A 104,735-nucleotide genomic window follows, 5' to 3' on the forward strand; every position below is an offset into this window, starting at 1 on the left:
ATCCCAGTCGAAGTAGACCACGAACTCACGCGCGACCGGAGCCGGAGGCGGCGGCGGCGGCGGGGGAGGCGGCGGCGGGGGCGGCGGCGGCGGAGGCGGCGGCGGGGGCGGCGGCGGCACATAGGCCGGCTCGTCGGCGCCGAACGCATAGCGCAGGCCCAGGCTGACCGACTGGTCGGTGTAACGTCCCTGGAAAGGCCCCGGGTCGAACGCCGCCGAGGAATCGAACGTGTCGGCGGAGAAGTTCGACATCAGGTAGCGGTAGGTCAGATCCAGGCTGGCCCGGTTGCTGAGCGCCCAGGAGAGGCCGGCGATAGCTTGCGCCGCCAGTTCCGTCGAACTGTCATCGGCTCCAATAGCGATCGTGCGGTCCTGGGCCAGAGTGCCGAGGAGCTCGGTATTGACCCGGTTGACGCCGGCGCCGAGGCCGATGAACGGACGGAGCGACGACTCGGCGCTGCCGAAGTCATAGATGACGTTCATCATCAGCGTGGTAGCCTGGATTTCCCCGTCGGGGTTCTCGCAGGGCCCCACCGCCGGGACCGTGTTGCAGACAGCGGGGACGCCGCTCGCCGTCAGTTCGCCCAGTTCGCCCGGCCGATAACCGCCTTCCAGCTCCACGCGCCAGTTCGGCGTGAACCGGTAGCCCAAGCGGGCGAAGCCGGCCCAGTCATCGTCGACTTCAAACTCGTCGATCGCCAGGCTCAGTTCGGTCTCCGGCATGTGGTAACCGGCGTCAATCGCGCCGTACCAGCCGTTCGGCTCGGCAGCCGCAGCGCCGGCCGACAGGGCCAACGCCCCGGCGGCGCACGACGCCAGAATGAAAGTCTTAACGCGCATGGGTGGATGCCCTCCGCAGCCCAGGTGAATTTTCTCAAGGCGGCGCACGAGCCGCCGCTTGCACCCTCATAACAGCCCCGCTGGCTCAGGTCGAGACGAAGAAGCCCCGAACAACCATAAGCGTGGCCATTCAGCTACAGGGGGGCGCCGGGACGCGCGGTGGCGGGCGCCTCAGGCCGATTCCGCAATCTGAAACGGGAAAAGCGCTTCGCAAACAGCGAACTCGGCCGGCGTATCGACGTCCCAGCCCCGTTCGAATGGCATGGACCAGGCCAGGGCGCCGTCGGACTGAAAGGTGCGGTCGCGCATCAGGATATCCGGCCGGCCGACATAGACGGCGCCGTTAATGACGACCGTTCGCTCCAGATCCACGCCGCCGGAAGTGAATCGTCCCGCCGTGTCGACACGGCCGTAGAAGGACGGCGGTTTCGGCAGGGGCGAAACCCCGATCACCGCCGGGGCGCCGCTCTCGTGACAGAGACGGATGGCGCCATCGATATCCGCGGCGGTGCGCAGCGGGGAGGTCGGTTGCAGCAGAACCAGGTAGTCCCAGCGCCCGCCCACCTGATCCAGCGCGTGTTCGATCGCGTCGATGACCGAAGCGGTCGCCCCGGACAGGTGATCTGGCCGCAGGAACGGCGGCGGCCACCCCATCCCGGCGGCCGTCGCGGCCACCGCCGGGTCATCCGTGGAAACCACCAGATGATCGATCAGGGCGGACCCGCGCGCCGCCTCGAGCGTCCAGGCCACCATGGGCCGCCCGGCCAGGGGCCGGGCGTTCTTGGCGATCAGCCTTTGCGAGCCGCCTCGCGCCGGTACGATCGCCAGAACTCGCCGGTCGCCGATCATGCGACCGCATCGATGGCCGCGGGGGCCGCCGCGAGCCCGCTCACGCCCACGGATCGTGCGGGTGCGAATGATCGTCGGTCGAATCGAGCAGCATCAGCCCCACCGGTCCGATCACCGTGGACTCCTCCATCTGGAGGGCGATCAGGGCCGCCTTGCCGACACCTTCGCCGGGCAGGATCAGCGGTTGATCGTCGTCCACGGCCGGGAGAACCTGGGCATCATCCCACAGGGTCAGCGGCAGGAAGGCGTCGTCCTCGGCGGAGGGCAGGACCAGAGGCTCGCCGTCGGCGAAAACGGCCTTGTCTCCGACCATGGCCGGCAGGGTGAGTGGACCCTGGTCACTCCCGGACAGCAGGGGCGCGGGAGCGCCGCCCAGCGCCTGGGTCGACCCGTCGCCAAAGCGCAGGGTTTCGATGTCGAGGGCCAGGATCGAGCCGTCGCGGCCGCCTGTTCCGTCGATGATCCGCCAGCCCGCGCCCTCGGCCGTGATCGTGTAGTCCGCCGCGAGGCCCTGCAGCACGATCGTGTCGGTCCCGAGCCCGCCGCGGATCTGGTCCGTCCCGCCGCCGCCGCGCAGGGTGTCGTTCCCGGCTCCCCCGATGATCAGGTTGTTGTCCGTGCCGGTGAACTCGGCCGAGGGGGAACCAGGTAGCACGAAAGTGTCGCCAGGCTCGCCGTACAGTGCATCCACCGCGTCGGCCTCGCGGCGACTGGAGCCAGCGCGGCCGTAGACGACGTCGAGGGACAAGGCGCCGACCAGAAATTCGTCGCACACCCCTCCGATCAGGACAGGAAAGCCACTCCGCGAGAGGGAATCGAACATGAAACGGCCCAACCGACGAGAACCTGGTCGGCTACCGTAACGCGGCTTCCCGAAACGACAAGCGGCGCCGGTTCAACTCCTGGCGACCTGCGCGGCCGACCCAAGCCGAAGTTGCGACCGAATCAACCCCCGCCCGTACGGTTGGTGGCCTTTCCGGTCCCTTCGCATACCGGGCAGACCTCGCCTGAGGGCAGCACGCCTCCGCCCATACACTCGGGACAGAGAGTCGGATCCGGGTGCTGGAGGGAGGCCGGATCGGCCGGATCGGACGGCGTCAGATCCCGATCGTCGATTTCGTGCTCGTTCATCCGGACGGAACGGGCGGACGGAGGTCCGGTTTCATGATGACACGGCCCGGGCTTGGCATTACGGACCCGCTGGTGATGGACGAGACAGAACGGCAAACTGCGGATCGCGCGCGAGACGCGCAGGGCTGGGACACGGCGAAGACGCTGGCCGAGGCCCTGCCCTACATCCAGATCTATGACCGCAAGACGGTGGTCATCAAATATGGCGGTCACGCCATGGGCGAGAGCGCCGTGGCGAAACAGTTCGCCGCCGACGTCGTATTGTTGAAGCTGATGGGTGTGAACCCGGTCGTCGTCCACGGTGGCGGGCCGCAGATCAGCGCCATGCTCGAAAAGGCCGGTGTGAAGTCGAGCTTCGTCGACGGGCTGAGGGTCACCGACGCCGACACCATGCAGGTCGCCGAAATGGTCCTGTCGGGCGCGGTGAACAAGGAGATCGCCCACTGGATCACCATGGCGGGCCGCAAGGCGGACGTGCGCGGCATCGGCCTGTCCGGCAAGGACGCGGGCCTGCTGACGGTGGAGAAGACCCGCCGCACCAAGCGTGACCCCGACAGCATGATCGAGCACGAGGTCGATCTCGGTTTCGTGGGCGAACCGACCAAGGTCGATCCCAAGCTGGTCGTGCGGCTGCTGGAATCCGACGCCGACTGGGTTCCGGTCATCGCCCCCATCGGGGTCGCGGAGGACGGCCAGACCTTCAACGTCAACGCCGACACCGTGGCGGGGGCGCTGGCGGGGTCGCTGAACGCCAAGCGCATGCTGCTGCTGACCGACGTGGCGGGGGTGAAGGGCGCCGACGGCGAGATCATCCGCCAGATGACGGTGGGAGAGGCCTCGAAGCTGATCGACGACGGCGTCGCCACCGGCGGGATGATCCCCAAGCTGCAGACCGCCATCGCCGCCGTGCGGGACGGGGTCGAGGCGGTGGTCATCCTCGACGGCCGGCGGCCGCACGCCATGCTGGTTGAGCTGTTCACCGAACATGGCGCCGGCACCCTGGTGAAGGCTGAAGAATGACGGCCGAACCCGTGCAGCCGACCGAGATCGCCGCCGACCTGCGTCACGTGCGAAGCTGGATCTTCGACCTGGACGACACCCTGTATCCGCCCGAGCGTCAGATCCTGAAACGGGTGAGCGAGCGGATCGGCCATTTCATGGTTCGCACCACCGGCCTGCCGCTGGACGAGGCGCGGGCGCTTCAGAAGCGCTATCTGATGGACCACGGCGCGGCGCTGGGCGGGCTGATGAAGGACTATACCATCGACCCGGAAGAGTTCCTGGCCGATGTGCATGACGTGCCGCTGGACGACCTCCATGCGGACGAGGGTCTCAGGGCGGGACTGGAGCGGCTGAACGGGCCCCGCTACGTCTTCACCAATGGCTCGACGCGGCACGGCGAGCGCGTGCTGGAGCAACTGGGGATCAGCGACCTTTTCGACGGCCTGTTCGCGGTCGAACACGCCCGGCTGGTTCCCAAGCCGCACCCGGACACCTTCGCCCTGATGCTGGAGCGGTTCCAGCTCGATCCGGCGACGGCGGCCTTCTTCGAAGACACCGTGCGCAATCTCGAACACGCCAAGGAGTTGGGGATGACCACGGTGCTGGTCGGCCCCCATGCCTTCGACGCCGAGGCGCCGTTCGTGGACCACCGGGCGGCCGCGCTCGGGCCCTTTCTAGCCACCGCCATCCTGCCGGGAGATCCGACATGACCGACCACGCCGATCTGGAAGGCGTCATCGAGGCGGCGTGGGAGGACCGGGCCAGCGTCTCCGTCTCGACCCACGGCGAGGTCCGCAGGGCGGTCGAGCAGGCGATCGGAATGCTGGACGCGGGCGAGGCGCGGGTCGCCTCGCGCGGTGACGACGGTGTCTGGACCACGCACCAGTGGCTGAAGAAGGCGGTGCTGCTGTCGTTCCGGCTCAACGACAACGAACTCGTCCGCGGCGGCGACCGCGGAGCGGCCAGCCACGCACCGGGCGTCGGGCCATGGTGGGACAAGGTCCCGAACAAGTTCGGCGACTGGACCGCCAACCATTATCAGGAGGCCGGCTTCCGTTCGGTTCCGGGCGCGATCGTGAGGCGAGGCGCCTTCGTCGGCCGCAACGTGGTGCTGATGCCGTCGTTCGTGAACATCGGCGCGTATGTCGACGAGGGTTCGATGGTCGACGCCTGGGCCACGGTCGGCTCGTGCGCCCAGATCGGCAAGAACGTGCACCTGTCGGGCGGCGCGGGCATCGGCGGGGTGCTGGAGCCGCTGCAGGCCAATCCGACCATCATCGAGGACGGCTGCTTCATCGGCGCCCGGGCCGAGGTCGCCGAGGGCGTCATCGTCCGCGAGGGCGCCGTGTTGGCCATGGGCGTCTATCTGTCCGGGTCGACCAAGATCGTCGACCGGGCCACCGGCGAGGTGTTCCGCGGCGAGGTGCCGGCGTATTCGGTCGTGGTGCCGGGCTCGCTGCCCGATCCGAACGGCGGACCGTCGCTCTACTGCGCGGTGATCGTGAAACGGGTGGACGCGCAGACGCGAGCCAAGACCGGGGTCAACGAACTGCTGCGGGACTGAGAATGCGCCGCGCGGCGCTCATCGGCGTCACGAGCGCCCTCGCCACAGGCGTGGCGGCCTATGCCCTGACCTTCTTCAGCGATCCGGGCCCGATCGGCCGGCCGCTGGCGATGGCGCTTGGCCTATGCCTGACAGCCGTCCCGACCGGGTTGGCCGCCGGCCTGATCTCGCGGCTGGAGGCGAGCAGCGGCGGCGGCCACGACAAGCGGCGCTCTTCAGCTGGCGGCCTTGGCCGCCTATTGCCTGCTGGTCTGGAAGGGCAGCTGGGATCTGCCCGCCCTGGTTGCATTCGCTGTGTTGCTTCAGGCCGCCGCCGTGACCGCAGCCGGCTGGCTGATCGGCCTCCGGGATCGCGCACAAACGGTGCGCTAGCTTGCCTTCGCCAGCCGCACCAGCTTGCCGTTCGGCTCGTCGGTGATAGCCCACACGGCGCCGTCAGGGGCCACAGCGATGTCTCGCACCCGTTCGCCGAGGTCCGTCAGCAGCCGCTCCTCGCCGATGACGCGGTTCCCGTCCAGCACCAGCCGCGCGATGTGCTTTTCCTTCAGGCCGGCGACCAGCAGGTTGCCGCGCCAGCCCGGGAACATGGCGCCATCGTAGATGGCGACGCCGCCGGGGGCGATGACCGGATCCCAATAGTAGACCGGCTGCTCCAGCCCCTCGCGGGCGGTGATCCCCTCATTGATCGGACCGCCGCGGTATTCGACGCCGTAGGCGATGATCGGCCAGCCGTAGTTGACGCCGGCGCGGTCGAGGTTGAGCTCGTCACCACCGCGGGTGCCGTGCTCGACGGTCCAGACATCGCCGTTTGGGGCGATGGCGACGCCCTGAACGTTGCGGTGGCCCAGCGACCAGATTTCAGGGCGTGCGCCCTCGCGGTCGACGAAGGGGTTGTCGACCGGGACGGAGCCGTCGGCGTTGATCCGGATGGTCTTGCCCATGTGCGAGCCGAGATCCTGCGCCTGCGGCCGCATCGGCGCATCGGAGCGGTCGCCGAGCGTGATGAACAGGTGACCCGCACGGTCGAAGGCCAGGGATGAGCCGAAGTGAGCGCCGCCGTCATAGGCGGGCATGGCGCGGAAGATGACCTGCACGGCGTCGACCCGCGTCCCGTCGTCCGAAAGTCGGCCGCGGGCGACGGAGGTGGCGTTGCCGCCCTCGCGAGGCTCGGCGTAGCTCCAGTAGATCAGGCGGTCCGCGGCGAAGGTCGGGCCGACCACCACGTCGAGAAGCCCGCCCTGCCCGCGCGCATCGACGGCGGGGAGTCCGGCTATGGGCTCCCCCACCGCCCCCTCGGCGGTGACGATGCGCAGCCGGCCGGGGCGCTCGGTGACCAGCCAGCGACCGTCGGGCAGCATGGCGAGGCCCCATGGCTCCTCGAGCCCCGACGCCACCACTGTATGCGCCAGCGCCGCTTCGGTGCGCACGCCCGGGGCCCGTGTCTGGCCCGCGAAGGCCGGCTGCTGGTCCGCGGCGTTGGGAGGCCGGGATTCGACCGGCGCGGAGCCGCTGGCGGCGGGGATCTGGTTCTGTTCGTCGGCCCCGCAGGCGGCGGCCAGGGCCACGGCGGAGACGGAGACGGCGACGGCGAGCAGGCGCATGGCGGAAACCCCGGTTGGCTGGTCGTTCGTGAAGCGATGCAATGGACCTCGCGGTTCCCCGCGCCCGGCGCAAGCCCGCAAGCAGCGCCGAGGCCCTCGCGACGACTTGAAACCGTCTGCGCCCCCCTCTATAGGCACGCCTCTTCCGGCGGACAGACCAGTTCCCGCCGGACCCCGGACGCCGGGGCTGGGTAGCTCAGCTGGTTAGAGCGGTGGATTCATAACCCACAGGTCGGCGGTTCGAGCCCGCCCCCAGCCACCATTCCGGCAACCCGCCCGCATTCCCCGCGTTCACGGCGAAGGTTCAACGCCGAAGGGGACTTCCCATGCGCATCCGTATCGCCGCCCTCACCGCTGTCGCCGCCCTGGCGCTGGGCGCCGCCGCCTGCACCGAAGCCGAGCAGGACAATACCCGGGCCGAGGCCGACGAGGCCGCCGACGACACCGGTTCCGCCATCCAGGAAGAGGCCGCCCAGATTGGCTCCGCCGTGAAGGCGGGCGCCAGCGAGGTCGCCCAGGAAATCGACGAGGGGACCGATCGGCTGGCCGAGGAGGCTGACGAGCAGGAGGCCGAGACCAGGGCCGATGCTAAGGGCAACTAGGCCGCGGGCGCGCCGGCGGGCTCGGCCAGAAGGGCGTCGATCAGGGCCCGCGCCTCGGGGCTGGCCCAATCGGCCTCGCCGGAGAAATGCGCGCGGATGCGGCCCTGCCGGTCGAGCAAGACGGTCTGGGGCATCTTGCCCTCGCCGGGCAGCTCGAACGGGAGCTGGAACTTCATGTCGCTGTAGAGCGGCAGGGGCTCGTGCACGTCGATGAAGCTGCGGGCGTCGGCGAGGCCGTCCGCGGTGGCGTCGACGTTGATCGGCAGCACGATCAGGTCCGTGCCGGCATAGGCCTGGGCGAGGCGGGCCAAGGTCGGCATCTCGGTGCGGCAGGGCGCGCACCACATCGCCCACAGGTTGACCACCACCACCTTGCCCCGGAAGTCGGCGAAGCGGGCGGCGGCTCCGTCGCGGGTCCTGAAGACGTAATCGGGCGCGGGCGCGAGCGCCGCGGGGGTCTCCAGCCGGGTCAGCGACCCCTTGGCGAACCGGGCCAGTTCGCTCTTGGCGGGCGGCGCGGGCGCGGCGGCTTTGAAGAAGGCGTCGCGATTGGCGTATAGCAGGCCGGCGCCCGCGATCATGCCGACCGCCAGCGCGCCCGCGATCGCCATTCCCGCCGTCCTAGAGCGCTTCATGACACAGCCTTCCCAACCCGGTGCCACAGTTAAGCCTTCTCCGAACGCGGAAGGTCAAGACATGTGGGGCGGGCGTTTCTCGGCGCGGCCGGCGGACATCATGCAGGCGATCAACGTCTCCATCGGCGTCGACAGGCGGCTGTGGGCCCAGGATCTGGCGGGCTCGCGGGCGCATTGCCGGATGCTGGCGGCGCGCGGCATCGTGACCCAGGCGGACGCCGATGCGATCCTCGGCGGGCTGGACGCGATCGAGGCGGAGATGCGCGACGGGAGCTTCCCGTTCCGCGACCAGTTCGAGGACATCCACATGAATGTGGAGGCGCGGCTGGCCGAGCTGATCGGGGAGCCGTCGGGGCGGCTGCATACGGCGCGGAGCCGCAACGACCAGGTGGCGACGGACTTTCGCCTGTGGGTGAGGGACGCCTGCGACGCGGCGGTGGCGCAGCTGGAGGGGCTGCAGCGGGCGCTGCTGGCGCGGGCCGAACAGCACGCCGGCGACCTGATGCCCGGCTTCACCCATCTGCAGCCGGCCCAGCCGGTGACCTTCGGCCACCACCTGATGGCCTATGTCGAGATGTTCGGGCGGGACGCCTCGCGGTTCGCGGACGCCCGGAAGCGGATGAACGAGAACCCGCTGGGGGCCGCGGCGCTGGCGGGGTCGCCCTTCCCCATCGACCGGCACATGACGGCGGCGGAACTGGGCTTTGACCGGCCGATGGGCAATTCGCTGGACGCGGTGTCCGACCGGGACTTCGCGCTGGAGAGCCTGGCCGCGGCCTCGATCTGCGCCGGGCACCTGTCGCGGCTGGCCGAGGAGATCGTGGTGTGGATGACGCCGCAGTTCGGCTTCGTCAGCCTGCCGGACGACCTGACCACCGGCAGTTCTATCATGCCGCAGAAGCGCAATCCGGATGCCGCGGAGCTGGTGCGGGCCAAGACGGGCCGGATCATGGGCTCGCTGGTGGCCCTGTCGACGGTGATGAAGGGACTGCCGCTGGCCTATTCGAAGGACATGCAGGAGGACAAGCCGCCGGTGTTCGAGGCCTTCGACGCCCTGACCCTGGCGCTGGGGGCGATGACGGCGATGGTTTCGGCCCTGCAGCCCGACACAGAGCGGATGCGGGCGGCGGCGGGGTCGGGCTTCTCGACCGCGACCGATCTGGCCGACTGGCTGGTGCGGGAGCTGAACCTGCCGTTCCGCAAGGCGCACCATGTCACGGGGGCGGCGGTGAAGCGGGCGGAGGCGCTGGGCGTGGATTTGTCGCAACTGCCGCTGGCTGAACTGCAATCGCTTGAGGCGGGCGTCACGGAAGCGGTTTACAAGGTGCTCACGCCCGAGGCTTCCTGCGCCAGCCGCCAGAGCTTCGGGGGCACGGCGCCGGAACAGGTCCGCGCGCGCATCGCCGACTGGACGGCGCGACTGGGGTAGATGGCATGAAGAAACTGATTGTCCTGGGCGCCGCCGCCCTGATGGCCGCCTCCGCGGCGGGCTGTGGCCGCGTGGCCGACCTGGACGCCCCGCCGGCCAGGCGGACCGAACGCGCCCTGCCGGACGAGCGTGGGCCCGGACCGGTCGAGCCGGCCACGGTCTACCGTCCGCCCAGCCAGGCGCCGATCGACGGCGGACCCAGCTCGAACCCCTATGGCGGTTCGGGCGCCAACCCCGGCTAGGACCTTGCACCATTTCGACCGGATCGACGGCGCCCTCCATGCGGAGGCCGCGCCTCTCGAGGCCATTGCGGAGGCGGTGGGCACGCCGGTCTATGTCTATTCGACCGCGACCCTGACGCGGCACTACCGGCTGCTGCGCGAGGCGGTGGACGCGCATCGCGCGGCGCTGGGCGGTCCCGGCAAGGAGGGGGCCCTGATCGCCTTCGCCGTCAAGGCCAACTCCAACCTGTCGGTGCTGGCGACGCTGGCCCGGCTGGGGTGCGGCGCCGATACGGTGTCGGAGGGCGAGATCCGGCGGGCGCTGAAGGCGGGCGTCCCGGGGCAGCGCATCGTCTTCTCGGGCGTCGGCAAGACCGACGCCGAACTGGCCTTCGCCATCGAGGCCGGGGTGCGCCAGATCAACGTGGAGAGCGCCGTCGAGCTGGACCGGCTGATCGCCGTGGCCGCCGCCAGGGGCGCCGCGCCGGAGATCGCCATCCGGGTCAATCCGAAGATCGGGGCCGGCGGCCACGCCCGGATCACCACCGGCGGGGCGACCGACAAGTTCGGGGTGCCGGCCGAGGAGGCGCCGGCCCTGTACGCCAAGGCCGCCGCCTCGCCGCATGTGACGCCGGTCGGCCTGGCCTGTCACATCGGCAGCCAGATCACCACGCTGGAACCGCTGGAGGCGGCGTTCCGGGCCCTGCGCGAGATGACCCTGGCGCTGCGGGCCGAGGGGCTGGCGGTCAGCCGGCTGGATCTCGGCGGCGGGCTGGGCGTGCCGTATCACGGCCAGTCGGACCTGCCGTCGATCGCCGACTATGTCGCCATGTCGGCGGGGGTGCTGGAGGGGCTGGAGGTCGAGGCGGCGTTCGAGCCGGGCCGGCTGCTGGCGGCCAACGCCGGGGTGCTGTTGAGCCGGGTCATCCAGGTCAACGCCCGCAGCGACGGCCGGACCTTCCTGGTGCTGGACGCGGGCATGAACGACCTGATGCGGCCGGCCCTGTACGACGCCTTCCACGACGTCGTGCCGGTGCGGGAGCGGCAGGGCGGGACGGCGGCCTACGACCTGGTCGGGCCGATCTGCGAGTCCACGGACGTGTTCGCGCGGGAGCGGAGGCTGGCGCCGGTGCAGGCCGGGGACCTGGTGGCCTTCATGGGCGCGGGGGCGTACGGGGCGGTGCTGGCCAGCGAGTACAACTCCCGCCCCCTGGTCCCGGAGGTGCTGGTCGACGGCGACCGCTGGGCGGTGGTGCGGGGACGGCCGACCTACGACGAGATGTGGGCGCGGGAGCCGCAGGCGGACTGGCTGGGCTGAGGCCGGTTTTACCCGGGTGAAATCCGGAAAGCGGTGTGGCGCCGTCGGCAGGGTCGGCAACCGGAACAGCGGGGGCAGAGTCGGCAGAGTCTACATCGGCGCGCCTCGGGCGGTGCGGCGGGGATGCGATTGTCAAAGACCGGCGGACAGACGAACGGCGCATTATGCGCCCGCCGGTTTGTGCGGCGGGAAGATCGATTCCAGAATCCAGGAAGTGACTGAAAAGGCGGGAGATCGCCTCCACAATCCGACTATGATTCCGCGGATTGTCAGCACAGCGTCATGCCTTCGCTTTCGTCATCCCGGGAGCGAGCGCAGCGAGACCCCGGGACAAGGCGGCGCCGAAGGCGACCTGTGCATGCAGGATGTGTCCGGGAGTCGGCCCTCCCGACAGGTTCGCGCTGACGCGCGCCGCCTCGTCCCGGGGTCGGCGCGGCTGCGCCGCTTGCCCCGGGATGACGAAAGGAGGGGTAGGCCGCGTCCCGGCTCAGTCCAGGGCGCAGATGTCGGGGAGGCCGCGGAGGGCGCCGGCGTGGTCGAGGCCGTAGCCGACGAGGAAGCGGTTGGGGGCGTCCCAGCCGACGAAGTCGGGCTCGGGGGCGCGGGGCAGAGGCCAGGGCTTTTTGGCGAAGACGCAGGTGAGGACCTCGGCCGCGCCCGCCTCGCGGGCGATGCGGACAGCCTCGGCCAGCGACAGGCCGGTGTCGAAGACGTCGTCGAGGATCAGCACCTTCTTGCCGGCGATGGGGCGCTGAAAATTCGCATAGACGTCGATCTTGCCGCGGCTCGACTGTTCGTCGCCGTAGGAGGCCAGCCACAGGGCGTCGAAGCGGACGTTGCGGCCGATGCGCGACAGGGCCCGGGTCAGGTCGGCGGCGAACCACAGCCCCCCGGTCAGCAGCACCGCCGCCACGGTCTCGTCGTCGGTGACGGGGGCGATCTGGCGGGCCAGGTCGGCGACGATGCGCGCGACCTCCGCCTCGGGCAGCAGGACGGTGGGGGTCGGGGTGTCAGCCATGCGAGGCGGATACCGCCTCAGGCCCGTGCGAGTCGATAGCGAGCGGCGCCGCCACGGGTACGGCCACCGGCACGGCGTCGATCGGCTGCATGTTCAGCGCCTCGACCGGCCCCGGAGACAGGGCGGGGCGCAGGCCGCCGACATCGGCGGTCGGCAGCGGACGGTGGACGGGCGGCGCGGCGCGATGGGCGGGCGCTTCCGTCGCCGGGGCGGCGTCCTCGAGTACGAAGGCGACGCCGACGCCCTGACCCTTGCCGCCCGGATCGGCGATGGTGGCGGCGAAGCCCTGGACCTTGCCGGGCAGGACGGGGGCGGCGTCGATGCGCACCACGGCGTGGCCGATCTCCGCCCCGTGGGCGTCCAGCAGGGCGACCCGGACCGGCGGCGCGGTGCGCTCGTCCTCGCGGACGTTGCGGAGCGCGCCCGAGACCAGAACCTTGCCGGGATCGTTGGGCGCGGCGCGGGCCGAGACGGCCTCGAATTCCAGGCCGGTGGGATTCACCGTCAGGCCGACCGCGGCGTAGGCGGCGGCGGCGCGGGGCGCCATCTCGACGACCTCGACGCGGAACAGCCAGGCGGCGCCGAGCAGGGCCGCGAAGCCGGAGGCGATGCCGGCCCAGACCACGCCGTGGGCGGCGGCGCGGCGCAGCCGGCGCTGCTGCTCGGCCCGGGCGCGGAAGGCGCGGGGCAGTTCGGGCGCCGGGGTCTCGGACAGTGATTCGGCGGACTCGGCCGCCTCCTCGCGCCGCGAGAAGCTCGACGGCTCCAGCCCCGGCGGCGAGACCGACAGCTCCAGCGGCTCGTCCAGGGTGGCGCGCCAGGTGTGTTTGCAGGTCTTGCAGCGCACCGTGCGGCCGGTCGGGCCGATCGCCTCGTCGGGGGTGAAATAGCTGGTGGCGCAGGACGGGCAGGTCAGTATCATGTGCGCTGACTGAGAGGCGTTCCGCCCCCTCCCGTCGCGGCTTCACGGCCGCGTCCTGACCCAAAATCGATGCCCGTCCAGCCCCGCCGCGCCGCCTTGACCGCCTCCGCGACCGACACCGTCCGCCTTTCCGGCGTCGGCTTCGGCTATGCGGACGGCCCGAGCGTGCTGCGGGACATTAACCTCATTCTGGCAGCGGGCTCTTTCCACTTCCTTACCGGGCCGTCGGGGGCCGGAAAGTCGACGCTGCTGAAACTGCTGACCCTGGCGGCCCGTCCGACGGCCGGAGAACTGACGCTGTTCGGGGAGGATGCGGGCGCGGCCCCGCGGTCGGCCCTGCCCGGCTTCAGGCGGCGCATGGGGGTGGTGTTCCAGGATTTCCGCCTGCTGGACCATCTGTCCGCCTTCGACAACGTCGCCCTGCCGCTGCGTCTGGCGGGGGCGAGGCGCGACAGCTACGCCGCCGACGTGGAGGAGATGCTGGACTGGGTCGGGCTGGGCGAGCGGACGGACGACCGGCCGCCGACGCTGTCGGGCGGGGAGAAGCAGCGCCTCGCCATCGCCCGGGCGGTGGTCAACCGGCCGGACCTGATCCTCGCCGACGAGCCGACCGGCAGCGTCGACGCGGCCATGGGCGAGCGGCTGCTGAAGCTGTTCCAGTCGCTGAACCGGCTGGGCACGACGGTGCTGATCGCCAGCCACGACGAGGGACTGGCGGCGGCCTCGGGGGCCTCGGTGCTGCGGCTCGAGGGCGGCCGGCTGGTCGGGGGGATGGCGTGATCCCGGGCCTGACGCGGAGCCGGGCGGCGATCCTGCCGCGCGACGGCGGCGGCGAGCCGTGGCTGGCGGCGGTGATCGCCGTGCTGTGCTTCCTCGCCTGCCTGTCGGCGGTAGGGGCCGTGTCCGCCGACAGGGCGGCGCACGGCTGGGCCCGGCAGCTGCGCGCCGAGGCGACGGTCCAGGTGCGGCCCCGCGTCGGCGAGACGGGGACGGAGGCGGCGGCGCGGGCGGCGCAGACGCTGGCGGGCGTCACCGGCGTCGAGGAGGCCGAGGCGATGGATCGCCAGACCGCCGAGGCCCTGCTGAGGCCGTGGGTCGGCGACGCGGTTCTGCCCGACCTGCCCCTGCCCCATCTGGTCACCGTCCGGCTGGATCGCGATGCGCCGGCCAGCGCCGTCAGCCTGAGCCGCGCCCTGGCCGAGGCGGGGGTGGACGCGACGGTCGACGACCACAGCCTGTGGCGCGGAGAGGTCGAGCGGTCGGCGGCGCTGATCACCGCCCTCGCCGTGGCGGCCTTCCTGCTGACGGCGGGCGCGGCGGGGGCGGCCATCGTCTATGCGACCCAGGCCGGAATGGCGGCGCAGCGCACGATCATCGAGACGCTCAGTCTCAACGGGGCTTCGGACGGGCGGATCGCCGGCCTGTACCAGGCCCGCTATGGCCTGCTGGCGGCGGGGGCGGGCGCGGCGGGGGCGGCGGCCGCCATGGCGCTGACGGCGGGGCTGAGGTTCCTCGGCGGCGCGGACGGCGTCACGCCGGCCCTGCCCGTGGCCTGGAGCGATCTGCTGATGCTCTCGCCATGCCCGCTGCTGGCCGCTACGGTGGCGCTTGTCGCGGCGCGGATCACCGCGCTGGCGCGATTGCGGGGCGGCCGTTAAGTTAACGCCATGAAGTTTCTAACCTTCGTCGCCATCATCGTGGTGATCTGGCTGGTCGGCCTGTTCGCCTTCGCCGACCGGGTGCGCAGCTATACGCCGGCGGCCGAGCCCGCTCGTGCGGACGCCATCGTCGCCCTGACCGGCCCCTCGGCCGAGCGCGTCAACGCCGCCATCCGCCTGCTGGAACAGGACAAGGGCCAGCGGGTGCTGATCTCGGGGGTCAACCGCGAGGTTCGCCGCCAGGAGCTGCGCGCGCTGACGCCGGGCTCGAACAAGCTGTTCAACTGCTGCGTCGACCTGGGCTTCGAAGCCGAGGACACCATCGGCAACGCCCAGGAGATCGCCGCCTGGTCCGAGGCCAAGGGCTATGACAGCCTGATCGTGGTGACCTCGGACTATCACATGCCCCGCGCCCTGACCGAGATCCGGGCGGCGGCGCCCGATCTGGAACTGACGCCCTATGCGGTGGAGACGCCGTCGCTGGACAATTCGCGCTGGTGGCGGGCGGCCGTGACGGCGCGGCGGATGACGCTGGAATACATGAAATATCTGGCCGCCCTGGGACGGGCGCTGGTCGGCGGCGAGTACGAGCGCCCCGCGACCGAAGCCGCGCCGGCCGGGAAGGCCGGCTGACATGACCACCCTGCGTTCGCTGCTGTTCGTCGCCTGGCTCTATCTGTCGATGGCCCTGTTCGCCGTCGGCCTCTCGCCCGCCCTGCTGCTGCCGCACCGCTACGCCATGGGGGTGATCCGGGGCTGGGCGGGCTTCTGCCTGTTCGGCCTGCGCTGGATCGCGGGGGTGAAGGTCGAGTTCCGCGGCCTGGAGCACCGGCCGACCGGCGCCGCCCTGGTCGCCGGCAAGCACCAGAGCATGCTGGACGTGATCGCGCCGTGGATCGTGCTGCCCGACAACTGCTTCATCATGAAGAAGGAGCTGCGGCCCCTGCCCTTCTTCGGCTGGTTCGCGTGGAAGACGGGTATGATCGCCGTCGACCGCTCGGCGCATTCCAGGGCGCTGAAGGACATGGTGAAGCAGGCGCGGACGCGGTTCGCCGAGGGGCGGCAGATATTGATCTTTCCGGAGGGGACGCGGGCGGCTGTGGGGGCGCCGGCGGACTACAAGCCGGGCATCGCGGCGCTGTACCGCGATCTGGAATGTCCCTGCACGCCGATGGCGACGAACTCGGGGGTTTGCTGGCCGGCGCACGGGTTCCGGAGATATCCGGGGACGGTGGTCTATGAGTTCCTGCCGGCGATCCCGGCGGGGCTGAAACGGGCGGAGTTCATGGCGGAGCTGGAGGCGCGGATCGAGGGGGTGTCGGGAGCGATGCTGGCGGCGGACGAGCGGCCCGCTCTCACCTGACTAACGCAGCGTCTCCCACGCCAGGGCGTGGACCTTGTCGCGGCCGAGGGCGGCGGCGAGGGGCGGCTCGGCGAACAGGCCGGCGATGGCGGGGTCGCGCACGTCGAGGCCGCCGGTGAAGGCGCCGAAGGCCGGGAGGACGGCGCGGCGGCCGTCGGTGACGAAGCAGGGACGGCGGACGCCGCGGCCGTGGGCGGCGACCCGGGCGGCGGGGTGGAGGTGGCCGGCGATCTCGCCGGGCTGAACGCCGGGCTGCGGTTCGTGGATCAGGCGGAGAGAGCCGAGGGACAGGGTTTCGGTCACTTGCCCGGGCAGGGCGTCGAGGGAGCCGGCGAGGGCGCGGATGTCGTGGTTGCCTTCGAGCCAGATCCAGTCACGGCCGGCGGCGAGGCGGTGCAGACGGGCCGCGTCGTCCGGGGCCATGCGGGCGATCGATTTCGAGTCGTGGAAGCTGTCGCCGAGCAGGACGACGGCGGCGGGCTGGAGGGCTTCGATCTCGGCCTCGAGCCGGTCGAGGGTGGCGCGGCTGTCGTAGGGGGGCAGCATCTGGCCGCGGGCGGCGAAGGCCGAGCCCTTCTCCAGATGCAGGTCGGCGGCGATCAGGGTGCGGTGGTTCAGCACCCACAGGGCGCCGGAGCAGCGCAGCACGCAGGGCTCGCCCTCGATATGGACGCGCAGGCCGCCGCTGGGGCAGCGGGCGGGGGACAGGGCCTGACGCAGGACGGCGTTCATTGGGCGGCCCCGGCGGGCGTTTCGCCCATGACCTCGGCGATCAGCTCGGCCTCGTCGAACCCATAGGCGCTGGCGTCGAGGATCATCTCGGCCGCCTGGCCGCCGCCGACGCGCTCGCGGCCGATCTGGACGAGGACGGGGACGCAGAAGGGCGAGGGGCGCTCCAGATGGACATGCCGGATCCGGCCGTGGATGCGTTCGAGCAGCTGCCCCAGCCGGGCGACGTCGAGCAGGCCGGCGGCGGCGTCGGCGCGGGCGGTCTTGAGCAGCAGGTGGTCGGGCTGGTGGCGGCGGAGCACGTCGTAGATCAGGTCGGTCGAGAAGGTCACCTGCCGGCCGGTCTTCTCGTTCCCCGGCTGGCGCTTCTCGATCAAGCCGGAGATCAGGGCGCAATTGCGGAAGGTGCGCTTCATCATGAAGCTCTCCTCCAGCCAGCTCTCGAGGTCGTCGCCGAGCATGTCGGGCTCGAACAGGGCGTCGAGGTCGAGGCCGTCCATCGGCTTGATCGACCAGATGGCCAGCGAATAGTCGGTGACGACGAAGCCCAGCGGGCCGACGCCGAGGCGGTCGAGGCGGCGGGTCAGCAGCATGCACAGGGTGCCGTGGGCGAGGCCGCCGGCGAACGGATAGGCGACGAGGAAGTGGCGCGACCCGCGCGGGAAGGTCTCGACCAGCATGGTCTCCGCGTCGGGGATGGCGGACTTCGCTTCCTGAAGCTCCAGCCACTCCTGCACGTCGGGGGGCAGGACGCGCCAGTGCTCGCGGTTTTCGATCATGTCCCGGACGCGGTCGGCAAGCGAGCGCGACATGGGGAATTTGGAGCCGCCCCAGGAGGGGATCTTCGGGTCGCTGTCCTGGGCATGGGTGACCAGGGCGTCCATGCCGGCGATGGCCTGGAAGGCCCAGACCTGACCGGCGAAGACGAAGGTGTCCCCGGGGACCATGGGCTCGAAATAGGTCTCCTCGGCCTCACCGACCTTGCGGCCGCCGATCAGGCGCTGGCCGCGGCGCGAGGCGACGCGGACGTTGAGGGTGGCGGCGGCGACGATGGCGCCGACGTTCATGCGGTGGCGCTGGGCGGTCCGGGCGTCGCGCACCTTCCAGCGGCCCTGCCGGTCGCGGACGATGCGGGCGAAGCGTTCATAGGTGCGCAGGGCGTAGCCGCCGGTGGCGACCAGATCGACGACCTCCTCGAACTGCTCGTACGTCAGGCCGCGGTAGGGGCCGCAGGCGGTGACCTCCGCATACAGGTCCTCCATGGCGAAGGGTTCGGAGCAGGCGCAGCCCATGACGTGCTGGGCGAGGGTGTCGAGGGTGCCGGTGTGGACCGGCTCCCAGTCGAAGGCGTTTTCGGCCACGGCCTCGCGGGCGGCCTGGCATTCCAGCATCTCGAAGCGGCTGGCGGGGACCATCAGGGCGCGCGACGGCTCATCCAGCCGGTGGTTGGCGCGGCCGATGCGCTGCACGAGGCGGCTGGCGCCCTTGGGGGCCGCCAGCTGGATGACGAGGTCGACGTCGCCCCAGTCGATGCCGAGATCGAGGGTGGAGGTGCAGACCACAGCGCGCAGGTCGCCGCGCGCCATGGCCGCCTCGACCTTGCGGCGCTGCTCGGCGGCGAGGGAGCCGTGATGCAGGGCGATGGGCAGGTCGTCGTCGTTGATGGCCCACAGCCGCTGGAACACGAACTCGGCCTGCCAGCGGGTGTTGACGAAGATCAGGCTCATGCCCGCGCGGCGGATGGCGTCATAGACCTCGGGGATGGCGTGCTGGCCGGTGTGGCCGGCCCAGGGGACGTGGCCCTCGGAGACGAGGACGTCGACCACGGGGGGAGCGCCGGGGTCGCCCTTCACAATGGTGACGGCGCTTGAGGCTGACCCCTCCACCCCTTCGGGGTCCCCCTCCCCATCGCTGCGCGACAGGGAGGAGACGGTGGTGGCGCCGCCTGTCTCCTCCCCACGCAGTGGGGAGGGGGACCCCGAAGGGGTGGAGGGGTCCGACCTGCGCACCTCGCCCGGCCGGAGCCAGTCGGCGATCATCGCGGGGTCGTCGACGGTGGCGGAGAGGGCGACGCGGCGCATCTGCGGGGCGTATTTCTGCAGCCGCCCAAGCCCGAGGCTCAGCAGGTCCCCGCGCTTGCCGCTCCAGATGGCGTGGACCTCGTCGAGGACGACGCATTTCAGGTCGGCGAAATAGCTGCGGGCGCCGTCCCAGGCGCAGAACAGGGCCAGCTGTTCGGGGGTGGTCAGCAGGATGTCGGGCGGGAAGTCGCGCTGGCGCTGGCGCTTGGACTGTTTGGTGTCGCCGGTGCGGCTCTCGACGTGGATGTTCAGGCCGATCTCGCGGATCGGGGTCATCAGGTTGCGCTCGACGTCGGTGGTCAGGGCCTTGAGCGGCGAGAGGTAGAGGGTGTGGACGCCGGAGCCCGGGCCGGTCACCGGCTTCGGGCCGCGCCCGGCCAGCTCGATCAGGGAGGGCAGGAAGCCGGCCAGGGTCTTGCCGCCGCCGGTCGGGGCGACGAGCAGGGCGTGCGATCCGGCCTCGGCGGCCGCGATCATCTCGAGCTGGTGGCGGCGCGGGGTCCAGCCCCGGCTGGCGAACCAGTCGGCGAACAGGGGGGGGAGCTGCGTCACCGGCCCCACGGCGACAGCACCCGGCAGCCGGTGTGCTCGAAATGCCGGAGGTTGCGGGTGACGATCGTGAGCCCGTGCACATGGGCGGTCGCCGCGATCAGCTCATCAGTCAGGTCCGCGGTTCGCCCGGCGGCGCGCTGCGCCTCGGCCAAGGCCGCCCAGCGCTCGGTCACGTCCAGATCAATGGGGAGGATGCGGTCGTCGAAGCGCAGGATCAGTTGCGCCAGCCAGTAGTCGAGGTCGTCCCGGCGCCGGCCAGGCTCGAGTCGCACGATGCCGCGCCGCAGTTCACCCACCGAGATGACGCTCAGATGGAGGTCCGTGGGCAACTGGTCGCCCAGCCATGCGACGACAGCCGGATCGGGCCGGGCGCGTTTGGGCTCGCTGATGACGTTGGTGTCGAGCAGGAACATCAGAAGGGGTCGATATCCCGGGCCGGACGCTGGTCGCGTTCCAGGTCGACGCTCTCAAGCGAGGGACCGTTGAGCAGCCAGTCCTTGAAGTCACGCGAGGCGCGCGGGTCCTTCAGGCGCCTGAAATCCTCGGCCGAGAGCACCACGGCCGCATCCTGGCCGTGGATGGAGATTTCCTGCGGTCCTTCCGTCCGGGAACGGCGGATGACTTCGGACAGGTTGTCCTTCGCCTTGGCGAGGCTCCAGTTCATGCCGCCCTCCGTTATGGCTATGCTATATGGCCATATATCATGGGAGGGGCGGAGCGGCAATCAGATGTTCCCGTTCCGTTTCACCCGGTGAGCGCGCGGACGGCCACGTAGATCGCCACGAGGATGATCAGGCCGGCGAACAGGCGGCGACCCAGCGCGGCCCGCTCACCGAGGCGGCGGGCGATCGGCAGGCCGAGCGCGGTCCCGACGGCGCCGCCGGCGACCATGGCGACGACGACCGGCCAGTCGACGAGGCCGGAGACGGCGTAGTTGGCCGAGGTCGAGGCGCCGAACACCGCCACGCTGAGCAGGGAGGAGGCCTGGGCGTGCATCAGGGTCATGCCGGTCGCCGCCATCAGGCCGGGGACGATGAGGAAGCCGCCGCCAATGCCGAAGAAGCCGGCGGCGAATCCCGCCCCGAGGCCGATCGGGGCCAGCCGCAGGACGAGCCGGCGGTCGAGGCGCACCGCGGCGTCGCCCTCGCTGCGGGGCTTGCGCAGCATCGACAGGGCGATCAGCACCATGGCGAGGGCGAAGAACAGCAACAGGCTCTGGCCGTCGACCTGTTTGGCGAGGGTGGAGCCGGCCAGGGCGCCCAGCACGCCGGTGACGGCGAACAGTGTGGCGCAGGGCCATTTGACCCGGCCGGCGCGGGCGTGGCCGGTCAGGCCGGTCATGGCGTTCAGCGCCACGCCGGCCGCCGAGGTGCCGAGGGCCACGTGCGGATCGGCGATCCCGACGACGTAGAGCAGCAGGGGCGCGGCCAGCACCGACCCGCCCCCGCCGAACACGGCGAGGAACAGGCCGACGATCGCTCCGCTGAGCGCCGCGGCGCCCCAGGTCCACAGCATCGGGTCCATCGGTTCAGGCCGTCCGGGACGGACCCGCCGGGGAGGCGGTCACGGGCAGGCCGGCCGCCTTCCAGCCGTTCAGCCCGCCGTCGAGGACGCAGGCGGCGCCCTCGATGCGCGCCGCGAGGCGGTCGCAATACATGCCCGTGCGTCCGCCGCTGCGGCACATGAATATGACTTCGCAGCCCGGCTGGACGCCGAGATCGGCCTGTTCAAAGGTCGACAACGGAGCCGAGACGGCCCCCGGCAGATGCTCGGCGGCGAATTCGTCGGGTTCGCGGATATCGATGACGACGGCGCGGCCGCTCCTGATGCGGTCGGCGACCTGATGGGGCGACAGGGGGGTGAGGACGGCGGACATGAGGCTACTCCGGGGACGGCGGGTTGAAGATTTCGGCCAGGGTCGCGATGACGCGGACCACGGCCGGGTCGGCGATGCGGTAGAAGACGGCCTGACCCTCGCGGCGAGTCGCGACGAGCCCCTCCTCGCGCAGCAGGGCCAGATGCTGGGACAGGGCGGACTGGGACAGGCCGACCAGCGGGCAGAGCGCCCCGGCCTGAAGCTCTCCGTCCCCGAGCCGGCACAGGATCATCAGCCGCTTCTCGTTGGACAGGGCCTTGAGAAGCGTTGCAGCCTGGGTCGCACTGGCCTCGAAACGCGCGAGATCGATGTGGGTCATGCCGTTCATGTCGCCCTATATATTCGCACTTGCTAAATTAGCAATACCTAATATATAGGGCGACGTCAGTTCAGGAGCCGAGCCATGAAGCCGACCGTCCTGGCCTTCTTCGACAAGGCCACCAACACCATCAGCTATCTGGTCAGCGACCCCGCCGCGGGCGTGGCCGTCGTCATCGATCCGGTGCTGGATTACGACGCGGCCGCGGTGAGGACCTCGACCGGCAGCGCCGACGCCATCCTGGCGGCCGCCACCGAACAGGGATGGCGCATCGAGCGGGTGCTGGAGACCCACGCCCACGCCGACCACCTGTCGGCGGCGCACTACATCCGGGAGAGGACCGGGGCCCGGATCGGCGTGGGGCGGCGCATCACCGAGGTGCAGAAGACCTTCGCCGACCTGTTCGAGACGGACGACCTGACGCCCGACGGCGCCGTATTCGACGACCTGTTCGACGACGGCGACCGCTTCGCCGTCGCCGGACTGGAGGTCGAGGTGATCCACACCCCGGGCCACACGCCCGCCTGCGTCAGCTATCGCATCGGCGACGCGGTGTTCGTCGGCGATACCCTGTTCATGCCCGACTACGGCACCGCCCGCACCGACTTCCCCGGCGGCGACGCGGCCACTCTGTACCGCTCGATCCAGCGCCTGCTGGCCCTGCCGGCCGAGACCCGGATGTTCGTCGGCCACGACTATCTGCCGGAGACCGGCCGCAAGGATTTCGCTTGGGAAACGACGGTGGGCGAGGAGCGCCGGGCCAACATCCATATCGGCGGCGGCGTGAGCGAGGCGGACTTCGTCGCCCGCCGCACCGCGCGCGACGCCAGTCTCGACGTGCCGCGGCTGATCCTGCCCTCGCTGCAGGTCAACATCCGGGCCGGGGACCTGCCGCCGCCGGAGCCGTCGGGGAAGCGGTTCCTGAAGTTTCCGGTCAACGCCCTGTGAGCTGATGTTCCCGTTCCGTTTCGCGGCGGGACCAGCTATCTACGGGCGGTGTCCGTCTCCACCCTCTCCTCCTCCCCAGCCCTGACCGGCGCCGAGCCGTGGCTCGTGCTGCCGGCGTCTTTGGCCGTGCCGCCGGGGGCCGGGGCAATCTGCGATGAGGCGGGGCCGCGGAAGATCGGGCGAGGCGCGGCCGAGGGGGCGTTCACGACGGGGCCGGTGCTGGTGGCGCACGCCAGCCTGACGGCGCGAAGACTGGGGCTGGCGCCGCCGCCCCGGTCCAGCGATCTGCTCGACGTGCTGGAGCTGTTCGCCTTCGTGCGGCCGGCGCGGTTCTGCGCCCCGTCGCCGAGCGGGCTGGCGCTGGCCATGGGGATGAGCGAGCCGAAAGGAGCCGAGGCGCAGGCGGAGGCCTTGCGGCGGGCGGCCGACGGGCTGCTGCGGGAACTGGCCGACCCGGCCTATCCGGATCGCGAGGCCGCCTTCACCCTGGCCGAGACGCTGGCGCGGGCGGGATGGGCGTGGGGCTGGCGGGTGCTCGGGGCGCTGCAGCATCAGCCGGTGCGGGAGCGGCAGCATCGCGGGTCCGGGCTCGACGCCTGGTCGCGCCTGCCGGAGTGGGAAGACGAGGCGCCGCGCGGCGAGGCAGGCTCGGCGCCGGTGGATTCCGAGAGCGCGCGCATCCGGCTGGAGAAGCTGCTGCAGGCCTCGGGGCTGGACGAGACGCGGCCGACGCAGAGCGACTACGCCGCCGAGGCCGCCTTCGCCTTTTCGCCGCGCAACGAGGAGGGGCGGCCGCGGGTGCTGCTGGCCGAGGCGGGGACGGGGACGGGCAAGACGCTGGGCTATCTCGCCCCGGCCTCGCTGTGGGCCGAGCGCAATGCAGGGGCGGCCTGGGTGTCGACCTACACCCGCGCCCTGCAGCGCCAGATCGACCGCGAGAGCGCGGCGCTGTGGCCCGATCCGGTCGAGCGCAAGCGCAAGACCGTCGTGCGCAAGGGGCGGGAGAACTACCTGTGCCTGCTGAACCTGCAGGACATGGTGCAGGCGGCGCAGCTGGGCAACGGCGACCTGATCGGCATGGCGCTGGCCAGCCGCTGGGCCATGCACACGCGCGACGGCGACATGACCGGCGGCGATTATCCGGGCTGGCTGCCGGGGCTGTTCGCGGTCGGGCCGAGCCATCAGGCCAGCGCGGCCAATCTGGTCGACCGGCGCGGCGAATGCGTCCACGCCGCCTGCCCGCACTACCGCACCTGTTTCGTCGAGAAGACCATCCGGGCCAGCCGGCGGGCCGATCTGGTCGTGGCAAACCATGCGCTGGTGATGACCCAGGCCGCCTTCGACGGGGCTCGGTCGGCGCGCGGTCTGAAGCAGGACGGCGAGACGGCGGCGCTGAAGCGGATCGTGTTCGACGAGGGCCACCATCTGTTCGACGCGGCGGACAGCGCCTTTTCGGCCTGTCTGTCGGGGCAGGAGGCGGCGGAGCTGCGGCGCTGGATCCGGGGGCCGGAAGGGCGCGGGCGGCGCGGGCGCGGCCTGGAGCAGCGGCTGGGCGATCTGTGCGCCGATAACGAGGCGGCGACGAAGGCGCTGCAGGACGCGGTGCGGGCGGCGGCGCAGCTGCCCGGCGAAGGCGTGTCGGGGCGGATCGCGCCGGCCTCGGGCGAGGTCAATCCGGTGGGGCCGATCGAGCGGTTCCTGCTGGCGGGACTGGAACAGCTCCGTGCACGGACGAGCGAGAACGCCTCGGGCTCGGGCGTCGAATTCGGCATGGAGTGCGCGCTGCGGCCGGTGACCGATCCGGTGCTGGAGACGGCGCGCGAGGCGGCGCAGGCGCTGGCGGCGGTGGAGGCGCCGCTGCTGGCCCTGGCGCGGCATCTGGAGGACATTCTCGACGACGAGGCGGCCGAGCTGGACGGGTCGCAGCGGTCGCGGATCGAGGGGGCGCTGCGCGGCCTGGACCGGCGGGCGCGGATGACCCTGCCCGGCTGGCGCTCGATGCTGGCGGCGCTGGAGGTCTCGTCGGACGAGCCGGACCCGGACTTCGTCGACTGGCTGTCGGCCGAGGCGGCGTTCGGGCGGATCATGGACGTGGCCCTGCGGCGGCACTGGATCGATCCGACCGTGCCGCTGGAGGCGGCGGTGATCATGCCGGCCCACGGGGTGCTGGTGACCAGCGCGACCCTGTCCGATCCGAACTCGGATGATCCGTTCGACATGGCGCGGCTGAGGACCGGCTCGGCGCGGCTGATCGAGCCGGCGCGGACGCTGAAGGTCGAGAGCCCGTTCGACTATGCGGCCAACGCCCGGGTCATCGTCGTCAACGACCTGATCAAGGACGACGCGCGCCAGACGGCGGCGGCGATGCGCGAGCTGTTCCTGGCGGCGAGCGGCGGCGGGCTGGGGCTGTTCACGGCCATCCGGCGGCTGAAGGCGGTCTATGAGCGGCTGGGGCCGGATCTGGCCAAGGCGGGAATCCCGCTCTACGCCCAGCACGTCGATCCGCTGGAGGTCGGGGCGCTGGTCGACGTCTTCCGGGCCGAACAGGACTCCTGCCTGCTGGGCACGGACGCGGTGCGCGACGGGGTCGACGTGCCGGGGCGGAGCTTGCGGATTCTGGCCTTCGACCGCGTGCCGTGGCCGCGGCCGGATCTGCTGCACAAGGCGCGGCGGGCGCGGTTCGGCGGCGAGGGCGCGGGCGGGAGAAACTTCGACGACGCCCTGGCGCGGGCGCGGATGGCGCAGGCGTTCGGGCGGCTGATCCGCCGGGCCGACGACAGGGGGGTGTTCGTCATGCTGGACGCCGCCTGCCCCACCCGGCTGTTCGCCAGCCTGCCGCCGGGCACCGAGGTGCACCGGATGGGGCTGGCCGAGGCGGTGGAGCAGGTCGGGGCCTTCCTGTCCTGAGATCAGGCCTCGAAGGTGATCTCGACGCTGTCGGCGCTCTTGCGGGCCTCGCCGTGATGGACGGCCTCGACGTTGTTGCCGTCCGGGTCGAGCAGGAAGGCGGCGTAGTAGCCGGGATGGTAGGGTCGCTCGCCCGGGGGGCCGTTGTCGACGCCGCCGGCCCGCAGACCCGCCCTGTGCCAGGCCTCGACCACGGCCCGGTCGCGGGCCTGGAAGGCCAGGTGATGGCGGCCGGTGAGCCGGCCCGCCGCCGCCGCGCTGTCGGCGGTGGAGATGAACAGCTCGTCGACCCAGAAATAGTCCTCGCCCTCGCCGCCCAGGGGGAGTTCGAGAACCTCGAACAGGGCGGTGTAGAATTTGCGGCTGGCCTCGAGGTTCCGGACCACCAGCTGGATGTGGTCGATCAGGCGGCCGCGGTGCAGGCGCTGGGTTTCCATGGAGGTTCTCCCGTTCGCGGGAGTCGAACGATCCGGTTTCGAAGGCGTTCCGGGGCAGGGCCGACCGCTTGACGCGGCCGGGGTTCGGAGCTTCACAGCCTCAACCTTCACCGGAGCCGCGATGACCTCTCCCCGCCATTCCCGCCGCGGCCTCGTGGTTCCGTTCGCCATCGTGGGCGTGCTGCTGGCGATCTGGACCGGCTGGTGGTTCTGGCTGGCGGACCAGATCGAGACCCGGCTGGCCGCCCAGGAGCAGGCGCTGCGGGACGACGGCTGGCGCATCGCGCACCAGCCGGTGTCCGTGGGCGGGTGGCCTTTCCGCGCGCGTGTGTCCTTTCCGCAGGCGGTGATCGTCGCCCCGTCCGGGCAGGGCGTCTCGGCCCCCGAACTGGTCGCCGAGGCCAATGCCTGGAACCCGGGCCACTGGGTGGTCATCGCGCCGGACGGCCTGACCCTGGCGCGGGCCGGCAAGGGCGAGATCGATATCGGCGGCGACGGGGCGCGGATGAGCGTCAACCGGCTGCGCGACCGGTTCCCCGACCTGCGGGCCGAGCTGATCCGGCCGACCTTCACGCCGCGGCCGGGGGCGGAGCCCTTCCCGATCGCCTCTGCCGAGCACGTGCAGTTCGAGATGCGGCCGCATCTGACGAACGGGGTGGCCGCCACGGACGAGCTGGACGTGCTGTTCCGGCTGGTCGAGGCGCGGGGCCGGCCGGGCGGGCCGGTCGAGGGCGCGGCGCGGTCGGGGCGGCTGAGCGTGGAGGTCGAGGCGACCATCGAGAAGGCGAGCCGGCTGAGCGGCGTCGACAGCGCCGGCGTGTTCGCCAACTGGACCGCCGCCGGCGGCCGCTTCACCAGCGTGAAAGGGCGTCTGCGGGCCGGTGAAAGCAGCGCCCTGATCTCCAGCGAAGCCCTGTCGGCGCGTGGGGACGGGCGGCTCGAGGGGCAGCTCGCCCTCACCGCCGAACGGCCGGGCGAGGCGATGGCCGGACTGGCCGGCTCGCGGTCCGGGGCGGTCAACCGGATCGCCGCCGCCGGCGCGGCGGCCGCCGCCAGCGCCCAGGGCGACCGGCCGATGGATCTGGTGCTGCGGTTCCGCGACGGCCGCACCTGGCTGGGCCCCTTCGCCCTCGCCCCGGCGCCGAGGCTGTTCTGATGCTGCCGACGCCGGAGCCCGATCCCGAGCGGCAGGCGCTGGACCGCGCCGTGGCGGAGGCCGTGCGGGCGCGTCTCGCCGCCGGGCCCCATCCGACCCCGGAGGTCGAGGCCATAGCCCTGCGCCGCGCCCTGGCGGGACTGACGCCGGCGGAGGCGGCCGCCACGCGTTGCGTGCTGGGCCGACTGGACTCCGCGAGCGGGACGGCGCTGACGGTCTGGGGTCCGGCCAGCCAGGTCCTGGCCTCGGACCGGTTCGGCCTGACCGCCCGGATGGCGGCGACCCCCGAAGCCGCCCTGGCCGCGGCCCGCAAGGGCGGGCGGGCGCTGATGGACCTGACCGGCTCCTCAGGCTGGTGGGGCCGGTTGCTGGCCGAGCCTCGCCTGCGAGTGGTCGGCGCCCTGCCGGACCACGGCCACGGCCTGCCCCGCGCCCTCCTGGTCCAGTCCGCCGACCCCGGGCCGACGGGCGACGACCGGACCTTCTGGGTCACCGACAGCCAGTGGACGGACGCCCGCATCGCCCGGCGTCTCGGCGAGGCGGGCCTCGCCGCCGACCCGCTGATCGCGGCGGGCGGGTTGAAGCTGTTCGCCCTGGCGGGCTATGTGCAGGCCCAGGACGGGCGGCTCGACGACGCGCCCGGAGACCTGCGCGGGGTCATCGGCGCCGCGCCCGTATTCTGATCTCGAGGATATCCATGACCGACGCCCCCGCGCCCAAGCCCGGCATCCTCGACATCGCCCCCTATGTCGGCGGCAAGTCGCGCATCGAGGGCGTGGCCGAACCGATGAAGCTGTCGTCCAACGAGAACATGCTCGGCGCCGGCCAGAAGGCGCGCGAGGCCTATGAGGCGGCGGTTCGCAACATCCACATCTATCCGGACGGCCGGGCCGCCAAGCTGCGCACCGCGGTCGCCGACCATCACGGGCTGGAGCCGGAGCGGCTGATCTTCGGCAACGGCTCGGACGAGGTCTTCGCCCTGCTGAACCAGTGCTACCTGACCCCGGGCGACAACATCGTCACCGGCCAGTACGGCTTCCTCGCCTACCGCATCAGCGCCCTGGCCAACCAGGCAGAGGTCAAGCTGGCGCCGGAACCGCAGTTCAAGGCGACGCCCGAAGCCCTGCTGGAACAGGTCGATGAGCGCACCCGCATCGTCTACGTCTCCAGCCCCTCGAACCCGACCGGCAGCTACAACACCGCCGAGGAAATCCGCCGCCTGCACGAGGGGCTGCGCCCCGACATCCTGCTGGTCATCGACGAGGCCTATGCCGAATACGTCACGGAGCCGGACTGGGAGACCAGCTTCGGCCTCGCGCGCGACAGCGAGAACATCGTCGTCACCCGCACCTTCTCCAAGATCCACGGCCTCGGCGGGCTGCGCATCGGCTTCGGCTATGCGCCGCTGAAAGTGGCCGAGGCGGTCGATCGCATCCGCCTGCCGTTCAACGTCTCGGTCCCCGGCATCGAGGCCGCCGTCGCCGCCCTCGGCGACGAGGCGCACCGGCAGGCCTCTCGCGACCTGATCCACACCTGGCGGCCGCGCATGACCCAGGCGATCCGCGGCTTCGGCTTCGACGTCCTGCCCAGCGCGGGGAATTTCGTGCTGGTCCGCTTCACCGACGAAAAACGAAACGCCGGGGCGGCCAACGACTATCTCAACTCCAAGGGCGTCATCGTGCGGCCGGTTGGCGGCTACGGCCTGCCGGATTGCCTGCGGATCACCATCGGCACCGAAGACCAGAACCGGGCGGTGCTGGATGCGCTGAGCGAGTTCGCCGCGACCTGAGCCGGCCGGTTCAGCCCGACTGGCAGTTGGCCTGACCGCAGGCGACATAGCACTGCGTCCAGGCCGGTCCGCCGCCCGGATGGGCGTAGAAGCAGCGGTACTGGCACTCGAGATAGCAGATGTCGTTGCGCCGGTCCGGTCCGTCGGGAGCCTGGGCGGCGGTCGCGGTCGCCATGGCGGCGGCGAGCACTGTGATGCTGAACAGCTTGCGCATTCTGGAACCCTCCATGCTTGAGCATAAGCAGGGCCCGGCCGATCAGGTTCCCCGGCAAGGTGGTTAACTCAGTCGCGACGGAAAACCCGGCTGGCGACCAATCCCGTGAACGCCGCCAGCAGCACGCACAGCACCCCGTAGGTCCACGGACGATTGTGGGCGAACTCGAAGATGTCGCGTTCGAAGCCGACCTTCTCGACCGTCAGGGTCAGGTTGGAGACCGACACGGGCTCGCCGTCCTGAAACAGCCAGACCTCGGCGGAATACTGGCCGGTCGGGGCCACCGCGGGCAGGTCGATCACGGCCCGGAACAGGCCCTTGTCCACGAACTCGACGCCGTCTGAATCGGTGTCGTACAGGGCCGCCGCCTCACGCAGGCGGATGACCGCGCGGCGCCAGTCGAGATAGTCCTCGCCAAGGCGGCTGACGACGACGTCGCGCACGCCGTAGCGGGTCACGGTGCGGCTCTCCTGCGGCGCGTTGATGCGCAGGTGATCGACGCCGACGCCGAGCCGCCTGAGCTGGCCGAAGTCGGCGATGTCCCCCAGCGGCCGCGTCGAGGCGGTCAGGTAGAAGCCCGGGGCGCCCTCGAACAGCACGGGACGGCTGTTCAGCCAGACGCCCATGTTGCGGGTCTTCTTGACGAGGCGGACGGGCGCGTCCGGTCCGCGCACGACGACGACCACGTCGGTGGGCGCATCGGTCGGATTGAAGACGGCGCCGTACAGCACGATGGAGGCGCCGCTGAAACTGGAGTCGACCCGGATGCGGGCGTCGGTCATGGCGGCGGCGACCCGGACCTGCCGGGTGGTGCCGGCCGAGCGCTCGGGCGCGGGCGCCTCCACGGCCGGCGGCGGGGGCGGCAGGGCGGCGATCATTGCGCCACCCCGGGCGCGAAGGCGAACAGGTCCGACGGACGCACGAACAGCTCGAGCCCCATCTGGATGCCGACCAGCAGCACGATCAGACCGAGCACCGCCCGCAGTTCCTCGGCGCGGAACCGGCCGGACCAGCGGGCGCCGTACTGGGCCCCGACCACGCCGCCGAGCAGCAGGATGGTCGACAGGACGATATCGACCGTCTGGTTGCGTCCCGCCTGCAGGATGGTCGTCATGGCGGTGGTGATGATGATCTGGAACAGGCTGGTGCCCACCACCACGCTCGCCTTCATCCGCAGCACATAGAGCATGGCGGGCACGAGGATGAAGCCGCCGCCCACGCCCATGATCGCCGACAGCACGCCGGCGAAGGCGCCCAGGGCGAACGGCGGGATGGCGCTGATGTACAGGCCCGAGCGCGGGAAGCGCATCCTCAGGGGCAGGCCGTACAGCCAGAGGGGGCGTCGGCGGTCCTTGTGCGGCACGACCTCGCCCCGGATCCGGCGAAGGATCTGGCCGAGGCTTTCGTACAGCATCAGGGTGCCGATGGCGCCGAGAAAGAGCAGGTAGGACAGGGCGACGACCAGGTCCGCCTGTCCAAGCAGGCGCAGGTAGCGGAACAGTTCGACGCCGGCCAGGGCCCCGAGAACGCCGCCCGCCGCCATGACCCCGCCGATGCGGTAGTCGACGGCCTTCTGGCTGGTGTAGCTGATCACGCCGGAGGTCGAGGAGGCCACGACGTGGCTGGCCTGGCTGGCCACGGCCACGGCCGGGGGAATGCCGAGGAAGATCAGGATCGGGGCCATCAGGAAGCCGCCGCCGATGCCGAACAGCCCGGACACGAATCCGACCGTCGCTCCCAGCAGGACCAGGAGCGGCCAGTTCACCGAAACCTCGGCGATCGGCAGATAGATATCCAAAGGACGCGCCTTCGGCTGGAACTGAGGCTAGGCGCCGGAAAGGCGACGGTGAAACTGTCCTAGACTCATGCGGCGGCCACCGCCACCGCATGCGCCAGAAAGGTCAGGCGATGCCCGCCTCAGGTGAGCGGCTCGACCTGGAAGGCGTCCGCCGCCGCCCGCGCCGAACCGCGCTCCGAGGCCGGCATGGCGGCCCGCAGCCGCTCGACCGCCGCCTGGGCGTCGCCGTCGCCGGCCCGCGCCGCGATCAGGTACCATTTGTACGCTTCGGACAGGTCCGGCTGGATGCCTTCGTCGCCGGTCTCGTACAGTTTGGCGACGTTGAACTGGCTGTCGACCAGACCGCTCTCGGCCGCCTTGCGCAGCCAGGTCAGGGCCTCGCCCCGGTCCTGGGCCCCGCCGACCCCGTCGAACAGGTACATGCCATAGGCGTGCATGCCGCGCGCGTCGCCGCTGTCCGCCGCCCGGCGGGCCCACACCCGGGCCTCGCGCGGACTGGCCGCCAGACCCTTGCCGCCTTCCTGATAGAGGCCGGCCAGATGCAGTTGCGCCGGCGTATGGCCGAGGCCGGCCGCCTGCTTCAGCAGATCGACGCCGGCCGCGTCATCGGCGTCGAGCCGCTCGACCGCCTGCCGGTAGAGCTCGGCGCCCCGCTCCGGATCCAGCGGGGTGGCGTCCATCGGCGTCGCCGCCAGCGCCGCGATGGGCTGGACGTCGGCGTCGCCGCCCGGACCGCCCAGCCCCGGCACGGTCAGCCCGGCGCCCGTCAGTTCCCCGAAGGCGTAGGCCCCGCCGGCGGTCAGCAGCACGGCCACCGCGGAGGCGCCGAGCGCCTTGCGAACCGTGTCGCCGCCCTTGGAGGCCTGTTTGTCGAGCCGCTCCTGCAGCTTCGACTTGCCGCCGCGCTTGAGGCCGAAGCCGGAGCGGGGCGCCGCCTCCTCCGGAGCCGTCATGGCGGCGCGGGCGGCGTCGATGGCCTGGCGCGTCGAGGAGGCGCGGCCCTGCGCGGCCGCGGCCCGCAGCGCGCGGGGATCGACGAAATCGGTCTCGGCCGCGAACTCGTCCTGGCCGGCGTCGAAGGCCTGGGGCGCGGTGGCCGCCAGCGCATCCGAGACGTCGGCGCCGCCGAAGCCCTGTCCGAACGACGACGGCGCCGCCGCCGCGGGGGGATGGGCGAAGGTCTGCGGCTGGGCCGGGGGCTGGGCCTGGGGCTGGGCCTGGACCTGGGGAGCGGGCCCGACTTCCTCGGCGAAGGACGGCTCCGGAGCGCGGCTGCCGAACGGCGCGGACGGGGCGGATTCGGCGACGGGGCCGCGCATCACCGCGTCGAAGACGGTGTCGGCGGTCAGGGTCTCGCCGGCGGTGCGCGGGCGGGGCTCGGGCTCGAGATCGGGCGGGGCCAGATCGGCGGACCAGGCCTGCTGCTCGGCGTACACCGGATCGTCGAACCCGGCGTCGGAGAAGGGGGCGTCGGGGAAGGCGGCGTCCGGGAAGGCCGCGGCGCGCCAGTCAGGCTGCGCCAGGCCGGAAGCCGGCGCCGGTTCGGCGCGACGGCCGATGTTCTGGCGGGCCTCGGCGATCAGGGCGGCGGTGCGCTCTTCCGAAAGCCGCATGCGCTCGGCCAGCTCGCCCGAGGCGCGGTCGTAGTGCTGCTCGATGCGGCTGGAGCTGTCGACGAGGCGGCGGCCGATGTCTTCCAGGGCCTGCTGGGAGCGGCGCTCGGACTGGGCGATCCGCTCGCTCAGCCGGTCGGATATGCGGGTGATCTCGCCGCCCAGCTTCTCCAGGGCGATGGCGTGGCGGTCGTCGGCGGCGACGAGGCGCTGTTCCAGCCCCTGGGCGAAGCGGCCCATGTCGCTCTCGACCTTGCGGGTCAGGGTCTCGCCCAGTTGCGCCAGGCGCGCGGGGGCGTCCGCCTCGATCTGGCCGACGCGGCCGTTGAGGTTCTGGGCGATGCGCAGGACCTCGCGGCCCATCGCCTCGACGGCGCGGGCGGAGCGTTCCTCGGAGGCCTTGACCTGATCGCCGATGGCGAGGACGGCGCGCTCGATGCGGTCCATGCGGCCTTCGGTCTCGGCCGTGTCCATGCGGCGCATCATCTCGGCGCGGTTGGCCTCGACCTGGCGGCTCAGCGTCTCGGCCAGTTTTTCGAACCGGGCGGCCTCGCGGGCGCCCTCGGGCTCGACGCGGGCCTCGGCGGCGCGCAGCCGCTGGTCCAGATCGGCGAAGGAGCGTTCGAGGCCGCGCAGGGCCTCGGTGGTGCGGCCCTGGGCCTGGTCGAGCCGCTGCCCGACCTGGGCCAGCAGATCGGCGCCGACGCCGGGGCCGGCGACCTTCTCGACCGCGTCCATGCGCTGGCGCAGTTCGTTGACGCTGCCGCGCTGGCGCTCCTCGATGTCGTAGAGCCGCCCGGCGAGCGCGCCGAGGGTGGTTTCTACCTTGCCGAAGGTCTCGGCCGTCTTCGGGCCCACCTCCTGCTCGAATTTGCGCAGGCGGCGGTGACCCTCGCGCAGCTCCTCGGAGATGTCGTCGATGCGCCTTGCGTAGGAGCGGTCGACCTCCTCCTGGCCGTCGAGACGGCGGACGAGGCCGGAGACGGCCTGGTCGACGCCCTGGATGGCGACGGTCGAGCGGCGCTCGGCGGCCTCGAGGCGGGCGGCGATGGCGTCGATCGAGGCGCTCAGCCGCTGCCACGGCTCGTCGCCGCCGCCGTAGGCGTCGTCGACCCGGCGGCTGCGCGAGCGGCGGTCGAAGCTTTCGGCGGCATGGGCCCGGCGCGACAGGGGCACCACGCCCTCCTCGTCGTCGCCATCCTCCATGATCATGGTGTTCAGCCACTCGCCCAGCGTCATGCCGGAGCGGCGGGCGAGGTCCTTGGCGATCTCACGCGCCCGGGGCTCGATGCCCTTTACGCTCCACGGCGCGGCTGCGCTCACTGATTCGCCTCCCGACCTTTGACTCAAGGCTACTCATCCAGATCAGGGGTGTAAACGCGCGTTAACCCCAAGATGTAGGGGCAGACCATCTTCCTGTGGAAAGCCCTTACACCGGCGGAAAGTCTCGCGCCGGAGCCGTTAACGCCTCGTGAAGATTAACGTGTCGGAAAGGACTCAGGCGCCTTGTCCGCGCGCCCGCGGCGGGCCACTTGGCGCGGATGAGTCTGACCGTCACCGTCGCCCTGCTCGCCGCCGCCGTCGCCCTGATGGTCTTCGCCGGCTGGCGGGGCGCGCGCCCGTCGCAGCCGCACCTGGGAGTCCGCATGGCCCCGTGGCGGCTGATCATGATCCTGGCGGCGGCCGCGACCTTCCTGCTGATCGTCCACCTCGCCGCCCTGCTGGGCATGCCGCAGCCGCCGCCGCGCTAGGGGAACCGCCCGGGTCCGCAAGCCTTTCTGATCGACCCAGCAAGATCAGGAGACCCCGCCATGGCCGACAAGACCTTGACCGCCGCCGAAGCCGAAGAGGCCTTCTGGGACAGCCTGAAGACGTCCAACACCGGCATGCTCGGCCTCGACCAGCCCGGCTATCACGCCCAGCCGATGACCGCCTTCCGCGACGAGGAGACGGGGACGATCTGGTTCTTCACCCGCGACGACACCGATCTGGCGAAGGACGCCGCCGTCGGCGCGGGGCAGAGCGCCATGTTCCACTACGGCTCGAAGGACCAGAACGTCTGGGCCTGCATTCACGGCCAGCTGTCGGTGCACGGCCACGACCGGGAGATCATCGACCGCTACTGGAACCCGGTGCTGGCCGCCTGGTACCCGGACGGCAAGGACGACCGGAAGCTGACCATCCTGAGGTTCGACGCCGACGACGGGCGGGTCTGGATCAACGAGGGCGGCTTCTTCAAATTCGCCTACGAGATCGCCAGGGCCAATGTGACGAAGACCCTGCCGGACGCGGGCGGGGTGGCGGATGTGAATTTGAACTGAGGCGGCAGGCAACAGGCAACAGGCAACAGGCAACAGGAAGTGCAGGCGGGTCGGCGACCGGCGTCAGCCGCCTGCTGCCTGATGCCTGTTGCCTATCCCGCGAAGCACCAGGCCAGCACGGCCTTCTGGGCGTGGATGCGGTTTTCGGCTTCGTCCCAGACGAGGGAGCGGGGGCCGTCGATGACGGCGTCGGTGACTTCCTCGCCGCGGTGGGCGGGCAGGCAGTGCAGGAAGACCGCGTCGGAGGCGGCGGCGTTCATCAGGCCGTCGTCGACGCCGTAGCCCTCGAAGGCCTCGAGCCGGGCCTCGTAGTCCTGGTCGCCCATCGACACCCAGGTGTCGGTGACGACGACGTCGGCGCCGGCCACCGCCTCGTGCGGATCGCCGGTCAGGGTGACGTGGTTTCCGCCCTTGGCCAGGTCGTGCAGATCGGGATGGTAGTCGGCCGGGCAGGCCACATTCAGGTGAAAGCCCAGCTTCGGCGCCGCATGCATGAAGCTGTGGCAGACGTTGTTGCCGTCGCCGACCCAGGCGATGGTCTTGCCGGCGACCGGGCCGCGATGCTCCTCGATGGTCATCAGGTCGGCGAGGATCTGGCACGGGTGGGAGCGGTCGGTCAGGCCGTTGATCACCGGCACGGTGGCGACGCGGGCGAAGCGTTCCACGTCCTCGTGGTCGTTGGCGCGGATCATCACGGCGTCGACCATGCGCGACAGGACCCGCGCGGTGTCCTCGACCGGCTCGCCGCGGCCCAGTTGCATGTCGCCGGCGTTGGCGATGATCGAGGCCCCGCCCAGCTGGCGGATGGCGGCGTCGAAGCTGAAGCGGGTGCGGGTCGAGTTCTTCTCGAAGATCATCGCCAGCACCCGGTCCTTCGCCGGGGCGTCGGCGTCGACCCGGCCCCTGGGCCAGCCCTTGCGGGCCGCCTTGCGAGCGTGGGCGTCGTCCAGGATGGCGCGCAGATCCTCTGCTTCGAGACGGTGCAGGTCGAGGAAATGGCGGACCATGATCAGGCCGCCGCCAGCTTGCCGCGGGCGAATTCGCAGGTGCGCTCCAGGCGTTCGACCGCCTCGCGCGCCTCCTCGAGCGTCAGATTGAGCGGGGGCAGGATGCGGACCAGATTGTCGCCGCCGCCGGCGACCAGCAGGCGGGCCTCGTCGCGCGCCCAGCCCATGAATTCGCGGTTGTTGGGGATCAGCTTCATCCCCATCAGCAGGCCCTTGCCGCGCACCTCGACGATCACGTCGGGAAAGCGCTGGGCCAGGCCGTGCAGCTGCTGCTTCAGATAGCCGGCGATCTCGTTGACGTGGGCCAGGGTCTCGGGCTTCGAGATCTCGGCGAATGCGGCCTGGCCGACCGCCATGGCCAGCGGATTGCCGCCGAAGGTCGAGCCGTGCACGCCGACGGTCATGCCGGAGGCCGCCTTCGTGGTGGCGAGGCAGGCGCCGATCGGGAAGCCGCCGCCGAGCGCCTTGGCGATGGCCATGATGTCGGGCGTCATGCCGGCCCATTCGTGGGCCCACAGCTTGCCGGTCCGGCCCATGCCGCACTGGACCTCGTCGAAGATGATCAGAACGCCGGTCTCGTCGGCCAGGTCGCGCATCCAGCGCAGGTCCTCGTCGGGGGTGGCGCGGCAACCGCCCTCGCCCTGCACCGGTTCGAGGATGACGGCGGCGGTGTTCGGGTTGCGGAAGGCCGCCTCCAGCGCCTCGCGGTCGCCCCAGACCAGCTGGTGGAAGCCCTCCATCGGCGGACCGAAGCCGTTGGTGTAGCTGGGGTTGGCGGCGGCGTTGATCGCGCCATAGGTGCGGCCGTGGAAGGAGCCGTCGAAGCCGTAGATGTCGATCCGCTCGGGCTGGCCGTTGGCCGAGTGGTACTTGCGCGCCGTCTTCAGGGCGCACTCGACGGCTTCCGTGCCGGAGTTGGTGAAGAAGACGACGTCGGCGAAGGATTTTTCGCACAGGGCGTCGGCGAGGGCTTCCTGGCCGGGGATCTTGAAGATGTTGGAGACGTGCCAGAGCTTCTCGGCCTGGTCCTTGACCGCCTGGACCAGCACCGGATGGGCGTGACCGAGGGCGTTGGTCGAGATGCCCATGACGCAGTCGAGGTATTCGGTCCCGTCCTTCGCCCACAGACGCGCGCCCTGCCCGCGATCCACCTCCAGCGGCGCGCGGTTGTAGACACCCATCAGATGTTCAGTGGACACGGGAACGGACCTCCAAAAGCGAGACGGCCCCGGCGCGAAAGGCGTCGGGACCGCTTGAAAAAGGGTCAGGCCTTGTCGGACGGGGGACGGGGTTAGTCAACACCGCCCCGCTCGCCACGGCGGTCAGTGCGAGAGCTGCCCGTCCAGCCGCTCGACCAGGGCCGCATAAACCTCCCCCGCGGCCTTCACCGTGGCGGGGTCGATCTGCTCCATGGTGTCGTCGGCCGAGTGGATCAGCTGGAAGACGCGCGGGACGAAACCCTCGGCCAGGCCGTTGCTCTCGCCGCCGTTGAAGGCCAGCCACATCTGGTGGGCGCCGACGTGATCCTGGAAGCCGAGCGAGACGGTGGGGACGACCGCAGCCGGGGCCGTTCCGCCGCCCAGCCCGGCGCCCGAGAAGGCGCGGTCGTCGGAGGGCGGATAGACCGGGAAGCCGACGCAGTGCATGGCCCGCTCGGCGCAGACCTCGCGCACGGCGCGGGTGACGCCGGCCGACTGGGCGCCGTTGTTGAGGCCGTACATCATGGTGTCGCCATAGCCGGCGACGTCGGAGTTCACGACCGCGGCGACATTGGCGAGGCCATGCGCCTCGATCCATTTACGCGCGCCGATCAGGCCCAGCTCCTCCTGGTCGAACAGGATGATGCGGACGCGGTGGTTCAGATTCTTCGAGCGCAGGATCTTCGCGGCCTCGATGACCCCGACCACCGAGGCGGCGTTGTCGACCACGCCCTGAGACATCGTCCCGTCGCGGAGCACGACCGCGTCATAATGGGCGGTGAGCAGAATCTCGCGCGGGCCGTCGCCCACCGTCACGACGACGTTGCGGCCTTCCATCTCGCCGGTCTGGCGGTTGCCGCCGGCGAAGGTCTCGATCGACGGCTCGAAACCGGCGGCTCGCAGCTGGTCGACCACGACCCGGGTCCGGGCCTCGTTGGACGGCTGGACATAGGCGGCGACCTGGGCGCGGAGGTCGATATCCTGTGCAGCGGCGGGCGCGGCGACGGCGAGAAGGGCCGCGGCGGCGGCGAGACTACGGAACAGCATGGAACCCCCTGAAAGACGTGGCGCCATGGCTAGCGCGCCCGCCGCGGCGGCGCACCTTAAAACGCGGTCACCCGCCGGTCGGGCGCCGGAACCCGTCGGCGGGCGGCCGGTTGACCCGGGACGGAAGGAGTTCGCCATGTCCAATCATCCCGACCCGCAGCATCAGCCCGTGAAGGGGCCGGACGACCTGAAGCGCAATCCGGGCATCGGCCAGTCGGCCGGCCTGAACCGGCGCGACGGGCTGGACGAGATCGAGGGCGACAGCACCGTCGAGGGCGATGTCGAGAACAACGCCGGGCCCGGCGGGGCGGTGGATCCGGACGACCGGGGCCGTCACAACGCGTAGTCGCCCCCCAACCGCCCATCCCCGCGAAGGGGGGGATAGGCGGACCGTCGGTCCGGACTAGCTCTTCAGCCGCCAGCCCGAGCGGAACACCAGCCAGCAGGCGACGGCCATGCCCATGGTCAGGGCCGCGCTCATCGCCACGCCGATCCACAGGACGCTCTCGGCCTGGCCGATGAAGCCGTAACGGAAACCGTCGATCAGATAGAAGATCGGGTTGAAGTGGCTGATCGTGGCGAACGGCTCGGGCAGGTTGTCGACGAGGTAGAAGGTGCCGCTGAGGAAGGTCATCGGCATGATCAGAAAGTTCTGAACGGCGGCGAGCTGGTCGAACTTCTCGGCCCAGAGGCCCGCGAAGACCCCGATCATGCCCATCAGCAGCGACGCCGTCAGGCTGAACCAGACGATGGCCGCGAGGTTGGCGACGCCGAGCCGGGCGAAGGGCAGGACGCAGATGGCGGTGACCAGGCCGACCACGATGCCGCGGGTGGCGGCGCCGAGGGCGAAGCCGATGGTCAGTTCCAGGGGGCTGAGCGGCGGGGTCAGGAAATCCGTCGACGTGCCCATGATCTTGGCCTGGATCAGGCTGGACGAGGCGTTGGCGAAGGCGTTGTTCAGCACCGCCATCATGATGAGTCCGGGGGCGACGAATTCGGCGAAGGGCGTACCGTGCAGAGGCGGCCGGGCGCCCTGAAGGGCGACGACGAAGACCAGCATGTAGAGCAGGGTCGTCACCACCGGCGCGGCGACCGTCTGGGCTCCGACCTTCCAGAAGCGCCGGACCTCGCGCAGGTACAGGGTCTTCACCCCGATCCAGTTGACCCCGTCGTAGCGGCGCGGCTGCGGAAGGCCGGAAGGGCGGGTCGAGGCGAGATCGGTCATGGGGGCGGAGATGCGCTGGCGGGGGCGGGTGCGCAAGGGGGCGGGGAGGAAGGCAGCAGGCAGTAGGCAGTAGGCAGTAGGTGGTAGGCGACCGGAAGGCCACCGCCCCCGGCGTCTCGCTGCGGATGGGCCGGACGTCGGCCCCGCCCTGACCCCTGCCGCCTACTGCCTGCCTCCCCGTTAACCATCCCTACATCTGGTTTCTGTGGACGGACTGATTCGCACATCTTGCGTCCGTTAGGGCCTCGTTTACGATTAGTGGTAGGTCGAGAGCCCGGGAGGGACCTGTCGACCCCATATATTGAATCCGAGACCCCGGAGGGTGGCTATGACCGCAGGCTGGACTGAAGACCGCGTCGGCGCGCTGAAGAAGCTCTGGCTGGAAGGCCAGTCGGCGAGCCAGATCGCCAAACAGCTGGGCGGCGGCGTCACCCGCAACGCCGTCATCGGCAAGGTGCACCGCCTCGGCCTGTCCGGCCGGGCCGCCCCCTCGCAGCCGGCCCGCGCCACCTTCCGCCCGTCGCGTCCCCGCCCGGCGGCCCAGCCGACCCAGGCGCCGTCGGCCCCGCGCCGCATCGAGGCGGTGCAGCCGCGCCCGGTCCAGGCCTCGGTCCCCGCGCCGATGCCCGACCTGCCCGGCACCGCCACGGTCATGACCCTCGGCGCCCACATGTGCAAATGGCCGATCGGCGACCCGTCCTCGAACGAGTTCAGCTTCTGCGGCCGCCGCTCGTCGGAAGGCGTCTACTGCGTCGAGCACGCCCGCGTCGCCTATCAGCCGCAGGTCCGCAAGGGCGGCAAGGACGGCGCCTCGGAGCTGGCCCGCTCGCTCCGTCGATACATCTAGCAGGGGCGCTAACGCTCGCCGCGCGGCGGCTCGCTGCCTGAGCGCGGATTTCGGGTGCGCGGACACAGTTTCGCGCACCCGTCGCTTTTCGGTCGAACGACCGACACGAATGGCTCCTAGAGGAGCCGCCGTCCGTCTCCCGCCGCCCCGCCGGCGGCGGTGAGCCCGGGGCGGGGCTGCGGTTCTCCGGGTTGACGCAGCCCCCTCTCCCCCGGACGCTTCAATCCCATTCAACGCCCGGCCGCCGCTGGCAGACGTGCCAGAGGACCCCGGCCGGGTCATAGACGTAGGCGACACGAAGCCCCCAGGGCTGGAGCGCCGGCGCCTTCGGCGGCTGCACCCCGAAGCGGCCGGGAAGGTCCAGTCTCTGCAGATGGACCCACCAGGCGTCCAGGTCGTCGACCATCAGCTGGAGCATCGAGTTCCCGGCCCACTCCGTCTGGTAGTAGCGCTGCAGAATGAAGCCATGCCCGGCCGCGCCGGCGCGGAAGATGGCCACCTCGCCATCCAGCAGCATCTCGAAGCCGAGCGCCTGATAGAAGGCGCGACTGACGTCGAAGTCCCGGGTGGGCAGAAACGGGCGCACGGACTCGGTTCCGTCCGGCAGGGCGGCGGTCATGAATTGCTCCCTAGTTCAGCACCCGCCGCTCGCCCGGCACATCCAGGCTGAAGGCGGGGATGGCGGCCTCGAACGAGCGGCCGCTCGTATCCGTCATGTAATAGCCGCCGACCATAGAGCCGGTCGGGGTGCCGAGCGGGCAGCCGGAGGCGTAGGTGTAGCTTTCGCCCGGCTTGATCACCGGCTGTTCGCCGACGACGCCGGCCCCGCGGACCTCCTCGACCCGGCCCTGACCATCGGTGATGACCCAGCGGCGGGCCATCAGCTGGATCGGCGTGGCGGTCAGGTTGACGATCTCGACCTGGTAGGCCCAGACCCAGCGGCCGCCGTCGGGATCCGACTGGCCCGCCAGATAACTGGGGCGGACGCGAACGACGACGCCCTCGGTCTCGGCTTCATAGGCGGGCGTGTCGTGCATGCCGCCATGGTCGCTGTTGCGGGCCTCAGGTCAAGCGGAACGACGGGGGCGACCCGGCGCGGAATCGTGTAATCGGAAGCGATGCAGAGCTTTTCGACCTCCCTTCCCGGCATCCTGCCGTCGCAATCCATCGAGGCCCTGATCGCCGGCGGGGCGATCGTCCCGGAGACGCCGTTCGACGCCGACCAGGTGCAGCCGGCCAGCCTCGACCTTCGGCTGTCGGACCAGGCGTGGCGCGTGCGGGCCTCCTTCCTGCCGGGCCAGCGCAAGGTCGTGGACCGGATCGCCGACGTGGCCATGCACACCATCGACCTGTCGGCCGGCTATGTGATGGAGAAGGGCTGCGTCTACATCGCCCGGCTGCAGGAGCGGCTGAGCCTGCCGAAGGGGCTGATCGCGCGGGCCAATCCGAAGAGCTCGACCGGGCGCGTCGATGTCTTCGTGCGGCTGCTGACCGACCGGGGAGCCAGTTTCGACGACGTCGACGAGGGCTATGACGGGCCGCTGTATCTGGAGATCGCGCCGCAGACCTTCTCGATCCTGGTGCGACCGGGGACGCGGCTGAACCAGCTGCGGCTCAAGGCCGGAGAGCCGCCCAAGCTGGAGACCCGCAGCGTCGGCGTCGACCTCGAGGGTGCGGACGGCGCCATCGTCGGCTTCCGCGGCCGGCGGCATGCGGGGGTGGTCGATCTGGACCGCATCGACGGCCACGACCCGCGCGACTTCTGGGAGCCGCTGCTGGTGCGGCGCGGCGAACTGCTGCTGGACCCGGGCGAATTCTACATCCTGGCCTCCAATGAGGCGGTCGAGATTCCGGTCATGCAGGCCGCCGAGATGACGCCGATCGATCCGTCGGTGGGCGAGTTCCGGGTCCATTACGCCGGCTTCTTCGATCCGGGTTTCGGCACCGACGAGGCGCATGGAGCGGGCTCGAAGGGGGTGCTGGAGGTGCGTACCCACGACACGCCCTTCCTGCTGGAGCACGGGCAGATCGTGGCCCGGCTGGTCTATGAGCCGCTGACCGAGCGACCCTCGCGCCTCTATGGCGAGGGCGGCAGCCATTACCAGAGCCAGGGCCTGAAGCTGTCCAAGCATTTCCGCGCCTGGAGCTGATCCGGAACCGCGCCACACGGAGGACGTTCGACGGACAGGAAAATGTCAGTTGGCGTTCCGGCTTTGATCGTGCAGGGTTGGGGACGTTAACGGACTGAGGGGACCGTTGATGCGTCTTGTGGCGTTCAGTGCGGGAGTGGTGGCGTTGGCGGCCTGCGCGGCCCCCGGCTTCGCCATGGAATCGCCCGCCCCCCAGAGCGCGATCGCCAATCCCTGGCGGGTCGAACGCCAGCCTCCCGTCACCGTCTCGGACCTTCTGACCCGCCTCGATCGCGACGCGCGTTTCGAATCCGGCGACCGCGCCCTCGCGGGCGGCGAGGGCTGGATCGGCTACGACCCGGCCCGGAACGTCTCCTCGACATGGGCCGCCTCCAACCGGGACATCTGGTACGAAGGACAGGCCTACAGCGACCGGCTGCGCCTGCGCACCGAGGGCCGCATCCGCCGCGCCGACGGGTCGCCCCTGCCGCCCGGGCCGCTGGATCCGGCGGCCTATGACGCCGAACACTACGACCTGACCTACACGCGCGGCTGGACCGAGACGCTGGGCCAGACCGAAAACGGGCTCGACGTCACCCTCTCGCCGCATGTCGGCGTCGGCGTCGGCAGCCGCGGCGACGTGACCGAGGCCGGCGCCACCCTGAGGATCGGCCGCGATCTCGACCGCCTGGCGCCCGACGGCGGGGATGCCTTCGGAGAGCGGGCGCGCTGGTACGTCTACGCCGCCGGATCGGGTCGGGCGGTGGGCTACAACTGGGCCCGGAACCGCGACGGCGACTATGTCCGCTCGGGAGTCAGCCATGACTCCGGGGCCTTCCTCGGCGACGCCTCGCTGGGCGTGGCCCTGCGGCGCGGGCCGGTGCACAGCTCGATCGGTCTGGTCTATCGCGAGATCGAGGCCGAGGGCCTGCGCGCCGGCAACGGCGTCGACACCGACGTGTCGGAAGGGCTGCTGGCGTTCCAGCTGTCGATCAAGCCGGAATAGTCACTCCGTCCGCGCCGCCCCCTCGCGGCGGTCGTCGGCGGCCCCGTCCCAGCGCCAGGTTCCGTCCGCTCCCCGGCGCCAGATCGCGCCATGGAGGCCGGAGTTCTCGCTGGCGTTGGGGCGCATCTGGACGCCGCGGGCCGCGAGGGCCTCCCGCAGGCCGGCCGGGAAGCGGTCGGTGTCGGCGCCGAACCCGTCCCCCTTGGCGACCAGATTGGGCAGGGCGAAGGCCTCGGCCATCGGCATCTCCCAGTCGAGCACCGCGATCAGGGCCTTGGCGTTGTAGGCCAGGATCGACGACCCGCCCGGCGAACCGAGCGCGCCGACCAGCCGGCCCTCGCGGTCGAGGATGATGATCGGCGACATCGACGAGCGCGGCCGCTTGCCCGGAGCCACGGCATTGGCGGCCGGCCCGCCATCGGACCGCAGCGGCTCGAACGAGAAGTCCGTCAGCTGGTTGTTGAGGAAGAAGCCCGCGGCCATCCGGCCCGAGCCGAACACGCTCTCGACCGTCGTCGTCATGCTGACCGCGTTCCCTGCCGCGTCGACGACGACGAAATGGGAGGTGCCGGCCGGCTCCAGCGTCGCGTCGGGGCCCGCGAAGACGCCCCCCGGCGGAAAGCCCGGCTCGGCGGCCCCGACCAGGGTCGGCGCCTGGGCGGCGCGCGCCGCCACATAGTTCGGGTCCAGCAGCCCCTGCACCGGCACGCCGACGAAGGCCGGATCGGCGACGTAGCGGTCCCGGTCGGCGTACATCAGCCGCTGCAGCTGGGCGAAGGCCGTCCAGGCGTCGGCGCTGTCCGGCCCTTCGGCGACGTCGGGGGTCAGCTCGGCCATGGCCAGCAACTGCAGCACGGCCACCCCGCTGGACGGCGGCGGCGGAACGCAGACGACGTAGATCCGGTAGGGCCGGCACAGGGCGCCGCGCTCGAGCGGCTCGTAGCGGGCGAGGTCGGCCTCGGTCAGCCCTCCCGGACGCGGCTCCTCGCCGACGGTCGAGACGATCTCGCGCGCGATCCGCCCGCGGTAGAAGGCGTCGGCGCCGCCCGCCGCGATCTCCGCCAGCGTCCGGGCGTAGGCGGGGTTGCTGAGCACATCGCCGGCGACGTAGCGGCTGCCGTCCGGCTTGGTGAAATAGGCCTCGGCCCAGCGCGTCCGCGCCTGGCCGGAGCGGCCGGCGATATAGTTCGCCAGACGTGGACTGACCACGAAGCCGTCGCGCGCCAGCCGCTCCGCGTCGCCGAACAGGTCGCTCCACGCCAGCCGGCCGCGCCCGGCCTGGGCCATGGCCAGCAGGGCCACGGCTCCGGGAACCCCGGTCGAGCGGCCGCTCAGCACCGCCTCGCCGAACGCCAGCGGCCGGCCATTCTCGTAGAACAGCTCCGGCGTCGCCGCGGCCGGGGCGGTCTCGCGGCCGTCGTAGCTGGTCACCTCGCCGGTCGAGGCGTCGTACAGCATCATGAAGGCCCCGCCGCCGAGGCCCGAGGACTGCGGCTCGACCAGGCCGAGCACCGCCTGGACGGCCACGGCGGCGTCGACCGCCGAGCCGCCGCGGCGCAGCACCGCCAGCCCCGCCTCGACGGCGTGGGGATTGGCCGCCGCCACGAACGGCCCGCGCGCTGGAGGCGCCGTCGCCGCCACGGGCGCGGCGGGAGGGGCCGCCACATCGGGCCCGGCCGCGCATCCCGTCAGGACCAGGCTCGCCCCTGCGGCGAGAGCGACCAGGGACCGGAAAGCCATGACAGGGAGGGACGGCGGGCGTGGGCGCATGAAGGGTCCGGGCGGGCGGGAACGGGGGAGACCCGCAACTTGGCGCGCCCGGCGCGGCGGCGAAACCCCCGGTCGCGAAATCACCGCAGGAAAGCCGCCAACCGGGTCTTGCCCCCCCGCCCCTTCCCGGCTAGATACCCGCCCTCGCCGTTCGCGGCCAAGCGCGCCCGTAGCTCAGCTGGATAGAGCATCAGACTACGAATCTGAGGGTCGGACGTTCGAATCGTTCCGGGCGCGCCATTTTTTCAAACACTTGCTGTCGAAGCTCCATCTGGCAGGTGGCTCTGGGACCCGTATGGGACCCAGACTGGAGGAATAATAATCTACCACGAGCATGTTTCGGGGCACATCCGGGCGCCGCTTGCCCATCTTCGACCCGATCGGAGCGGTGTCGAGGCGGGTCACCATCTTGCTGAACGCCACCTCCAAGACGTCGCCTTCGCGCCAGCAGCGGACATTTGCCCGCCGCCGGAAGGCTGACATTCGAACCTTCGTCGACACGACGTCGCGGCCGACCGAATACGGATGCCTGCCCTGACCGTTGATCAGTTGGCCTCGATTAATCGTTACCCTCAAACGTCCACCGGCACGAAACAGAGCTAGCCGCGCCGACTTCAGCGTCTGCCAGGCTCAGAGCTCCGTAATTCCCCCATCGGGAGAAACCCCGAATATCGCGCCTCGGGCGGCCTGCCTATTCATCCTGTCCTGAAGTCTTGGGCCCGCCAAGGCGGTCGGGACAGTAGCGATGCGTAAGAGTCTTGCAATCACCGCCCTGTTTCTCGCTTCAGCGGTCTCCGCGACGGCGGGGGCGCAGGAGACCGCCGTCTACGGCGGCGCGCGAGATCAGCTGACCCTGATCCTTCCGGTCACGGCGTCCGTCAGCGGCCACTGCGGCTTCGCGAATGCGGGGTCGCCCGCCGCTGACGTGGATGTCGGCGATATCGCAGCCGGTTTCTCACACACCCTCCCTTTCACCCTGTCGTGCAACTCACCCGTGCGACTAGCGGTCCAATCCCGGAACGGCGCGCTGCGGGCGCCCGATGTGCCCCCGGCCGGATACGGCGCATCGCTCGACTACATGATCACGGTCCACGCGGTGGGCTCCCGGGGGGTGAGCGTCTCGGCGAGCTGCGCCGCCTCCGCCTTGACCAGCGCCGCCACCACCGCCTGCGCGCTGCGCGGCCCGGCGTCCTCGACCCAAGGTCTTAGCCTGCCCGACATCAGCCTGAAGGAGCCCGGGTCCTACCTGCAGCTCTCGGCGCCGCCTGCATCGGGTCCAACGCCTCTCATGGCGTCGTCCGACTATGCCGACTCCCTCGTCCTCACCCTCAGCCCCTCCAGCTGACACCCCCCTCGCGCTGCTTCACAAGGAATCCACGATGAAACCCCTCTCCCTCGCCCTCACGACCGCCCTGCTCGCGGCCTCCGCCTCGCTCCCCGCGGCCGCCCAGACAGCGTCCGCGCAGGTCAACGTCACCGGCTTCGTCGCTCCGCGGTGCGGCGCGCTGGACGGTTCGACCACCGTCACGGGGTCGATCGCACTTGGTGAACTCGCCGGACAGGACGGCCAGATCCGCACCGGCCTGGCGAACTCGACCACGGGGTCTCCGGCGGGCACGGTGGCCATGCAAATCGGGTGCACCGGTTCCGCGGCCAACCTGTCGCTTAGCGCGACCCGCCTCAGCAATGCCGCCGCCCCTGCGCTGGCGACCAGCTCAAACGACATCGACTACACGGTCGAGGCCGCGATCGCGCTGGCGACGGGCGGGCATTCCACCGTGAACTACACCACGGCCGCGGCAGCGCCCGCCGCCACGCCGCTGGCCGTCAACAGCACCTTCGCCTTCGTCCCGGGAAACCTCGAGATCCGCGTCTTCGATCTGACACCGGAGCACGCGGCGCCGAGCCTGCTGGTGCCGGGAACGTACCAGGCGACGGTCACGTTGCAGATCTCACCGGACTGACCGCCAGGTCACGGAGGAAATCCCATGTCCAGACCTGTGATCGCCGCTATCGCCGCCTTCGCGGCCGTCGTCCTTCCCGCAGTCTCGATCGCGATGTCCCTCAGCCCGGTCGTCATTGACCTGCGGCCGGGCGGCCGGGCCGCCACCCAGACGATCGTGGTCCAGAACACGCGCGACCACCCCATCCCGGTTGAGATGCGGACTGAAGGCATCGACCTCGGCCTGCAGGGGGCTCGCGGCAATGGCGTCACGACCGATGACCTGCTGGTGTTCCCGGCACAGGCCATGATCCAGCCAGGCCAGAGCCAGACCTTCCGGGTCCAGTATGTTGGTGAGCCGGGCTTGGCCCGGAGCCGCCACTACTACGTCACGGCGGCTCAACTGCCGGTCCAGCTGGGCCGCGAACAGACCGGGGTCCAGGTGCTCTACAATCTCCAGGTTCTGGTCAGCGTCGCACCGCGCGTCGGAGAGGCGGACCTCAAGGTGGTCGAGGCTGGTGTCGGCCGCGACGCGGAGGGCCGTCCCGCGCCGGTGGTTACAGTTTCGAACTCTTCGCCCGTGCACGGCTATCTGTCCCGGGGACGGCTGACCGTCGTCCAGCGCGACAGCAGCGGCCGGGAAACCCTGCGGCGGGAATTCTCCGGCCCCGAGATCCAGCAGACCGTCGGATACGGTCTGGTGGGTGGGGAGGGCACCCGCATCTTCACCCTGCCCATGGCGCTGCCGGCGGAGGGAGGAACGCTTGAAGCCCGCTTCCACCCCGAGCCGCGGTCCTGACCGCGGCCGTCGGCGCCTCTGGGGAAGCGCGACGACCGCGGCCATCGCACTCTGCCTCGGCGAAACCGCCGCGGCCCAGGTTCAGCCGCTGGACGCGCCGGCCCCCGCCCAAGTCACCCGGCTGAACCCCGCGGGCCGCCCGATCCGGCTGACCGCTCCGCTGACGCTGGACGACGTCTATCTGGGCGACATCGAACTGTGGGTCTCGGCGGACGACGTCATCAGCATTCCAACCGGGCGGCTTCTCGAACTGCTGGAGCCGCTCGTCGACAGGACCACGTCCGACGCTCTCCGTACGAGCCTCACCGGCCAATCGGCGCTCGCGCCGGGCAAGCTCGTCGGCCTCGACATGGAACTCGTCTACCGCCCCGAACTCCTGTCTCTGGAGGTGCGGGTTCCGGCCGCCCTGCGAGCCGCGCGGAGCCTCAGCGTCGGGGGCGTCTCCAGGGCGCCGGCCGGAGAATTCGAAAGGCCGGCCTCGCTGAGCAGCTACCTGAACGTCCGCGCCGCCGTCGACCACGTCAACCGCGGCCCGGACTCGGGCCTGCAGGCGCCGGTGGTGTTGCTGGAAGGGGCGATGCGAGCGCGCGGCGTCGTGCTGGAATCGGACGCCGTCTGGCGGCCGTCCGGCGCGGGCCCCGATGTCCAGCGTCTCGGGAGCCGGCTGGTCTATGACGACATCGATTCGATCGTGCGCTGGACCGCGGGAGACCTTCAGCCGGCGCCCCGCGGCTTCCAGGCGTCTCCGCCGCTGGCCGGCCTGTCGATCACCCGTTCTTACGGCGAACTGAGGCCGTTCGAGACGGTGCGGCCCACCGGGCGGGAGAGCTTCGTCCTGCAGCGGCCGTCCATGGTCGAGATTCACGTCAACGGCCAACTCATCCGCAGGATTCAGCTGGAGCCGGGCCCCTACGATCTTGGCGACTTTCCCGCCGCCCAGGGGGCCAACGATGTGCGGATCGTCATCGTCGATGACGCCGGCCGGCGTGAAGTGTTGCGGTTCAACCTGTTCTTCGACCAGTCGCAGCTCGCTCCGGGCCTCAGCGAGTTTGGTTTCTGGGCGGGCGTGAAGGCCCCGATGGGCAGCGCGGGTCCGGTCTACAGCGACGCTTGGGGCCTGACCGCCTTCTACCGTCGCGGGCTTACCGAGCACCTGACGGTCGGCGCCAACGTTCAGGCTGAGTCCGGAGCCTGGCTGCTGGGCGCGGAGGCGGTCTGGTCGTCGCCCCTGGGGGTGCTGGCCGGGCACCTGGCGGTCTCCGATCAGGAGAGCGGCCGGGGCTTCGCCGGGGTAGCGAGCTTCCAGAGGGAGACCGCGGGTGCGGACGGGCACGGCGGCTTGCTCAGCCTCACCGCCGAGGCATGGAGCGTGGACTTCGCCGTTCCCGGCGGCAGGCCGGGTGATCATCCCCTTCGCCGACGCTTCGCCGCCGGCTATGGTCACAGCTTCGGCAACGCCTTCTATGCCGGCGCCGACCTGCAGTATGCCGTGCCTGCGGACCCGGGCCCCGATCCGTTTTCGATCCGCGCCAACCTTGGCTGGCGACTGGGCCGGCGCCTGGACCTGACGGCGGAGGCCGTCCGGCAGTTCAATGCCCCGACCGTTGGCGACGAGACGGCCGTGCGTGTGGCCCTGACCGTAAGGCTCGGCCCGCGCTCCAGCGTACGCGCGGTCCATGACGGGGTCTTCGACGTCAGCCGGATTGCCTACCAGACGAGCGCCGGCGAAGGGGTCGGCGCCTACAACGGCGAGATCGAGCTGCAGCGGAGCGCCGCCGCCTTCGGCATCAACGGAGCGGCGTACTATATCGCCAACCGGGCCGAGGTCGGCGTCACCCAGTACAACAGCTTCGACCGCGATTCCGGCTCGTCCACAGACGGCCGGACGACGCTCCGGCTGGCGACGGCGCTGGCTTTCGCCGACGGGACATTCGCTGTTGGTCGGCCCATCCAGGACGGGTTCGCGATCGTGCGGGCCCACCCCAGTCTCTTGGGCGCGCAGGTGCAGGTCGATCCCACGTCAGGCGGCTACACAGCCGCAACGGGTTGGCTAGGGCCGGCGCTGAAGCCCAACCTCACCGCCTGGTCCGAACGCAGCGTGGCCATCTCCGCGCCTGACGCGCCAATGGATCTCGACCTCGGACCCGGAGCCTACAGGGTTCTGCCCCCGTATCGTGCAGGATACCTGCTTCAGGCGGGCTCGGACTATCATGTGACGGTGACGGGCCGGCTGGTGGACGAAGCCGGAAAGCCGATCTCCCTCCTGGCCGGTGAGGCCTTCGAGATCGATCACCCCCAACGGAGACTGACGGTGTTCACAAACACCGCGGGCCGCTTCTCGTTGTCCGGCCTGCGGCCAGGGCAATGGCTCGTGGAAATGCGGACCGAGCAGACAACCGTCTATCGCCTCGACATTCCCGTGGGCGCGGATGTCCTCGAATCGGGCGAGATTCGCCCTCTGGAAATGGAAACGCCATGACCTTCCGAGCCTGTTGGGCGGCCGCGCTGTCGCTCGCCGCGGCGATCCTGGCCACTCCCGCGGCGGCCCAGAGCGGCTTCTGCGGGGTCAGCGGCAGCACGGCGGCGGCCGTGGGGACCTACAACCCCTTCTCGCCCACAGGGCTGGACGATGTGTCGATCTCCCTGAACCTTCATCGCCACAGGGGCGAGGGATTCACGCGGTCGGTCAGGTTCTTCCTCGTCGAGCCCGCCGTGCAGACCCCGCTGGAGATCCGCTACCGCGGCTGGGACATCACCCATTCGATCTTCTACGCCCCCCGCCTTGCGTTCGCGGGGGCAGACTTCGGCATCGTCGCCCACGACTTCGGCGGAGGAGGCCAGCCCGACACCGCCTCGATCCTGCTGACGGTCAGCGTACCCCCGGGCGTCGACCTGCCGGCGGGAGAGACCATCTCGTTCGACATGATCTATGTGTGTGAGGGCCAGAGCGGACTGCGGTCCGTCACCACCCCCCGCCTGGCGCAGGGCGCCGTCACCGTGCAGATCGAGGTGGCTAGTGCGCTGCAGGCCAGCTACGCCGGCCCGCCGCTCGACTTCGGCGACATCGGAGGCATGACTGACCTTCAGGCGTCGGCGCAAGTGCGGACCGGGGCCATTCGGGTCGCCAGTTCCGGGCCCTACCGCGTCAGCATCGCCTCCAACAATCAATACCGCATGGCCCCTGCGGGCGGTGACCCCGACGATCCACGCCAGCGGATCAGCTATATGGTCAGCTTCAACGGTCAGGCGGCGGGCGCGGGGCAGAGCACTGCGCTGCGGGCGGAATGCCGCCGATCCGGGCTGGCTGGCCGCAATCTTCCCCTCTCCGTCAGACTGCAGGAAGGGGGCGAGGACAAGGTCGCATCCCCGGACTACCGCGACACGCTGATCGTGACCGTCACCCCCCTCGCCGCCCACCACGGCGGACCACTCGCCACTTGCGGCTGACTTGGCCGGCAGGGCTGTTTGCGCAGGCAACGAGTCCCGGCGTACGTTGCGCGGGAGGCGCCCCCCTGAAGCTGTTGGACCTATGCAGGAGGCTTCACGGACCAGCGCGAACTATCGCCGTGCTGGAAGCTGCACCGGGAGCCCTCGCGCTGGATCGGGGTGAGTCAAACCCGGTCATAGGCGGCAATCCGGCAAGTGGCCCCAAGCGGACATCGTGAACGGCAGCAAAGAGTCAGGAGCCGCTGTTGTCGCTTAGAAAAACCTCAACCCGCACCACCCCGCGCACGGAGTGCTTCATAGAGCTGCCCGGGCCCCAGTAGCGCGTCCTTCAGGCCGTCCTGAATCCTCGGCGACTCCAGCGCCTGTTTGCTCAGGCTGTTGTGCGCCACCAAGGCGTCCATGATGGCGTCGAGAAGCTCCTTGCCGAGGGTCGGGGAGCTGGCGAACTGGGCCTTGGTGTTGTTGCTGGCCTGCTGGATCAGCTCGTCGGATTCCAGCAGCTTTCCCTTGAGCACCTGGTTCACATAAACGAGCTGGTCGCTGTCCGTCGTGTCCGCGCCAAACAGGTCGTTCACCCGGGCGATGATTTCGTCGAGGAGCGCCTTCTCCTTCTCGTGGATGCCGCCTGAGCCAGTCTCGGACATTCCCGGCAGCTTGGGCGCATCGCCCGCCGCATAGGTGAGGTCGCGCTTGCCCTCGTTCTTCAGGGTGTGGTGGGTCAGCTTGATGCCGGTCAGGTCGACGCCTTCCCGCTCGCGACCGAAGACCAGCAGCGGCAGCAGGCGGCGATAAAAGATCGCCCGCTTCTCGACGTCGGTGTTGCCGTAGTCGATGATCTGGCTGAGGAAGCTGTAGAGCCGCAGATAGGCGCCCATGTCGCTCTTGAAGAGCTCCAGCGCCCCCATGTGGTCGCGGGCGTCCGCTTCACCCTGGGCGTTGCCGCTGGCCGTCGCCGTCGTGAGGGCCTGTCGGGCTCCGTTGGAAGCCTTCAGGATGCGATCCGCGACCGGCACCAGCGCGGAGATCAGCTGCCCCTGCGTGGCCTTCGGATCGAGCTCGACCTTGACCACCCGGTCGACGTCGAAATCGTCGTAGTGGCCGGCGGCGTCCAGCTTGGCGCGCAGGTCGAAGATGAGGTTCGGGTCGGTCGCGCTTTCCAGTTCGGCCGTCTCGAAATAGGTCCGGAAGGCCGCGAGGACCTCCTCGGAGCTGTTCACGAAGTCGAGAATGTAGGTCGTGTCCTTGCCGGGGTGCGACCGGTTCAGGCGCGACAGCGTCTGCACAGCCTGGATGCCGGCGAGGCGGCGGTCGACGTACATGCCGCACAGCTTGGGCTGGTCGAAACCGGTCTGGAATTTGTTGGCGACCAGCAGCAGGTGGAAGTCCGGGCCGTCGAAGGCGTCGCGGATGTCGCGACCTTTGAGGCCGGCGTTCAGTTCCTTGCTCGTCTCGGTGAAGGGCTCCGCGCCGGAGTCCTTGTCATTCACCTCACCCGAGAAGGCGACCAAGGTCCCGAGCGAATAGCCCTTCTCCTTGATGTATTTCTGGATCGCCAGCTGCCAGCGCACGGCCTCGATCCGGCTGCCCAGCACCACCATCGCCTTGGCCTTGCCGTCCAGCAGCGGCTGGACGTTCTCGCGATAGTGTTCGACGACGATCTGCACCTTCTGGCTGATGTTCCAGGGGTGCAGCTGCACCCACTTCATGATCGCCTTGTTGGCGGCCGACTTCTCGACCTCCTTGTCGTCCCAGTCCTGGCCGTCGTGAGCGAGGCGGAAGGCCAGCTTGTAGGGGGTGTAGTTCTTCAGCACGTCGAGGATGAAACCCTCCTCGATCGCCTGGCGCATCGAATAGACGTGGAAGGGCGTCGGCAGGCCGTCATCGCCCTTGCGCCCGAACAGCTCCATCGTCTTGGCCTTGGGCGTGGCGGTGAAGGCGACGTAGGTGATGCCCTTGTCGTCCGCGCGCCCGGCCATCTTGGCCGCGAGGATATCCTCGTTGGAAATCTCGCCCCCATCGGCCAGTTCGGCAGCCTCGGCGGCCGACAACATCTCTTTCAGCTTCGAGGCGGCCTCGCCGGTCTGGCTGCTGTGGGCCTCGTCAGCGATCACGGCGAAGGCCTTGCCCTCGGTCGCCGCCAGCTCTTGCACGGCCTCCAGCGCGAAGGGGAAAGTCTGGATGGTGCAGACGATGATCTTCTTGCCGGCCGCCAACGCCTTGGCCAGCTGCCCGCTCTTGGACCCGCTCTCGCTCTTGATCGTCTCGACCACGCCGGTCGTCCGCTGGAAGTCGAACAGGGCCTCCTGAAGCTGGCTGTCGATGACGTTGCGGTCGGACACGACGATGACGCTGCTGAACAGCTTCCTGTCCTGCGCGTCGTGCAGCTCGGACAGGAAATGCGCCGACCAGGCGATGGAGTTGGTCTTGCCCGACCCGGCCGAGTGCTGGATCAGAAAGCGCCCGCCCGGGCCCTCATCCAGCACCTTGGCCGCCAGCTTCCGCGTCGCGTCAAGCTGGTGATAGCGAGGGAAGATCACGCCGGTGATCGCCTTCTTGGCGTCTCGGCGGGTGACCAGGAAACGCCCCAGGATCTCCAGCCAGCTATCCCGCTGCCAGACCTGTTCCCACAGATAGGCGGTGGGATGCCCGCCGGTGTCGGAGGGATTGCCTTTGCCGCCGCGGTCGCCCTGGTTGAACGGCAGGAAGCGCGTGGCCGGGCCTTCCAGCCGCGTGGTCATCGCCACCTCGCGGTTGCTGACCGCGAAATGGACCAGCGCCCCGCCGGGGAAGGACAGCAGGGGTTCGCCCCCCTGCCCCTTGGGCTTCGGGTTCCGGTCGAATTTGTACTGGTCGATGGCGTCCTGAAGGCTCTGGGTGAAGTCGGTCTTCAGCTCGGCCGTCGCGACCGGAATGCCGTTCAGATACAGGACCAGATCGAGGCAGTTTTCGTTGGCGGTCGAATAGCGCACCTGCCGCACCACGCGCAGGCGGTTGGCCTGATAGCGCGCCGTGATGTCCGGGTTCATGCCCATGGCCGGTCTGAATTGGGCCATCGCCAGCCGTCCCTTGGCGCCCACGATGTCCATTCCGTTGCGCAGCACGTCCAGCACGCCGCGCTCGTCCAGCGACTTGCGCAGCCGGTCGGCGAGGACGGTTTCGGCATTGGCGCCGTGGGTCTTCGACAGGCCCTCCCAGGTCGCGGGCTGGGTCGCCTGAACCCATGCGGTCAGGTCGGCGGGGAACAGGGCGCGGGCGCGGTCGTGGCCGGCGGCGTCGCCGGGCGCCTGCAGCCAGCCGTGGGCGGCGAGGTGCGCGCAGATCTCGTCCTCGAAGCTGATCTCTTTGTGGATGGTCATGCTTCCCCCGAGCGCACGTCTAGTCGGCCAGTCGGGCCGCCTCCCAGTCCTTATAGGTCTGGCCGTTGGATGTTCTCCATACGGTTGTGCCGTTGACATTATAGCCGAGCACAACGGCGCCAGCCGCGCTAGGCGACCTGAAGGCGTAGCTGCTGCTGAACCTGTAATGCTCGCCGTCTCGCACCAGAACACCGGTTGATACGAGCTCTCTTATGAGCTCTGAGTAGGATCCGATCCCTAGGCCGAAATCGTCTTTCCCTTGGGCGAGCGATCCAGCCTGAACGACGAACTCCCCGTCGATCAGGAGAGCGTCAGCGCGCAGCCCGTGTTTGCGATTTTCAAGATGGAAGGCCGTGGCTTCCGAAGCTGTCGTGGCTTGGTCGGCTGCCGCGCGCATTGTCGTCTCAACAACCACGGGACCGGTTGGGCGCACCCTCTGCACGAACATGTCGATCCGGACGGCCGGCAGCACCATGAAGAGGTACTCGAGGAAGGCTTCCATGTTGGCCCGCGCCGACTCCGATAGGCCGGGGCGCGGCGGCGTGTTGCCGTTATCCAGCGGCATGACACCGACCTTGCGGGCCTCCTCGACCAGCCGGGATTCGAGGAATTTGGCGTGGGCCTTGTGTAGGTTGTTGGCCGCCGAGGTGACCAGGACGGCCGTCGTCCACCAGTCCTTGCCCGCCTCATGGCTCCGCATGCGAGCGGCGATGTCCTCGCCCTCGCCGATATAGGCCAACGGCTTCCCATCCCGCTCGCCCAGCAGCAGATAGATGCCCGTGAAGGACGACTGCGGCCGCGCCAGCGCCTCCTTCAGACGGGTGCGCGGCGTGACAAGCACGTGGCCGGTCCAATTGAATACCTCAGCCGTCAGCATCCCGTCCGGGCGGCCGTCGATGAAAAAGAGTTCGAGGGACCGACCCAGAACGCCCGCGCTCATGCCGCCTCCGCCTGCTCGGGGGCCATGCAGCGCACGTCGATCTTGCCGGTGACGGCGGCGGAGATGAGGGCGGCGCGGCGCTCTTGGAGAAGACTGATAGCAGCTTCGGCTTCGGTCGTGAGCTCCCGGTATCGGAGCGCCGTCTGTTGAATGTGAGCGGAGATCGCCTCCTGCTCTGCGAGCGGCGGAATGGCTATGACAGCGTTTGCGATTTGCCCCTTGTTGAGCGAGGGCACCGTTCCGGGATTTGAGATCAGGTCGAACTTCACCAAGCTCATAGCGCTTCGGATGAACTCAAGGTCATTACCGTCGCGTACCGATAGGCCCATCATGTTGTTGTCGAGGCAAGCAGGCCGTCGCAACCGCCTCAACCGGCCAAGCAAGAGCGCCGCGCCGATCTTTGCGAAAACGATGGAACCAGCGGGGAAGACGTATGCGCCGAGCCGTTTGGCGGTCTCACGCGAAACAGTATTTCCGCCGGTCGTGAGAAAGTCGTCGGGGTCGGCGAGGGCGAGTGCGTTGACCTTGTGGAACGGGAGTTCTTCAGACTGCAAGCCTTGCTCAGCATCTGGAAAGCCCGCTCCTGCGTTGAACTCGCCAACGTGCTTGAGCGCCTTTACCTCCCAATGCGCCGGCACCTCGCCCAGCCACTCGATGCCCGAGTCCTTCGTCGGGGCGGTGGGGCCGAGGCCCTTGGTGACGGCGTGGGAGATGACGGCCTGTCGCTTCTCCTTCAGCAGTTCTATCAGTTGCCGCTGAGCCTCTACCAGCGCATCGATCTTGCCGATCTCCCGGTCGAGAAAGGTGGCGATGGCGCCTTGTTCACTGACTGGTGGGACGGGCAGAGGAAGCCAGCCGAACTGCTCGTATCGGATCGTCTTTCCTTCGCGGATACCATCGGTGATAGCCTGCAAAGCGGCGATGTAAGGCTTCGACTTGAGAAGATACTCCCAGTACCCCGCTGCGATCTGCTGCGCGGGCTTCAGGGCGGTGTAAGCAGGGCTCACACAGCCACCATACTGACACCGCTCAATCCCTCCCTGAAAGCTGCGAAGGCTGATTACAAAATCGTCGATGTCGACATGTTTGAACGCGTCTATTCCACCCATCGCCAAGACGACCTTCTGGTCCTCCAATGACATGAAGAGCCGTTGGGGTATGACGCCATACTTCTGAGTCGAGGATAGCTGCTCATCCTCGGGGGCTGCTGGCGTCCGAGTCTGTTTGAAAATCCGGCGCCCAGCTGTCACGTCCCAGTGCGCTGGAACATCGCCGATCCACGCCACTCCACTATCCCGATAGCTCTCGTACGCTGGCACGCTCACGCCGCCAGCCCCTCGATCATCGCCTTGATCCGGTCGGTCACGGCCAACAGGTCGGCGTCGATCTCGGCCAGATCGCGCGGGGATTCGAACACGTAGAAATGCCGGTTGAACGGGATTTCGTAGCCGACCTTCGTCTTGCTCTCGTCGATCCAGGCGTCGGGGGCGTGGGGCAGGACCTCCCGTGTGAAATAGGTCTCGACATCCTCAGCCAGCGGCACGTTCTCTGTGTCGCGCAGGGCGCTGTCCGGTATCGGCTTGCCCTTGGCCTTACCCTTCTGGCCCACCACCGGCCGGCCCTGATCATCCAGCAGGGGCCGTTCCACAGTGATGGTGCGGTAACCGAAAGCCTCATTGTCGAAGATGCGCGACAGGGGCTGCAGCTTGACCTTCCCGCCCTCGGGCGGGGCGGGCGGGGTCTCGGCCTCGATCACCACCTCACGGGCGACCAACTTGCCGTCGGCGTCGGTCACCGTCGCCAGCCTGGCCTCTTCGAAGCCGCCGAACAGGCGGGTGACGACGGCGATGTCGTCGTCGGACATCTCGCGCCGCTTGGAGCCGAGGGACTTGCGCATCTTCTTCCAGAAGACGCTGGCGTCGATCAGCTGAAGCTTGCCCTTGCGGTGCGCCGGCTTTCGGTTCGAGACGATCCAGACGTAGGTGGCGATGCCGGTGTTGTAGAACATGTCGGTCGGCAGGGCGACGATGGCCTCGACCAGATCGCTCTCCAGCAGATAGCGCCGGATCTCGCTCTCGCCCGAGCCCGCGCCGCCCGTGAACAGAGGCGAGCCGTTCAGGACGATGCCGAACCGGCACCCTCCCTCCGAAGCCGGCCGCATCTTGGACAACAGGTGCATCAGGAAGAGCAGCGAACCGTCGGACACCCGCGGCAGACCCGGTCCGAAGCGGCCGTTGAAGCCCTGCTGTTCGTGCTCCTGACGGACGATCTTCTCGACCTTCTTCCACTCCACGCCGAACGGGGGGTTGGACAGCATGTAGTCAAACTTGCGGGTTGGGTGGCCGTCGTCGGACAGGGTGTTGCCCGGCGTGATGTTGGCGACGTCCTGACCCTTGATCAGCATGTCCGCCTTACAGATGGCGTAGGACTCGTCGTTCAGCTCCTGGCCGAACATGGTCAGGCGCGCGGTCGGGTTGAGGCCCGCCAGATAGTCCTCGGCCACCGAAAGCATGCCGCCGGTGCCGGCGGTCGGATCATAGATAGTCCGGACCACGCTGGGCTTCGACAGCAGGTCATCGTCCTCGACGAACAGCAGCGACACCATCAGCTTGATGACCTCGCGCGGGGTGAAATGCTCCCCGGCGGTCTCATTGGAGAGTTCCGCGAACCGCCGGATCAGCTCCTCAAAAGCCAGGCCCATCTGGTGGTTGTCGACCGAGCCGGGGTGCAGATCGATGCGGGCGAATTTCTCGGCCACCTGGTACAGCAGGCCCGCCTTGGCCAGGCGGTCGATCTGGGTCGTGAACTCGAACCGTTCGAAGATGTCCCGTACCGCCGGCGAGAAGGCCTGGATGTAGGCGTACAGGTTCTGGGCGATATGGTCGGCGTCGCCGATCAGCTTCGCCATATCCATCGGCGAGGTATTGTAGAAGCTCTGCCCCGCGGCGCGCAGCAGGAACGGCTCGGGGTTCAGGCCTTCGCCCGACCGCTTCTCGAACTCCGCCAGCACCGCGGGCTTGGTCGCCGCCAGCACGCAGTCCAGCCGGCGCAGAACCGTGAACGGCAGGATCACCTTGCCGTAGTCGGACTGCCTGTAATCGCCCCTGAGCAGATCGGCGACCGACCAGATAAAGGCCGACATGGACTGATGATTCATGCGTTACTCCCCGAGCAATCAGGGATAGCACGTGCACGGCATCTGCGCGCAAGGCGGGGTGATATTCGATCACCAGCGGCAGCAACCGGCCCGACCTTGCTGATAGCCCCTAACGGTCACGAACCGCTGGAGCAGGACGCCGCCGCTTCACCATCGAGACATTTCGACCCAGCTCTCACCGCGGGTGTCAGGCGACCAAGATCGTCGCCAGGTTCAATCCCCGGCAGCAAGCCAGTCATCGGGAATGATCACAGGTCCGACTTGGCAGTCGGACGGCCGGGACATATTCCAAAGCCGGGCCAGGTCGAGCCGGTATTCCAGCCACCATTTCATGACCTTTCGGTCTTTGATGCTGATCGGCCTGTTCTTGGCGAGGCGCTCGCCGGTGAGCAGATTGTAGTTGGCGCTCCGACCTGCATAGGACACCCGGAAGTGTGGCGGTGGATGCTCGTCTGAGAAGACCTCCAGCTTCGCCTCTCGCACCTGCGGGAGAAGATATTCCATCATACCGCTGCGTCCGCCGCCCGAGCCCATCACCACCTCGGTGGGGAAATGGATCTGGAGAGAAGCCAGCAAGGGCCCTTCAACAGTCAGCAGGAATGGCTTGTGAACGCTCATGTGATCTACGCAACGTCAAGACGGGGCGGATGCCGGCAAACAAGCGTTGCGATAACGCGCCTCCGCCGGAAGTGTCCAGACTTCATCAGGGACCACGCCGCCGCTCTGGAGCGTATAGAATCATCGAGAGTTCGCCTTCAGAGCCCGAAGTTGGAACCCAAGTCTCGTGCGTCTAAATCTGACTCGCTGAGGCGTTTCGGACGTCCGCTCGCGGTTCAGATTAGGGTCTCGATTGACTGAAAGCGCGGTTCCAGAAACGGGCAGGGACGGCGGCTATCGAGGGCACCCATCGACAAGGAGAGTGAGCCTCATGACCGACCCGCAGCCGACGTTTCGCAGCCCTGCCGAACAAGACGCGCTCGTCGCGCCGTTCGAAATTCCGATGGGCCATCCATTAAGTTGTGACCATTACACCCCCCAGGGGGATGTCATGGGCCGGCTCTATGTCCTGGCTCAGTTTGAGCTCATGAACTTGGCGGCGTTCCATCGAGCTGCGTTTGAGACGGTCCGGCGCCAGGACAAGGCCATTGCTGAGTATGCGCAGACCCTCAAATCGGAGCCAACCAATCCGCTGTTTAACGATGAGGACAGCGAGGGTTGGGCGGAGTTGATGGAGAGCCGATCTCGTACAGCGGTCCTCGAGGCCGACAATCAAAATGCCGCGGTCGCTGCCTATGCGAACGAACTGTGTGTCATCGGCTTGTGGGCTCACACTGAGAAATACCTTGATCTCGTGCTTGCCGGCTTCACCGGAACGGCAGGGGTTTATCGTTGGGACGACTTTCTTCAACGCTTCAAAAGCGCTGACGTTGACCTTACGAGCTTGCCGGGATTTCACGGGGCAGCCGAATGTCGCATACTCAACAACGCGCTGAAACATGGCGGCGTCGTCACCCCAGCGCTGGCCGCTATGCCGACCTTCGCAGGGCAGGAAGCGAAGCAGCTGAGAGACATCGTCTTGGACCCTCAGCCGTACCTCCTGGCCGTCCATCACCTGATCGGGTCCCTATTAGAAACTTGCGGTTGGAAACTGGATGGCGGAACGCCTCCAAGGCCTTGGCAGACTGATGGCTTTGGGCGGCGGATCAACGCCAGCGGCCAAACCGTTCGAACCAACCTGGACGCGACGGCAGGCCTTCAACGTCCGCTCTCCGGTCGAGAGCCGACGTCTGACCTTGGCGCCTAGTCGACGGTATTCAATCGACCAACCCGTGGACGGTAGCCAGACGCGTGACTGCGTCCGCTACGAGATCGTGCTCGACGCCGCCCTCCCCTTCCAGCAGCCTCTTGGCCACAAGGAGTTTGCCCACGGCCTCTTCGGGGCTCCCCGCAGGCGTTCTCACTATGCGGTCAAGCAGAACGGATCGCTTCTGATCGATACGTGCGATCTGGCGTTCCAATCGCTGCATCTGGCTTGTCGGAGTGAAGGAAGCGGGCGCGACGGCCGTGGCAATCAGGTCGGCCTCGGCCCGGCTCCATTCCAAGGTCAACGACTCCAGTAGGTCGTCGGCATGTATCCAATCTTGGACGTCCCCACCGACACTGTCAGGCTTGGCCGTAACGCGCGTGACCAGCGGAATCGCCGTGACAGTTCCCACGATCAAGCGTCGTGTCACACTGGGTCGGAACCTCTTATCAGCTGGCATAGACGGCTCGCTTCGCGCCACAGATGAGCACTGTGCTAGATTTTGATCACAAGGTGCGCGAAAGTGAGCACACCGAACTGACCAAGTCAACACGGTGTGCGCATTTTGGAGTACACTGTGCCGACAATTACCCCGTTACAGCTGAAACTCGCTCGGACCGCTGTTGGACTTGGGGTTCGCGAACTTGCGGAAAAGGCTTCCGTCGCGCCTTCGACGATCCAGAGATATGAATCCGGGCGCGGCGGAATGCAGTCGCGAACTCTGGACAAGGTTCAGCAGACGCTTGAGGACGCTGGCGTCGTCTTCATCCCCGCCGATGCCCAAGGCGGTCCAGGCGTCCGCCTGAAGTCCTGAAGTCGCCCGTCCGATCACAATCGCTCGACCGGTGGTGAGCGGGTAGAACGCCCTGAAAAATCCTGAACAGCTGTGAAACAGAGTCCGTCGTGATCGCCTTGGACGGGCTCCATTGACTGTCCCCGGCAGAATCGCACGGTCGGGGAACATTCTGTGGAGTTCCCCCATGCCTGGCCTGCAACTTGGACCGACCGAAGACACCCTCCTGACCCGCAAGGAGGCGTCGCGCGAACTGGCGACAATGGGCATCCGAAGAGCGCCCTCCACCCTCGCCAAGATCTTCTGCACGCGATCGGATGGGCCGCCGTGCCTGCATCTAGGCCGAACGCCCTACTACCCCAGGAGCAAGCTTCATGAGTGGGCGCGCAGCCAGCTCACCGACCTGCGCTCCTCCTCCAGTCAGCCGCGCCGCATGGGCGTGTGGCGGGCCACGGACGATAGCGACCGACCCGGCGCCTAGAGCTCCAGCCCCTGTCCTCGACCGAGTTGCTGACCGAAGCGGAAGTCCACCGAGCCGCCTTGCAGCACGCCGGTCATCGCCTGGCCCCGGCAGGCCTCCAGCGCGGCCCGCCATGGCGCGAGGGTGATCCCGTGGCGGCCCTCGACGACCGCATAGGGCATGCCGGCGACATGGACCTTCTCCATGTAGACGCCAGAGAAGCTCTGGCCCGCCCTGGCGAGATCGACCGGCTTGCCGTTGGCGCCGAGCCGCTCGAACGCGCTCTTCACCTCCATCGCCCTCAAGGCCGTCTCGTCGGCTTTGCCGAGTCTGAGCGGCTCGCCCGAGCCGACGCCCCAGGCCCGCAGAACCCCGGCTCGCTCCTGAAGCCGGATACGCGCTTCTTCGGCCAACGGGCCACCCGATGGTATGTCGACCTGACCTCGCAGATTGCGGTCCAGCCAGGTGAACGCCTGCGCCCGGACCTGCGCCTCTAGCGGGCGGGGGTCCCGCACCCGGACCCCTAGTTCCGTCGCCCCAAGCTTCGCCCGATCGGCGGCGGCCGCCGCCTCGGGGTAGTCCGCCCCGATCGCGAACCGCCCCTCTCCCAATGACCGGCATGCGCCCTCGCGGCTCGTGGCCTCCAGCCGCCGCAGGTGACGGTCGATGAAGGCCGGGCTGTCCTCAGGTCGCAGCGTCCGGTGCGCCGCCGCCGAATACACCCCGCCGCTCTCTCCCGCGACCTCTGCGATGGTCTGATCGGACGCGCGGGCCGGGCGGGCCTGCGCATGGATCTGGACGACGGCCCCGGGCAGAATGCGATCCAGCACCAGAGCCGCATCGAGGCTCGGCAGCCGCACATGCCCTAGCCGGCCGTCGAAGGTCTCCATCACCAGAGCCTGCGGACCGGACCCATGGGGCCCGATCGGCTGCACCCCGACATAGGCGCCGGTCACAGTCTTCCCCGCCGCCGGTTCCAGCGGTTCCAGCCGGTCGATCTGGCCAGACCACGGCGAGCCCCACAATGCCTTGGCCGCCGCCCGCTCACGATCCTCCCGGTCGCCGTGAGCCCGCAAACGCTCCGAGAAGTCCGCGGGGACCGACCAACGCTCAGGCCCTTCCCGCGTCACCCATCCACGGGTCTCCAGATGGACCAACCGGCGCAGCGCGTCCGACTGCTGCTCGGCGGGGATGCTTTCCAGCGCCAGCTGTCCTTCGCGGACCCCGACCAGCAGCGTCCGGTCCAGCCGCGTGAACCGGTCGGCCGTGATCTCCCGCTCTATGTCGGCGGACTGCTCCTGCCGCGGTCCGAGGATCTCGGTGGCCAGTTCCTGTGCGCGGCCTCTGAGACCGTGGCTGACGTACTCCCGGGGCAGGACGAGGTCGCGGCCGTCCTCGCGCTTGCCCCTGAGCAGGATGTGGAGGTGCGGCCGACCGGTGTCGAAATGCGCCCCCGCCACCCAGTCCAGCGGCGTGCCCATGTCGCTCTCGACCTGGCCCATGAAGCGCCGCGCATAGGCTTTGAGGTCGGGAAGGTCGCGACCGTCTTCCGGGTTCACGATCAGCCGGAAATGGTGCCGGTCCGCTTCGCACCGACCGGCGAAGGCGCGGGCGTCGGCGTCGTCGCCGCGGGCGTCGAAATACCGCCCCTGCTCTCCGTCCGCGCCCGCGCCCTCGCGGGCTACGTAGCGGACGTGGGTCATCAGCGCCTTCTTCGCGCCCGGCGTCATGCGCACCACTCGCGCCTTGACCATCACCCGGCGCTGCTCGCCCGTCGCCGACCGCACCGGCCGCACCCGCTGGGCCAACGCCTTGGCGGAGAAGTGCCGCGCCCGGGCGCGCGGGGGCATCCCCGGAGTCGCCCGGCCAACCAGGCCAGCGGTCCGACCGACCGGAGGCGTCTCTCGCCGGGCGGTCAGGGGCGGACGCCAGTCGAACAGGTCCGGGTCGCGCGGCTCGGTCATGGGCGGGCTCCAGCATCCCGCACCGCTCTTCACCGATGTACCCGGCCGGCGATGTTCAAGGATCGCAGGCCGGATTTTATCTTGCCCTGCCACCCTGTCGCTGTGCGGTTGAGGGATGACGGTTGCGCGTGATTCCCTGGATCACTTGCGCCAGACGGCCCGCCGACGGCGTTTGGGGGACGCCGGCTTCAAGGGCTGCGTCGGTCGGCCGAGGCCCGCGATCACGGGCGAGCCGATATGTTCGTTATTCCCGAACTTTTTAACGCGTTCGGCCTGACATGTTAAATGCAGCTGCGCCCCCGGGCATCGAGATTGCTTGGGTTCGCATCGCCCCATTCGAAAATCGGTCGGACGGTCGACGAGCCTGACGGTGAAAGATGAAGCCGAGCCAGACGATCTCCCGGGCTGAACTCTACCGACTGCTGTGGGCCGAGCCGTTGACCAGACTGGCGGAACGGTTTTGCGTCTCCGATGTCGGACTGAGGAAGATCTGCCAACGACATGACATCCCCCTGCCGCCTCAAGGCTACCGGCAGAGGGCGCAGGCGGGGCGCGCCCAGCCCCCGGCGCCGCTGCCCCGCGCAGGCGATCAGGAGATGATCGAGTTTCCCGCACCGCCGGCCGGCTCCGCGTTCGCCACGGACCTGATGGATCGCGTCTACGGGCCGCTCATCGAGGCGGAAAGCCGACCCGACAGACGTATCGAGGCGCCTTCCGACATCGATCTGCGTCACCCCATCGCCAAGCGGGTTTTCAAGGCGTTGAAGGCGGCGGCGCCCGACATGTACGGCGCTGTCGTCTACGACGGTCCGGAGCCCTTCCGGGTACGCGTGCCGCCATCTTCCATTCTCCGCGCGGCGCGCCTGATCGACGCTCTGGCGCGAGCCTGCGACCTTAGGGGGCTGGAGATCCGCACCAGCGACATGTCCAACGGCCAATCCGGGATCATGATCGCCGGCGAGGCCGAATGCCTCGCCCTTGAGGAGGCCTCCCAGAGGAAGGTCCATTGGTCGACCGAGACGGAGAAGGCCCGAACGCGACGGCTCGGTTACTCCTCCGCGCCGATGTACGACTTCGTTCCGAGCGGCGTCATGACCATACAGATTTCCACCGCGACCTATCGGGACGGCGTGCGCAGCGTATGGAAGGACGGCAAGACGCGACGGGTGGAAGACTGCCTCAACGAGGTTTTCATCGGCCTGTACCGGTCGTCACATTCCGCCGCCGTGTCGCGGCGGAAGAGCGAGCTGCGACAGGAGCGGGCGGACGCAGAGAACGCCCGCCGGCGCCTGTTGCGCGACGAGAGGCTAGCGGCGGAGAAGCAGCTGGAGGATCTGGAGGCCCAGACCGACGCCTGGGGTCGGGCGCAGCGTCTGCGCGCCTTCATCGCCGCCTACGAGGCCGCGAACCGCAGGGAAGCGGGTGACCTCGGACCAGACGCCGCGGCCTGGATCGATCAGGCGCTGCGACACGCCGACCGGATTGATCCTCTCACCCCGACGCCTGTCTCGGCTCTCGACTACGCGGAGGAGGACCTGCGACCGATTTCGGTGTGGCAGATTCCCGACGACTGACCGCCCCGGCTGGCGGCCTGTTCTGCCTGGATCGTCAGTCCGGCTTCCAGGCTGTCAGCAGGGCTTCAAGAGCTCTGGCCCGTTCCGCGATCAGCTCAGCCAACCTGCCGACGATCTCATGCTTCAGTCCTTCGGCCTGCATCTCGCCAGCGATGGCCATGACCTCATCCGGCGTTCGGCCGGCCAGGTCCCGGGCGCGTTCAATCCACCGACCCGGATTTTGCCGAACCTCAGTCGCCATGCGCGCGATGTGACGCGCTCCGATGTCTCTGAGGCGGTATTCGCCGCCCAGCTTCATCGCCAATTTGAGCTTCTGATAGTCGAGGTCCCTGTACGGCAGGGCGCTGGCGATATCGTAGAGCGGCGCCAGACGGACACGCCCCTCGCTGGAGAGCAGGAGCGAGTAATTTTTCGCGTGGGCGTCGGTCCCCACGACGATCCAGTTGAACAGAATGGCGTCGAGGAAGGTGTTGATGTCCTCGCCGGGCGCGCTGGATTGATCGGCCAGAACGGCGACACAGTCCGGCACGCCCGGACCGTCCTCGTTCTGGTATTTCTCCGACGGCAGCCGGGCGAGCGCCTGGCAGAAATCTTCCTGGTGCACCCGCGCGATCCGGGCGCCGAGACGCAATCGATCATACCGTTCGACGACGATGGCGATCTCGCCGTCAAACGTCTCGACCCGTGAGGCGGCCGCCGGGATGCCGAGCCGCCGCGCCAGGGTGAGGCACAGATGTTCGTTCTCCGCGTGCCCATCGAACGCTGCGGTCGGGGGCTTGAGGATGTGGGTGGTCGGCAGTCTGCCCGATGGGACCCCCCAGCGCCCGTCCTCCCACATCAGGGCTGTCTTGGGTTGGGCTCCGGCCAAGCTGAACTGGCCGGTATCGCGCGCGGCGCGCCAGGCGGCCTGATCTTCCCGCAGCGCCTTCAGCCGCTCGGCTACCTCGTGCTCTTCCAGCCAGTCGACGCTGTCTTCGGCGCCGCCCTGAAGCGCAGCCAGTCGATCCGGCCGGACAAACTGGACGGCCCCGGCGCAGTCCTCCCCGACCGCTCCGATGAGCGCGAAGGGGTTTTTGGGGGAGACCTGGAAGTGGCGAGCCCAACGGGCGATGACCACCTCGTTGTCGGGCAGCAATCCCCACAGGAAGGCGTTGACCGGGCCGTGCGGATGCTCCGTCGCGGCGAGAGGCATGGAAAGCGAGAGGGGATAGGCGTCCGCGCGCAGCCTCCAGGCCTCGTCATAGATCAGGGACAGTCTGCCTTGGCGGCGGCGTATCACGCCAATGGTCTGACCATCGAGGAGCAGGACAAGGAAGTCGTCAGCCATTGCCGCGGGCCTTGGCCACGATCGCATCGATGTCCACCGAAGGGCTGGAGCTCGTCGGACCGATCAACGGGTCCCCCAGGGAGAGCGGCATGTTGAGCGCCTTGAGGGTGCGCAACACCAAAGCGAGTTCCGCCCCCGCCTTGCCTCGCTCAAGCCCGCCGATCCATTGTCGGGTGACGCCGACCTGCGCGGCCAAGGAGGCCTGGTCGAGGTTGAGCGCTCTACGGCGCTCCCTCACGGCGGCGCCGAGGTCCTTGACCGAACGAACTATCATAGCACACCCGTTGTTAGCGTTTGCTAACATCTATCATTGTTCGCGTTCGATTACAATTCGGATTGTTCGCGTTCGATGACATCGACAAATGTTATCGCTCGATAACACCGCAGACCCTTCGCGCCGTCGACAGCCTGACGTCCAAACCTTGGCGCCGGGAGCCTTGGTCTCGTGATCAAGGCTCTAGGCGGGACGTTCGCCATAGGGCGCGTGTATCAGGCGTTCCTGACGGTCTTCAGCCAGGTCGCGCGTCGCGGATGGGCTTCGTGTGTATCGGGCGGGACGCGGGCGGATAGGTCCCGCCGATCAGCCCATCATCCAGTCTCCACCACGCGCAGCGGGATCGGCCAGGCCACCCTCGTCAGGACCGAGGGTGACCATCCAGTCTCGCGCAAACGGCAGATGGGCCTCGACATTGGCGAACCGTGGAGCCCACGGCTCTAGGGCCGGCAGAACCCATGGCTCGTCATCGAACTTGGAGCCGTTGAGGCCCGGCAAGACCTGCGGAAGGTCGTCAGGGCGGGCAGGCAGCACGAACGCATCCCCTGTCCCGGAGCCGGTATCGAACTCTTTCGCCGCTGCAGTCGTCCCCGCACCCGCTCCTTGGGCCAGCGCCAGGTTCTCAAGCGACATCCAGACGTCGTCGTCTCCGAAATAGATGGCCTCCATGCCGTCGAGAATATCGACGCCCTCCCCCCCGATCTGATCCGCCACAGTGACAGTCCCGTCCGGATTCCAGGTGAGTGCGAAGTCAGAGGAGGCGCCCACATAGTTGGCCTGATCGAATCCATCTCCCCCCATCAGGAGGTCGTCGCCGCCGCGACCGATGAGGCTGTCGTCGCCCGCCAAGCCGTAGATGGTCTCTGAACCCGCTGTGCCCTCCAGCCATGCGTCGTCGAATTCAGTTCCGTAGTCTGGAACCAGCGACGTGATCGCCGCCCATGTCTGGCTTGCCTGAAAGTACACGGACTCGACCTCGATCAGCGTGTCCGCACCTTCGGCGCCGACCGTGTCCGTCACCGTGATCGAGCCGTCTGCTTCGCGCGTGAAGGTGAAATTCGCAAAGTCTCCGTCGAACACGGCTTGGTCGTAACCCGCGCCTCCGATCAGAACATCGTTCCCGCCGCGCCCCACGAGAAGATCGTCGCCGCCCAGTCCGTAGATCGTGTCACTCGCCGCCGTGCCTTCAAGCCACGCGTCCGAACCCTCGGTCCCGTAATCTGCGACGAGATCTTCGCTGTAGTGCCACGACTGGCTTCCGGCGAAATAGAAGGCTTCCATGTCGAACACGACGTCGGTCCCCTGATCTCCCGTCAGATCAGTGACGATGATCGACCCATCCTCATTCCGCGAGAACTGAAAGTCCGCGACGTCGCCCGCGTAGTTGGCCTGGTCGAAGCCGGCCCCGCCGAAGATGAAGTCGTCTCCGCCTCCGCCGGACAGATGGTCGTCGCCATCGTCGCCAAAGAGTTGATCGTCCCCATCGCCGGCGTAGGCTTCGTCGTCGCCCTCGCCAGTAAAGAGGGAGTCCGCGCCCACGCCGCCATACATCAGGTCTGCGCCGACGCCGCCGTCGACTCGGTCGTCGCCGTCGCCTCCGACAAGAAGATCATCTCCGGAGCCGCCCTCCAGACGACTGCTGGAGGCGCCGGCGGTCAGGCTGTCCGCGAAGGCCGAACCGATCACCTCGGTGAAGCCCAGAAGCATGTCGTGGCCGCTCCCGCCGGTGTCCTGACGCGTCGAGAGACCCAGATCCACCGTGACGCCCGCGCTCGACGACTGATAGCTGACGCCGGGCGAAGACTGGCCGCCGAGGAGGGTGTCGTCTCCGTCGCCGGCGGCCTGGGGTTCTTCTGAGTACTGCCTCCCCGTATAGGCGGCCGTCCAGGCGCTCTCTCCATTGAAATAGGACGCGTCCACCGCCGGGCCGGGCGGGATCGTGTAGCCGTAGGTCTCGTTGATGAAGAGACCCATTGCGCCGATCAGATCAAAGAAACTGAACTCGCCCGCCTGGGTCAGGATCGTGATGAAGTCGTACGGCTGGAACTCGAAGTCGGTCCAGGGCGTGGGATTCGGGACCCCTTGCTGCGCCATGAAATAGGCCGAGCCCGTGTCGAATATTCCCGACATCGTGCCGATCGTGACCGAGGCCCCGGAGGGAAGCATCAGACAGATCCGCCCCTCGTAGCCTGCCGTCTCGAATTCTTCGTCGATGCCCTCGAGCGTCCAGGTGTCGTGATATGTCTGAACCCGCTCCCATCCGATCCGAAGGTCGGCCAGGTCATAGGAGCCGACATCGATGGTGTAGCCGCCCCACTCGTCGAGCATGTCATGGCCGCCGCCGTCCCTCAGGAGCACGGTTCCGCCGCCCGAGTACCAATCGTTTCCGGCCCCGCCATCCATGACGCCGCCGCCTTCAAGCCGGTCGCTTCCCTCACCGCCAAATTGGTAGGCGCCGCCGATCAGGAAATCAGCGCCTCCTCCGCCGTGCACGATCGCCCCGCCGTCGATCAGGTCTGACCCGGCGCTTCCAAAGACTTCTCCGTGGAAATTGTCGATCCCGACGATCCCCCCTCCACTGTTGGCCTGCATGAACACATCGCCGGCTGCTCCGGATACGATGGAATAGCCGGTCGGCGCCGCGGACAGGTCAATGACATCCGCCACGCCGCCCACGGAACCGACCGCGTCTATCCGGAGATCAAGGTCGGCATCGAAGGCGCCGCTAAATTTGAACGTGTCCTGGAAGGTGGTGGCCGTTATCCGTTCGATAGAGACCAGGCGGTCGGCGCTTCCATAGCCATCATCTGCAACGGTGATGACCTGTTTGCCGTCATAGGTCGCAGCCGCGGTATCGAAGTTTATGGTGATGCCGTGAGATGTCGCGGTTCCCGCGTCTCCCACGCTGTAGTCCACCCGGTCTATGCCTTCGTCGCCGGCTCCGCCCATGTCGCCGCCGTGAAGCAAGTCCTGGCCACTTCCGCCGGACAGCGTGTCGTCGCCGGCGCCGCCGTAGACATGGTCGTTCCCGGCGCCGGTGTTCACCACGTCATCACCGCCGAAGGTGACGATGAGGTCGCGGGTCGTTCGAGTCGAGTGATCGACCTGATTGTTGGTGACGACTCCTTGCTGGTCTCCAAGGCGCGCCAGATCGGTCTCATTGCCTTCGGTGTATTCCACGCCGTTGGCGATCGACCTCGTTTCGTTCGGGTCGATTGAGTTCAGCGCCGCGAAATAGGTGGACTGAACCAGATCGGTCCAGCCCATCTCCTGGGCGACCAGCTGCTGACTGGCCACCGCGTCGCCCACTTGATCTATCTGGGGGTCATTCAGGGCGGAATCTGCGGAACTTTGGGGGTCTTCAAAATTGGTCGAGAGCAGGTGCGCAAGTTCGTGGATCAGGGTCAGGGCGATCATATTTCCACCCTGCTGAACCCAACGGCCTTGGTCATTGAAAAAGCCGATGGCCGGCACCCGGTCGAGGTCGACCGCGATCGTCAGCACCGTGTCGTCAGACCATGCGACGGATACTGGGTCAGTGCTGTCCCAGATTCGGATGACGTCGGGTTTCGCCGCGAGGGCGTCCAGGATGCGCCGCGCCTCGGGCGAACCGGCATAGAGCGCCCCAAGAGCCGTATGAATCGCCGTCTGGTCTGTCGAGGATTGTGGAGCATAGTTGGCGCCCATCTGCGTTGGAAACACGAAGCGGTGCTGGATGCTGGCCCACGACATTTGGATCCCCTCAGTTGGTGATGTCCGTCACATAGACTTCGTAGAATGGCTGAGCGCCCATCTCCGCCGTCCAGCGGTTTCGCATGTAGAAACGCCCGCCGCGATCAGAGTAATATTGGTCACATATCTCGTAGGGAGCGACTTGCCCGTATCGGCGACAGACACGGTCGCCCCTCACCACCCACGTACCTACCCGTGCGCCGGGCCCCAGGTCCTCAACGCGTCCGTCTGCAAAATAGCGGTGACTGTGGGGTGTGTTGGTGATGTGCTCAGGCTCGGTCCAGCCGATCTGGCGGCCCGACACAAAATGCCGAAGGTCATCGCCAACGATCGGTCTTTTGCCGTCGCGCACCTGCGCAGATGGCGGTGGGCTCTGCATGCACGCCAGCAGGAGCGGAGCCGCAGCAAGGCCAAGGATCACCAGCAACTTTGCTTTCATTTCGACCGCTCGAAACCTGCAGGATGCTTCATACGCAGTCACAGTCAGCCGCATCCCCAGCGGGGGCGCAACCCACTTTTTTCGCTTTCAAGGTGAATTCCTTATTCACCTAAAAGTAGTTAATGGGAGTCTCCGACGGATGATGTATCGGCCTGCTCTGGACTTCCGCGCCCCCGGCCCTTGTTCTGAAAGCTGCCCGAACCCTCCTCGGGAGCGATCTGCTCGGCCGCGCCGACGCTGAGAAAGCGCTGCCCTACCAACTCCGCGACCGCACGGACCGGGTCATCCGTCAGATGGGCATATCGCTCGGTAGTGCTCGCCTGCCGATGCCCGAGCGCCTTGCCAATGAGATAAAGACTGGCGCCATCGGCCGCGGCGAAGCTCGCGAACGAGTGACGCAGGTCATGAAGCCGGACGCCCTCCAGCTTGGCGACTTCACGCACTCGATCCCAGGTCTTGTAGAGACCGACGGTCGACCCCTCCCCGCGAGCGGCCGGGAACACGTATGGGCCCTCGCGCGGCCGGCGCATGATTTCAGCAAGGGCGGCCGAGTTCAACGGGATCATCTTTTCGCCGGTCTTGGACCGATGCCAGGGCAAAAGGATACGGCCCCGCTCAAGGTCGACTTCGCCCCAGGTCAGATTGAGAATCTCCGACTTCCGGGCCCCGGTGAACAGCAGGAGCCGGATAATGGCCGCGTGACTGTCCGGAATCTCCTCCGCATCGACCAGCTCCGCCAAGGTCTCGATCATGTGCTTGGCCTCGGCCGTCGACAGAAACCGCTCTCGGCGACGGGGCGTGATCTTCTGGACGCCGATCGCCGGATTGTGCGGCAGGATCTCCTGCATCACCGCCCAGGACAGCATCGCGGCCGTGGACCGGATGGTCTGCCCGGCGGCCCCGGGTCCGCCCCGGATGATCGCGCGCCCACGCGCCTTCGTCCGAACGTCCTTCGCGGTCTTGCCGCTCAAGACATCCGCCTGAAGCCGCTCAAGATCCCTTCGGGTGAGATCGCGCGCCAACCGATGCCCCAGCAAGGGACCGACGTGCCGTCGTAGGACCGAGGCGTCGCCCGCCCAGGAAGACTCTCTTTTGTTGGGCTTCGCGATACGTCCTTCGTGAAGATACGCCTCGATCAACTCGTTGACGGTGACGGCCTCGTTGATCTCGCGCTTGGCCTGCATCGGGTCGTGTCCGGCTTTGACCTGGCGCAGCAGTTCAGAAGCGGCCTCACCGGCCTCCTCCACCGTGTGGGGGCTGCCGACCTTGCCGAGCGTGTGTCGGCGCACGGCCGAGCCCATCCGGTATTTGACGATGAAGCTCTTCGTGCCTGATCGGCGAGCCCGAACGCCAAACCCTAGGACGAGGGAGTCCCATAGGAAGGCATCGGGCGCGCTGGTCGTGAAGGCGTCAATTAGACGTTTGGTGAGCTTAGGCATGGGCGTTGCTCCAGATCCGGAGCCCAAATCCTGGGACCCGTATGGGACCCAGGAGGCGGGATTTCGCGTCCATTCGCGGAAATGGACAGCAACGCCCAGACACCCAAATTTCCGTTGCACAACAACGGGATGAGTGCTTTCTGGTGATTACCCTTCGATGTCTCTTTTTACTGCCCGGGTCGGCTACGAATCTGAGGGTCGGACGTTCGAATCGTTCCGGGCGCGCCATTTTCTTTCAACGATCCTGCGGCCTGTGCGTCCTGTCGCCCGTCGGGTGCGGCGGCAGGGACCCTAGTCCTCCCGCCAGCTGACCGGATCGCGATCACGCTCGTAGCGCCGCTTGAGCGGAAACGGCGGCAGCCAGGATTCGCGGCGGACGGTCCAGAGCTCATAGGTCGGCGTCAGCTGGTCGGGAGCGTCGAGGGCGCCGAGGCTCACCTCGATCTCGTCGCCGCTGCGCGCGAAGACGGACGAGCCGCAGCGCGGGCAGAAGGACCGGCCGGCGTAATCCCGCGGCTCGCCCTCGATCGCGACGGCCTCCTGGGGGAATATCGCGAAGCCGTGGAACAGGGCGCCGTGATGCTTGCGGCAGTCGAGACAGTGGCAGAGGCCGACCCGGTATGGGGCTCCCGACGCCACGAAACGCACGTCGCCGCACAGGCAACCGCCGATGAACCGCTCCATGCCGCGTCTCCTGCAGAACCCGGTCGCGAGGCATACAGCAAACCGCGCCGCCGATGAAAATACGGCCGCGCCCTCGCCGCCGTCCGGCGACAAGACCCTGCCTGGCGGGCTAGTCGCGAGTCGCGGGAGGCTCCGCCCCCTCCTCGTGCGGGCCGGCCGACGGCTTGCGTGAATCGAGGTCGAAGCGGTCGCCGCTGGACAGGACGTGCATGCGGACGTTGAACATCGACAGGGCGCGCTCGGCGCGGGCCTCGGCGATGTTGGAGTGGGTCGACTCCTCGCCGTCGACGACATAGGCGGCCCCGCTGCCGATGACGCGGAAATTCCGCTCTTCCACGATGATGGCGGTGTTCTCGTCGATGCCGACGCCGAGCAGGCGCGGATTGTGCGCCACCGCCCCCAGCAGCCGGCCGTAGCGGCCACGCTCGGCGAAATGCTGGTCGATGATCAGGTCGCGCACCAGGCCCAGCCCCGGCGCCATGTGCAGGTCGCCGATGCGGTAGGACTCGGCGCTGGGGCCCTTGACCAGCATCGTCTCGCTCATCACCGCCGCGCCCGCAGAGGTGCCGGCGATCACCGCCCCCGCCTCGTGCAGCTCGCGGATGCGCCGCTCGATCGGGGTGTCGCCGATCTGGCTGGAGATCCGCAGCTGGTCGCCGCCGCTGAAGAAGACGCCGCCGGCGCCGTCCAGCGCCTTCAGGGCCGGACTCTCGAGGCTCTGCGACCGTTCCTCGACATAGAGCTCCACGAGGTCGGTCAGGCCGATGCCGGCGAAGGCCTCCTGGTAGCTCTCGAAATAGCCATCGGGCTCGTGCGACGCGACAGTGGCGATCACCAGCCTGCCGCCTTTCAGGCGCCGCGCCACCTCCTTGAGGATGACCCGCTCCCCCTCCTTGTCCTCTCGTCCGCCGATAATGATGAGCGGCCCCTTGCCCTCAGCCATGCGGCGGCTCCAGCACAACGTCGGCCGGGGCGCCGTCGCTCGTGACCGCCGGCCGGAAGTCCAGCATCTGGCGCCATACCGCCTCGACGCGGGTGGGCGTCAGAATGACGAGATCGCCGGCCCGCGCCATGTCGAGGCAGGCCGCCACCGCGTCCTCCTCGCGGTGATAGCCGCGGATCCGCAGCGGATCGCAGCCCGCGGCCGCGGCGCCCTCGGTCATGAGCCGGATGACCTCCCCGGCAGGACGGCCGCGGTTGTCGGGCGTTTCCCGAAACACCAGCTGGTCGAAATACTCCGCGCCGACCTCGCCCATGGCCAGGATCTCCGCCTCGCGCCGGTCGCCCGGCACGCTGAGCATGGCGATGGTCCGGCCAGAGGCCGGCCGGATCGCCGAGACCAGCCGGCCCAGGGCGCGCAGGCCTTCCGGATTGTGGGCGTAGTCCAGGATGACCCGGAAGCCGTGGCCGTCATAGACGTTCAGCCGGCCCGGATTCTGCTCGAAGGTCGAGGCGAAGCCGGACAGGGCCGCGCCGATGGCGGCGTGCTCGACCCCTGCCCCATAGGCCATGCCCACGGCGGCGAGGGCGTTCTGGACATTGAACAGGGCCGCGCCATTCAGAGTCGCCGGGATCGCCCGGGCGTTGCAGACCGCCACCGCGGCGCCGCCGTCGTGCAGGCTGATCTCGCCCGAGGCAGGGTCGTGCAGCACGGCCAGGCCGCCCTGGCCGATGTGCTTGAGCAGGAATCCGGGGGTGTCGTCGCCGCCCCTCATCGAGAACCAGCAGACCCGGCCGCCGGCGTGCTTCGCCATGCGCAGGGTCAGCGGATCGTCGGCGTTGAGCACGCTGACCCCGCGACGCGACACGCTCTCGACCACCACCGATTTGACGGCGGCGAGATCCTCGAGCGTGTCGATCCCCTTGAGGCCCAGGTGGTCCGGCTGGACGTTCAGGACCGCGCCGACGTCGCAGCGGTCGAAGGCCAGCCCCTCGCGCAGGATGCCGCCGCGGGCGCATTCCAGCACCGCGACCTCGACGGTCGGGTCGCGCAGCACCATGCGGGCGCTCTTCGGGCCGCTGGCGTCGCCGGCGTGGAGGCGCTCGTCGTTGATGTAGACGCCGCTGGTGTTGGTCAGACCGACGGTGCGGCCCGTGTGGCGGAACACATGGGCCAGCATGCGCCCGACCGTCGACTTGCCGTTGGTGCCGGTCACCGCCAGCACCGGAATGCGCGCCGTCGAGCCCCGCGGGAACATCATGCGGATGATCGGCTCGGCCACGTCGCGCGGCTGACCCTCCGAGGGCGCCAGATGCATGCGCAGCCCCGGCGCGGCGTTGACCTCGACGATGCCGCCGCCCGTCTCGCGCACCGACCGGCTGATGTCGGGGGCCAGCAGGTCGATGCCGGCCACGTCGAGGCCGATGGCCAGGGCCGCCCGCCGGGCGATGGCGGCGTTGTCGGGATGAATGTCGTCGGTCCGGTCGATGGCGACGCCGCCGGAGGACAGGTTCGCGGTGGTGCGCAGGGCCACGACCTGACCCGCCGCCGGCACGCTGTCGGTCGTCAGCCCCTGCCGTTCGAGGATGTCGAAGGCCGCCTGGTCGTCGAGCCGTATCCGGGTCAGCAGGTTCTCGTGGCCGTCGCCGCGCCGGGGATCCGCATTGGCCTCGGCCACCAGCTCAGAGATCGTGCTGCGGCCGTCGCCGATCACCTGGGCGGGGACGCGCTCGGCCACGGCCACGACCTGCCCGTCGACCACCAGGATGCGGTGGTCACGGCCGGGCAGTTCTTCCTCGACGATGACATGGCGGCTGTGTTGGACGGCGAGGTCGAAGGCGGCGCGGATCTCCTCCCCGGTCCGGAGACCTGTCGTGACGCCACGGCCATGGTTGCCGTCGAGCGGCTTGACGACGAGCGGACGCTTCAGCCCCTTCGCCTCGATCACGGCCCGATCGGCGGTGCGAACGACGACGCCGCGGGCCACGGGGCAACCGATCGCCGCCAGCAGCGCCTTGGCCTCGGCCTTGTCGCCGGCCAGTTCGGAGGCGACCAGGCCGGTGCGGTCGGTGACGCTGGCGCGCAGGCGGCGCTGGCGGGCCCCCCAGCCGAGCTGGACCAGGCTCTGACCATTGAGGCGCGTTACCGGGACGCCGCGCCGGCGCGCGGCGTCGACGAGGGCCTGGGTGCTCGGCCCGAACATGCCGCGCCGCCTCGAGGCCTTCAGCAGCGGCAGGGCCGCCTCTACGGTTTCGATTCCGGCGAGATCGGCCCGTCCGGCGGCGAGCGTCTCAAGCCCCTCGACGCCGCGGCGTTCCGGCGGCAGCAGGGCGTCGACGATCTGGAAGGCCAGCCGTCCGGCCAGCAGCCCGGTTTCCTCGTCCTCGTAGGCGAACATGACATTGTAGACGCCGGCGCGGCCCTTCACGGACCGGGTCTTGCCACGGGTCGTCGACGCGCCGGCCAGCGCCTGCAGCTCGAGGGCCACATGCTCGACCACATGGCCCAGCCATGTGCCCTCCCGAAGGCGTCTGAGGAACCCACCGGGCTCGCCGTAGCAGCAGCCGTGGCTGTCCAGCGTCGGCAGGGCGCCGACAAGCGCCTCGGCGAAACCGGGCAGCCGGTCGGTCGGCCACGACTCCATCTCGCCGAGATCGACCTGGATCCGGACCATGGGGCGGTGGCTGTAAAGATGCGGGCCGCGATACACCCCGTGTTCAAGGATGCGGATCGGCCGGTGGGCGGTCGCCGGACTCATGCGGCGAAATCCTGGCGCCGGATCGGCTCAGCGGCGCCGCGCGCGAGGGCCCGGATGACCAGGGCGGCCGCCACGGCGCGGGAGGGCGCGAGCCCCTCCTGCACCAGCCCGCCCTCGGCGTGGTCCCGTATCTCCCACAGCCAGTCCTCGCCCGAGGGTCGTATCGTCCAGTTATAGCCGGGGTGCTGCATGGTCCTTCCTCGCGATCGTTAACCCCGGAAATGCCAAGCCGAACAACGGGTTCCAAAGTCCAAAACCCGACAGATTGTCTCGCGCAAACAATCCTTTGCGGATGGAACCGGGAGGATGGCGGCGCGTATTCCTTGCCCGCCGTCCCTCGACAGGGAGCTTTGTCGTGAGCATCGAAACCTTGACCGCCCTGCCCGTCCACGACGTGGCCGATCCAGCCGCCTTCCACCGCAGACTGTCGCGCTGGAACAACCGGCGCCTTGCGCCGGGCGTCCCCCATGCGGGATGGATGGCCGAGGCCCGCGAGGACGCCGAGATGATCCTGCTGGAGGGCGCCTTCGTCGAGCGCATGCGCGCTGACGCCGCCCCCTGGCTGTGCGAACTGCCTGACGACGTCGAAGGCTTCATCGCCTGGTTCGAAGCCCTGAAAGGCTCGGGCCCCGGCGAGAACGACCCCCTGTTCCCGTGGCTGGCGGAGTCGGCGACGCTCGAGGAAATGCGCTGGTTCCTGCTTCAGGAGGTCGCCGGGGAGGCCGGGTTCGAGGACCTGGTCGCCTATGCCCAGGTCAAGATGCCGACCCGGCCGAAGCTCGAGCTGGCCCGCAACTACTGGGACGAGATGGGGCGGGGCAACGAGGGCGGCATGCACGGCCCGATGCTCGAGAAGCTGGCGACGGCGCTCGACCTGCGGCCAACGATCGAGGGTACGGTGTGGCCGTCGCTGGCGCTGGGCAACACCCTCGTCGCCTTTTCGACGACGCGGCGATACGCCTATCACGCGCTCGGGGCGCTCGGGGCGGTGGAGCTGACCGCGCCATGGCGTGCGGCTCATGTCGCGGCCGGGCTCAAGCGTCTCGGCATCGGGGCCGAGCGGAAGTATTTCGCGCTTCACGCCACCCTCGACGTCGAGCATTCCCGCACCTGGAACGAGGAGGTGCTGCGCCCCCTCGCGGCGGAACGGCCCGAGGTGATCCGCAGTCTCGCCGAGGGCGCGGTGATGCGGCTGCGCGCGGGCCAGCGGTGTTTCGAGGCCTACCGCCAATACCTGTGGGAGCCTGAGCGGGTGCTGCAGTCCGCCTGATGGACGCGGTCGTCTCACGCCACGCGGCGGCCGATGCGGCTGCGGCGCTGCTCGACCTGCTCGGCCGGCTCAAAGCCCTTGGCTATCAGTTCGTCACCCCGACGCCTGGCGTCCACGCCCGCGTGAGAAGACGCCGCGGCGCGACCCGCGAGGACGCCCTGCGCGACATCTTCGGCTGGTCTCGCCCGTTCCGTCCGGAGTTGCTGGAGCCGGCGCTGCTCGAGCTGCTGCGCCTTGCCGGAGTGGTGCGCCGCGGAGCGGACGGGCTGGAGCTCGGCATACGGGTCAGCACCGTTGGCGGCCGGCTGTTCCTGCACTCCGCCCCCACGACCGACCGCCACGCCGTTTTTCTTGGGCCGGACAGCTACCGCTATGTTCGCTTCCTGCGCCAGCAGCTCGCCGGCGGCCGCGGATTCCAGACAGCCCTCGACATCGGCACGGGCGCGGGAGTGGGCGCCGTCGTTCTCGCCGGGCTCGACCCATCGGCCCGCGTGTGGGGTACCGACGTCAACGAGGCGGCTCTGGCGTTCGCCCGGGTCAACGTCGCCAGCGCCGGGGTGGTGGTCGAGCTGGTGCGATGCAGCGGGCTTCCCGGCGGCCCCGAACGGTTCGACGTCATCGCGGCCAAGCCGCCCTACATCGCCGGCGAGGGCGACCGGGTATATCGCGACGGCGGCGACCAGCTGGGCGCGGGCCTCGCACTGGAGTGGGTGCGCGCCGGGGTGCGGCGACTCGCGCCGGGCGGCAGGTTCCTGCTCTACACCGGCAGCGCCATCGTCGCGGGCCGCGACGGGGTGCGCGAGGCCTTGTTGGCGATCGCCGAAGAGCACGGCCTGCGGCTGGCCTACGAAGAGATCGATCCGGACGTGTTCGGCGGCGCGCTCGCCCGGCCCGCCTATTGCGATGTCGAGCGGATCGCGGCGGTCGGAGCGGTGCTGAGCGCGCCCTAGCCCCAGGACTTCTGGTAGATTTCGATCGGGTCGCGGCGGCGCACGATCCTGTCGATGTCCTCGAAGGCCTCGTTCTCGGTCAGGTCGCCGGCCCGGGCGCGGCGGATGATGAGTTCGACGTCGGCGAGGTCGTCGTCATGCCGGGAGGTCGCTTCGACCTCGCGGGTAACCTGGTCTGCAATGCCCATGGCGCTCTCCTTTCCCGTTCAACGCCGCGGGCGCCGAGGGGTTCACGGCGGATCTCAGCCAGCCGAGTAGGACGTCTTCGTCTGGGTGAAGAACTCCACCGCGGCGAAGCCCTGTTCCCGCGCGCCGTAGCTGGACGATTTCGTGCCCCCGAACGGCACATGGTAGTCGACCCCGGCGGTCGGCAGGTTGACCATGGTCATCCCGGCCCGGGCCCGCCGCTGGAAGTCGCGGGCGTGCTTCAGGGAACTGGTCACGAGACCCGCCGACAGGCCGAATTCGACCCCGTTGGCGATGGCCAGCGCCTCCTCGTAGTCCCTGACCCGGATGGTGGAGGCGACGGGGCCGAAGACCTCCTCGTTGTTGATCCGGCTGCCGGCGTGGGTGTCGGCGATCAGGGTCGGCTGGACATACCAGCCGGGCGTTTCGAGCTGCGGCCGTCCGCCGCCGGCGACGACGCGGCCGCCCTCGCCCCTGGCGATGTCGATGTAGCGGTAGGAGGTTTCGCGCTGATCCTCGCTGACCGCGGGGCCGATCTGGGTGTTCGGGTCCAGGGCCGGGCCAACGCGCAGGGCGGCGACCCTTTCGGCAAGGGCGGCGACGAAGCGGTCATGGATGCCATCCTGCACGATCAGCCGGCTCGAGGCCGTGCAGCGCTGGCCAGTAGCGTAGTAGGAGCCGTCCAGGGCGATCGCCACCGCCCGTTCCAGGTCCGCGTCGTCCAGCACGATCAGCGGGTTCTTGCCGCCCATCTCCAGCTGCACCCGCGCCTGCCGCCTGACCGCCCCGGCCGCCACGCCGGCGCCGACCCCCTGCGAGCCGGTGAAGGAGAGGCCGTCGACGTCGCGGTGATCGACGAGGGCCTGACCGACGCGGCCGCGTCCGATCACCAGGTTCAGCACGCCGTTGGGCAGGCCCGCCTCGTGCAGGATGGCGACCAGCGCCTCGGCCGTCGCCGGGGTGGGGCCCGCCGGCTTCATCACCACCGTATTGCCGAAGGCGAGCGCCGGAGCCGCCTTCCAGGCCGGAATGGCGATGGGGAAGTTCCACGGGGTGATCAGACCGAATACGCCGACGGCCTGGCGATAGGTCTGGATCTCCACGCCCGGCCGCACCGAGGCGAGGTTCTGGCCGTGGACGCGCAGCGCCTCGCCGGCGAAATACTTCAGGATGCGGCCGGCGCGGACCGTCTCGCCGATTCCCTCGGCCAGGGTCTTGCCCTCCTCACGCGACAGCAGGCGACCCAGTTGTTCGCGGCGCTCCATGACCAGCGTCCCGGCCCTGTCGAGAATGTCGGAGCGCAGTTCGGGCGACGCCTCGGACCAGGCCGGGAAGGCCGCCTTGGCCGCCGCCACGGCCGCGTCGACCTCGTCCACGCCGCCGTCGGGGATACGGGCGACGAGGTCGCGGGTGTCCGACGGATTCAGGCTTTCCGACGGCCGGTCGGCGGCGACTCTCTCGCCGTTGATCCAGTGGGACAGGTCGAGGGTTTCGGTCATGGCGGTCCTTGGGATCGATGTGCCGGCGAAGCGCCGCCGGCAGGACCTTGATAGATGGCGGCGTCCTCAAGGTCACGGGCGCCTGCCGCAGGGAACCGGTCTCCCCCGCGAAGGTTGACGCCGAGGAGGCCGGCGATGCCTGATCAGATCCAGGCCCGCGAGCGAATGGTCGAGCGGCAGGTGGCCCGGCGCGGAGTCCGGGACGAGCACGTGCTTGAGGCGATGCGCGAGGTGCCCCGCGAGGCCTTCGTGCCGGAGGGCTTGCGGGAATTCGCCTATGACGACGCCCCCCTGCCGATCGAGGCGGGCCAGACGATCTCCCAGCCCTACATCGTCGGCCTGATGATCGAGGCTGCCGGAATCCGTCCCGGCGATCGGGTGCTCGAGATCGGCGCGGGATCCGGTTATGCGGCGGCGGTGGTGAGCCGGATCGCCGATCGGGTCTTCGCCATCGAGCGGCACGAGGCTCTGACAGACCTCGCCCGGCCCCGACTGCGGCGCCTCGGCTATGACAATGTCGAACTGCGCACCGGGGACGGGACCCGCGGCTGGCCCGAGGCGGGGCCCTTCGACGCCATCCTCGTCGCCGCCGGGGGGCCGGGCGTTCCACAGGCGCTGAAGGATCAGCTCGATCTCGGCGGCCGGATCGTCATGCCGGTGGGGCCCGTCGGTGACGAACAGCGGCTGGTCAGGGTCACCCGCATCAGCGCCAGCCATTTCGAGGAGGACGACCTCGGGGCCGTCCGCTTCGTTCCGCTGATCGGCGAAGAGGGCTGGCCGGACGCCGGCACGGCGCGGCGTCCGTCGGAGCCACACAGTTTCAGGGCGCCCGCCGAACCGCCCATCGCATCGATGATCCGGGACGCGGCCGAGCCGCTGCCCGCCCTCGACGATCCCGCGTTCGGCGCCCTCTTCGACCGGTTCTCGGACGCCCGGGTGGTCCTGCTGGGCGAAGCCAGCCATGGAACCTCGGAGTTCTACCAGGCCCGCGCCGCGATCACCCGGCGGCTGATCGAACGGCACGGTTTCAACATAGTGGCCGTGGAGGCGGACTGGCCCGACGCCGCCAGCCTCGACCGCTATGTCCGGCAGCGTCCGGCTCCGAGGCATGCTGAGCCGCCCTTCCGCCGCTTTCCGACATGGATGTGGCGCAACACCGACGTCGAAATCTTCATCGAATGGCTGCGCGGCTGGAACGAGAATCTCCCGGTCCCGGCGCGCGTCAGCTTCCACGGGCTCGATCTCTACAATCTGTCCGCGTCGATCAGGAACGTGCTCGACTATCTTGACCGCGTCGATCCCGAGGCGGGCAAGGTGGCGCGCGCGCGCTACGGCTGCCTTACGCCGTGGGCCAGCGAGCCCCAGTCCTATGGCCGGATGGCCATGACCTCAGGCTATTCGCGCTGCGAACGGGCGGTGGTGGCGACCCTCGCCGACATGCTCGCGAAACAGCTCGAATACGCGGCCGATGACGGCGACAACTTCCTCGACGCCAGCGCAAGCGCCCGCCTGGTCAAGAACGCCGAGGCCTACTATCGCGCGATCTACTATGGGGCGGCCGAAAGCTGGAATCGTCGCGACACCCACATGTTCGAGACGCTCTGCGCCGTGCTGGAGGCGCGGGGTCCGGGCGCCAGGGCCGTGGTCTGGGCCCATAACTCGCACATCGGCGACGCCTCGAAGACCGAGATGGGCCTGTTGCGCGAAGAGCTGAACATCGGCCAGCTGTGCCGCGAACGCTTCGGGCGCGACGCCGCCCTGATCGGCTTCGGAACTCACGGCGGCGACGTCGCCTGCGCCTCCGACTGGGGAGAGCCGATGGAGGTCAAGCGGATCAACCCGTCGCGGCCCGACAGCTATGAGCGCCTGGCCCATGACAGCGGCGTCGCACGTTTCCTGCTGGATCTGCGCGAGGGTGTGCACGAGCCGCTTCGCCAGCGGCTGCTGGATTCGAAGCTGGAGCGGTTCATCGGCGTCATCTACCGGCCGGAGACAGAGCGCTGGAGCCACTATTCCGGCTGCTCGCTTCCGCAGCAGTTCGACGCCTGGGTCTGGTTCGACGAGACCAACGCGGTCACGCCCCTGCCGACGGCTCGAAGGGAAGGTGTCGATGAAACCTGGCCTTTCGGGCTCTAGACCTCACATCGTCGGGGGGACCGGCGAGGCTGATGCGGAGTCGGAAGCCGCCGTCGCCGCCGTGGCCTCGAACTCCGCGCGTGTCCAATCGAGGACGACGGCGCGTTCGCCGCGCGAGGCGACGCTCGCCGGCGCCGCCGTCATCGATCCGTCCGTCCGCCTGATATGGAGGATGCGCTCGCCTCCGGGCCTCGTCTCCACCCCGGCCAGCACCCCCAGCGCCTCGCCGTCGACGCTCAGCACCTCGGCGCCCGACGGAAACGGGAGGCCGACGGGTGGGGCGGGGGTGGGCGCTGAAGCGGAAGCAGGCGGGAGCTGGGTGGGCGGGTCCTGCGCCGCATCCTGACCGGCGAGCGACAGGGCGCCGGCGGCGCCCAGCAGAATGAAGGTCTGGCCGAACATGGGAAGCTCCTGGGGGGACGAGATGGTCCCTGCCGGGCGAACAGCCGGTTCCAGCCCTGGTTCCACCTCGGCCATGCCCTTGCGTACACAAGCGCGGGAACCCGCCGCCTATGGCTCAGGTTATCTTCGGAGGGGGGGCCATCATCCTTCACCGCGCGGAGACCGACGTGAGCTCGCAAGCCTCATTCGTCCTCGATCACCCGGATGAACCCCGCGCCCGCATCCGGACAGCCGACCCGTTGGCCGGCCTCGCCCGCGCCGCGCTCGGGCGGCTGCTCGAGCGGCTGATCCGTGTCGGCTCCCTGAGCGTGGCGTTGCCCTCGGGTGAAATCCTGAGAGCCGGAGAGGCTGGCGCTCCCGACAGCATCCGCATCCGCCTGCGCGATTACCGGACCGCCTGGCGGCTGGCGGTCTATCCGGGCCTGGCCCTGGGCGAGGCGTGGATGGATGGCGGCGTAACGCTCGAGCGGGGAACGCTGTGGGACCTGCTCGACCTGGCCGGGCGCAACCTCTCCCTGCGGCCGCCGCCCCGGCGTGGTCGGCTCGCCCGGATGTGGCGGCGCATCGCGCAGGCCAACGACCGGGCCGCCGCCCGCCGCAACGTGGCCCACCACTACGATCTGTCTCTGGACCTCTACCGGCGCTTCCTCGACGCCGACCTGCAGTATTCCTGCGCCTATTTCGAGCGGCCGGGCATGAGCCTCGACGAGGCGCAGGCGGCCAAGAAGCGCCACCTCGCGGCCAAGCTCCTGCTCGAGCCGGGCCAGAGCGTACTCGACATCGGCTGCGGCTGGGGCGGACTGGGTCTGACGCTGGCGGAGGAGGCCGGCGCTCGCGTCACCGGCGTCACCCTGTCCGACGAACAGCTGGCCGTGGCGCAGACGCGGGCCCGGGAGCGAGGCCTCGCCGACCGCGCCGAGTTCCGCAAGCAGGACTACCGCGACGTGGAGGGGACCTTCGACCGCATAGTGTCGGTCGGCATGTTCGAACACGTCGGCGTGCCGAACTACCAGGCCTTCTTCGACACCATCGCCCGGCTGCTCAAGGACGACGGCGTGGCGGTGCTGCACGCCATCGGCCAGAACCACGTCTCGGTCAGCAACCAGCCGTGGATCGGCAAATACATCTTCCCGGGCGGCTATACGCCGGCCCTGTCCGAAATCCTGCCGGCCATCGAACGGGCCGGGCTCTGGGTCACCGACATCGAGATCCTGCGCCTGCACTACGCCGAGACGCTGAAGGCCTGGCGCGAGCGGTTCGAGGCCAACCGGGCCGAGATCGCCGCCCTCTACGACGAGCGCTTCTGCCGCATGTGGGAGTTCTATCTCTGCCTCAGCGAAGTGGCCTTCCGCCATCGCGGCTGCATGGTGTTCCAGATCCAGCTGTCGAAGCGCGTCGACGCGGTGCCCCTGACCCGCGACTACATCCACGACGCGGCGGCCTGACGCGCCTCGCACGTCTGGACTTCCGGCTCCCGACGAGGCTCACTGCGCCCTCGGCAAGGACGCGACGGCCGGCAGGCGGCGCAAGACGTCCGGATATCGGGGACCAGAGACATGAAGCGCGAACTCCTGGCTACGGCCGCACTGCTGGCGCTTGCCTGCCCGGCGATGGCCCAGGTTCCCGAGCCCGCCCCTCCGCCCGTGGTCCCGGCGGCAGAAGCCGCGGTCACGCCGCCCGCCGCCGACGACGCGAACGCGGAAGAGGCCAAATGGGACGTCCAGGCCCCGCCCGGGCCCTCGCGCGACATCCCCATCGACGTCACCCGCGGCACCTGGATGTCCGTCGACGTCAGCCCGGACGGCCGGACGATCGTCTTCGACCTGCTGGGCGACATCTATGTCATGCCCGCCTCGGGCGGCGAGGCGCGCGCCATCGCCTCCGGCGTCGCCTGGGACATGCAGCCGAAATGGTCGCCGGACGGCCGCCACATCGCCTTCACCTCGGATCGCGCTGGCGGCGACAACATCTGGATCATGGAGGCTGACGGGTCCAACCCGACGCAGGTGTCGAAGGAGAGCTTCCGCCTGCTCAACCAGCCGGAATGGACGCCCGACGGCGAGTTCATCGTGGCGCGGAAACACTTCACATCGGCCCGGTCGCTGGGGGCCGGCGAGCTGTGGATGTATCACCGCTCGGGCGGCGGCGGCGTGCAGATGACCGAGCGGCGCACCCCGCAGAAGGACACGGGCGAACCGGCCTTCTCGCCCGACGGCCGCTACCTCTATTTCAGCGACGACGCGACGCCGGGGAACACCTTCGAATACTCCAAGGACGTCAACGGCCAGATCTACATCATCCGCCGCCTCGACCGCGAAACCGGCGAGATCGATCCCTACATCACCGGCCCGGGCGGCTCGATCCGTCCGACGCCCTCGCCCGACGGCCGGTCGCTCGCCTTCATCCGGCGCGTCCGCTACCAGTCGGTCCTGTACGTGATGGACATCGAGTCCGGGCGCGAGACGCCGGTCTTCGCGGGCCTCGACCGCGACCTGCAGGAGACCTGGGCCATCCATGGCGTCTATCCGGCGATCAGCTGGACGCCCGACAACCGCTCGATCGTGTTCTGGGCCGACGGCCGCATCCAGAAGGTCGAGGTCGCCTCCGGCGTCGTCTCGGACATCCCGTTCCACGTCGCCGACACCCGCCGGGTGCAGGACGCCGTCCGCTTCCCGGTCGAGGTCGCACCGGAATCCTTCGACGTGAAGATGGTCCGCTGGGCCCGGCCTTCGCCCGACGGTTCGAAGGTGGTGTTCGAGGCGCTCGGCAGTCTGTGGATCCGCGACCTGCCCACGGGGACGGCGCGCCGCCTCACCCGGCAGAACGACCATTTCGAGCTCTATCCCAACTGGTCGCGCGACGGCCGCTCGATCGTCTACACCACCTGGGACGACCAGGAGCTGGGCTCGATCCGCGTTGTGCCGGCCTCGGGCGGCGCCGGGCGCGTGGTCACCCCCGACCCCGGCCACTACATCGAGCCGACCTTCTCGCCCGATGGCCGCACCATCGTCTACCGCACGGTCAGCGACGGCTTCCTGACCACGGCCCTGTGGAGCCGCGACCCGGGCGTCTACCGTATCCCGACGGCGGGCGGCGAGCCGGTCCTGATCACCGACGACGAGGGCTCCCAGCCCCAGTTCGGCGCGGACGGCGAACGCCTGTTCCTGACCGGCCGCGACGGCGACAAGCGCACCCTCGTCTCGGTCGACCTCAACGGCGAGGACAAGCGGACCCACCTCACCTCCGAATGGGCCAGCGAGTTCGCGGTGTCGCCGGACGGCCGCTGGATCGGCTGGACCGAGCGCTTCAACGCCTATGTCGCCCCCTTCGTCGCGGCGGGCCGGCCGGTCAACCTCAGCCCGGACGGCAAGTCCCTGCCCCAGGCCCGCGTGACCCGCGACGCCGGCGAGTGGCTGAGCTGGTCGGGCGACTCGCGCCGCCTGCAGTGGTCGCTCGGCCCCGAGCTGTTCACCCGCGACCTGAACCAGTCCTTCACCTTCGTCGAGGGCGCCCCTGAGGAGCTGCCGAAGCCCGACGAGCACGGGATCAACCTCGGCTTCAGCGTCCCGGCGGACAGGCCTGACGGGCGCATGGCCCTGACCGGCGCCCGCCTGATCACCATGAACGGCGCCGAGGTGATCGAGAACGGGACCATCGTCCTCAACGGCAACCGCATCGAAGCGATCGGCGCGACCGCCAGCATGACCATCCCGGCCGGCATCCCGACCATGGACATGAGCGGCAAGACCATCATGCCCGGCCTGGTCGACACCCACTGGCACGGTTCGATGGGCTCGGACGAGATCATCCCGGAACAGAGCTGGGTCAACTACGCCGCCCTCGGCTTCGGCGTGACGACCATCCACGATCCGTCGAACGACACCAGCGAGATCTTCGCGCACAGCGAGCTGGCCCGGGCCGGCCGCGTCGTCGCGCCGCGCATCTTCTCGACCGGCACCATCCTCTACGGCGCCACGACGGCCAGCACGGCCCAGATCGACGACCTGGACGACGCCCTGTCGACGCTGCGCCGGATGCGGGCGGCGGGCGCCTGGAGCGTCAAGAGCTACAACCAGCCCCGCCGCGACCAGCGCCAGCAGATCATCGAGGCGGCGCGCCAGCTGAACATGATGGTCGTCCCCGAGGGCGGCTCGCTGTTCCAGCACAATATGTCGATGATCGTCGACGGCCACACCACGATCGAGCATTCGATCCCGCTGGCCCGTCTCTACGACGACGTCCACCAGCTGTGGCGGCAGACCGGCGTCGCCTACAACCCGACCCTGGTCGTGGCCTACGGCGGAAGCTACGGCGAGAACTACTGGTATCAGGAGAGCAACGTCTGGGACGACCCGATCCTGACCCAGTACGTGCCTCGCCGCCTGCTCGACTCTCGCGCCCGCCGTCCGGTCACCGCCCCGGACAACGAGTGGAACCACATATCGGTCGCCCGCGAGGCCACGCGGCTGGCCGCGGAAGGCGTCAACGTCCAGATCGGCGCCCATGGCCAGCGCGAGGGCCTCGGCGCCCACTGGGAGCTGTGGAGCCTCGCCCAAGGCGGCATGGCGCCGCTGGACGTTCTGCGCGCGGGCACCCTGAACGGCGCCCGGGCGCTGGGCATGGACCGGGACATCGGCTCGCTGGAGGTCGGCAAGCTGGCCGACATGGTGGTGCTCGACGCCAACCCGCTGGAGAACATCCGCAACACCACCTCGATCGCCTACACCGTCGCCAACGGCCGGGTTTACGACTCCGGCATGAACGAGGTCGCGCCGCGACAGCGGCCGCGCGCGCCGTTCTGGTTCGCCGAGACGGGCGGCGAGGGCTGGGCCGCCGGGGCGACGGAAACCGCGGGCCACGGGCACGGCGGCGACTGACGGGCGGCCGTCAGGAACGGTCAGCCCCCTTCCTTCCCCGGTTCGCCTAGAGCAGGGTCGGCGTCGAGCGTTGTCATTCAGCCTCGACGCCGTATCGTGAGCTTGCGGTGGAGCTGAGGGTGGACGGGGAAATGACGACGCACGGCGACGACCCCTTCGCTCGACTGGGCCCCGTGTTCGCCGGCCGCCGCGCCCTGCTGCTCGAGGACGACCCGGCCCTCGCCGATCACGTCGCGGAACAGCTGACGGCGGCGGGGTTCGAGGCGGTCGACCGGTTCGAGGCGGGCGAGCCCGCGCTGGCGACCGCGGGGCGCTCGCCCTACGATATCCTGATCCTCGACCGGCTCACCGCCGGCATGGACGGGCTGGAGATGCTGAAACGGCTGCGCGCCGGCGGAGGCGCCTCGGCCGACGCCCCCGCCCTGATGCTGACGGCGCTGGGCGGCGAGCGGCAGAAGGTCGAGGGCCTGCTGGGCGGGGCCGACGACTATCTGGCCAAGCCCGTGGGCGACGAGGAGCTGCTGGCCCGCATCGCCGCCCAGTTGCGGCGGGCCGCGCGACGGGCGCGGCCGGCGAGCGCGGACCTGGTAAATGGCCCCTTCCGCCTGTCGCCGGGCGCCCGCACTCTCAGGCTCGAGCTTTCCGGGAGCGAGAGCCGGCTGATCGACCTGTCGCCGCTGGAGTTCGCCATCGTCGCCGAACTCATGGCCGCGCGGGGCCAGCCGGTCACCAAGACCATGCTGTGGGACCGCTGCTGGGTGGAGTGGCGCTTCCTGCCCGACAATTTCGTCAACGTCATCGACGCCCGCATCAGCGCCCTGCGCCGCCGCCTGAAGGAACAGGCCCCGGAACTGGGCGAGGATCTGCACCCGCTGATCGTCCCCGCCCGCAGCCAGAGCCTCATCTTCCGCGACCTCTCGGCCCTGTCGGGCTGACCCGGATGACCGTCCGATCCTCGACCCTGAGGGGCTGGCTGGCGCGGCGCACATCGACCCAGCTGGCCGCGGCCATGGGCGTGCTGGCGGCGCTGGCGCTGTCGGGCTCGCTGCTGGTCACCGGCGCGGCGGTGCGCATGGACCAGCGAGAAAAGGCGGCCCTGGCCGCCCTCGACGACTATAGCGCCATGGTCACCAAGCTGGGATCGGAGACCAGCCTCTCGGCCGAACAGCTCACCGAGGCCGATGCGGCCTGGCTGTCGGGCTTCCTGAGCGCCTTCCAGAGCGGCCCGGCCCGGGATGCGCGCACGCTGGAGGAAACCTGCCGCACCGGCCGCGGCGGCGCCGGCGTGCGCTTCATCCGGGCTCCGGTGGGCAAGCCGGCCGGCCTGGCGGCGCTCGAATCGGCGCGCGGCGAAAGGGCCGGGCGTCTGGGCGAGGACGTCTACATCGTGCGGCTGGGACAGGGCGTGCTCTGCCCTTCGCGCGCGGTCGAGGTGGTGGTGGTCCGCCGCTCGTTCGGCGCGCTCGACATCGCCGTCGGCCGGGTCGTCGACCGGTCCGGCGACGCCTGGGGCTGGGCGGTCGCCGCGGTGATCGGAACCGGACTGCTGCTGCTCGTCATCGGCCTGGCCGCCGCCGCCGTGGCCCGCCGCCGCCTGACCGGGGCCGTGGCCGAGGTCAGCCGCGCCCTCGACCGGGCGGCCGTCGGCGACTTCTCCATGCGCGCGCCCGAGACCGAAGTGGCGCCGGAGCTGACCGAGCTGACCGGCCATGTGAACCGCACCCTCGACCGGCTCGACGAACTGCTGAGCTGGCTGAGGGACTCGGCCGACCAGCTGGCGCACGATTTCCGCACCCCTCTGGCGCGCGCCTCGGTCCGCCTCGAGCGGCTGCGGACCACCGCGACGACGCCAGAGGCTCGCAAGCTGATCGACGAGGCGCGCTCCGACCTGGCCCAGATCACCCGTTCGATGAACGAGGCGATGGCGCTGCGCGACGGCGAGGCCTGGGTGTTCGACAGCGTCCGGCTGGACGAGCTGGCGGTGCAGGCGGCCGAACTCTATCAGCCGCTGGCGGACGAGCGCGGCGTCGCCATCCGTGTCGAGGCCGAGCCTGTCGCGGTGCTGGGCGTGCGCTCGCTGCTGCAGCGGGCCGTCACCAATCTGGTCGACAACGCCGTCAAATTCTCGCCCGAGGGCGGGGTGGTGACCCTGACCGCCCGGATTGAAGACGGGCGGCCGGTGCTCGCCGTGGCCGATCAGGGGCCCGGCTTCACCCCGGTCGGGCAGGCCGGTGCGCCGCGGCCGGCCGAGGGACGCGAGAGCCACGGCATGGGCCTTGCCTTCGTGCGGGCGATACTGAAACGCCACGGCGCCGCCATGACGGTTGATGACGGCCGTCCGGGGGCTGTCGTCACGGCGCGTTTCTCGCGCTAGGCTCCTGATCAACAACAGGGGATTGGCGATGCGGCGTTCCACCAACCGGACCTACGGCCTGTCGATACTGGCGCTGGCCGCGGCGGTCCCCCTGCTGGCGGCGACCGCGGCGGCGGCCCAGTCCTCGCCCCAGGGCCCGATTCCGTACGACGCCCGGCGCGGGGTCTTCACCTTCGCCAGCGGACTGGAGCAGGCCCTGCCGGCCGTCGTCCAGGTGACGACCCTCGGTCAATCGGAAGGGCCCAGCTCGGGCGAGAACGAGCCGCGGCTGATCTCCAGCGGGTCGGGGGCCATCATCGACGCGCGCGAGGGCATCGTCGTCACCAACAACCATGTCGTCGAGGGCGGTCGGAAATTCACCGTCGACCTGACCGACGGCCGCATCTTCGACGCCGTTCTCATCGGCACCGACAAGGCCACCGACCTGGCCGTGCTCAAGTTCGACGCCACCGGACTGTCCGAGATCGAGATCGTCGATTCCGACCAGCTGCGCACCGGCGACCTCGCCTTCGCCGTCGGCTATCCGCTCGGCCTCGACCAGACCCTGACCATGGGCGTGATCTCGGGCCTCGGCCGGTCGGGCATGGGCGACCGGATCGAGGACTATATCCAGACCGACGCGGCGGTGAACTCCGGCAACTCGGGCGGGCCGCTGCTGGACAGCCGCGGTCGGCTGATCGGCATCAACACCTCGATCCTGTCGGGCGGCGGTGGCGGCAACGACGGCATCGCCTTCGCCGTGCCCAGCCGCATCCTGATGTATGTGGTGAACCAGCTGCGCACCGTCGGCGAGGTCAAGCGCGGCTCGACGGGAGCCATACTCGGCTCCCTCAACGCCGAGCGCTCGCGCGAATTCGGCCTTGGGATCGTGCGGGGCGCGGTGGTCGAGAATGTCGCCCCCGGCTCGTCCGCCGAGACCGCCGGCCTGAAGCGTGGCGACGTCGTCACCCGCATCCAGAATCGTCCGGTCTCCAACGCCGGCACCGTCGCCGCCACGATCGGCATCGCCGAGCCCGGCACGCGGGTCGAGGTGGTCTATCTGCGCGACGGCCGCGAGGGCCGCGCCACCCTGACCGTCGAGGCCCCGCGGGACCAGTCCGTCGTACTGGGATCCGAGGTCGTGATCGGGCGTGGTCTGGGCGCCCGCACGGGAGCCGACGGCCTTCAGGTATTCGCCGTCGAGGGCGGCTCGCCCGCCGCCGGCGCCGGCCTGCAGGCCGGCGACCTGATCCGCCTGGTCGATGACAGCCCCGTATCGGATCTGGGCGCCCTCGCCGCCGCCCTGGGCGGAGACGGCCCGCGCATCCTGTCGGTCATGCGGGGGGGCGAACCGGTCGAGATCGTCCTGCCCTGATCTCCCGGCGTCGAAGGCCGGACAGCAAAACGCCCGCTCTGCCGGAGGGGGGAGGGTGGCGGAGCGGGCGTCTCGCTTGGAGGAAGCATCGACCCGCCGGAGCCCTTGAATGGAGTGATCCAGGGGGGCTGGGGGGGCTGTTCAGGATCCGGGATCGCTCCGGACTCCGACGAGCCGATGGCTCTGGTGTCGCCCCCCAAGGGGGCGGCCGCTGGGCGGAACGGCGGCTATTTCGTGTTCCGGGCGATTTCTTGGGCGAGTGGCGTTCGCGACACGCGGGTCGGCGGAACGGCGCCGTTCGCGGGTTTGACCTCGGGTCTGGCGTTTCTCGCCGGGCGGCATACCTTCGACCCATGAGCGACGCCGCCGATTTGCAGTCCGAGTCCGGTCCGGTCTTCTTCGACCGGCGCGAGCTGGATCTGATCCTGAGGGTCTACGGACGGATGGTGGCGGCCGGCGAATGGCGCGACTACGCCATGGTCGGGCATCGCGACGTGGCCGAGTTCGCCGTCTTCCGCCGCTCGGGCGACGCCCCCGCCTACCGCATCGAGAAACGCCCCGCCCTGCGCCTGCGTCAGGGCCAGTGGGCGGTGATCGGCGAGGGCGGCGTGGTCCTGCGCCGCGGCCGCGAACTGCCCCAGGTCCTCCGCGTCTTCGACAGCCGCCGCTTCAGCGTCGTCGAATAGAAAAAGGCCCCGGCGTCTCCGCCGGGGCCCTTTCCGTTTCTCGACCTGTCCAGCCGGTCAGCGGCGTCCGCCGAACAGCATGAGCAGGAACTGGAACATGTTGATGAAGCTGATGTAAAGGCTCAGCGCCCCGTAGCTGGTGGCCACGCTCATGGCGGTCTGGTTTCCGCCCAGGGCGTAGTAGGTCATCTTCAGCCGCTGGGTGTCGTAGGCGGTCAGGCCGGCGAAGATCAGCACGCCGGCGATGCTGATGATCATCTGCATCATCCCGCTCTGCAGGAACAGGTTCACCACCGAGGCGATGATCAGGCCGATCACGCCCATGATCAGGAAGCTGCCGATGCCGGTCAGATCCTTCTTGGTCGTGTAGCCGAACAGGCTCAGCGCGCCGAAGGCGGCGGCCGTAATCAGGAAGGTCTGGATCACCGAGGCGCCGGTGTAGACCAGCACCACCGTGCCCATCGAGGCGCCGATCAGCGCCACGATCAGCCAGTACAGCGCGCTGGCGCCGCCGGCGGTCGGGTTCCGCATGACGAAATTCGAGCCCAGCAGCACCACCAGCGGAGCAAAGGCCACGATCATGCCCAGCAGGGTGAAGCCGGTCAGACGGGTGACGCCGTCCGGGAACACCTGGGTGGCGAACATCAGATCGCGCACGGGGGGGAAGGATCCGGTCACCCACGCCAGCGCAGCCGACACCAGCAGGCCCAGCGCCACCTTGTTGTAGACGCCCAGCATGAAGCTGCGCAGACCCGCGTCCACCGACATGTCGGCGGACTGCGGAAGCGGCCGGGCGTAGCCGTTGTTGAAGTCGCTCATCGCGAGTTCGATCTCCTTGTTCGCCGGAATGATCCCGGCTGTCGGTCAAATATCGGGGCCGCTCCCCGTTGACGCAAGGAAAACCGGACTTGGGCGGTCGGGTTTCAGCCGCTACGAACGGTCGCATGATCCGGTTGTTCACCGCCCTGCCGATTCCCGACGACGTGGCCGACACCCTCGAGCGCCGGCAGTCCGGCCTGCCCGGGGCCAAATGGCGCAGCCGCGACCAGCTGCACCTGACGCTGGCCTTCTACGGCGAAATCGACGAGCGCCGCGCCGACGACCTGGCGGCGGAGCTCGGCCGCGCCACGGCCGGCGGTCCGTTCGAGTTCACACTGAGGGGAGTGGGGGCGTTCGGCGACGCCCATCGCAGCCACACCCTCTGGGCGGGCGTCGAGCCGAACGAGCGGCTGTCGGTGCTCGCCGGCCGCTGCCGGGCCGCGGGAGAGCGCGCCGGCGTGACGATGGAACGCCGCGACTATCGCCCGCACGTCACGCTGGCCTATCTGAAGCCGCAGACCAATCCGGACCGGATCGGCGCCTGGATCGCCGGACACAACCTGCTGCATTCGCCGCCGATCCGGGTCGACCGCTTCGGCCTCTGGTCCAGCATCCTGACCCACGACGGCAGCCGCTATCAGCTCGAACAGGAGTATCCGCTGTGACCGGACCGGTGATCGAGACCGCCCGCCTGACCCTGCGTCCGCAGGCGATGGACGACTTCCCCCGCTGGGCCGAGATGATGGCGGATCCGGAGGCGGCGAAATTCATCGGCGGCCCCATGCCGGCGGAGACCGCCTGGCGCGGCTTCATGACCATGGCGGGGGCGTGGAGCCTGACCGGCATCGCCATGTTCTCGCTGATCGAGCGGGATACCGGCCGCTGGCTCGGCCGGATCGGACCGTGGACGCCGTTGGGCTGGCCCGGGACCGAGGTCGGCTGGGGTCTGCATCCGGACGCCCAGGGCAAGGGCTATGGGGTCGAGGCGGGGACGGCGGCGATCGACTACGCCTTCGACGTGCTCGGCTGGACCGAGGTCATCCACTGTATCGATCCCGACAACACGCCCTCCCGGCGCCTGGCCGAGCGGCTGGGTTCGTACAACCAGGGCCCGACCCGGCTGCCGCCGCCATTCGAGGCCGTCTCCGTCGATCGCTGGGGCCAGAGCCGTGAGGAGTGGCGCGCCCGGACCCGGCCCTGAACCCGTGCGGCGCTTTCGCGCGTTCAACGCTCAAGCTTTGACCCGCCGCCGCCATCGGCTAGGCAGAGGGCAGTCATGATGAAGGGTGATCGGATGCGGGTTCTGGTTCTGGGCGGCGACGGATTCTGCGGCTGGCCGACGGCCCTGCACCTGTCGGCGAGGGGCTGGGACGTGCTGGTCGTCGACAACCTGAGCCGGCGCAACATCGACAACGAGCTGGAGGTCCAGTCCCTGACCCCGATCCGCACCATGGGCGAGCGCATCGCCGCGTGGAAGGAAGTCAGCGGGCGCGACATCGGCTTCGTCAACATGACGGTCGGCAAGGAGTTCGACCGGCTGGTCGCCCTGATCCGCGACTGGAAACCCGACAGCGTCGTCCACTTCGCCGAACAGCGCGCCGCGCCCTATTCGATGAAGTCGGCCCGGCACAAGCTGTACACGGTCGACAACAACCTCAATGCGACCAACCACCTGCTGGCGGCGATCGTCGAGAGCGGGCTGGACGTGCACCTGGCCCACCTCGGGACCATGGGGGTCTATGGCTACACCACCGCCGGCCTGCGCATTCCCGAGGGTTATCTGAAGGTCACGGTGGACACCGATCATGGCCCGACCGAGCAGGAGATCCTCTTCCCGCCGAACCCCGGCTCGATCTACCACATGACCAAGACCCAGGACGCCCTGCTGTTCCAGTTCTACGCCAGGAACGACGGCCTGCGGATCACCGACCTTCACCAGGGCATCGTCTGGGGGGCCCAGACCGAGGAGACCCGCCAGGACGAGCGGCTGATCAACCGGTTCGACTACGACGGCGACTACGGCACGGTGCTGAACCGCTTCCTGATGCAGGCGGCGGTCGGCTATCCGCTGACGGTGCACGGCACCGGCGGCCAGACGCGGGCCTTCATCCATATCCAGGACACGGTGCGCTGCGTCGAACTGGCCCTGAAGAACCCGCCCCGGTCCGGCGAACGGGTCAAGATCCTCAACCAGATGACCGAGAGCCGCCGGGTCCGCGACCTCGCCGCCATGATCGCCGACATGACCGGGGCCGAGGTCCACAACGTGCCCAACCCGCGCCAGGAGGCCGACGAGAACGAGCTGGTCGTGGCCAACGACCAGTTCCGCGAACTGGGTCTGAAGCCGATCACCCTCGCCGAGGGCCTGATGCAGGACGTGACGGAGATCGCCCGCCGCTACGCCCACCGCGCCGACCTCGCCAAGGTGCCCTGCGTCTCCAGCTGGAACAGCAAACGCGCCGAGGCGCTCAAGGCCGACTCCGTCGTCGTGGCCCCCGCGGCCGGTCCGCAAGCCCGCTCGGCCTGATCGCAGCCGGATGCCTGCAACCGCCCCGTCCCCCACGTTGCTGGTCTTCGGCGGCGGCTGGCTGGGACAGGCCGCCGCTCGTGAAGCCGTGCGCAACAGCGGCCGCGCCATCCTCACCAGCCGCGACCCCGACCGGCGCGCTGGGCTGATCGCCGAGGGGTTCGAGGCCGTCGATCCCGCCGACGCCGACGCCCTCGACGGGGCCGCGCGCGAAGCCTCAGCCGTCCTCGTCACCGCCCCGCCCGAGAGCGACGGCTGCCCCGGCCTGAAGCGGCTGGTCCCGGCCCTGACCCGGACCGGCGCCTTTCCCGACTGGATCGGCTATGTCTCCTCCACAGCGGTCTACGGCGACCGGGCCGGCGGCTGGGCCTTCGAGGACGATCCGCTCAATGCCGCATCCCTCGAGGGCGCCCGCCGCGTGCGGGCCGAGCGGGACTGGCTGGACGCCGGGCGGGGCATGGGGCTGACGGTGCAGATCTTCCGCCTGCCCGCCCTCTACGGCCCCGGCCGCTCGCCCGTCGAGCGCCTGCGCGACGGCACGGCCCGCATCGTCCGCAAGCCGGGCCAGGTGTTCAACCGCATCCAGGTGGAGGACGCCGTCTCCGGCCTGTTCGCCTCGATGGCCCGGCCCCGCCCGGGCGCGGCCTACACCCTGTGCGATGACGAGCCGGCGCCCGCCGATGCGGTGATGGAATGGGCGGCGCAACGGCTGGGCCTGCCCCGCCCGCCCGAGATCGACCTCGACGACCCGGCTGTGTCAGAGGCCATGCGCCGCTTCTACCGGGACTCCAAACGGCTCTCGAACGCCCGCGCCAAGGCCGAGCTGGGGTGGCGGCCGCGCTATCCGACCTGGCGCGAGGGGCTGGAGGCGATGCTCGACGCGGCCGAGACATAGTCGACGATCCCCGGCGCTTTCGGGCAGGACATCCGGGACATGGACGCGCGCGGCCGCAAGGGATGCGGGACAGATGTCGGCCGATGTCCGGAAACAGCCCGCCGCCGGTCCTTCTCGCCGATGATCCGGCGTGCCAGATTTCCCGGCCCGAGGATCCCGGCCATGACCGACCACGCCACCCCCAACCTGCCCTCGCGCGATTTCGAGGCGACCGCGCAATTCTACCGCAAGCTCGGCTTCGAACAGGGCTGGCGGGACGGCGGCTGGATGATCCTGACGCGCGGCGCGCTGAAGCTGGAATTCTTCCCGTTTCCCGACCTCGATCCGCGGACGAGTTCTTTCAGCTGCTGCCTGCGCCTCGACGACGTCGACGCCTTCCACGCCCTCTGCAGGATGGCGGGCGTCCCCGAGCGGCCCGGTGGCATTCCCCGCCTCCAGGCCCCGATGCTGGAGCACTCCGGCCTAAGGATCGGCTATCTGGTGGACCCGGACGGAACGCTGCTCCGGCTGGTGCAGAACCCGTCCTAGAACGGCAGGATGTTGCGCTGGCGGCTGTAGGCCATGGTGCCGACGTTGGCGCCGAGGCGCAGGCCGACGCCGGTGCGGATCGGGGCCAGGACGATGCCGTCGGCGGCCTGGTAGTTCACGCCCACGCCCCCGACCAGATAGGCCGAGCCCTCCACGCCTGGGTAGCGGCGGTAGATCATGTCGGGGTGGTACAGGCCGTAGACCAGGGTGAAGACCCGGCTGGCGTTGCCGCCCACGTCCCAGCCGATCGAGATGCCCTGCCAGAACACCTCCTGTGACGCCGACAGGTCCTTCATGTGCAAGGCGCCGCGGCCGTAGCGCAGGCCGACCCCGGCGGCCCCGGCCGCCTCCTCGCCTGCGACATAGGCGGTCGGGCGGTCGCCCTGGTCGGCGAAGATGCGCTCGATGGCGGCGCCGATGGCCTCGGCGGCGATCCCCAGTTCGCGCGACCCGGCGGCGATCAGCTCCTCGGAGGTATAGGCCGGCGCCGTCTGGTCCGAACGGATCGGATAGTTGGGGTCCGACGCCGGCGCGGTGGCGCAGGCCGACAGGCCCGTGGCGCCGGCGGTGGCGGCGAGACCGGAAAGGATCAACTGGCGGCGATGCATGGCGATGGCTCCGAAGGCGGGACGGTCCGTCCGACTCGCGCGGACGCTTCACCACACCGTCACCGGCCTTTGCGTCAGCCTTGCGGCGGCAAGGTTAACGGGAGGTTGCCGGGGCCGACGGCGCGGGCCGGCGCCGAGGTCGGCTATCGACCCACAGCGGACAAGAGCTGTCGCCGGCGTGCGACCCACTGCCCGCGGAACCTCGCTGTGTCCGGTGCATTACATAGTCTCCTCCGGTGTCTTGAAGGCGTGTCCGGAGGAGGAAGTCCCCGCACAGGCTCAATGCGCGCTCCCGCCACCACCCTGGGAGGCCGATCATGCTCGGAAACACGACACTCGAAAGCCTCTCCCCTGACGACATGGCGGCGCTGGGGCCCCATCTGCGCGAGCGTTCTCTCGACGAGGGACTGGTGCTGACCGCCCAGGGCGAGGAGGTGGACACGATCTATTTCCCGACGTCCGCCCAACTCGCCAATCTCGTTCGCTTCGAGAACGGCGGAATGTCGGAAAGCTTCTTCATGGGAAGCGAGGGTGTCTCGGGCCTGGCGGCGTTCCTCGCTGGCGAACCCTGCGCCTGGAGTGTCGAGGTGCGCCGCAGCGGACGCGCCTATGAGCTCGCGGCCCCCATCTTGCGTGATCGCTTTCAGGAAAGCGCGACCCTTCGCGACAGCCTCCTGAGCCTCGCCTATGACTATCAGGCGCAGTCCAGCCTGGCGGCGGCCTGCGGTCAGCAGCACACCGTTCAGGCTCGGCTGGCGACCGTTCTGGCCTTGCTGAGCGAGAAGCTGGGCGCGACGAGCCTCGACCTTACGCAGGACGATCTCGGACGCATTCTGGGCGTGCAGCGAACCACGGTGAACGCAGGCTCGCTTTTGCTTCGAAACGCGGGCGCTATCAGATACAGCCGCGGCCACATTCACATCGAGGACAGGCAGCGGCTGCGCGAGGCGGCGTGCGAATGCCTTCAACTCTACGAGGCCATCAGGCCGCACAGCCACGGCGCCACCCGGGACGCCCTAAGGCAGCATAGCTGAACCACCCGACGCGGGCGCTTCCTGCGCGTAGAAGTGCAGCACGAACAGGACGAGGCCATTCTCGTCGCGGACGGTGCAGTTCCACTCCCCGGCGCTCCAGAAGCGGTCGGGGTAGTCCCTGAGGGCTTCACCAGAGAGCCGCACGGCGACGATCCGGGCGGCGTTCAGCCCCTCCAGCTCCTCGCCCTCCTCGTCCTTTACGTCCGCGAAGTCCGCGCCGTGTGAGATGTCGAAATAGAGGCGAGGCATGAATGGAGGCTCCTGCCCGGAGCCCGCAAACTGCCTCGAGCCGGAGGACTGCTACACCAACTGACCCGGTCAGCAAGCGCTGCTGATGAATCGGACACGGATGATCTGCAGCTCCGCTTCCACCCACCGGAACCGTTGCCTCGACGGTCGCTGCTTGCGATGGCGTCCACCCCATCACCCGTTGCAGACCTCCCGGTCCACAAAGGGGCGACCGGACTGCCTACCCTCGCAGCGCCGCGCCCGCCTTGCCCGCCGCCGCCAGCACCTTCGCCGACAGCGCCTCGATCTCGGCCTCGGTCAGGGTCGCCTCGCGCGGCTGGATGACGACTTCCAGCGCCACCGACTTCATGCCCTCGGCCACTCCGGCGCCGCGGTAGACGTCGAACACCCGGACGTCCGCGATCAGCGCCTTGTCGGCGCCGGCCACGGCGCGCACGAGGTCGCCGGTCGCCTTGCCCTCTTCCACCACGAAGGCGAAGTCGCGGGTCAGGGGCATCAGCGCGGCCAGCGAGGCGGCGCCGCGGGCCTTGGTGGCCTTGCCGCGCGGCTCGGGCACGGCCTCGAGCACGATCTCGAAGGCCAGCATGGGACCGTCGGCGTCCAGCGCCTTGAGCACGCGCGGGTGCAGGGCGCCGAACTCGGCGATAATGGTCTTCGGCCCGAGCTGCAGCCTGGCCGAGCGGCCGGGGTGCCACCAGTCGCGGTTCTGGCCCTGGACCAGCTGCAACGAGGCGGTCGGGGCGCCCAACTCGTCCAGCAGCGCCATCAGATCGCCCTTCAGCGCGAACAGGGCGTCCTCGGCCCCGCCGCCCCAGTGGCGCGGCGAGCGCGGCGCGACCAGGCCGGCGATGACGGTGCGCTGGCCGGTCGGGCTGTCATCCAGATAGATGGGGCCGATCTCGAACAGGGCGGCGTCGGCATGGCCGCGGTCGGCGTTGCGCGCCGCGGCCTGAACCAGATTTGGCAGGGCCGAGGGCCGCATGCAGTCGAGGTCGGCGGCGATCGGGTTCTCGACCACCAGCCGCTGATCGCCACCCCCGAACAGGGCGGCGGTGGACTGTCTGGTGAAGGACCAGGTGACGGCCTCGGCATAGCCCATGGCCGCCAGCGCCCGGCGAGCGGTGCGCACCCGCGCCTGACGGGGATTGAGCACGCCCTTCGACGGCGCGCCAAGGTCGGGCAGCGGGGTCGACGGCAGTTCGCCATAGCCCTCGATGCGGGCCACCTCCTCGACCAGGTCGGCCGGGCCCTCGACGTCGTGGCGCCACGACGGCGGCGTCACGCTCCACGGGGTTCCCCGCGCGACTTCGAAGCCCAGCCGGGTGAGGATTTCGGCGATACGATCGTCATCCAGCGACAGCCCGGTCAGGGCGCCGACCCGGGCCGGATCGAAGGCGAAGGCGACCGGACCGGCCGGGGCCTCGCCGGCCACGACGATCTCCGACGGCTCGCCGCCGCACAGGTCGACGATCAGGCGCGTGGCCAGTTCCAGCCCCGGGACCACGAAGGCCGGATCGACGCCGCGCGCGAAGCGGTACTGGGCATCGGAATTGATCGTCAGGGTCCGGCCCGTCTGGGCCGTTACCAGCGGGTCGAACCAGGCGCTCTCGACGAAGACGTCCACGGTCTCGTCCGAACAGCCGGTCGACTCGCCGCCCATGACCCCGCCCAGGCCGATGGGCCGCTCGCCCCCGGCGTCGGCGATGACGCACATCGACGGATCGACCGCATAGGTCTTGCCGTCCAGCGCGATCAGGTGCTCGTGCGTCCCGGCCGCGATGTGCTCGGCGCCTTCGGACACCTGTCCGGCGCGCACCACGATCTCGTCCCCGACCAGCTTGGCGGCGTCATAGACGTGCAGCGGCCGGCAGCGGTCGTAGGCGACATAGTTGGTGATATCGACCAGCCGGTTGATGGGGCGCAGGCCGATGGCGATCAGGCGGCGCTGCAGCCACTCGGGCGACGGGCCGTTCCTCACGCCGCGGATCAGCCGCCCGGCGAACACCGGGCACATCTCCGACGCCTCGATCCGAACCTTGACCGGCGAGGCGAACGCGCCCGCCACCGGCGCCACGGCCGGGGTCTTCAGCTGGCCGAGGCTGGCCGCCGCCATGTCGCGCGCGATGCCCGCCACGCCGAGCCAGTCGGCCCGGTTCGGGGTGACCTCGAAATCGATCACCGGCTCGGCCCCGAACACGCCGGCCGCCGGCGCGCCGACCGTCAGGTCGTCGGCCAGTTCCAGAATGCCGTCGCTTTCGTCCGCCAGTTCAAGCTCAGAGGCGGAGCACAGCATGCCGTGCGAGACCACGCCGCGCACCGGCTTCTCGACCAGGGTGACGTCCAGCCCGGGCACATAGGCGCCGATGGGGGCGTAGATGGTGGTCAGGCCCGCCCGCGCGTTGGGTGCGCCGCAGACGATCTCCTTCATGCCGTCGACCGTGTCGACCTGGCAGACCTGCAGCCGGTCGGCGTTCGGATGGCGTTCGGCCGAGACGATCCTGGCCACGGTGAAGGGCGCCAGGGCGGCGATCGGATCGTGGACCTCCTCGACCTCCAGCCCGGCCATGGTCATGGCCTCGGCCACGGCCGCGACCTCGGCCTCCGTCTCGAGATGATCCTTCAGCCAGGACAGGGTGAATTTCACTGCGCCGCTCCCGGCCCCGTCGGCACCCCGGCCATCATGTCGAGCACGTGCTGCGGCCCGGTGAAGCCTACGTTGAAGAACTCGCAGTTCTCGAAGGCGCAGCTCCGCATCGGGATCGTACCCAAGGCGCGTGCGCCCATCGGCCGGAGCAGCAGGTTGCGGATATCGCCGCCGCTGTCGCCGAAATTGGTGTCGTCGAATGTGACCCCGGCGGAGACCAGCATGATCGCCGGCCCTTGCAGGCGGCAGCGGCGGAACGTCCGTCCCTCGATCAGCCCGGGCTGGGAGCCGCCGACGACGGCCGCGTAAAGCTCGAACAGATTGATGTCCACGTCCTCGAAGACCATGGCGGTCAGGTTGGTGGCGACGCGGACGGGGCGGTTGATCGGGACGTAGGCCATCAGCCGGCGCGCCCCGCTCCGGCCAGACTCGTGGCCATGCCTTCGAGGAAGTCGGCCGAGCCCGTATAGCCGATCTGCGCGAAGCGGCAGCGGACGAAGCGGCAGTCCTGCAGGCCGATGGCGCCGACCAGTCGCGGCCCCTGCGGCGCGTACAGCATGGATTTGGGGTCCGAGGCCGCACCCATGTTGCAGCCGTCGAACGTCGTGCCGGCCAGCACCGCGACCAGGGCGGGGCCCTCGATGACGCAGTCGGTGAAGGTTTTGCCCTTGATGACCCCCTCGCCGGCGTTCAGCGTGTGGACGGCCAGCAGCGGCAGCCAGACGCCTTCCTTCTCGAAGGTCTCGCGCGCGGCGATCTCGCGGCCGAAGGCTTCGGACATAATATCGGTCATGACGATCTCGTTCAGCTCAGGCCGCCGGCCGGGTTCGGCGCGGCGAAGGCGGAGAAGCCGTAGTGCGACAGCCAGCGGGTGTCGGCTTCAAACATGGGGCGGAGGTCGGGGATGCCGTATTTCAGCATGGCCAGGCGGTCGACGCCCATGCCGAAGGCGAAGCCCTGGTATTCGTCGGGGTCGATGCCGCAGTTGCGCAGCACGTTCGGATGCACCATCCCGCAGCCGAGGATCTCCATCCAGCTGTCGCCCTGATTCAGCTTCAGCTCGCCGCCCGAGCGGTCGCAGCGGATGTCCATCTCGGCCGACGGTTCGGTGAAAGGGAAGTGGTGCGGGCGGAAGCGGGCGTCGACGTCGTCGACCTCGAAGAAGCGGGCGACGAAGGTCTCCAGCGTCCACTTCAGGTGGCCCATGTGGATGGCCTTGTCGATGACCAGCCCCTCGACCTGGTGGAACATCGGCGTGTGGGTGGCGTCGCTGTCCTTCCGGAAGGTCCGGCCGGGGGCGATGATCCGGATCGGCGGCTTCTGCGACATCATGGTGCGCACCTGCACCGGGCTGGTGTGGGTGCGCAGCACCTTGCGCTCGCCGGTCTCCGGATCGGGCGTCAGGAAGAAGGTGTCGTGCATCTCCCGCGCCGGGTGCTTGGGCGGGAAGTTCAGGGCCGTGAAGTTGTGGAAGTCGTCCTCGATGTCGGGGCCTTCCGCGACCGCGAAACCCATCTCGGCGAACAGGGCGATCATCTCGTCCATCACCTGCATGGTCGGATGCACGCTGCCCTTGCGGCGCGGCCGCGGCGGCAGGGTCAGGTCGACGTGCTCGGCCTTCAGCCGGGCGTCCAGCTCGGCCGCTTCGAGCTCGGCCTTGCGCGCCGCCAGCGCCGCCGACACCCGGTCCCGCAGGCCGTTGATCATCGGCCCGCGCTCGCGCCGCTCGTCCGGGCTCATCGCCCCCATGCCCTTGAGCAGGCCCGAGATCGAGCCCTGCTTGCCCAGGGCGGCCACGCGAAGCTCCTCCACCGCCGCGGCGGTCGCCGCGCCGCCGATGGCGTTGATGAGGTCGAGTTCGAGCTGGTGCAGGTCGGTCATGTCGGCAGTCCGTCTAGCGGCTATGGCGCAAGGCAAAAAGCCCCCCGGCGCGGGCCGGAGGGCTTTTGCGTCTTCCGTCGCCGGAAAAGCTTACGCCAGCGCGCCGCGGACCTTGTCGGCGATCGCCTTGAAGGCGGCTTCGTCGGCGGCCATGGCGGCGAGCACCTTGCGGTCCAGCTCGATGCCGGCCTTGCCCAGGCCGTGGATGAACTGGCTGTAGGTGAAGCCTTCCAGACGGGCGGCGGCGTTGATGCGCTGGATCCACAGGGCGCGGAAATTGCGCTTCTTGGTGCGGCGGTCGCGGTAGGCGTACTGGCCGGCGCGGTCGACCGCGGCCTTGGCGGTGCGGATGGTGTTCTTGCGGCGGCCGTAGAAGCCTTTCGCCTGCTTCAGAACCTTCTTGTGCTTGGCGTGGGACGTTACGCCCCGTTTGACGCGAGCCATGTCGCTATCCTTTCAAATTCAGTGTGGAGATCAGGTCAGGTCTGCGCGCGCCGATCAGGCGTACGGCATGTAGGACTTGATCTTCCGGGCGTCCGCGTCGGCCATGACCGAGGTGCCGCGCTGCTGGCGGATGTACTTCGAGTTGTGGCTGATCAGGCGGTGCCGCTTGCCCGCCACCCCGGCCTTCACCTTGCCGGTCGCGGTGAATTTGAAGCGCTTCTTGGCGCCCGACTTCGTCTTCAGTTTCGGCATTTCATCTCTCTCTTTTGAGAGGGCTACCGCTCTTCGAGCTGCTTGGGCCCGAGGAGGGTCTCCCTGATTTGGAACCGCCCAGGCATGCCTGTTCGCCCGGCGGTCCGGTACGCGAAGGCGCGGCTTCTAGTCGAACCGCGCTCCGAAAGCAAGGGAAACCCCTCAGCG

Annotated in this window: 99 protein-coding genes, 2 tRNA genes and 1 pseudogene; 48 read left to right on the plus strand and 54 right to left on the minus strand. The window is 69.4% G+C overall.

Annotated elements, in window-relative coordinates; all coding sequences use genetic code 11:
- From VEA62_RS01910 to VEA62_RS01920, 3 genes are all read right to left on the minus strand, one after another.
- The coding region (locus tag VEA62_RS01910) for an outer membrane protein (protein ID WP_324817683.1) at positions 1-888 on the minus strand (888 nt) is incomplete at its 3' end.
- A 123-nt stretch (positions 889-1,011) separates the two neighbouring features.
- The gene (locus tag VEA62_RS01915) at positions 1,012-1,689 is read right to left on the minus strand and encodes an acylneuraminate cytidylyltransferase family protein (RefSeq protein ID WP_324817685.1); all 678 of its coding nucleotides are present in this window, start codon (positions 1,687-1,689) and stop codon (positions 1,012-1,014) included.
- Between the two features lie 40 nt (positions 1,690-1,729).
- Positions 1,730-2,512 (minus strand): hypothetical protein, encoded by a 783-nt coding sequence (locus VEA62_RS01920; protein WP_324817688.1) that lies wholly within the window; start codon positions 2,510-2,512, stop codon positions 1,730-1,732.
- Positions 2,513-2,895: 383 nt separating this feature from the next.
- Here VEA62_RS01920 and argB point away from each other — a divergent pair, with 383 nt between their 5' ends.
- The 4 genes from argB to VEA62_RS01940 all read left to right on the plus strand — a co-directional run bounded on the left by argB (position 2,896) and on the right by VEA62_RS01940 (position 5,758).
- Positions 2,896-3,840: an acetylglutamate kinase gene (argB, locus tag VEA62_RS01925; protein WP_324817919.1), complete on the plus strand. Its 945-nt coding sequence runs from the start codon at positions 2,896-2,898 to the stop codon at positions 3,838-3,840.
- The gene (locus VEA62_RS01930) at positions 3,837-4,532 is read left to right on the plus strand and encodes a pyrimidine 5'-nucleotidase (protein WP_324817692.1); all 696 of its coding nucleotides are present in this window, start codon (positions 3,837-3,839) and stop codon (positions 4,530-4,532) included. Before argB ends, VEA62_RS01930 begins: the two co-directional genes overlap by 4 nt.
- Positions 4,529-5,386, plus strand: a complete 858-nt coding sequence (gene dapD, locus VEA62_RS01935; RefSeq protein WP_324817695.1) for a 2,3,4,5-tetrahydropyridine-2,6-dicarboxylate N-succinyltransferase — start codon at positions 4,529-4,531, stop codon at positions 5,384-5,386. Before VEA62_RS01930 ends, dapD begins: the two co-directional genes overlap by 4 nt.
- A 228-nt stretch (positions 5,387-5,614) precedes the next feature.
- Complete coding sequence (locus VEA62_RS01940) at positions 5,615-5,758, plus strand: hypothetical protein (RefSeq protein WP_324817697.1); 144 nt, start codon at positions 5,615-5,617, stop codon at positions 5,756-5,758.
- Here the strand turns inward: VEA62_RS01940 and VEA62_RS01945 are convergent.
- Positions 5,755-6,987 carry a PQQ-dependent sugar dehydrogenase gene (locus VEA62_RS01945; RefSeq protein ID WP_324817700.1) on the minus strand — a complete coding sequence of 411 codons (1,233 nt, stop codon included), beginning with the start codon at positions 6,985-6,987 and terminating at the stop codon, positions 5,755-5,757. The two genes, VEA62_RS01940 and VEA62_RS01945, sit on opposite strands and share 4 nt — an antisense overlap.
- Before the next feature lie 185 nt (positions 6,988-7,172).
- Between VEA62_RS01945 and VEA62_RS01950 the strand changes: the two genes are divergently transcribed.
- Positions 7,173-7,249, plus strand: a tRNA-Met gene (locus tag VEA62_RS01950).
- A gap of 64 nt (positions 7,250-7,313) precedes the next feature.
- Positions 7,314-7,589, plus strand: a complete 276-nt coding sequence (locus tag VEA62_RS01955; RefSeq protein ID WP_324817702.1) for a hypothetical protein — start codon at positions 7,314-7,316, stop codon at positions 7,587-7,589.
- Here VEA62_RS01955 and VEA62_RS01960 read toward each other — a convergent pair.
- Positions 7,586-8,200 carry a TlpA disulfide reductase family protein gene (locus VEA62_RS01960; RefSeq protein ID WP_324817705.1) on the minus strand — a complete coding sequence of 205 codons (615 nt, stop codon included), beginning with the start codon at positions 8,198-8,200 and terminating at the stop codon, positions 7,586-7,588. The genes VEA62_RS01955 and VEA62_RS01960 overlap by 4 nt on opposite strands.
- Before the next feature lie 85 nt (positions 8,201-8,285).
- Here VEA62_RS01960 and argH point away from each other — a divergent pair, with 85 nt between their 5' ends.
- From argH to lysA, 3 genes are read left to right on the plus strand one after another with little or no spacing between them, the layout of a single operon-like run.
- Entirely contained in the window at positions 8,286-9,653 is a 1,368-nt protein-coding gene (gene argH, locus VEA62_RS01965; RefSeq protein WP_324817708.1) for an argininosuccinate lyase, read from the plus strand.
- A 5-nt stretch (positions 9,654-9,658) separates the two neighbouring features.
- On the plus strand, positions 9,659-9,895 hold the full coding sequence (locus tag VEA62_RS01970; protein ID WP_324817710.1) for a hypothetical protein: 237 nt from the start codon (positions 9,659-9,661) through the stop codon (positions 9,893-9,895).
- Positions 9,896-9,899: 4 nt separating this feature from the next.
- The gene (gene lysA / locus VEA62_RS01975) at positions 9,900-11,192 is read left to right on the plus strand and encodes a diaminopimelate decarboxylase (protein WP_324817713.1); all 1,293 of its coding nucleotides are present in this window, start codon (positions 9,900-9,902) and stop codon (positions 11,190-11,192) included.
- A gap of 487 nt (positions 11,193-11,679) precedes the next feature.
- Here lysA and VEA62_RS01980 read toward each other — a convergent pair whose 3' ends face one another.
- A complete protein-coding gene (locus VEA62_RS01980; protein WP_324817716.1) occupies positions 11,680-12,210 on the minus strand; it encodes a phosphoribosyltransferase in 531 nt (176 codons plus the stop codon).
- Complete coding sequence (locus tag VEA62_RS01985; protein ID WP_324817719.1) at positions 12,203-13,132, minus strand: MJ0042-type zinc finger domain-containing protein; 930 nt, start codon at positions 13,130-13,132, stop codon at positions 12,203-12,205. The genes VEA62_RS01980 and VEA62_RS01985 overlap by 8 nt, the downstream gene beginning before the upstream one ends.
- A 69-nt stretch (positions 13,133-13,201) precedes the next feature.
- On the opposite strand from VEA62_RS01985, the gene VEA62_RS01990 reads away from it, so the two are divergent.
- The 4 genes from VEA62_RS01990 to VEA62_RS02005 are packed head-to-tail and all read left to right on the plus strand — an operon-like array spanning position 13,202 to position 16,153.
- Positions 13,202-13,912 carry a cell division ATP-binding protein FtsE gene (locus VEA62_RS01990; protein WP_324817722.1) on the plus strand — a complete coding sequence of 237 codons (711 nt, stop codon included), beginning with the start codon at positions 13,202-13,204 and terminating at the stop codon, positions 13,910-13,912.
- The gene (locus VEA62_RS01995) at positions 13,909-14,790 is read left to right on the plus strand and encodes an ABC transporter permease (protein WP_324817724.1); all 882 of its coding nucleotides are present in this window, start codon (positions 13,909-13,911) and stop codon (positions 14,788-14,790) included. The genes VEA62_RS01990 and VEA62_RS01995 overlap by 4 nt, the downstream gene beginning before the upstream one ends.
- A 9-nt stretch (positions 14,791-14,799) precedes the next feature.
- Positions 14,800-15,423: a YdcF family protein gene (locus VEA62_RS02000; RefSeq protein ID WP_324817726.1), complete on the plus strand. Its 624-nt coding sequence runs from the start codon at positions 14,800-14,802 to the stop codon at positions 15,421-15,423.
- 1 nt (position 15,424) lies between these two features.
- On the plus strand, positions 15,425-16,153 hold the full coding sequence (locus tag VEA62_RS02005) for a lysophospholipid acyltransferase family protein (protein WP_324817728.1): 729 nt from the start codon (positions 15,425-15,427) through the stop codon (positions 16,151-16,153).
- On the opposite strand, the gene pdeM is transcribed toward VEA62_RS02005, so the two are convergent.
- The 7 genes from pdeM to VEA62_RS02040 all read right to left on the minus strand — a co-directional run bounded on the left by pdeM (position 16,154) and on the right by VEA62_RS02040 (position 21,719).
- Complete coding sequence (gene pdeM, locus VEA62_RS02010) at positions 16,154-16,885, minus strand: ligase-associated DNA damage response endonuclease PdeM (protein WP_324817730.1); 732 nt, start codon at positions 16,883-16,885, stop codon at positions 16,154-16,156.
- Positions 16,882-19,515: a ligase-associated DNA damage response DEXH box helicase gene (locus VEA62_RS02015; RefSeq protein WP_324817733.1), complete on the minus strand. Its 2,634-nt coding sequence runs from the start codon at positions 19,513-19,515 to the stop codon at positions 16,882-16,884. The genes pdeM and VEA62_RS02015 overlap by 4 nt, the downstream gene beginning before the upstream one ends.
- Entirely contained in the window at positions 19,512-19,928 is a 417-nt protein-coding gene (locus VEA62_RS02020) for a type II toxin-antitoxin system VapC family toxin (protein WP_324817736.1), read from the minus strand. Before VEA62_RS02020 ends, VEA62_RS02015 begins: the two co-directional genes overlap by 4 nt.
- Positions 19,928-20,179 (minus strand): type II toxin-antitoxin system Phd/YefM family antitoxin, encoded by a 252-nt coding sequence (locus VEA62_RS02025; RefSeq protein WP_324817739.1) that lies wholly within the window; start codon positions 20,177-20,179, stop codon positions 19,928-19,930. Before VEA62_RS02025 ends, VEA62_RS02020 begins: the two co-directional genes overlap by 1 nt.
- An 80-nt stretch (positions 20,180-20,259) precedes the next feature.
- Positions 20,260-21,039, minus strand: a complete 780-nt coding sequence (locus tag VEA62_RS02030; protein WP_324817742.1) for a sulfite exporter TauE/SafE family protein — start codon at positions 21,037-21,039, stop codon at positions 20,260-20,262.
- 4 nt (positions 21,040-21,043) lie between these two features.
- Positions 21,044-21,391 carry a rhodanese-like domain-containing protein gene (locus VEA62_RS02035; RefSeq protein WP_324817745.1) on the minus strand — a complete coding sequence of 116 codons (348 nt, stop codon included), beginning with the start codon at positions 21,389-21,391 and terminating at the stop codon, positions 21,044-21,046.
- A gap of 4 nt (positions 21,392-21,395) precedes the next feature.
- Positions 21,396-21,719 (minus strand): metalloregulator ArsR/SmtB family transcription factor, encoded by a 324-nt coding sequence (locus VEA62_RS02040; RefSeq protein WP_324817747.1) that lies wholly within the window; start codon positions 21,717-21,719, stop codon positions 21,396-21,398.
- Positions 21,720-21,794: 75 nt separating this feature from the next.
- Here VEA62_RS02040 and VEA62_RS02045 point away from each other — a divergent pair, with 75 nt between their 5' ends.
- A complete protein-coding gene (locus VEA62_RS02045; protein ID WP_324817749.1) occupies positions 21,795-22,658 on the plus strand; it encodes an MBL fold metallo-hydrolase in 864 nt (287 codons plus the stop codon).
- A gap of 48 nt (positions 22,659-22,706) precedes the next feature.
- Positions 22,707-25,565 carry an ATP-dependent DNA helicase gene (locus tag VEA62_RS02050; RefSeq protein ID WP_324817751.1) on the plus strand — a complete coding sequence of 953 codons (2,859 nt, stop codon included), beginning with the start codon at positions 22,707-22,709 and terminating at the stop codon, positions 25,563-25,565.
- 2 nt (positions 25,566-25,567) lie between these two features.
- On the opposite strand, the gene VEA62_RS02055 is transcribed toward VEA62_RS02050, so the two are convergent.
- Positions 25,568-26,002 carry a VOC family protein gene (locus VEA62_RS02055; protein ID WP_324817754.1) on the minus strand — a complete coding sequence of 145 codons (435 nt, stop codon included), beginning with the start codon at positions 26,000-26,002 and terminating at the stop codon, positions 25,568-25,570.
- A gap of 121 nt (positions 26,003-26,123) precedes the next feature.
- Here VEA62_RS02055 and VEA62_RS02060 point away from each other — a divergent pair, with 121 nt between their 5' ends.
- Genes VEA62_RS02060 through hisC form a run of 3 tightly spaced genes read left to right on the plus strand, consistent with a single transcriptional unit; the run spans position 26,124 to position 28,947 of the window.
- Positions 26,124-27,158, plus strand: a complete 1,035-nt coding sequence (locus VEA62_RS02060; RefSeq protein WP_324817756.1) for a DUF2125 domain-containing protein — start codon at positions 26,124-26,126, stop codon at positions 27,156-27,158.
- Positions 27,158-27,841 carry a hypothetical protein gene (locus VEA62_RS02065; protein WP_324817759.1) on the plus strand — a complete coding sequence of 228 codons (684 nt, stop codon included), beginning with the start codon at positions 27,158-27,160 and terminating at the stop codon, positions 27,839-27,841. The genes VEA62_RS02060 and VEA62_RS02065 overlap by 1 nt, the downstream gene beginning before the upstream one ends.
- Before the next feature lie 14 nt (positions 27,842-27,855).
- On the plus strand, positions 27,856-28,947 hold the full coding sequence (gene hisC, locus VEA62_RS02070; RefSeq protein WP_324817762.1) for a histidinol-phosphate transaminase: 1,092 nt from the start codon (positions 27,856-27,858) through the stop codon (positions 28,945-28,947).
- A 10-nt stretch (positions 28,948-28,957) separates the two neighbouring features.
- Here the strand turns inward: hisC and VEA62_RS02075 are convergent, their stop codons facing one another.
- The 4 genes from VEA62_RS02075 to VEA62_RS02090 all read right to left on the minus strand — a co-directional run bounded on the left by VEA62_RS02075 (position 28,958) and on the right by VEA62_RS02090 (position 33,895).
- Positions 28,958-29,161 (minus strand): hypothetical protein, encoded by a 204-nt coding sequence (locus VEA62_RS02075; RefSeq protein WP_324817764.1) that lies wholly within the window; start codon positions 29,159-29,161, stop codon positions 28,958-28,960.
- Between the two features lie 68 nt (positions 29,162-29,229).
- Complete coding sequence (locus VEA62_RS02080; protein WP_324817766.1) at positions 29,230-30,039, minus strand: TIGR02186 family protein; 810 nt, start codon at positions 30,037-30,039, stop codon at positions 29,230-29,232.
- Positions 30,036-30,959, minus strand: a complete 924-nt coding sequence (locus VEA62_RS02085) for a sulfite exporter TauE/SafE family protein (protein WP_324817768.1) — start codon at positions 30,957-30,959, stop codon at positions 30,036-30,038. The genes VEA62_RS02080 and VEA62_RS02085 overlap by 4 nt, the downstream gene beginning before the upstream one ends.
- 119 nt (positions 30,960-31,078) lie before the next feature.
- Complete coding sequence (locus VEA62_RS02090) at positions 31,079-33,895, minus strand: hypothetical protein (RefSeq protein WP_324817770.1); 2,817 nt, start codon at positions 33,893-33,895, stop codon at positions 31,079-31,081.
- A gap of 218 nt (positions 33,896-34,113) precedes the next feature.
- Between VEA62_RS02090 and VEA62_RS02095 the strand changes: the two genes are divergently transcribed.
- Together VEA62_RS02095 and VEA62_RS02100 are read left to right on the plus strand one after the other, a co-directional pair.
- Entirely contained in the window at positions 34,114-34,323 is a 210-nt protein-coding gene (locus VEA62_RS02095; RefSeq protein ID WP_324817773.1) for a hypothetical protein, read from the plus strand.
- 60 nt (positions 34,324-34,383) lie between these two features.
- Positions 34,384-34,893: a pyridoxamine 5'-phosphate oxidase family protein gene (locus VEA62_RS02100; RefSeq protein ID WP_324817775.1), complete on the plus strand. Its 510-nt coding sequence runs from the start codon at positions 34,384-34,386 to the stop codon at positions 34,891-34,893.
- Positions 34,894-34,985: 92 nt separating this feature from the next.
- On the opposite strand, the gene argF is transcribed toward VEA62_RS02100, so the two are convergent.
- The 3 genes from argF to VEA62_RS02115 form a co-directional block, all read right to left on the minus strand.
- The gene (argF, locus tag VEA62_RS02105) at positions 34,986-35,900 is read right to left on the minus strand and encodes an ornithine carbamoyltransferase (protein ID WP_414641789.1); all 915 of its coding nucleotides are present in this window, start codon (positions 35,898-35,900) and stop codon (positions 34,986-34,988) included.
- Between the two features lie 2 nt (positions 35,901-35,902).
- Positions 35,903-37,099, minus strand: a complete 1,197-nt coding sequence (locus VEA62_RS02110; RefSeq protein WP_324817778.1) for an aspartate aminotransferase family protein — start codon at positions 37,097-37,099, stop codon at positions 35,903-35,905.
- 123 nt (positions 37,100-37,222) lie between these two features.
- Positions 37,223-38,146 (minus strand): M28 family metallopeptidase, encoded by a 924-nt coding sequence (locus VEA62_RS02115; protein ID WP_324817781.1) that lies wholly within the window; start codon positions 38,144-38,146, stop codon positions 37,223-37,225.
- Positions 38,147-38,282: 136 nt separating this feature from the next.
- On the opposite strand from VEA62_RS02115, the gene VEA62_RS02120 reads away from it, so the two are divergent.
- Complete coding sequence (locus VEA62_RS02120; protein WP_324817784.1) at positions 38,283-38,492, plus strand: hypothetical protein; 210 nt, start codon at positions 38,283-38,285, stop codon at positions 38,490-38,492.
- A 57-nt stretch (positions 38,493-38,549) separates the two neighbouring features.
- Here the strand turns inward: VEA62_RS02120 and VEA62_RS02125 are convergent, their stop codons facing one another.
- A complete protein-coding gene (locus VEA62_RS02125) occupies positions 38,550-39,371 on the minus strand; it encodes an ABC transporter permease (protein WP_324817786.1) in 822 nt (273 codons plus the stop codon).
- Positions 39,372-39,699: 328 nt separating this feature from the next.
- Here VEA62_RS02125 and VEA62_RS02130 point away from each other — a divergent pair, with 328 nt between their 5' ends.
- Entirely contained in the window at positions 39,700-40,218 is a 519-nt protein-coding gene (locus tag VEA62_RS02130) for a GcrA family cell cycle regulator (RefSeq protein WP_168045880.1), read from the plus strand.
- Between the two features lie 220 nt (positions 40,219-40,438).
- Here VEA62_RS02130 and VEA62_RS02135 read toward each other — a convergent pair whose 3' ends face one another.
- Together VEA62_RS02135 and apaG are read right to left on the minus strand one after the other, a co-directional pair.
- Positions 40,439-40,837: a VOC family protein gene (locus VEA62_RS02135; RefSeq protein ID WP_324817789.1), complete on the minus strand. Its 399-nt coding sequence runs from the start codon at positions 40,835-40,837 to the stop codon at positions 40,439-40,441.
- Between the two features lie 10 nt (positions 40,838-40,847).
- Positions 40,848-41,255: a Co2+/Mg2+ efflux protein ApaG gene (apaG, locus tag VEA62_RS02140; protein ID WP_324817791.1), complete on the minus strand. Its 408-nt coding sequence runs from the start codon at positions 41,253-41,255 to the stop codon at positions 40,848-40,850.
- A gap of 81 nt (positions 41,256-41,336) precedes the next feature.
- Between apaG and VEA62_RS02145 the strand changes: the two genes are divergently transcribed.
- On the plus strand, positions 41,337-42,368 hold the full coding sequence (locus tag VEA62_RS02145; protein WP_324817794.1) for a 2'-deoxycytidine 5'-triphosphate deaminase: 1,032 nt from the start codon (positions 41,337-41,339) through the stop codon (positions 42,366-42,368).
- Positions 42,369-42,477: 109 nt separating this feature from the next.
- Positions 42,478-43,353: a lipid A-modifier LpxR family protein gene (locus VEA62_RS02150; protein ID WP_324817796.1), complete on the plus strand. Its 876-nt coding sequence runs from the start codon at positions 42,478-42,480 to the stop codon at positions 43,351-43,353.
- Here the strand turns inward: VEA62_RS02150 and VEA62_RS02155 are convergent, their stop codons facing one another.
- On the minus strand, positions 43,354-45,093 hold the full coding sequence (locus VEA62_RS02155) for a gamma-glutamyltransferase family protein (RefSeq protein WP_324817798.1): 1,740 nt from the start codon (positions 45,091-45,093) through the stop codon (positions 43,354-43,356). It abuts the gene before it with no gap.
- Between the two features lie 193 nt (positions 45,094-45,286).
- On the opposite strand from VEA62_RS02155, the gene VEA62_RS02160 reads away from it, so the two are divergent.
- The 6 genes from VEA62_RS02160 (at position 45,287) to VEA62_RS02185 (ending at position 51,311) form a co-directional block, all read left to right on the plus strand.
- Positions 45,287-45,363 (plus strand) — tRNA-Arg (locus VEA62_RS02160).
- 505 nt (positions 45,364-45,868) lie between these two features.
- The gene (locus tag VEA62_RS02165) at positions 45,869-46,468 is read left to right on the plus strand and encodes a hypothetical protein (protein WP_324817800.1); all 600 of its coding nucleotides are present in this window, start codon (positions 45,869-45,871) and stop codon (positions 46,466-46,468) included.
- Between the two features lie 34 nt (positions 46,469-46,502).
- Positions 46,503-47,087 (plus strand): hypothetical protein, encoded by a 585-nt coding sequence (locus tag VEA62_RS02170; protein ID WP_324817802.1) that lies wholly within the window; start codon positions 46,503-46,505, stop codon positions 47,085-47,087.
- A 24-nt stretch (positions 47,088-47,111) separates the two neighbouring features.
- Entirely contained in the window at positions 47,112-47,864 is a 753-nt protein-coding gene (locus tag VEA62_RS02175; protein ID WP_324817805.1) for a fimbria/pilus periplasmic chaperone, read from the plus strand.
- A complete protein-coding gene (locus VEA62_RS02180; protein WP_324817806.1) occupies positions 47,830-50,343 on the plus strand; it encodes a fimbrial biogenesis outer membrane usher protein in 2,514 nt (837 codons plus the stop codon). The genes VEA62_RS02175 and VEA62_RS02180 overlap by 35 nt, the downstream gene beginning before the upstream one ends.
- Positions 50,340-51,311, plus strand: a complete 972-nt coding sequence (locus VEA62_RS02185) for a hypothetical protein (protein ID WP_324817809.1) — start codon at positions 50,340-50,342, stop codon at positions 51,309-51,311. Before VEA62_RS02180 ends, VEA62_RS02185 begins: the two co-directional genes overlap by 4 nt.
- A gap of 536 nt (positions 51,312-51,847) precedes the next feature.
- On the opposite strand, the pseudogene VEA62_RS02190 reads toward VEA62_RS02185, so the two are convergent.
- The 5 genes and pseudogenes from VEA62_RS02190 to VEA62_RS02210 all read right to left on the minus strand — a co-directional run.
- Positions 51,848-54,667: pseudogene (locus VEA62_RS02190) on the minus strand (type I restriction endonuclease subunit R); the annotation flags it as partial.
- Between the two features lie 19 nt (positions 54,668-54,686).
- Positions 54,687-55,607, minus strand: a complete 921-nt coding sequence (locus VEA62_RS02195) for a GIY-YIG nuclease family protein (RefSeq protein ID WP_324817812.1) — start codon at positions 55,605-55,607, stop codon at positions 54,687-54,689.
- A complete protein-coding gene (locus VEA62_RS02200; protein WP_324817814.1) occupies positions 55,604-56,749 on the minus strand; it encodes a restriction endonuclease subunit S in 1,146 nt (381 codons plus the stop codon). The genes VEA62_RS02195 and VEA62_RS02200 overlap by 4 nt, the downstream gene beginning before the upstream one ends.
- A gap of 179 nt (positions 56,750-56,928) precedes the next feature.
- Complete coding sequence (locus VEA62_RS02205; protein WP_324817817.1) at positions 56,929-58,764, minus strand: class I SAM-dependent DNA methyltransferase; 1,836 nt, start codon at positions 58,762-58,764, stop codon at positions 56,929-56,931.
- A gap of 213 nt (positions 58,765-58,977) precedes the next feature.
- Positions 58,978-59,382, minus strand: coding sequence for a DUF4160 domain-containing protein (locus VEA62_RS02210; RefSeq protein WP_324817820.1), 405 nt, complete (start codon positions 59,380-59,382; stop codon positions 58,978-58,980).
- Between the two features lie 310 nt (positions 59,383-59,692).
- On the opposite strand from VEA62_RS02210, the gene VEA62_RS02215 reads away from it, so the two are divergent.
- Complete coding sequence (locus VEA62_RS02215) at positions 59,693-60,568, plus strand: hypothetical protein (protein ID WP_324817821.1); 876 nt, start codon at positions 59,693-59,695, stop codon at positions 60,566-60,568.
- A 10-nt stretch (positions 60,569-60,578) separates the two neighbouring features.
- On the opposite strand, the gene VEA62_RS02220 is transcribed toward VEA62_RS02215, so the two are convergent.
- Positions 60,579-60,986 (minus strand): hypothetical protein, encoded by a 408-nt coding sequence (locus VEA62_RS02220; RefSeq protein WP_324817823.1) that lies wholly within the window; start codon positions 60,984-60,986, stop codon positions 60,579-60,581.
- A gap of 159 nt (positions 60,987-61,145) precedes the next feature.
- Between VEA62_RS02220 and VEA62_RS02225 the strand changes: the two genes are divergently transcribed.
- A complete protein-coding gene (locus tag VEA62_RS02225; RefSeq protein ID WP_324817825.1) occupies positions 61,146-61,382 on the plus strand; it encodes a helix-turn-helix transcriptional regulator in 237 nt (78 codons plus the stop codon).
- Between the two features lie 456 nt (positions 61,383-61,838).
- On the opposite strand, the gene VEA62_RS02230 is transcribed toward VEA62_RS02225, so the two are convergent.
- Entirely contained in the window at positions 61,839-63,785 is a 1,947-nt protein-coding gene (locus tag VEA62_RS02230) for a DUF3363 domain-containing protein (RefSeq protein WP_324817827.1), read from the minus strand.
- Between the two features lie 596 nt (positions 63,786-64,381).
- On the opposite strand from VEA62_RS02230, the gene VEA62_RS02235 reads away from it, so the two are divergent.
- Positions 64,382-65,359 (plus strand): hypothetical protein, encoded by a 978-nt coding sequence (locus VEA62_RS02235; protein WP_324817829.1) that lies wholly within the window; start codon positions 64,382-64,384, stop codon positions 65,357-65,359.
- A gap of 34 nt (positions 65,360-65,393) precedes the next feature.
- Here VEA62_RS02235 and VEA62_RS02240 read toward each other — a convergent pair whose 3' ends face one another.
- From VEA62_RS02240 to VEA62_RS02280, 9 genes are all read right to left on the minus strand, one after another.
- Positions 65,394-66,686, minus strand: coding sequence for a type II toxin-antitoxin system HipA family toxin (locus VEA62_RS02240; protein WP_324817831.1), 1,293 nt, complete (start codon positions 66,684-66,686; stop codon positions 65,394-65,396).
- The gene (locus VEA62_RS02245) at positions 66,679-66,960 is read right to left on the minus strand and encodes a helix-turn-helix transcriptional regulator (protein WP_324817833.1); all 282 of its coding nucleotides are present in this window, start codon (positions 66,958-66,960) and stop codon (positions 66,679-66,681) included. Before VEA62_RS02245 ends, VEA62_RS02240 begins: the two co-directional genes overlap by 8 nt.
- A gap of 306 nt (positions 66,961-67,266) precedes the next feature.
- Positions 67,267-70,692: a hypothetical protein gene (locus VEA62_RS02250; RefSeq protein ID WP_324817835.1), complete on the minus strand. Its 3,426-nt coding sequence runs from the start codon at positions 70,690-70,692 to the stop codon at positions 67,267-67,269.
- A gap of 10 nt (positions 70,693-70,702) precedes the next feature.
- On the minus strand, positions 70,703-71,119 hold the full coding sequence (locus VEA62_RS02255) for a hypothetical protein (protein WP_324817838.1): 417 nt from the start codon (positions 71,117-71,119) through the stop codon (positions 70,703-70,705).
- A 131-nt stretch (positions 71,120-71,250) separates the two neighbouring features.
- On the minus strand, positions 71,251-72,570 hold the full coding sequence (locus VEA62_RS02260; protein WP_324817841.1) for a site-specific integrase: 1,320 nt from the start codon (positions 72,568-72,570) through the stop codon (positions 71,251-71,253).
- 291 nt (positions 72,571-72,861) lie between these two features.
- On the minus strand, positions 72,862-73,254 hold the full coding sequence (locus VEA62_RS02265) for a GFA family protein (RefSeq protein ID WP_324817843.1): 393 nt from the start codon (positions 73,252-73,254) through the stop codon (positions 72,862-72,864).
- Between the two features lie 109 nt (positions 73,255-73,363).
- Entirely contained in the window at positions 73,364-74,197 is an 834-nt protein-coding gene (locus VEA62_RS02270) for a cyanophycinase (RefSeq protein WP_324817845.1), read from the minus strand.
- On the minus strand, positions 74,190-76,952 hold the full coding sequence (gene cphA, locus VEA62_RS02275; RefSeq protein ID WP_324817847.1) for a cyanophycin synthetase: 2,763 nt from the start codon (positions 76,950-76,952) through the stop codon (positions 74,190-74,192). The genes VEA62_RS02270 and cphA overlap by 8 nt, the downstream gene beginning before the upstream one ends.
- Positions 76,949-77,143, minus strand: a complete 195-nt coding sequence (locus VEA62_RS02280) for a hypothetical protein (protein ID WP_324817850.1) — start codon at positions 77,141-77,143, stop codon at positions 76,949-76,951. The genes cphA and VEA62_RS02280 overlap by 4 nt, the downstream gene beginning before the upstream one ends.
- A gap of 164 nt (positions 77,144-77,307) precedes the next feature.
- Here VEA62_RS02280 and VEA62_RS02285 point away from each other — a divergent pair, with 164 nt between their 5' ends.
- Together VEA62_RS02285 and VEA62_RS02290 are read left to right on the plus strand one after the other, a co-directional pair.
- Complete coding sequence (locus tag VEA62_RS02285; protein ID WP_324817853.1) at positions 77,308-78,222, plus strand: iron-containing redox enzyme family protein; 915 nt, start codon at positions 77,308-77,310, stop codon at positions 78,220-78,222.
- Positions 78,222-79,172 carry a methyltransferase gene (locus VEA62_RS02290; RefSeq protein ID WP_324817856.1) on the plus strand — a complete coding sequence of 317 codons (951 nt, stop codon included), beginning with the start codon at positions 78,222-78,224 and terminating at the stop codon, positions 79,170-79,172. Before VEA62_RS02285 ends, VEA62_RS02290 begins: the two co-directional genes overlap by 1 nt.
- On the opposite strand, the gene VEA62_RS02295 is transcribed toward VEA62_RS02290, so the two are convergent.
- Positions 79,169-79,360, minus strand: a complete 192-nt coding sequence (locus VEA62_RS02295) for a hypothetical protein (RefSeq protein ID WP_324817859.1) — start codon at positions 79,358-79,360, stop codon at positions 79,169-79,171. The genes VEA62_RS02290 and VEA62_RS02295 overlap by 4 nt on opposite strands.
- 54 nt (positions 79,361-79,414) lie before the next feature.
- On the minus strand, positions 79,415-80,857 hold the full coding sequence (locus tag VEA62_RS02300; RefSeq protein ID WP_324817861.1) for an aldehyde dehydrogenase family protein: 1,443 nt from the start codon (positions 80,855-80,857) through the stop codon (positions 79,415-79,417).
- Between the two features lie 135 nt (positions 80,858-80,992).
- Here VEA62_RS02300 and VEA62_RS02305 point away from each other — a divergent pair, with 135 nt between their 5' ends.
- The gene (locus tag VEA62_RS02305; RefSeq protein ID WP_324817864.1) at positions 80,993-82,993 is read left to right on the plus strand and encodes a protein-L-isoaspartate(D-aspartate) O-methyltransferase; all 2,001 of its coding nucleotides are present in this window, start codon (positions 80,993-80,995) and stop codon (positions 82,991-82,993) included.
- A 3-nt stretch (positions 82,994-82,996) separates the two neighbouring features.
- On the opposite strand, the gene VEA62_RS02310 is transcribed toward VEA62_RS02305, so the two are convergent.
- Positions 82,997-83,395 (minus strand): hypothetical protein, encoded by a 399-nt coding sequence (locus tag VEA62_RS02310; RefSeq protein ID WP_324817866.1) that lies wholly within the window; start codon positions 83,393-83,395, stop codon positions 82,997-82,999.
- Positions 83,396-83,562: 167 nt separating this feature from the next.
- Between VEA62_RS02310 and VEA62_RS02315 the strand changes: the two genes are divergently transcribed.
- The 6 genes from VEA62_RS02315 to VEA62_RS02340 all read left to right on the plus strand — a co-directional run bounded on the left by VEA62_RS02315 (position 83,563) and on the right by VEA62_RS02340 (position 92,686).
- Positions 83,563-84,840 carry a cyclopropane-fatty-acyl-phospholipid synthase family protein gene (locus VEA62_RS02315; RefSeq protein WP_324817869.1) on the plus strand — a complete coding sequence of 426 codons (1,278 nt, stop codon included), beginning with the start codon at positions 83,563-83,565 and terminating at the stop codon, positions 84,838-84,840.
- A gap of 111 nt (positions 84,841-84,951) precedes the next feature.
- Positions 84,952-88,272, plus strand: a complete 3,321-nt coding sequence (locus tag VEA62_RS02320) for an amidohydrolase family protein (protein ID WP_324817871.1) — start codon at positions 84,952-84,954, stop codon at positions 88,270-88,272.
- Between the two features lie 131 nt (positions 88,273-88,403).
- Complete coding sequence (locus VEA62_RS02325) at positions 88,404-89,207, plus strand: response regulator transcription factor (protein ID WP_324817873.1); 804 nt, start codon at positions 88,404-88,406, stop codon at positions 89,205-89,207.
- 5 nt (positions 89,208-89,212) lie between these two features.
- Complete coding sequence (locus tag VEA62_RS02330; protein WP_324817876.1) at positions 89,213-90,646, plus strand: HAMP domain-containing sensor histidine kinase; 1,434 nt, start codon at positions 89,213-89,215, stop codon at positions 90,644-90,646.
- Between the two features lie 28 nt (positions 90,647-90,674).
- On the plus strand, positions 90,675-92,000 hold the full coding sequence (locus VEA62_RS02335) for a trypsin-like peptidase domain-containing protein (RefSeq protein WP_324817878.1): 1,326 nt from the start codon (positions 90,675-90,677) through the stop codon (positions 91,998-92,000).
- Between the two features lie 353 nt (positions 92,001-92,353).
- Positions 92,354-92,686 (plus strand): DUF2794 domain-containing protein, encoded by a 333-nt coding sequence (locus VEA62_RS02340; protein ID WP_324817880.1) that lies wholly within the window; start codon positions 92,354-92,356, stop codon positions 92,684-92,686.
- A 57-nt stretch (positions 92,687-92,743) separates the two neighbouring features.
- Here VEA62_RS02340 and VEA62_RS02345 read toward each other — a convergent pair whose 3' ends face one another.
- On the minus strand, positions 92,744-93,505 hold the full coding sequence (locus tag VEA62_RS02345) for a Bax inhibitor-1/YccA family protein (RefSeq protein ID WP_324817883.1): 762 nt from the start codon (positions 93,503-93,505) through the stop codon (positions 92,744-92,746).
- A gap of 125 nt (positions 93,506-93,630) precedes the next feature.
- Here VEA62_RS02345 and thpR point away from each other — a divergent pair, with 125 nt between their 5' ends.
- The 5 genes from thpR to VEA62_RS02370 all read left to right on the plus strand — a co-directional run bounded on the left by thpR (position 93,631) and on the right by VEA62_RS02370 (position 97,455).
- Entirely contained in the window at positions 93,631-94,170 is a 540-nt protein-coding gene (gene thpR, locus VEA62_RS02350) for an RNA 2',3'-cyclic phosphodiesterase (RefSeq protein WP_324817885.1), read from the plus strand.
- A complete protein-coding gene (locus VEA62_RS02355; RefSeq protein ID WP_324817888.1) occupies positions 94,167-94,706 on the plus strand; it encodes a GNAT family N-acetyltransferase in 540 nt (179 codons plus the stop codon). Before thpR ends, VEA62_RS02355 begins: the two co-directional genes overlap by 4 nt.
- Positions 94,707-94,799: 93 nt before the next feature.
- Entirely contained in the window at positions 94,800-96,032 is a 1,233-nt protein-coding gene (locus VEA62_RS02360; protein WP_349255661.1) for an NAD-dependent epimerase/dehydratase family protein, read from the plus strand.
- A 10-nt stretch (positions 96,033-96,042) separates the two neighbouring features.
- Positions 96,043-96,927 (plus strand): SDR family NAD(P)-dependent oxidoreductase, encoded by an 885-nt coding sequence (locus VEA62_RS02365; RefSeq protein ID WP_324817892.1) that lies wholly within the window; start codon positions 96,043-96,045, stop codon positions 96,925-96,927.
- A 162-nt stretch (positions 96,928-97,089) separates the two neighbouring features.
- Positions 97,090-97,455, plus strand: a complete 366-nt coding sequence (locus tag VEA62_RS02370) for a bleomycin resistance protein (protein ID WP_324817895.1) — start codon at positions 97,090-97,092, stop codon at positions 97,453-97,455.
- On the opposite strand, the gene VEA62_RS02375 is transcribed toward VEA62_RS02370, so the two are convergent.
- A complete protein-coding gene (locus VEA62_RS02375) occupies positions 97,452-98,063 on the minus strand; it encodes an EipA family protein (RefSeq protein ID WP_324817897.1) in 612 nt (203 codons plus the stop codon). The two genes, VEA62_RS02370 and VEA62_RS02375, sit on opposite strands and share 4 nt — an antisense overlap.
- 317 nt (positions 98,064-98,380) lie before the next feature.
- Here VEA62_RS02375 and VEA62_RS02380 point away from each other — a divergent pair, with 317 nt between their 5' ends.
- Positions 98,381-99,097, plus strand: a complete 717-nt coding sequence (locus VEA62_RS02380; RefSeq protein WP_324817900.1) for a Crp/Fnr family transcriptional regulator — start codon at positions 98,381-98,383, stop codon at positions 99,095-99,097.
- Here VEA62_RS02380 and VEA62_RS02385 read toward each other — a convergent pair.
- The 7 genes from VEA62_RS02385 to rpmI all read right to left on the minus strand — a co-directional run bounded on the left by VEA62_RS02385 (position 99,080) and on the right by rpmI (position 104,567).
- Entirely contained in the window at positions 99,080-99,346 is a 267-nt protein-coding gene (locus tag VEA62_RS02385; RefSeq protein WP_324817903.1) for a DUF6894 family protein, read from the minus strand. The two genes, VEA62_RS02380 and VEA62_RS02385, sit on opposite strands and share 18 nt — an antisense overlap.
- Before the next feature lie 220 nt (positions 99,347-99,566).
- Positions 99,567-101,990, minus strand: coding sequence for a phenylalanine--tRNA ligase subunit beta (gene pheT / locus VEA62_RS02390; RefSeq protein WP_324817906.1), 2,424 nt, complete (start codon positions 101,988-101,990; stop codon positions 99,567-99,569).
- Positions 101,987-102,391, minus strand: a complete 405-nt coding sequence (locus VEA62_RS02395) for a hypothetical protein (protein WP_324817910.1) — start codon at positions 102,389-102,391, stop codon at positions 101,987-101,989. The genes pheT and VEA62_RS02395 overlap by 4 nt, the downstream gene beginning before the upstream one ends.
- Complete coding sequence (locus VEA62_RS02400) at positions 102,391-102,783, minus strand: hypothetical protein (protein WP_324817913.1); 393 nt, start codon at positions 102,781-102,783, stop codon at positions 102,391-102,393. The genes VEA62_RS02395 and VEA62_RS02400 overlap by 1 nt, the downstream gene beginning before the upstream one ends.
- A gap of 11 nt (positions 102,784-102,794) precedes the next feature.
- On the minus strand, positions 102,795-103,871 hold the full coding sequence (pheS, locus tag VEA62_RS02405) for a phenylalanine--tRNA ligase subunit alpha (RefSeq protein ID WP_324817915.1): 1,077 nt from the start codon (positions 103,869-103,871) through the stop codon (positions 102,795-102,797).
- Positions 103,872-103,961: 90 nt separating this feature from the next.
- Complete coding sequence (gene rplT / locus VEA62_RS02410) at positions 103,962-104,315, minus strand: 50S ribosomal protein L20 (RefSeq protein ID WP_259550831.1); 354 nt, start codon at positions 104,313-104,315, stop codon at positions 103,962-103,964.
- Between the two features lie 54 nt (positions 104,316-104,369).
- Positions 104,370-104,567, minus strand: coding sequence for a 50S ribosomal protein L35 (rpmI, locus tag VEA62_RS02415; RefSeq protein WP_324817917.1), 198 nt, complete (start codon positions 104,565-104,567; stop codon positions 104,370-104,372).
- Between the last annotated feature and the right edge of the window lie 168 nt (positions 104,568-104,735).

The organism is Brevundimonas sp., assembly GCF_035627475.1.
Lineage (GTDB): Bacteria > Pseudomonadota > Alphaproteobacteria > Caulobacterales > Caulobacteraceae > Brevundimonas.

Excerpts from the sequence above, each read along its gene's own strand:
- VEA62_RS02195 (WP_324817812.1), bottom strand. The coding sequence starts at position 55,607 with ATGAGCGCGGGCGTTCTGGGTCGGTCCCTCGAACTCTTTTTCATCGAC.
- VEA62_RS02185 (WP_324817809.1), top strand. The coding sequence starts at position 50,340 with ATGACCTTCCGAGCCTGTTGGGCGGCCGCGCTGTCGCTCGCCGCGGCG.
- apaG (WP_324817791.1), bottom strand. The coding sequence starts at position 41,255 with ATGCACGACACGCCCGCCTATGAAGCCGAGACCGAGGGCGTCGTCGTT.
- VEA62_RS02270 (WP_324817845.1), bottom strand. The coding sequence starts at position 74,197 with ATGGCTGAGGGCAAGGGGCCGCTCATCATTATCGGCGGACGAGAGGAC.
- VEA62_RS02165 (WP_324817800.1), top strand. The coding sequence starts at position 45,869 with ATGCGTAAGAGTCTTGCAATCACCGCCCTGTTTCTCGCTTCAGCGGTC.
- VEA62_RS02235 (WP_324817829.1), top strand. The coding sequence starts at position 64,382 with ATGATCGAGTTTCCCGCACCGCCGGCCGGCTCCGCGTTCGCCACGGAC.
- VEA62_RS02400 (WP_324817913.1), bottom strand. The coding sequence starts at position 102,783 with ATGACCGATATTATGTCCGAAGCCTTCGGCCGCGAGATCGCCGCGCGC.
- VEA62_RS02320 (WP_324817871.1), top strand. The coding sequence starts at position 84,952 with ATGAAGCGCGAACTCCTGGCTACGGCCGCACTGCTGGCGCTTGCCTGC.
- VEA62_RS02125 (WP_324817786.1), bottom strand. The coding sequence starts at position 39,371 with ATGACCGATCTCGCCTCGACCCGCCCTTCCGGCCTTCCGCAGCCGCGC.
- VEA62_RS02205 (WP_324817817.1), bottom strand. The coding sequence starts at position 58,764 with ATGAATCATCAGTCCATGTCGGCCTTTATCTGGTCGGTCGCCGATCTG.
- VEA62_RS02330 (WP_324817876.1), top strand. The coding sequence starts at position 89,213 with ATGACCGTCCGATCCTCGACCCTGAGGGGCTGGCTGGCGCGGCGCACA.
- VEA62_RS02040 (WP_324817747.1), bottom strand. The coding sequence starts at position 21,719 with ATGAACGGCATGACCCACATCGATCTCGCGCGTTTCGAGGCCAGTGCG.
- VEA62_RS02305 (WP_324817864.1), top strand. The coding sequence starts at position 80,993 with ATGCCTGATCAGATCCAGGCCCGCGAGCGAATGGTCGAGCGGCAGGTG.
- VEA62_RS02360 (WP_349255661.1), top strand. The coding sequence starts at position 94,800 with ATGCGGGTTCTGGTTCTGGGCGGCGACGGATTCTGCGGCTGGCCGACG.
- VEA62_RS02095 (WP_324817773.1), top strand. The coding sequence starts at position 34,114 with ATGAGTCTGACCGTCACCGTCGCCCTGCTCGCCGCCGCCGTCGCCCTG.
- VEA62_RS02055 (WP_324817754.1), bottom strand. The coding sequence starts at position 26,002 with ATGGAAACCCAGCGCCTGCACCGCGGCCGCCTGATCGACCACATCCAG.
- VEA62_RS02370 (WP_324817895.1), top strand. The coding sequence starts at position 97,090 with ATGACCGACCACGCCACCCCCAACCTGCCCTCGCGCGATTTCGAGGCG.
- cphA (WP_324817847.1), bottom strand. The coding sequence starts at position 76,952 with ATGAGTCCGGCGACCGCCCACCGGCCGATCCGCATCCTTGAACACGGG.
- argH (WP_324817708.1), top strand. The coding sequence starts at position 8,286 with ATGTGGGGCGGGCGTTTCTCGGCGCGGCCGGCGGACATCATGCAGGCG.
- VEA62_RS02345 (WP_324817883.1), bottom strand. The coding sequence starts at position 93,505 with ATGAGCGACTTCAACAACGGCTACGCCCGGCCGCTTCCGCAGTCCGCC.
- VEA62_RS02135 (WP_324817789.1), bottom strand. The coding sequence starts at position 40,837 with ATGACCGCCGCCCTGCCGGACGGAACCGAGTCCGTGCGCCCGTTTCTG.
- VEA62_RS02310 (WP_324817866.1), bottom strand. The coding sequence starts at position 83,395 with ATGTTCGGCCAGACCTTCATTCTGCTGGGCGCCGCCGGCGCCCTGTCG.
- VEA62_RS02295 (WP_324817859.1), bottom strand. The coding sequence starts at position 79,360 with ATGGGCATTGCAGACCAGGTTACCCGCGAGGTCGAAGCGACCTCCCGG.
- VEA62_RS02020 (WP_324817736.1), bottom strand. The coding sequence starts at position 19,928 with ATGTTCCTGCTCGACACCAACGTCATCAGCGAGCCCAAACGCGCCCGG.
- VEA62_RS01920 (WP_324817688.1), bottom strand. The coding sequence starts at position 2,512 with ATGTTCGATTCCCTCTCGCGGAGTGGCTTTCCTGTCCTGATCGGAGGG.
- VEA62_RS02155 (WP_324817798.1), bottom strand. The coding sequence starts at position 45,093 with ATGGCTTTCCGGTCCCTGGTCGCTCTCGCCGCAGGGGCGAGCCTGGTC.
- VEA62_RS02025 (WP_324817739.1), bottom strand. The coding sequence starts at position 20,179 with ATGAACTGGAGCCTCGCCAAGGCGAAGGACAACCTGTCCGAAGTCATC.
- VEA62_RS02385 (WP_324817903.1), bottom strand. The coding sequence starts at position 99,346 with ATGCCTCGCCTCTATTTCGACATCTCACACGGCGCGGACTTCGCGGAC.
- VEA62_RS02100 (WP_324817775.1), top strand. The coding sequence starts at position 34,384 with ATGGCCGACAAGACCTTGACCGCCGCCGAAGCCGAAGAGGCCTTCTGG.
- VEA62_RS02200 (WP_324817814.1), bottom strand. The coding sequence starts at position 56,749 with ATGTCATTGGAGGACCAGAAGGTCGTCTTGGCGATGGGTGGAATAGAC.
- VEA62_RS02060 (WP_324817756.1), top strand. The coding sequence starts at position 26,124 with ATGACCTCTCCCCGCCATTCCCGCCGCGGCCTCGTGGTTCCGTTCGCC.
- VEA62_RS02120 (WP_324817784.1), top strand. The coding sequence starts at position 38,283 with ATGTCCAATCATCCCGACCCGCAGCATCAGCCCGTGAAGGGGCCGGAC.
- VEA62_RS02145 (WP_324817794.1), top strand. The coding sequence starts at position 41,337 with ATGCAGAGCTTTTCGACCTCCCTTCCCGGCATCCTGCCGTCGCAATCC.
- VEA62_RS02045 (WP_324817749.1), top strand. The coding sequence starts at position 21,795 with ATGAAGCCGACCGTCCTGGCCTTCTTCGACAAGGCCACCAACACCATC.
- VEA62_RS02150 (WP_324817796.1), top strand. The coding sequence starts at position 42,478 with ATGCGTCTTGTGGCGTTCAGTGCGGGAGTGGTGGCGTTGGCGGCCTGC.
- VEA62_RS02335 (WP_324817878.1), top strand. The coding sequence starts at position 90,675 with ATGCGGCGTTCCACCAACCGGACCTACGGCCTGTCGATACTGGCGCTG.
- VEA62_RS01955 (WP_324817702.1), top strand. The coding sequence starts at position 7,314 with ATGCGCATCCGTATCGCCGCCCTCACCGCTGTCGCCGCCCTGGCGCTG.
- VEA62_RS02175 (WP_324817805.1), top strand. The coding sequence starts at position 47,112 with ATGTCCAGACCTGTGATCGCCGCTATCGCCGCCTTCGCGGCCGTCGTC.
- VEA62_RS02280 (WP_324817850.1), bottom strand. The coding sequence starts at position 77,143 with ATGCAGCACCCCGGCTATAACTGGACGATACGACCCTCGGGCGAGGAC.
- VEA62_RS01945 (WP_324817700.1), bottom strand. The coding sequence starts at position 6,987 with ATGCGCCTGCTCGCCGTCGCCGTCTCCGTCTCCGCCGTGGCCCTGGCC.
- VEA62_RS01960 (WP_324817705.1), bottom strand. The coding sequence starts at position 8,200 with ATGGCGATCGCGGGCGCGCTGGCGGTCGGCATGATCGCGGGCGCCGGC.
- VEA62_RS02250 (WP_324817835.1), bottom strand. The coding sequence starts at position 70,692 with ATGTCGTGGGCCAGCATCCAGCACCGCTTCGTGTTTCCAACGCAGATG.
- VEA62_RS02215 (WP_324817821.1), top strand. The coding sequence starts at position 59,693 with ATGACCGACCCGCAGCCGACGTTTCGCAGCCCTGCCGAACAAGACGCG.
- VEA62_RS01915 (WP_324817685.1), bottom strand. The coding sequence starts at position 1,689 with ATGATCGGCGACCGGCGAGTTCTGGCGATCGTACCGGCGCGAGGCGGC.
- argB (WP_324817919.1), top strand. The coding sequence starts at position 2,896 with ATGGACGAGACAGAACGGCAAACTGCGGATCGCGCGCGAGACGCGCAG.
- pheS (WP_324817915.1), bottom strand. The coding sequence starts at position 103,871 with ATGACCGACCTGCACCAGCTCGAACTCGACCTCATCAACGCCATCGGC.
- rpmI (WP_324817917.1), bottom strand. The coding sequence starts at position 104,567 with ATGCCGAAACTGAAGACGAAGTCGGGCGCCAAGAAGCGCTTCAAATTC.
- VEA62_RS02300 (WP_324817861.1), bottom strand. The coding sequence starts at position 80,857 with ATGACCGAAACCCTCGACCTGTCCCACTGGATCAACGGCGAGAGAGTC.
- VEA62_RS02365 (WP_324817892.1), top strand. The coding sequence starts at position 96,043 with ATGCCTGCAACCGCCCCGTCCCCCACGTTGCTGGTCTTCGGCGGCGGC.
- VEA62_RS01970 (WP_324817710.1), top strand. The coding sequence starts at position 9,659 with ATGAAGAAACTGATTGTCCTGGGCGCCGCCGCCCTGATGGCCGCCTCC.
- VEA62_RS02210 (WP_324817820.1), bottom strand. The coding sequence starts at position 59,382 with ATGAGCGTTCACAAGCCATTCCTGCTGACTGTTGAAGGGCCCTTGCTG.
- VEA62_RS02325 (WP_324817873.1), top strand. The coding sequence starts at position 88,404 with ATGACGACGCACGGCGACGACCCCTTCGCTCGACTGGGCCCCGTGTTC.
- VEA62_RS02340 (WP_324817880.1), top strand. The coding sequence starts at position 92,354 with ATGAGCGACGCCGCCGATTTGCAGTCCGAGTCCGGTCCGGTCTTCTTC.
- thpR (WP_324817885.1), top strand. The coding sequence starts at position 93,631 with ATGATCCGGTTGTTCACCGCCCTGCCGATTCCCGACGACGTGGCCGAC.
- VEA62_RS02075 (WP_324817764.1), bottom strand. The coding sequence starts at position 29,161 with ATGCGCAAGCTGTTCAGCATCACAGTGCTCGCCGCCGCCATGGCGACC.
- VEA62_RS01930 (WP_324817692.1), top strand. The coding sequence starts at position 3,837 with ATGACGGCCGAACCCGTGCAGCCGACCGAGATCGCCGCCGACCTGCGT.
- VEA62_RS02035 (WP_324817745.1), bottom strand. The coding sequence starts at position 21,391 with ATGTCCGCCGTCCTCACCCCCCTGTCGCCCCATCAGGTCGCCGACCGC.
- VEA62_RS02030 (WP_324817742.1), bottom strand. The coding sequence starts at position 21,039 with ATGGACCCGATGCTGTGGACCTGGGGCGCCGCGGCGCTCAGCGGAGCG.
- rplT (WP_259550831.1), bottom strand. The coding sequence starts at position 104,315 with ATGGCTCGCGTCAAACGGGGCGTAACGTCCCACGCCAAGCACAAGAAG.
- VEA62_RS01990 (WP_324817722.1), top strand. The coding sequence starts at position 13,202 with ATGCCCGTCCAGCCCCGCCGCGCCGCCTTGACCGCCTCCGCGACCGAC.
- VEA62_RS02000 (WP_324817726.1), top strand. The coding sequence starts at position 14,800 with ATGAAGTTTCTAACCTTCGTCGCCATCATCGTGGTGATCTGGCTGGTC.
- VEA62_RS02375 (WP_324817897.1), bottom strand. The coding sequence starts at position 98,063 with ATGCATCGCCGCCAGTTGATCCTTTCCGGTCTCGCCGCCACCGCCGGC.
- VEA62_RS02130 (WP_168045880.1), top strand. The coding sequence starts at position 39,700 with ATGACCGCAGGCTGGACTGAAGACCGCGTCGGCGCGCTGAAGAAGCTC.
- dapD (WP_324817695.1), top strand. The coding sequence starts at position 4,529 with ATGACCGACCACGCCGATCTGGAAGGCGTCATCGAGGCGGCGTGGGAG.
- VEA62_RS02080 (WP_324817766.1), bottom strand. The coding sequence starts at position 30,039 with ATGATCGCCGCCCTGCCGCCCCCGCCGCCGGCCGTGGAGGCGCCCGCG.
- hisC (WP_324817762.1), top strand. The coding sequence starts at position 27,856 with ATGACCGACGCCCCCGCGCCCAAGCCCGGCATCCTCGACATCGCCCCC.
- VEA62_RS02115 (WP_324817781.1), bottom strand. The coding sequence starts at position 38,146 with ATGCTGTTCCGTAGTCTCGCCGCCGCCGCGGCCCTTCTCGCCGTCGCC.
- VEA62_RS02005 (WP_324817728.1), top strand. The coding sequence starts at position 15,425 with ATGACCACCCTGCGTTCGCTGCTGTTCGTCGCCTGGCTCTATCTGTCG.
- VEA62_RS02290 (WP_324817856.1), top strand. The coding sequence starts at position 78,222 with ATGGACGCGGTCGTCTCACGCCACGCGGCGGCCGATGCGGCTGCGGCG.
- VEA62_RS02170 (WP_324817802.1), top strand. The coding sequence starts at position 46,503 with ATGAAACCCCTCTCCCTCGCCCTCACGACCGCCCTGCTCGCGGCCTCC.
- VEA62_RS01985 (WP_324817719.1), bottom strand. The coding sequence starts at position 13,132 with ATGATACTGACCTGCCCGTCCTGCGCCACCAGCTATTTCACCCCCGAC.
- VEA62_RS02240 (WP_324817831.1), bottom strand. The coding sequence starts at position 66,686 with ATGGCTGACGACTTCCTTGTCCTGCTCCTCGATGGTCAGACCATTGGC.
- VEA62_RS02260 (WP_324817841.1), bottom strand. The coding sequence starts at position 72,570 with ATGCCTAAGCTCACCAAACGTCTAATTGACGCCTTCACGACCAGCGCG.
- argF (WP_414641789.1), bottom strand. The coding sequence starts at position 35,900 with ATGGTCCGCCATTTCCTCGACCTGCACCGTCTCGAAGCAGAGGATCTG.
- VEA62_RS01980 (WP_324817716.1), bottom strand. The coding sequence starts at position 12,210 with ATGGCTGACACCCCGACCCCCACCGTCCTGCTGCCCGAGGCGGAGGTC.
- VEA62_RS02245 (WP_324817833.1), bottom strand. The coding sequence starts at position 66,960 with ATGATAGTTCGTTCGGTCAAGGACCTCGGCGCCGCCGTGAGGGAGCGC.
- VEA62_RS02230 (WP_324817827.1), bottom strand. The coding sequence starts at position 63,785 with ATGACCGAGCCGCGCGACCCGGACCTGTTCGACTGGCGTCCGCCCCTG.
- VEA62_RS02380 (WP_324817900.1), top strand. The coding sequence starts at position 98,381 with ATGCTCGGAAACACGACACTCGAAAGCCTCTCCCCTGACGACATGGCG.
- VEA62_RS02265 (WP_324817843.1), bottom strand. The coding sequence starts at position 73,254 with ATGGAGCGGTTCATCGGCGGTTGCCTGTGCGGCGACGTGCGTTTCGTG.
- pdeM (WP_324817730.1), bottom strand. The coding sequence starts at position 16,885 with ATGAACGCCGTCCTGCGTCAGGCCCTGTCCCCCGCCCGCTGCCCCAGC.
- VEA62_RS02395 (WP_324817910.1), bottom strand. The coding sequence starts at position 102,391 with ATGGCCTACGTCCCGATCAACCGCCCCGTCCGCGTCGCCACCAACCTG.
- VEA62_RS02065 (WP_324817759.1), top strand. The coding sequence starts at position 27,158 with ATGCTGCCGACGCCGGAGCCCGATCCCGAGCGGCAGGCGCTGGACCGC.